The sequence below is a fragment of the Vibrio frigidus genome (assembly GCF_042465995.1).
GTDB lineage: Bacteria > Pseudomonadota > Gammaproteobacteria > Enterobacterales > Vibrionaceae > Vibrio.
In genome coordinates, this window is the sequence record NZ_JBCDMC010000008.1 from 1 (window position 1) to 115,343 (window position 115,343).

The 115,343-nt window shown below is 41.8% G+C and carries 105 protein-coding genes, 6 pseudogenes and 1 riboswitch (1 of these 112 running past the window's edge); of the genes and pseudogenes, 40 read left to right on the plus strand and 71 right to left on the minus strand.

Annotated elements, in window-relative coordinates; genetic code table 11:
- Window positions 1-1,966 (minus strand): retention module-containing protein (locus AACW90_RS14420; RefSeq protein WP_390235663.1); only part of this gene is annotated, 1,966 nt, incomplete at its 3' end.
- Window positions 1,967-2,197: 231 nt separating this feature from the next.
- Between AACW90_RS14420 and AACW90_RS14425 the strand changes: the two genes are divergently transcribed.
- Window positions 2,198-2,551, plus strand: a complete 354-nt coding sequence (locus AACW90_RS14425) for a DUF2750 domain-containing protein (RefSeq protein WP_390235665.1) — start codon at window positions 2,198-2,200, stop codon at window positions 2,549-2,551.
- 272 nt (window positions 2,552-2,823) lie between these two features.
- On the opposite strand, the gene queC is transcribed toward AACW90_RS14425, so the two are convergent.
- Complete coding sequence (gene queC, locus AACW90_RS14430) at window positions 2,824-3,519, minus strand: 7-cyano-7-deazaguanine synthase QueC (RefSeq protein WP_390235667.1); 696 nt, start codon at window positions 3,517-3,519, stop codon at window positions 2,824-2,826.
- 113 nt (window positions 3,520-3,632) lie between these two features.
- Between queC and AACW90_RS14435 the strand changes: the two genes are divergently transcribed.
- On the plus strand, window positions 3,633-4,442 hold the full coding sequence (locus AACW90_RS14435; protein WP_390235670.1) for a Cof-type HAD-IIB family hydrolase: 810 nt from the start codon (window positions 3,633-3,635) through the stop codon (window positions 4,440-4,442).
- A gap of 95 nt (window positions 4,443-4,537) precedes the next feature.
- On the opposite strand, the gene AACW90_RS14440 is transcribed toward AACW90_RS14435, so the two are convergent.
- The 7 genes from AACW90_RS14440 to AACW90_RS14470 all read right to left on the minus strand — a co-directional run bounded on the left by AACW90_RS14440 (window position 4,538) and on the right by AACW90_RS14470 (window position 13,804).
- Complete coding sequence (locus tag AACW90_RS14440; RefSeq protein WP_390236317.1) at window positions 4,538-5,020, minus strand: GNAT family N-acetyltransferase; 483 nt, start codon at window positions 5,018-5,020, stop codon at window positions 4,538-4,540.
- A gap of 108 nt (window positions 5,021-5,128) precedes the next feature.
- Window positions 5,129-7,006, minus strand: coding sequence for a propionyl-CoA synthetase (locus tag AACW90_RS14445; RefSeq protein WP_390235673.1), 1,878 nt, complete (start codon window positions 7,004-7,006; stop codon window positions 5,129-5,131).
- Window positions 7,007-7,033: 27 nt separating this feature from the next.
- The gene (gene prpF / locus AACW90_RS14450; RefSeq protein WP_390235675.1) at window positions 7,034-8,230 is read right to left on the minus strand and encodes a 2-methylaconitate cis-trans isomerase PrpF; all 1,197 of its coding nucleotides are present in this window, start codon (window positions 8,228-8,230) and stop codon (window positions 7,034-7,036) included.
- Between the two features lie 9 nt (window positions 8,231-8,239).
- Window positions 8,240-10,816, minus strand: coding sequence for a Fe/S-dependent 2-methylisocitrate dehydratase AcnD (gene acnD / locus AACW90_RS14455; RefSeq protein WP_390235677.1), 2,577 nt, complete (start codon window positions 10,814-10,816; stop codon window positions 8,240-8,242).
- 141 nt (window positions 10,817-10,957) lie between these two features.
- Window positions 10,958-12,088: a bifunctional 2-methylcitrate synthase/citrate synthase gene (gene prpC / locus AACW90_RS14460; protein ID WP_390235680.1), complete on the minus strand. Its 1,131-nt coding sequence runs from the start codon at window positions 12,086-12,088 to the stop codon at window positions 10,958-10,960.
- 100 nt (window positions 12,089-12,188) lie between these two features.
- On the minus strand, window positions 12,189-13,082 hold the full coding sequence (gene prpB / locus AACW90_RS14465) for a methylisocitrate lyase (protein ID WP_390235682.1): 894 nt from the start codon (window positions 13,080-13,082) through the stop codon (window positions 12,189-12,191).
- Entirely contained in the window at window positions 13,079-13,804 is a 726-nt protein-coding gene (locus AACW90_RS14470; protein ID WP_390235684.1) for a GntR family transcriptional regulator, read from the minus strand. The genes prpB and AACW90_RS14470 overlap by 4 nt, the downstream gene beginning before the upstream one ends.
- Window positions 13,805-14,162: 358 nt before the next feature.
- Between AACW90_RS14470 and AACW90_RS14475 the strand changes: the two genes are divergently transcribed.
- From AACW90_RS14475 to AACW90_RS14495, 5 genes are all read left to right on the plus strand, one after another.
- Window positions 14,163-14,852, plus strand: coding sequence for a DNA-3-methyladenine glycosylase I (locus AACW90_RS14475; RefSeq protein ID WP_390236319.1), 690 nt, complete (start codon window positions 14,163-14,165; stop codon window positions 14,850-14,852).
- Between the two features lie 158 nt (window positions 14,853-15,010).
- Window positions 15,011-16,435: a TolC family protein gene (locus AACW90_RS14480; RefSeq protein WP_390235686.1), complete on the plus strand. Its 1,425-nt coding sequence runs from the start codon at window positions 15,011-15,013 to the stop codon at window positions 16,433-16,435.
- Window positions 16,435-17,421, plus strand: a complete 987-nt coding sequence (locus AACW90_RS14485; RefSeq protein ID WP_390235689.1) for an HlyD family secretion protein — start codon at window positions 16,435-16,437, stop codon at window positions 17,419-17,421. The genes AACW90_RS14480 and AACW90_RS14485 overlap by 1 nt, the downstream gene beginning before the upstream one ends.
- Window position 17,422: 1 nt before the next feature.
- On the plus strand, window positions 17,423-18,574 hold the full coding sequence (locus tag AACW90_RS14490) for an ABC transporter permease (RefSeq protein ID WP_390235692.1): 1,152 nt from the start codon (window positions 17,423-17,425) through the stop codon (window positions 18,572-18,574).
- Window positions 18,571-19,707, plus strand: a complete 1,137-nt coding sequence (locus AACW90_RS14495; RefSeq protein ID WP_390235694.1) for an ABC transporter permease — start codon at window positions 18,571-18,573, stop codon at window positions 19,705-19,707. The genes AACW90_RS14490 and AACW90_RS14495 overlap by 4 nt, the downstream gene beginning before the upstream one ends.
- Window positions 19,708-19,769: 62 nt before the next feature.
- Here AACW90_RS14495 and AACW90_RS14500 read toward each other — a convergent pair whose 3' ends face one another.
- Complete coding sequence (locus AACW90_RS14500; RefSeq protein ID WP_390236320.1) at window positions 19,770-20,507, minus strand: chromosome partitioning protein ParA; 738 nt, start codon at window positions 20,505-20,507, stop codon at window positions 19,770-19,772.
- 25 nt (window positions 20,508-20,532) lie between these two features.
- Window positions 20,533-20,691, minus strand: coding sequence for a hypothetical protein (locus tag AACW90_RS14505; protein WP_195703317.1), 159 nt, complete (start codon window positions 20,689-20,691; stop codon window positions 20,533-20,535).
- Between the two features lie 322 nt (window positions 20,692-21,013).
- Window positions 21,014-21,135, plus strand: a riboswitch (glycine riboswitch).
- Between the two features lie 113 nt (window positions 21,136-21,248).
- Here AACW90_RS14505 and AACW90_RS14510 point away from each other — a divergent pair.
- Window positions 21,249-22,625, plus strand: coding sequence for an alanine/glycine:cation symporter family protein (locus AACW90_RS14510; RefSeq protein WP_390235697.1), 1,377 nt, complete (start codon window positions 21,249-21,251; stop codon window positions 22,623-22,625).
- Between the two features lie 88 nt (window positions 22,626-22,713).
- Here AACW90_RS14510 and AACW90_RS14515 read toward each other — a convergent pair whose 3' ends face one another.
- Complete coding sequence (locus AACW90_RS14515) at window positions 22,714-23,364, minus strand: LysE family translocator (protein WP_390235699.1); 651 nt, start codon at window positions 23,362-23,364, stop codon at window positions 22,714-22,716.
- Between the two features lie 119 nt (window positions 23,365-23,483).
- Here AACW90_RS14515 and AACW90_RS14520 point away from each other — a divergent pair, with 119 nt between their 5' ends.
- Window positions 23,484-24,965 carry a carboxypeptidase M32 gene (locus AACW90_RS14520; protein WP_390235701.1) on the plus strand — a complete coding sequence of 494 codons (1,482 nt, stop codon included), beginning with the start codon at window positions 23,484-23,486 and terminating at the stop codon, window positions 24,963-24,965.
- 287 nt (window positions 24,966-25,252) lie between these two features.
- Here the strand turns inward: AACW90_RS14520 and AACW90_RS14525 are convergent, their stop codons facing one another.
- From AACW90_RS14525 to AACW90_RS14540, 4 genes are all read right to left on the minus strand, one after another.
- Window positions 25,253-25,594, minus strand: coding sequence for a hypothetical protein (locus tag AACW90_RS14525; RefSeq protein WP_390235704.1), 342 nt, complete (start codon window positions 25,592-25,594; stop codon window positions 25,253-25,255).
- Window positions 25,595-25,781: 187 nt separating this feature from the next.
- Window positions 25,782-25,928 carry a hypothetical protein gene (locus tag AACW90_RS14530; RefSeq protein ID WP_390235707.1) on the minus strand — a complete coding sequence of 49 codons (147 nt, stop codon included), beginning with the start codon at window positions 25,926-25,928 and terminating at the stop codon, window positions 25,782-25,784.
- Window positions 25,929-25,992: 64 nt separating this feature from the next.
- Window positions 25,993-26,271, minus strand: a complete 279-nt coding sequence (locus AACW90_RS14535) for a type II toxin-antitoxin system RelE/ParE family toxin (protein ID WP_390235710.1) — start codon at window positions 26,269-26,271, stop codon at window positions 25,993-25,995.
- Window positions 26,268-26,552 carry a type II toxin-antitoxin system RelB/DinJ family antitoxin gene (locus AACW90_RS14540; RefSeq protein WP_390235713.1) on the minus strand — a complete coding sequence of 95 codons (285 nt, stop codon included), beginning with the start codon at window positions 26,550-26,552 and terminating at the stop codon, window positions 26,268-26,270. Before AACW90_RS14540 ends, AACW90_RS14535 begins: the two co-directional genes overlap by 4 nt.
- Window positions 26,553-26,721: 169 nt before the next feature.
- Here AACW90_RS14540 and AACW90_RS14545 point away from each other — a divergent pair.
- Window positions 26,722-26,976 (plus strand): annotated as a pseudogene (locus AACW90_RS14545) (carboxypeptidase M32); the annotation flags it as partial.
- A gap of 173 nt (window positions 26,977-27,149) precedes the next feature.
- On the opposite strand, the gene AACW90_RS14550 reads toward AACW90_RS14545, so the two are convergent.
- Window positions 27,150-27,797, minus strand: a complete 648-nt coding sequence (locus tag AACW90_RS14550; RefSeq protein ID WP_390235716.1) for a class I SAM-dependent methyltransferase — start codon at window positions 27,795-27,797, stop codon at window positions 27,150-27,152.
- Between the two features lie 126 nt (window positions 27,798-27,923).
- On the opposite strand from AACW90_RS14550, the gene AACW90_RS14555 reads away from it, so the two are divergent.
- A complete protein-coding gene (locus AACW90_RS14555; protein ID WP_390235718.1) occupies window positions 27,924-28,838 on the plus strand; it encodes a LysR family transcriptional regulator in 915 nt (304 codons plus the stop codon).
- A 138-nt stretch (window positions 28,839-28,976) separates the two neighbouring features.
- A pseudogene (locus AACW90_RS14560) lies at window positions 28,977-29,238 on the plus strand (carboxypeptidase M32); the annotation flags it as partial.
- A gap of 47 nt (window positions 29,239-29,285) precedes the next feature.
- Here the strand turns inward: AACW90_RS14560 and AACW90_RS14565 are convergent.
- Both AACW90_RS14565 and AACW90_RS14570 read right to left on the minus strand, forming a co-directional pair.
- Window positions 29,286-29,591 carry a type II toxin-antitoxin system RelE/ParE family toxin gene (locus AACW90_RS14565; RefSeq protein ID WP_390235722.1) on the minus strand — a complete coding sequence of 102 codons (306 nt, stop codon included), beginning with the start codon at window positions 29,589-29,591 and terminating at the stop codon, window positions 29,286-29,288.
- Window positions 29,579-29,836 (minus strand): type II toxin-antitoxin system Phd/YefM family antitoxin, encoded by a 258-nt coding sequence (locus tag AACW90_RS14570; protein WP_390235724.1) that lies wholly within the window; start codon window positions 29,834-29,836, stop codon window positions 29,579-29,581. The genes AACW90_RS14565 and AACW90_RS14570 overlap by 13 nt, the downstream gene beginning before the upstream one ends.
- 177 nt (window positions 29,837-30,013) lie before the next feature.
- On the opposite strand from AACW90_RS14570, the pseudogene AACW90_RS14575 reads away from it, so the two are divergent.
- Window positions 30,014-30,274: pseudogene (locus AACW90_RS14575) on the plus strand (carboxypeptidase M32); the annotation flags it as partial.
- A gap of 54 nt (window positions 30,275-30,328) precedes the next feature.
- Here the strand turns inward: AACW90_RS14575 and AACW90_RS14580 are convergent.
- Window positions 30,329-30,595, minus strand: a complete 267-nt coding sequence (locus AACW90_RS14580; protein WP_390235725.1) for a Txe/YoeB family addiction module toxin — start codon at window positions 30,593-30,595, stop codon at window positions 30,329-30,331.
- On the minus strand, window positions 30,588-30,842 hold the full coding sequence (locus tag AACW90_RS14585; protein ID WP_195703322.1) for a type II toxin-antitoxin system Phd/YefM family antitoxin: 255 nt from the start codon (window positions 30,840-30,842) through the stop codon (window positions 30,588-30,590). The genes AACW90_RS14580 and AACW90_RS14585 overlap by 8 nt, the downstream gene beginning before the upstream one ends.
- Before the next feature lie 223 nt (window positions 30,843-31,065).
- On the opposite strand from AACW90_RS14585, the pseudogene AACW90_RS14590 reads away from it, so the two are divergent.
- Window positions 31,066-31,320, plus strand: a pseudogene (locus AACW90_RS14590) (carboxypeptidase M32); the annotation flags it as partial.
- Between the two features lie 67 nt (window positions 31,321-31,387).
- Here the strand turns inward: AACW90_RS14590 and AACW90_RS14595 are convergent.
- Window positions 31,388-31,651, minus strand: a complete 264-nt coding sequence (locus tag AACW90_RS14595; RefSeq protein ID WP_390235728.1) for a hypothetical protein — start codon at window positions 31,649-31,651, stop codon at window positions 31,388-31,390.
- 150 nt (window positions 31,652-31,801) lie between these two features.
- Here AACW90_RS14595 and AACW90_RS14600 point away from each other — a divergent pair, with 150 nt between their 5' ends.
- Window positions 31,802-32,614, plus strand: coding sequence for a LysR family transcriptional regulator (locus AACW90_RS14600; RefSeq protein ID WP_390235730.1), 813 nt, complete (start codon window positions 31,802-31,804; stop codon window positions 32,612-32,614).
- Window positions 32,615-32,732: 118 nt separating this feature from the next.
- Here the strand turns inward: AACW90_RS14600 and AACW90_RS14605 are convergent, their stop codons facing one another.
- From AACW90_RS14605 to AACW90_RS14630, 6 genes are all read right to left on the minus strand, one after another.
- Window positions 32,733-33,074 (minus strand): hypothetical protein, encoded by a 342-nt coding sequence (locus AACW90_RS14605; RefSeq protein ID WP_390235732.1) that lies wholly within the window; start codon window positions 33,072-33,074, stop codon window positions 32,733-32,735.
- Window positions 33,075-33,214: 140 nt separating this feature from the next.
- Window positions 33,215-33,355: a hypothetical protein gene (locus AACW90_RS14610; RefSeq protein ID WP_390235734.1), complete on the minus strand. Its 141-nt coding sequence runs from the start codon at window positions 33,353-33,355 to the stop codon at window positions 33,215-33,217.
- A gap of 64 nt (window positions 33,356-33,419) precedes the next feature.
- Window positions 33,420-33,698 carry a type II toxin-antitoxin system RelE/ParE family toxin gene (locus AACW90_RS14615; RefSeq protein ID WP_390235736.1) on the minus strand — a complete coding sequence of 93 codons (279 nt, stop codon included), beginning with the start codon at window positions 33,696-33,698 and terminating at the stop codon, window positions 33,420-33,422.
- Window positions 33,695-33,979, minus strand: coding sequence for a type II toxin-antitoxin system RelB/DinJ family antitoxin (locus AACW90_RS14620; protein ID WP_390235713.1), 285 nt, complete (start codon window positions 33,977-33,979; stop codon window positions 33,695-33,697). Before AACW90_RS14620 ends, AACW90_RS14615 begins: the two co-directional genes overlap by 4 nt.
- 195 nt (window positions 33,980-34,174) lie before the next feature.
- On the minus strand, window positions 34,175-34,417 hold the full coding sequence (locus tag AACW90_RS14625) for a hypothetical protein (RefSeq protein ID WP_390235738.1): 243 nt from the start codon (window positions 34,415-34,417) through the stop codon (window positions 34,175-34,177).
- A gap of 159 nt (window positions 34,418-34,576) precedes the next feature.
- Entirely contained in the window at window positions 34,577-35,755 is a 1,179-nt protein-coding gene (locus tag AACW90_RS14630) for a MalY/PatB family protein (RefSeq protein WP_390235740.1), read from the minus strand.
- Window positions 35,756-35,944: 189 nt separating this feature from the next.
- Between AACW90_RS14630 and AACW90_RS14635 the strand changes: the two genes are divergently transcribed.
- Entirely contained in the window at window positions 35,945-36,961 is a 1,017-nt protein-coding gene (locus tag AACW90_RS14635; protein WP_390235743.1) for an alcohol dehydrogenase catalytic domain-containing protein, read from the plus strand.
- A gap of 59 nt (window positions 36,962-37,020) precedes the next feature.
- On the opposite strand, the gene sigZ (AACW90_RS14640) is transcribed toward AACW90_RS14635, so the two are convergent.
- From sigZ (AACW90_RS14640) to AACW90_RS14690, 11 genes are all read right to left on the minus strand, one after another.
- Window positions 37,021-37,587, minus strand: a complete 567-nt coding sequence (gene sigZ, locus AACW90_RS14640; RefSeq protein ID WP_390235745.1) for an RNA polymerase sigma factor SigZ — start codon at window positions 37,585-37,587, stop codon at window positions 37,021-37,023.
- A gap of 83 nt (window positions 37,588-37,670) precedes the next feature.
- On the minus strand, window positions 37,671-39,164 hold the full coding sequence (locus AACW90_RS14645) for a glutathione synthase (protein WP_390236322.1): 1,494 nt from the start codon (window positions 39,162-39,164) through the stop codon (window positions 37,671-37,673).
- A gap of 44 nt (window positions 39,165-39,208) precedes the next feature.
- Window positions 39,209-41,038, minus strand: coding sequence for an ABC transporter ATP-binding protein (locus AACW90_RS14650; protein ID WP_390235747.1), 1,830 nt, complete (start codon window positions 41,036-41,038; stop codon window positions 39,209-39,211).
- A complete protein-coding gene (locus AACW90_RS14655) occupies window positions 41,028-42,863 on the minus strand; it encodes an ABC transporter ATP-binding protein (RefSeq protein ID WP_390235749.1) in 1,836 nt (611 codons plus the stop codon). Before AACW90_RS14655 ends, AACW90_RS14650 begins: the two co-directional genes overlap by 11 nt.
- A 47-nt stretch (window positions 42,864-42,910) precedes the next feature.
- Complete coding sequence (gene gshA / locus AACW90_RS14660) at window positions 42,911-44,533, minus strand: glutamate--cysteine ligase (protein ID WP_390235751.1); 1,623 nt, start codon at window positions 44,531-44,533, stop codon at window positions 42,911-42,913.
- 251 nt (window positions 44,534-44,784) lie between these two features.
- Window positions 44,785-45,339 carry an RNA polymerase sigma factor SigZ gene (sigZ, locus tag AACW90_RS14665; RefSeq protein WP_390235754.1) on the minus strand — a complete coding sequence of 185 codons (555 nt, stop codon included), beginning with the start codon at window positions 45,337-45,339 and terminating at the stop codon, window positions 44,785-44,787.
- 104 nt (window positions 45,340-45,443) lie between these two features.
- Window positions 45,444-45,830, minus strand: a complete 387-nt coding sequence (locus AACW90_RS14670; protein WP_390235756.1) for a rhodanese-like domain-containing protein — start codon at window positions 45,828-45,830, stop codon at window positions 45,444-45,446.
- Between the two features lie 50 nt (window positions 45,831-45,880).
- Entirely contained in the window at window positions 45,881-47,203 is a 1,323-nt protein-coding gene (locus tag AACW90_RS14675) for a CoA-disulfide reductase (RefSeq protein ID WP_390235758.1), read from the minus strand.
- A gap of 99 nt (window positions 47,204-47,302) precedes the next feature.
- Entirely contained in the window at window positions 47,303-48,709 is a 1,407-nt protein-coding gene (locus tag AACW90_RS14680) for a cation:dicarboxylate symporter family transporter (protein WP_390235760.1), read from the minus strand.
- Window positions 48,710-49,589: 880 nt separating this feature from the next.
- Window positions 49,590-50,507, minus strand: coding sequence for a helix-turn-helix domain-containing protein (locus AACW90_RS14685; protein WP_390235762.1), 918 nt, complete (start codon window positions 50,505-50,507; stop codon window positions 49,590-49,592).
- A 32-nt stretch (window positions 50,508-50,539) separates the two neighbouring features.
- Window positions 50,540-51,712 (minus strand): alpha/beta hydrolase, encoded by a 1,173-nt coding sequence (locus tag AACW90_RS14690; RefSeq protein WP_390235765.1) that lies wholly within the window; start codon window positions 51,710-51,712, stop codon window positions 50,540-50,542.
- A gap of 258 nt (window positions 51,713-51,970) precedes the next feature.
- Here AACW90_RS14690 and AACW90_RS14695 point away from each other — a divergent pair, with 258 nt between their 5' ends.
- Both AACW90_RS14695 and AACW90_RS14700 read left to right on the plus strand, forming a co-directional pair.
- Window positions 51,971-52,675, plus strand: coding sequence for a fibrobacter succinogenes major paralogous domain-containing protein (locus AACW90_RS14695; RefSeq protein WP_390235767.1), 705 nt, complete (start codon window positions 51,971-51,973; stop codon window positions 52,673-52,675).
- A gap of 71 nt (window positions 52,676-52,746) precedes the next feature.
- A complete protein-coding gene (locus AACW90_RS14700) occupies window positions 52,747-53,679 on the plus strand; it encodes an SDR family NAD(P)-dependent oxidoreductase (protein WP_390235768.1) in 933 nt (310 codons plus the stop codon).
- A gap of 478 nt (window positions 53,680-54,157) precedes the next feature.
- Here the strand turns inward: AACW90_RS14700 and AACW90_RS14705 are convergent, their stop codons facing one another.
- From AACW90_RS14705 to AACW90_RS14715, 3 genes are all read right to left on the minus strand, one after another.
- Entirely contained in the window at window positions 54,158-55,543 is a 1,386-nt protein-coding gene (locus tag AACW90_RS14705; protein WP_390235770.1) for a HAMP domain-containing sensor histidine kinase, read from the minus strand.
- On the minus strand, window positions 55,540-56,229 hold the full coding sequence (locus tag AACW90_RS14710; protein ID WP_390235772.1) for a response regulator transcription factor: 690 nt from the start codon (window positions 56,227-56,229) through the stop codon (window positions 55,540-55,542). The genes AACW90_RS14705 and AACW90_RS14710 overlap by 4 nt, the downstream gene beginning before the upstream one ends.
- Window positions 56,230-56,494: 265 nt before the next feature.
- A complete protein-coding gene (locus AACW90_RS14715; protein ID WP_390235774.1) occupies window positions 56,495-57,259 on the minus strand; it encodes a C-type lectin-like domain-containing protein in 765 nt (254 codons plus the stop codon).
- A 403-nt stretch (window positions 57,260-57,662) separates the two neighbouring features.
- Here AACW90_RS14715 and AACW90_RS14720 point away from each other — a divergent pair, with 403 nt between their 5' ends.
- Window positions 57,663-58,433, plus strand: coding sequence for a C-type lectin-like domain-containing protein (locus AACW90_RS14720; RefSeq protein ID WP_390235776.1), 771 nt, complete (start codon window positions 57,663-57,665; stop codon window positions 58,431-58,433).
- Between the two features lie 421 nt (window positions 58,434-58,854).
- On the opposite strand, the gene AACW90_RS14725 is transcribed toward AACW90_RS14720, so the two are convergent.
- On the minus strand, window positions 58,855-59,499 hold the full coding sequence (locus AACW90_RS14725; protein ID WP_390235779.1) for a glutathione S-transferase family protein: 645 nt from the start codon (window positions 59,497-59,499) through the stop codon (window positions 58,855-58,857).
- A gap of 323 nt (window positions 59,500-59,822) precedes the next feature.
- Between AACW90_RS14725 and AACW90_RS14730 the strand changes: the two are divergent.
- A pseudogene (locus AACW90_RS14730) lies at window positions 59,823-59,930 on the plus strand (carboxypeptidase); the annotation flags it as partial.
- A 114-nt stretch (window positions 59,931-60,044) separates the two neighbouring features.
- Here AACW90_RS14730 and mrtJ read toward each other — a convergent pair.
- Both mrtJ and AACW90_RS14740 read right to left on the minus strand, forming a co-directional pair.
- Complete coding sequence (gene mrtJ, locus AACW90_RS14735; RefSeq protein ID WP_390235782.1) at window positions 60,045-60,512, minus strand: JDVT-CTERM system glutamic-type intramembrane protease MrtJ; 468 nt, start codon at window positions 60,510-60,512, stop codon at window positions 60,045-60,047.
- A gap of 72 nt (window positions 60,513-60,584) precedes the next feature.
- Window positions 60,585-62,930 (minus strand): choice-of-anchor F family protein, encoded by a 2,346-nt coding sequence (locus tag AACW90_RS14740; protein WP_390235783.1) that lies wholly within the window; start codon window positions 62,928-62,930, stop codon window positions 60,585-60,587.
- 408 nt (window positions 62,931-63,338) lie between these two features.
- On the opposite strand from AACW90_RS14740, the pseudogene AACW90_RS14745 reads away from it, so the two are divergent.
- Window positions 63,339-63,493: pseudogene (locus tag AACW90_RS14745) on the plus strand (carboxypeptidase M32); the annotation flags it as partial.
- A 451-nt stretch (window positions 63,494-63,944) separates the two neighbouring features.
- Here the strand turns inward: AACW90_RS14745 and AACW90_RS14750 are convergent.
- Together AACW90_RS14750 and AACW90_RS14755 are read right to left on the minus strand one after the other, a co-directional pair.
- Window positions 63,945-65,237: a DEAD/DEAH box helicase gene (locus tag AACW90_RS14750; protein WP_390235785.1), complete on the minus strand. Its 1,293-nt coding sequence runs from the start codon at window positions 65,235-65,237 to the stop codon at window positions 63,945-63,947.
- 396 nt (window positions 65,238-65,633) lie between these two features.
- Window positions 65,634-66,230 carry a tyrosine-type recombinase/integrase gene (locus AACW90_RS14755; protein WP_390235787.1) on the minus strand — a complete coding sequence of 199 codons (597 nt, stop codon included), beginning with the start codon at window positions 66,228-66,230 and terminating at the stop codon, window positions 65,634-65,636.
- Between the two features lie 639 nt (window positions 66,231-66,869).
- On the opposite strand from AACW90_RS14755, the gene AACW90_RS14760 reads away from it, so the two are divergent.
- Genes AACW90_RS14760 through AACW90_RS14780 form a run of 5 tightly spaced genes read left to right on the plus strand, consistent with a single transcriptional unit; the run spans window position 66,870 to window position 70,609 of the window.
- Window positions 66,870-67,703 (plus strand): phosphate ABC transporter substrate-binding protein, encoded by an 834-nt coding sequence (locus tag AACW90_RS14760; protein WP_390235790.1) that lies wholly within the window; start codon window positions 66,870-66,872, stop codon window positions 67,701-67,703.
- Between the two features lie 3 nt (window positions 67,704-67,706).
- Window positions 67,707-68,573 carry a PstC family ABC transporter permease gene (locus tag AACW90_RS14765; protein ID WP_390235793.1) on the plus strand — a complete coding sequence of 289 codons (867 nt, stop codon included), beginning with the start codon at window positions 67,707-67,709 and terminating at the stop codon, window positions 68,571-68,573.
- On the plus strand, window positions 68,570-69,430 hold the full coding sequence (locus AACW90_RS14770; protein WP_390235796.1) for a PstA family ABC transporter permease: 861 nt from the start codon (window positions 68,570-68,572) through the stop codon (window positions 69,428-69,430). Before AACW90_RS14765 ends, AACW90_RS14770 begins: the two co-directional genes overlap by 4 nt.
- A 1-nt stretch (window position 69,431) precedes the next feature.
- Window positions 69,432-70,142 (plus strand): phosphate ABC transporter ATP-binding protein, encoded by a 711-nt coding sequence (locus AACW90_RS14775; RefSeq protein WP_390235799.1) that lies wholly within the window; start codon window positions 69,432-69,434, stop codon window positions 70,140-70,142.
- Window positions 70,139-70,609, plus strand: coding sequence for an HAD family hydrolase (locus AACW90_RS14780; protein ID WP_390235801.1), 471 nt, complete (start codon window positions 70,139-70,141; stop codon window positions 70,607-70,609). Before AACW90_RS14775 ends, AACW90_RS14780 begins: the two co-directional genes overlap by 4 nt.
- A gap of 423 nt (window positions 70,610-71,032) precedes the next feature.
- On the opposite strand, the gene AACW90_RS14785 is transcribed toward AACW90_RS14780, so the two are convergent.
- The 8 genes from AACW90_RS14785 to AACW90_RS14820 all read right to left on the minus strand — a co-directional run bounded on the left by AACW90_RS14785 (window position 71,033) and on the right by AACW90_RS14820 (window position 79,306).
- Complete coding sequence (locus AACW90_RS14785) at window positions 71,033-72,340, minus strand: TRAP transporter large permease (protein WP_390235804.1); 1,308 nt, start codon at window positions 72,338-72,340, stop codon at window positions 71,033-71,035.
- 21 nt (window positions 72,341-72,361) lie between these two features.
- Complete coding sequence (locus tag AACW90_RS14790) at window positions 72,362-72,841, minus strand: TRAP transporter small permease (protein WP_390235807.1); 480 nt, start codon at window positions 72,839-72,841, stop codon at window positions 72,362-72,364.
- Window positions 72,842-72,908: 67 nt separating this feature from the next.
- Window positions 72,909-73,868 carry a TRAP transporter substrate-binding protein gene (locus AACW90_RS14795; RefSeq protein ID WP_390235810.1) on the minus strand — a complete coding sequence of 320 codons (960 nt, stop codon included), beginning with the start codon at window positions 73,866-73,868 and terminating at the stop codon, window positions 72,909-72,911.
- A gap of 823 nt (window positions 73,869-74,691) precedes the next feature.
- Window positions 74,692-75,375, minus strand: a complete 684-nt coding sequence (locus AACW90_RS14800) for an RES family NAD+ phosphorylase (RefSeq protein WP_390235812.1) — start codon at window positions 75,373-75,375, stop codon at window positions 74,692-74,694.
- Window positions 75,366-75,767, minus strand: a complete 402-nt coding sequence (locus tag AACW90_RS14805) for an MbcA/ParS/Xre antitoxin family protein (protein WP_390235814.1) — start codon at window positions 75,765-75,767, stop codon at window positions 75,366-75,368. Before AACW90_RS14805 ends, AACW90_RS14800 begins: the two co-directional genes overlap by 10 nt.
- 148 nt (window positions 75,768-75,915) lie before the next feature.
- A complete protein-coding gene (locus AACW90_RS14810) occupies window positions 75,916-76,101 on the minus strand; it encodes a DUF1289 domain-containing protein (RefSeq protein ID WP_390235816.1) in 186 nt (61 codons plus the stop codon).
- Window positions 76,102-76,235: 134 nt separating this feature from the next.
- Window positions 76,236-76,634: an NUDIX hydrolase gene (locus tag AACW90_RS14815; RefSeq protein WP_390235817.1), complete on the minus strand. Its 399-nt coding sequence runs from the start codon at window positions 76,632-76,634 to the stop codon at window positions 76,236-76,238.
- A gap of 122 nt (window positions 76,635-76,756) precedes the next feature.
- Window positions 76,757-79,306 (minus strand): EAL domain-containing protein, encoded by a 2,550-nt coding sequence (locus AACW90_RS14820; RefSeq protein ID WP_390235819.1) that lies wholly within the window; start codon window positions 79,304-79,306, stop codon window positions 76,757-76,759.
- A gap of 446 nt (window positions 79,307-79,752) precedes the next feature.
- On the opposite strand from AACW90_RS14820, the gene AACW90_RS14825 reads away from it, so the two are divergent.
- The 3 genes from AACW90_RS14825 to nfsA all read left to right on the plus strand — a co-directional run bounded on the left by AACW90_RS14825 (window position 79,753) and on the right by nfsA (window position 81,620).
- The gene (locus AACW90_RS14825; protein WP_390235821.1) at window positions 79,753-80,193 is read left to right on the plus strand and encodes a PPC domain-containing DNA-binding protein; all 441 of its coding nucleotides are present in this window, start codon (window positions 79,753-79,755) and stop codon (window positions 80,191-80,193) included.
- 56 nt (window positions 80,194-80,249) lie between these two features.
- Complete coding sequence (locus AACW90_RS14830; RefSeq protein WP_390235823.1) at window positions 80,250-80,765, plus strand: DUF3087 domain-containing protein; 516 nt, start codon at window positions 80,250-80,252, stop codon at window positions 80,763-80,765.
- Between the two features lie 132 nt (window positions 80,766-80,897).
- On the plus strand, window positions 80,898-81,620 hold the full coding sequence (gene nfsA / locus AACW90_RS14835; RefSeq protein ID WP_390235826.1) for an oxygen-insensitive NADPH nitroreductase: 723 nt from the start codon (window positions 80,898-80,900) through the stop codon (window positions 81,618-81,620).
- A gap of 67 nt (window positions 81,621-81,687) precedes the next feature.
- Here the strand turns inward: nfsA and cyaB are convergent, their stop codons facing one another.
- From cyaB to hpfG, 4 genes are all read right to left on the minus strand, one after another.
- Complete coding sequence (gene cyaB, locus AACW90_RS14840; protein WP_390235829.1) at window positions 81,688-82,245, minus strand: class IV adenylate cyclase; 558 nt, start codon at window positions 82,243-82,245, stop codon at window positions 81,688-81,690.
- A gap of 208 nt (window positions 82,246-82,453) precedes the next feature.
- The gene (tehA, locus tag AACW90_RS14845; RefSeq protein WP_390235832.1) at window positions 82,454-83,386 is read right to left on the minus strand and encodes a dicarboxylate transporter/tellurite-resistance protein TehA; all 933 of its coding nucleotides are present in this window, start codon (window positions 83,384-83,386) and stop codon (window positions 82,454-82,456) included.
- Between the two features lie 68 nt (window positions 83,387-83,454).
- The gene (gene hpfH, locus AACW90_RS14850; protein WP_390235835.1) at window positions 83,455-84,411 is read right to left on the minus strand and encodes a (2S)-3-sulfopropanediol dehydratase activating enzyme; all 957 of its coding nucleotides are present in this window, start codon (window positions 84,409-84,411) and stop codon (window positions 83,455-83,457) included.
- A 55-nt stretch (window positions 84,412-84,466) separates the two neighbouring features.
- Complete coding sequence (gene hpfG, locus AACW90_RS14855; RefSeq protein WP_390235838.1) at window positions 84,467-86,998, minus strand: (2S)-3-sulfopropanediol dehydratase; 2,532 nt, start codon at window positions 86,996-86,998, stop codon at window positions 84,467-84,469.
- A gap of 347 nt (window positions 86,999-87,345) precedes the next feature.
- Between hpfG and AACW90_RS14860 the strand changes: the two genes are divergently transcribed.
- On the plus strand, window positions 87,346-88,086 hold the full coding sequence (locus tag AACW90_RS14860) for a sulfite exporter TauE/SafE family protein (protein WP_390235841.1): 741 nt from the start codon (window positions 87,346-87,348) through the stop codon (window positions 88,084-88,086).
- A 116-nt stretch (window positions 88,087-88,202) separates the two neighbouring features.
- On the opposite strand, the gene AACW90_RS14865 is transcribed toward AACW90_RS14860, so the two are convergent.
- The 3 genes from AACW90_RS14865 to AACW90_RS14875 form a co-directional block, all read right to left on the minus strand.
- On the minus strand, window positions 88,203-93,296 hold the full coding sequence (locus tag AACW90_RS14865) for a tetratricopeptide repeat protein (protein WP_390235845.1): 5,094 nt from the start codon (window positions 93,294-93,296) through the stop codon (window positions 88,203-88,205).
- Window positions 93,297-93,399: 103 nt separating this feature from the next.
- Window positions 93,400-93,915, minus strand: coding sequence for a GNAT family N-acetyltransferase (locus tag AACW90_RS14870; RefSeq protein ID WP_390235847.1), 516 nt, complete (start codon window positions 93,913-93,915; stop codon window positions 93,400-93,402).
- 48 nt (window positions 93,916-93,963) lie between these two features.
- Entirely contained in the window at window positions 93,964-94,710 is a 747-nt protein-coding gene (locus AACW90_RS14875) for a substrate-binding periplasmic protein (RefSeq protein WP_390235849.1), read from the minus strand.
- Window positions 94,711-94,999: 289 nt separating this feature from the next.
- On the opposite strand from AACW90_RS14875, the gene AACW90_RS14880 reads away from it, so the two are divergent.
- The gene (locus AACW90_RS14880) at window positions 95,000-95,485 is read left to right on the plus strand and encodes a VOC family protein (RefSeq protein WP_390235852.1); all 486 of its coding nucleotides are present in this window, start codon (window positions 95,000-95,002) and stop codon (window positions 95,483-95,485) included.
- A gap of 140 nt (window positions 95,486-95,625) precedes the next feature.
- On the opposite strand, the gene AACW90_RS14885 is transcribed toward AACW90_RS14880, so the two are convergent.
- Entirely contained in the window at window positions 95,626-95,817 is a 192-nt protein-coding gene (locus tag AACW90_RS14885) for a hypothetical protein (RefSeq protein WP_390235854.1), read from the minus strand.
- Window positions 95,818-95,879: 62 nt separating this feature from the next.
- Window positions 95,880-96,515 (minus strand): alternative oxidase, encoded by a 636-nt coding sequence (locus AACW90_RS14890; RefSeq protein WP_390235856.1) that lies wholly within the window; start codon window positions 96,513-96,515, stop codon window positions 95,880-95,882.
- A gap of 187 nt (window positions 96,516-96,702) precedes the next feature.
- Between AACW90_RS14890 and AACW90_RS14895 the strand changes: the two genes are divergently transcribed.
- Window positions 96,703-98,112, plus strand: a complete 1,410-nt coding sequence (locus AACW90_RS14895; RefSeq protein WP_390235857.1) for an aminotransferase-like domain-containing protein — start codon at window positions 96,703-96,705, stop codon at window positions 98,110-98,112.
- A gap of 89 nt (window positions 98,113-98,201) precedes the next feature.
- Here the strand turns inward: AACW90_RS14895 and AACW90_RS14900 are convergent, their stop codons facing one another.
- Window positions 98,202-98,459: a DNA polymerase III subunit epsilon gene (locus AACW90_RS14900; protein ID WP_390235860.1), complete on the minus strand. Its 258-nt coding sequence runs from the start codon at window positions 98,457-98,459 to the stop codon at window positions 98,202-98,204.
- 410 nt (window positions 98,460-98,869) lie between these two features.
- On the opposite strand from AACW90_RS14900, the gene AACW90_RS14905 reads away from it, so the two are divergent.
- A complete protein-coding gene (locus AACW90_RS14905) occupies window positions 98,870-100,450 on the plus strand; it encodes an ABC-F family ATPase (protein WP_390235863.1) in 1,581 nt (526 codons plus the stop codon).
- Between the two features lie 123 nt (window positions 100,451-100,573).
- Here the strand turns inward: AACW90_RS14905 and AACW90_RS14910 are convergent, their stop codons facing one another.
- The gene (locus tag AACW90_RS14910) at window positions 100,574-101,002 is read right to left on the minus strand and encodes a GNAT family N-acetyltransferase (protein ID WP_390235865.1); all 429 of its coding nucleotides are present in this window, start codon (window positions 101,000-101,002) and stop codon (window positions 100,574-100,576) included.
- A gap of 351 nt (window positions 101,003-101,353) precedes the next feature.
- Between AACW90_RS14910 and AACW90_RS14915 the strand changes: the two genes are divergently transcribed.
- The 3 genes from AACW90_RS14915 to AACW90_RS14925 all read left to right on the plus strand — a co-directional run bounded on the left by AACW90_RS14915 (window position 101,354) and on the right by AACW90_RS14925 (window position 103,799).
- Window positions 101,354-102,247 carry a homocysteine S-methyltransferase family protein gene (locus tag AACW90_RS14915; RefSeq protein WP_390235867.1) on the plus strand — a complete coding sequence of 298 codons (894 nt, stop codon included), beginning with the start codon at window positions 101,354-101,356 and terminating at the stop codon, window positions 102,245-102,247.
- Window positions 102,248-102,492: 245 nt separating this feature from the next.
- Window positions 102,493-102,699 (plus strand): cold-shock protein, encoded by a 207-nt coding sequence (locus AACW90_RS14920; RefSeq protein WP_195703366.1) that lies wholly within the window; start codon window positions 102,493-102,495, stop codon window positions 102,697-102,699.
- Window positions 102,700-103,067: 368 nt separating this feature from the next.
- Window positions 103,068-103,799, plus strand: a complete 732-nt coding sequence (locus tag AACW90_RS14925) for a hypothetical protein (protein WP_390235870.1) — start codon at window positions 103,068-103,070, stop codon at window positions 103,797-103,799.
- An 86-nt stretch (window positions 103,800-103,885) separates the two neighbouring features.
- On the opposite strand, the gene AACW90_RS14930 is transcribed toward AACW90_RS14925, so the two are convergent.
- The 3 genes from AACW90_RS14930 to AACW90_RS14940 form a co-directional block, all read right to left on the minus strand.
- Window positions 103,886-104,245, minus strand: coding sequence for a glutaredoxin family protein (locus AACW90_RS14930; protein WP_390235872.1), 360 nt, complete (start codon window positions 104,243-104,245; stop codon window positions 103,886-103,888).
- A 231-nt stretch (window positions 104,246-104,476) separates the two neighbouring features.
- Window positions 104,477-105,979: an arylsulfatase gene (locus AACW90_RS14935; RefSeq protein WP_390235875.1), complete on the minus strand. Its 1,503-nt coding sequence runs from the start codon at window positions 105,977-105,979 to the stop codon at window positions 104,477-104,479.
- Between the two features lie 362 nt (window positions 105,980-106,341).
- Window positions 106,342-108,639: a multiheme c-type cytochrome gene (locus AACW90_RS14940; protein WP_390235878.1), complete on the minus strand. Its 2,298-nt coding sequence runs from the start codon at window positions 108,637-108,639 to the stop codon at window positions 106,342-106,344.
- Between the two features lie 397 nt (window positions 108,640-109,036).
- On the opposite strand from AACW90_RS14940, the gene AACW90_RS14945 reads away from it, so the two are divergent.
- Both AACW90_RS14945 and AACW90_RS14950 read left to right on the plus strand, forming a co-directional pair.
- A complete protein-coding gene (locus AACW90_RS14945) occupies window positions 109,037-110,986 on the plus strand; it encodes a methyl-accepting chemotaxis protein (RefSeq protein WP_390235880.1) in 1,950 nt (649 codons plus the stop codon).
- 147 nt (window positions 110,987-111,133) lie between these two features.
- Window positions 111,134-112,939, plus strand: a complete 1,806-nt coding sequence (locus AACW90_RS14950; protein ID WP_390235883.1) for a sensor domain-containing protein — start codon at window positions 111,134-111,136, stop codon at window positions 112,937-112,939.
- A gap of 47 nt (window positions 112,940-112,986) precedes the next feature.
- Here the strand turns inward: AACW90_RS14950 and AACW90_RS14955 are convergent, their stop codons facing one another.
- Window positions 112,987-113,463 carry a ribosome recycling factor family protein gene (locus AACW90_RS14955; RefSeq protein WP_390235885.1) on the minus strand — a complete coding sequence of 159 codons (477 nt, stop codon included), beginning with the start codon at window positions 113,461-113,463 and terminating at the stop codon, window positions 112,987-112,989.
- Between the two features lie 174 nt (window positions 113,464-113,637).
- Between AACW90_RS14955 and AACW90_RS14960 the strand changes: the two genes are divergently transcribed.
- A complete protein-coding gene (locus AACW90_RS14960) occupies window positions 113,638-113,829 on the plus strand; it encodes a hypothetical protein (protein ID WP_390235887.1) in 192 nt (63 codons plus the stop codon).
- A 95-nt stretch (window positions 113,830-113,924) separates the two neighbouring features.
- Here the strand turns inward: AACW90_RS14960 and AACW90_RS14965 are convergent, their stop codons facing one another.
- A complete protein-coding gene (locus tag AACW90_RS14965; RefSeq protein WP_390235888.1) occupies window positions 113,925-114,818 on the minus strand; it encodes a LysR substrate-binding domain-containing protein in 894 nt (297 codons plus the stop codon).
- 137 nt (window positions 114,819-114,955) lie between these two features.
- On the opposite strand from AACW90_RS14965, the gene AACW90_RS14970 reads away from it, so the two are divergent.
- Window positions 114,956-115,343, plus strand: the beginning of a protein-coding gene (locus tag AACW90_RS14970; RefSeq protein WP_390235890.1) for a C45 family autoproteolytic acyltransferase/hydrolase. Its footprint extends 638 nt past the window's final position; the window shows 388 of its 1,026 coding nt (coding positions 1-388); it begins with the start codon at window positions 114,956-114,958; its stop codon lies off the right edge, out of view.

Here is a 115,343-nt window from a genome sequence, read left to right on the forward strand (position 1 = left end):
CGCCGGTAATCGTTTGAGGACCTTGTGTTTCCGTGAAGGCAACGTTGTTGTCGGTCGCGGTTGCGAGCGCACCATCCGCTATCGTGATGTTGATATTGGCGGCATTTGATACGGTGTCGCCATCGGTATCAGTAACATCCACTCCGATGGTTAGTCCATTGATATCACCATCACCGTTAACTTGTTCTATCGCCTGATGCTGAGTAATACTGTAGGAGCCATCGATATTGATGGTCGCAGACAGAACATAGCTACTGCTGTCAGTACTGTCATCACCAGTGTAGACGATAACGGTTTTGCCATCATCGCTTACCTTGACCGATGTCTGTTCGTTATTGCTCCTTAAACTACTCCAGACTACATCACTTTCGACAGCAGTATTAAAGGTTACTGATTCAACATCGTCACTGCCTTGTACTACTGCTACAGTCAATGGTGAACCTTGACTATCTTGATTGAAGGTTTGTGGTGCTTGAGTTTCTACAAATTCGATTGAACTATCGGTAGCCGTAGCTAATACCCCATCATTAACCGAATAATTGAGCTCGTTAGTAACAACGTCTCCATCAAAATCTACGGACGTGATCGGTAGTGGCAAATTAATCACGTCACTGTCAGAGTTTAACTGTTCAAGTACCTGATATTGTGTGATCGAATAGGTGCCATCAAGAGCAATAGTTGCCTCAAGCACAAGATTATTCGGCTCACCAAGAACGAATACCGATAGCGTTCGTCCATCGTCCGACAATACCGCTTCTAGTGGTTGATTATTTGTAAGTACGTCATCAAATAATGCCGTGCTTGCTTCATCAAAGCGGATGTCCTGAAGGTAATCAGAACCAATATTAATGGCTGTGCCTTCAAAAATGGCTGGGTTTTCAGGCGTCAGTTCTGTTGTTTCTGTGTAATCGATATCAATATCGACTGTCGTTTGGTCTTGCCCATCAAGAATGGTTGACGTGAGCACGACTGGAGAAACAAGACTGTTATTGCTGGTGTCTTGACCTTGAATAGCGATATCGATTGACAGATTATTGTCAGTAAATCGAACCAATCCTGTGCTACCAATCGACGTGTTGTGATCGATAGGCTGTTCTAACGTAGTGGTAAGGGACAATTCTACATTAGCGCCAACGGATGTGGTGACTAAAGCAAACGTAATGACTGTCTCGCCATTTTGTACACCAATAATGCTGTTTGTTGCCTCGTCGAACCGGAATACAACGGGCTCACCTGATGAAGTAACTTCACTATTTAGCTCTAAAAGCAGTGCCTCAAGTTGAACTTCCTCAAAGGTGAACGTTAGCGGATCAAGAGGTCGGTTTCCTGCCGTAACGGTACTGTTAACCGTTGATGTTTGTAACGCACTCGATGAATCGATGATACCCTCAATAATAGAGGCCGAGCCTACTTGTCCGCCCTCAGCGGCTCGAATGAGAGGAATATCATTATCTTCGGTCGCTTGTGTTCGCTCAAATCCTTGCGTTTCGAAGAACGTAGAAGCCAACGTTTCCATATAGGTATAATCGATAGTGACAAAGCCGGCATTTGCACTTGTTGCTCCCTGCCCACCAGCAGCCGTTGCTTCTAATGCAAGTGTCGGGTCAATCCCGTCCAATATAGCGGCTTGGATATCAGCAATATCGTCAAGCTCAAATGTCGCAAGTTCACTCGCTACTGCTGTGGGGTCAACGTTTATGTCACCAGATACCGGCGCAATGGCGAGGTTTTGACCATTATTTAGGCCATCAGGTGCTAGGCAAGAAACACAGTTTCTGTCCACAATGACCTGTTGACCGTTGATTTGCACAATAACTTCAGCGTTTTTAGGTGTTATTAATATGTCTTGGGGAATTAATTGCATACCGGATTCAGCCAACTTCGCCGCTTCACCTGGCCTAATCAAAATCGCGCCACCAGTGCTGGACTCAATAATGGCATTTTGATTTAAAATTTGTTCGTTCATACGGAGGTTCCCCAACACGGATATCTACTACTATGGAATTTAGTGCGAAATGAATTCTTCAAGATACGAGTCAACATGACCGAAAGATCATTGTAGAATATTAATTAAATGTAAAATCTGCACAATATCTTTACAGTATATCATCCCATCTGATGCAATAAACAATAAAATATTATTAAATAACGTGATTAATGGTAACCTTGTCGTCTAACGATTACTGAGACCATATTAATGACAAAGCTAACATCAGACATAGAAGCAAACTTACAGTTATTTATAACTGATACTAAGAAGACTAAAATAGTTTGGGGGTTACGAAATAGCGAAGAAGATTGGCTAGCCTGCGACTCTTCTGAGTTTGAAAACAGTGAAGTCATGCCATTCTGGTCCAACAAAGAAGACGCCTCGATACATAACGTTGAAGAGTGGGCTGAATTTGAGATTTGCGAAATCCCATTAGACGTTTTTGTTGAAGATTGGCTTATCACCTTAGCTGAAGATGGCGTGTTAGCAGGAATTAACTGGAATGCGTCATTAGAAGGCAAAGAATTAGAGCCTTCAGATCTCGCGAAGTTATTTCTTTAAGCATCTAGGAATAACTGAGTAGCAGACTTTAAAAGGCCCAACTAAGGTTTAATGCTGTTCACTTAAGAAAAAGTATTCGTCGTCATTCCCGTTCAAACGTAATGCTGTTCGGTTAGTGCTAAATACTTCGTCATTCCCGTGAAAACGGGAATCTTGGTGAGTTTAGATCCCCATTTTCATGGGGATGACGTCGGTTTTCGTAAGGATGACAGAGTTAGATATCTTAAGTGAACATCATTACCAATTTAGGTTGGGCTGTTTTGATCTAGGTTTTACAACCCTGTATGAGTTTTGCTTCGTAACGCCGCCTGTACGCCGTCTTGATTAGAAAGGTACTCGTCCAAGCCTGCTCTTCTTAATTCACAGGATGGACAATCACCGCAACCATCACCTATGATACCGTTATAGCAGGTCAAGGTATTGTTTCTAACGAGAGATAACGCATTATAATGGTCTGACAATGCCCATGTTTCTGCTTTGTTTAACCACATTAAAGGCGTTTGAATCGTCAGTTTTCTATCCATGCCTTTTACCAGTGCGTCATTTATTGACTTAACAAACTCATCGCGACAATCTGGATACCCAGAAAAATCCGTTTCGCACACACCCGTAATAATAGTATCCGCACCGATTTGATAGGCATAAATACCCGCTAAGGTTAAGAAAAGTATGTTTCTTCCAGGCACAAATGAATTGGGTAACCCATTTTCTTGAAGCGCATGTGACACAGGAATATCATCACGAGTGAGCGAACTGATAGCAAGTTCGTTTAATAACCCGACATCCATAACCTTATGAGCCACGATACCAAGGTCTTTTGCCAGCTTTTTGGCCACCTCTATTTCCAACTTGTGCCTTTGACCATAATCGAAGGTAATTGCATGTACTTCGTCGAACTCTTGAATCGCTTTTACTAAACAAGTAGTCGAGTCTTGGCCTCCACTAAAAACCACAACGGCTTTCTTCATTTCACTATCTCTTTTAAAACGCATCCGCTGACATTAATTCACAACATATTTAAGGTCAATTAGAACTAGTGTATTCTTCTTTTTGTTTTTCAATTTTATTTTTTGGGTAGGTTATGTATAAACTCGTCGCTTTAGACATGGATGGTACGCTGCTAAACAGCAAAAAAGAGATCACAACACGCAATAAAGAGGCTATAGCTCAAGCAAGAGCGCGTGGTGTAACGGTTATTCTTGCTTCCGGCCGGCCGCTCGCAGGTATGGAAGAAAAACTTAAAGAACTGGAACTTACGTCTGACAAAGATTTTGTGGTCTCCTCTAATGGTTCTTATGTGCACCGTGTCTCCGACTTGAAACAGATACACAGCCAAATCATCACAGGCAAAGATGCAAAACGCGTGGCAAGGGTGGCTGAAGAACTCGGTGTACATATGCACGCCTTTAGTGTTGAACACGGCCTAATTACGCCAAAAAACAACCAATATACCGAACACGAAGCCTTTATTAATGGCCTTAACGTCAACGAATTTGATTTCTCGCAGTTAGAAGACGACCATCCGATTGTCAAGGCGATGTTTGCTGATTCATCGGAAGCGCTCGATAGAGTAACACCGCTTTTAGCTGACGATCTCCATGCTGATTACACGATCGTCAGAAGCGCGCATATATTTTTGGAATTTCTACACCTAGGAAGCAACAAAGGCATTGGTGTTGCCGTGGTGGCAGACTGCTTAGGTATTAAACCTACCGAGGTGATCAGCATTGGTGATGCTCAAAACGATCACCATATGATTAAGTACGCTGGACTTGGTGTTGCCATGGGTAATGCAACGGAAGCGACCAAAGCCTTAGCGGATCATATAACCGATACCCATGAGAACTCTGGTGTTGCTGAGGTTATCGAAAGGTTTATTCTCAACGTCTAATAAACTCGTCATCTTGAAATGGGTTCATCGTTCTCTACATACTCTACGCAGACAGACACCGAATTCGATTGGGCGAGACTGCGTAGAAGTACGCCTCATTCAATCGATTTACAAAGCCAATGAATATGATGAATAAAACCACTCTTCTCATAGAATTTAAGGGCATGTTGGTTAAACTGCCACACCTCAACAAATATCTTTTTAACACCATATTCTTCAAAGGTTTTTTCTAAACGTTGCATCAACTGGTTGGCAACGGATTGCTTTCTGTATTCAGGGGAAACAAACACTTCATCAACACTGCCCATTTGAATAGGCTTACTGACCACAGAAATAAGTTCGCAAAAATGCCCGGTAATAAACCCGACCACATTGTCTTGAATTGGGTCTACTGCCACATACACAAGGCATTCAGGGTCATGCATATATCGCGCAATGGACTTCTGTTTTTCTATTTCTTCGGGCGTTTTTATATCCGTCGGCATGGATTGATGATGATAATCATGAAGATCAAACATCAACGAATTGAGCTGCCCTAGGTCGTCTAAACACGCTGGTCGAATTTTAATATTGGTCACTTTAACACCGAAAAATAGAGACGTTATTGACCGCATTATAAGTCGTTTTTCACGTTACACAAAGCAAAAGACACCAACCAACGTCGGTGTCTTTATTAGGGTGTGAATTTAGTGTTTGAGCACTCTTTCTATCTCTGTCAGGCTGCTCGGGTCATCGATAGTTGAAGGGACAGTATATGCTTCCCCATCGGCAATTTGTCTTATAATTCTACGCAATATTTTGCCTGAACGCGTTTTAGGCAAGCGGTCAACAACCAGTGCGTGTTTAAAGCAAGCAACCGCACCAATTTCGGTCCGAACTTTTCCAATGAGCTCCCCTTCCAGATCATGCTCATCCAACTTAACACCATCTTTAAGTACCACAAGACCGAGAGGAAGTTGCCCTTTGAGATCATCATGAATCCCAATTACCGCACATTCGGCAACCGCCGGATGTCCGCCAACGATCTCCTCCATTTCACCTGTCGATAAACGGTGTCCCGCTACGTTTATCACATCGTCAATACGACCCATGATAAAAAGGTACCCATCTTCATCAATGTAACCGCCATCTCCTGAAACGTAATAGCCTTCAAACTGACTGAGATAGCCGGACTCGAAACGGTCGTGATTGCGCCAAACCGTAGGAAGACAACTCGGAGGTAATGGGCGTTTCAGTGCCACAAATCCTTGTTGGTTCGCTGGCACTTCCTCGCCTACTTCATTCAGTACCACGACATTGTAACCAGGCACTGGCATTGTCGCTGAACCGGGTTTTACCTTCATCATTTCGATGCCAGTCAGGTTACTGGCGATGGCCCAACCCGTCTCAGTTTGCCACCAATGGTCAATCACAGGCTTCGCCGTTTTTTCTACCACCCATTCCAATGTCGGAGGGTCAAGGCGTTCTCCTGCCATAAAGATGGTTTTCAGCGCGGACAAGTCGTATTTTTCTAATAATAAAGCGTCTGGATCTTCTTTCTTGATTGCTCGGAAAGCCGTTGGTGCCGAAAACAGCGCCGTTACATTATACTCGTCGCAAACGCGCCAAAAAGCACCGGGATCTGGCGTTCTAACGGGCTTACCTTCAAACAATATCGTGGTGCAGCCGTGAATTAATGGCGCATAAACAATATAAGAGTGTCCGACAACCCAACCCACATCTGATGCCGCCCAAAAGACGTCGTCTTGCTCGATGTTGTAGATGGTCCTCATGCTGTACTTCATCGCAACGGCATGCCCACCATTATCGCGTACTACCCCTTTGGGTTTGCCTGTCGTTCCCGATGTATAAAGAATATAAAGCGGGTCCGTTGATTGTACAGGTACACAACCGTGTGGTGTTGCTTTTTCGGCAGCCTGTTGCCAATCAACATCTCTTTCGTTACTGAGTTCTGCGAGCGCTTCACTTCTTTGAAAAACCAACACTTTGTCTGGTTTCCAACGGCTGTCCATAATCGCTTTATCGACCAATGGCTTGTAGGGGATGATCTTGGCAATTTCGATACCGCATGACGCCGTCATAATAACTTTTGGTTCTGCGTCTTCTATCCTGACTGCAAGCTCATTAGGAGCAAAACCCCCAAAAACGACCGAGTGTATCGCACCGAGTCTGGCACAAGCCAACATCGCCATTGCCGCTTCTGGAATCATCGGCATGTATATGACAACGCGGTCACCTTTAGTCACTCCATTTTCAGCGAGCATACCGGCAACCTTAGCCACCTGGTCGCGCAGCTGATTATAGGTGTATTTACGCTTAGTTAGGGTTACTGGAGAATCATAAATAAGGGCGATCTTTCCCCCCCGGCCATGTTCACAGTGGTAGTCTAAAGCCAGCCAAGCTGTATTTAACTTCCCATCAGGGAACCAACGCTCGATACCATTCTCATCTTTTTCAAGTATTGTATTCGGTGCTTCAAACCAGTCTATACTTTTCGACTGTTCTTTCCAGAAGCTTTCTGGTTGCGTTTGAGACCACTGATATTCTTTTAAGTAGGCAGACATATTGCTTCCTCCAATGTGTCTTAATGTTTAAATGATTGTATCAACGGGTACACGTACCCATCCTTCCATTAATACTCGAGCGCTTCTGCTCATTACTGCCTTTTCTACTACCCAACCGTATTCAGTTTTGCTGGCCTTTGCGCCAACCTTTAAGGTTCCCGAAGGGTGCCCAAACGTGACCGCATTCTTTTCTCCACCGCCAGCGGCGATGTTAACTAATGTATTCGGTACACAAGCGGCGGCTGCAATAGCGACTGCGGCAGTCCCCATCATGGCGTGATGTAATTTCCCCATCGACAGGGCACGAACCAATACATCAATCTCAGTTGAGCTAACCTCTTTACCACTTGAAGAATAGTATGTTTTAGGTCTCGATATAAACGCGACTTTAGGCGTATGTTGCCTCATCGACGCCTCAGACACGTGGCTGATCAATCCCATTTTAACGGCACCATGGGCCCGAATTGACTCAAACATACTTAACGCTTTCTCGTCATTGTTGATGTCATCCTGAAGCTCTGCACCGTGATAATTTATCGCTGCTGCATCGATAAAAATAGTCGGAATACCGGCGTTAATCATCGTCGCTTTAAGCACGCCAACATCGGGTACTTCAAGGTCATCCACAAGATTTCCGGTTGGAAACATTGAACCGCTCCCGGCAGAAGGATTCATGAAATCCACTTGAATTTCAGCGGCCGGAAATGTCACACCATCGAGTTCGAAATCACCGATTTCTTGTACGCAACCGTTGCTCATTGGGACATGGATTAGAATAGTTTTCTCGATATTTACTTGCCAGACTCTAACCGTCACAATGCCATTTTGCGGTATGGACAATGGGTCGAGCAGACCACAATGGATGGCAAATGGACCTACAGCGGCAGACAAGTTTCCGCAATTTCCACTCCAATCGACAAAAGGCTTATCGATAGAAACTTGGCCAAAAAGGTAATCGACATCGTGAGCGGGTCGAGCACTCTTTGAAACAATGACTGTCTTGCTCGTACTCGATGTTGCTCCACCCATCCCGTCGATTTGTTTGGTATACGGGTCAGGGCTGCCAATCACTCTTAGCAATAATTTGTCTCTCAAATCGCCCGGTTGTTGGGCTGCTTCAGGTAGATCGTCAAGATTAAAAAAGACTCCTTTGCTTGTACCACCGCGCATATAGGTTGCTGGAATCTTTATTTGAGACTGAACTTCTTGGTTTTGTTCGTTCATGTCCAACTCCTATGCCAAAAAATCTTGAGCAAAACGCTGAAGTACACCGCCTGCGTTATAAACCGAAACTTCATCCGCTGTATCTATTCGACAGGTAACGACCACATTTACTTTCTCACCATTTTGACGAGTGATGACAACGTCTAAATCGACACCTGGTTGAATTTCGCCTTTCACATCATAAAGTTCTGTACCATCGAGAGCTAATGTATGGCGGTTTTGTCCATGTTTAAACTCTAACGGCAGAACACCCATACCCACTAAGTTTGTGCGGTGTATACGCTCGAATCCTTCCGCTACGATGACTTCAACACCCGCTAGTCGAACACCTTTTGCCGCCCAATCTCGTGATGAACCTTGTCCGTAGTCTGCTCCCGCGATGATGATTAGCGGCTGTTTTCGGTCCATATAGGTTTCTATCGCTTCCCACATACGCGTAATCTTACCTTCCGGTTCGATACGAGCAAATGATCCCTGAACCACTTCACCATTCTCTTTAACCATTTCATTGAACAATTTTGGGTTTGCAAAGGTCGCGCGTTGAGCCGTTAGGTGATCACCGCGATGGGTTGCATAGGAATTAAAATCTTCCTCTGGCACCTTCATTTTGGTGAGGTATTCGCCCGCTGCGCTCGATGCTAATATCGCATTAGAAGGTGAAAGATGATCAGTCGTAATATTGTCAGGCAAGATGGCTAATGGGCGCATAGCAGACAGACTTCTCTTACCGGCCAACGCACCTTCCCAGTAGGGTGGTCGACGGATATAGGTACTTTGTGGTCGCCAATCATATAATGGATTATTGTTTTGGTCCTCCTCCACCATCTTAAACATCTGGATGTAAACCTGATTAAACTGCTCTGGTTTCACAAAACGACTGACGACGTCATCTATCTCTTCGTCGCTCGGCCATAGGTCACTCAAATATATCGCTTGGCCATCGCTATCGGTGCCGATTACGTCTTTTTCTATATCAAATCGCATCGTACCCGCAAGCGCATATGCGACAACAAGGGGTGGCGACGCTAAGAATGCCTGTTTAGCATAGGGATGGATTCGACCGTCAAAATTTCGATTTCCGGAGAGTACTGCGGTTGAGTAGAGGTCTCTATCAATTATCTCTTTTTGTATCTTTGGATCCAACGCCCCACTCATTCCGTTACAGGTTGTACATGCGTAGCCAACGATACCAAAACCTAGCTTCTCCAGTTCAGGTAACAGGCCAGACTCCTCAAGATACAGTTTCGCTACTTTCGAACCCGGTGCAAACGATGTTTTAACCCAGGGTTGACGAACCAATCCTAATTCGTTTGCCCTTTTAGCCAACAAAGCCGCTGCGATAACATTTCTAGGGTTGCTGGTATTCGTACATGACGTAATTGCGGCAATAATAACGGCACCATCAGGCAGTAAGCCTTCTTCCTTTTTCCACGCTTTAGCGATTCCGCGTTGCGTAAGCTCCGACGTGGGTAAACGGCGATGGGGATTGGATGGGCCCGCAAGGTTACGTTGAACAAAAGAGAGGTCGAACTCTAAAACTCGTTCATATTCCGCCTCTACCATGTCGTCAGCCCATAAACCTGTCTGCTTAGCATACTGTTCTACTAAGGCCACTTGCTTATCGTCGCGTCCCGTCAATTTCAGGTAGTTAATCGTCTGTTCATCGATGTAGAACATGCCAGCCGTTGCACCATATTCTGGCGTCATGTTTGAAATAGTTGCTCTATCACCGATGGTAAGCTTCCTTGCCCCCTCACCAAAAAACTCTAGGTAAGATGAAACCACCTTCTGTTGACGCAAAAATTCTGTGATGGCCAGTACAATATCAGTGGCGGTAATACCCGGTTGTCGAACGCCCGTTAATTTCACACCAACAATATGAGGTAATCTCATCATAGACGGCCTACCGAGCATCACTGTTTCCGCCTCTAACCCGCCAACACCGATGGCAAGGACACCTAATGCGTCGACATGCGGGGTATGACTATCGGTCCCAACACAGGTATCAGGAAAGGCGACACCATTTTTAACTTGAACAACCGGAGACATTTTTTCAAGGTTTATCTGATGCATTATCCCGTTACCCGCAGGGATAACATTCACGTTTTTAAACGCCGTTTTACACCACTCTATAAAGTGAAATCTATCTTCATTTCGTCGGTCTTCAATATCCCGATTTTTTTGAAACGCGTCTTTGTCGAAACCGGCATGTTCTACCGCAAGTGAATGGTCAACTATCAGCTGAGTTTCTACAACGGGGTTTACCTTCGCCGGGTCACCACCTTCGTCTGCAATGGCGTCTCTTAATCCCGCTAGGTCAACCAACGCCGTTTGCCCTAATATATCGTGGCAAACAACGCGAGCAGGATACCAAGGAAAATCCAGATCTCGTTTTCGTTGAATTAACTGCAATAAGGCATCGTTAAGTTGATCTGCTTCGCACCGACGGACTAAGTTCTCTGCCAAGATTCTAGACGTATATGGCAGTTTGCTATAAGCACCCGCAACAAGGCTATCAACCGCCAGTTTTGTGTCGTAGTACTCAACCTGTGTGTTTGGTAACCACTTTCTATATTGACTATTCATCTTTCACTTCCAGTAATATTCTTTGGCAGGTCTATCCTGCGATTACTTTTCATTCTATCTATTCGAGCAAACCTTTTGCCGCATCAACGAACAAGTTGGGCAGCGAACTAATTGCTATCTATCAAGGCTAGCTTTACCTCACTAATCTCGTTGGTCGATGGGCAACCACTCTTGATGTTCTGGTCCATCATAATCCGCACTTGGGCGGATAATTCGGTTATTAGCGCGTTGCTCAAATACGTGTGCAGTCCAACCTGTTAAACGGCTCATCACAAAGATAGGCGTAAACAACTTCGTTGGGATATCTAAAAAGTGATAAGCGGAAGCGTGGAAGAAATCCGCATTACAGAAAAGTCCTTTTTCTCTTTTCATTACCGATTCGACACGCTCTGAGACCGCATAGAGTTGGGTATCACCAACCGCTTCAGAGAGTGCTTTTGACCATTTTTTGATCAACGCATTACGCGGGTCTGATTCGGTGTATACCGCGTGACCAAAGCCCATGATCTTTTCTTTTTCATCAAGCATCCTCAATATTTCTGATTCCGCTTGCGCCGGTGTTGTCCAGTTCTCGATCATCTCCATTGCTGCTTCGTTTGCACCGCCATGCAGAGGGCCTCTTAATGTACCTATTGCTGCGGTGACGCAAGAATGGATATCAGACAACGTTGATGCACAAACACGAGCGGCAAACGTCGACGCGTTGAATTCGTGCTCGGCATAAACAATCAGCGAACAGTGCATAACCTGCTTGTGTAGATCTGTTGGGGTTTTATCGGTCAGTAATTTTAGGAAATAACCACCAATGGTGTCTTCGGAGGTATCGTCCGTTTCAATGCGGACCCCATCATGGCTAAAACGATACCAGTAACAGATAATGGCCGGGAATAACGCAAGCATGCGTTCTGTGCTGGCTTGCTGCTGTGAGAAATCCATCTCTTGTTCAAGATTACCTAATATGGAACAACCTGTTCTCATAACATCCATCGGATGCGCATCTTTTGGGATAAGTTCCAACGCCGCTTTGAGTTCATTTGGTAAACCACGTAGGCCGACTATTCGTGTTTTATAATCGTCGAGTTCTTTTTGATTTGGTAGGTGACCCTGTAACAAAAGATGTGCGACCTCTTCAAACTCCGCATGGTTTGCTAGATCAGTAATGTCGTAACCACGGTAGGTCAAACCTGTCCCCGTTTGCCCAACAGTACATAGGGATGTCGTCCCAGCGCTCTGACCTCTTAACCCCGCTCCACCTAATTTTTTCTGTGACATAATGAACTCCTTTCATCGGTTTTGAAGCTTCCCTACTGCATCGCTTCGCTTGTTTACGTTATTAGTTAATTCTTTAATTTTTTGCTGGTTATTATTATTGTTATTTTCCTGAAAACAGCTTATCTAGCGTGTTCTCATAATCGTGGTAATTAAGATGTGTATAGAGCTCTTTTCTCGTTTGCATGTGTTCGACCATGGCTTCTTGGTTACCCACATCAAGTAGGTGTTGATACACCATTTCGGCGGCTTTATTCATTGCTCGGAAAGCACTTAATGGATAGAGGACCATATCAACGCTTGCCTTTGCTAACGCTTCACCACTGTAAAGCGGTGTCTGCCCAAACTCAGTAATGTTGGCCAATATCGGGACATGTTTACCGGTGGCAGATTGCAGTGCCGCTGAAAACTTCTTGTATTGTTCAAGCTCTGTCATTGCTTCAGGAAAGATCATATCTGCACCCGCTTCAACGCAGGCAATGGCTCTTTCAATTGCGGAATCAATCCCCTCAACAGCAAGCGCATCGGTTCGGGCCATGATCACAAAGTCGTCATTCACTCTCGCATCGACGGCCGCTTTTACACGATCGGCCATCTCATCTTTACTTACGATGGCTTTGTTTGGACGGTGGCCACAGCGTTTCTGGGCAACTTGGTCTTCCATATGAATAGCACCTGCGCCTGCCTTTTCCATCGCTTTGATGGTTCGAGCAATGTTAAAAGCGCCGCCAAATCCGGTGTCGATGTCAACCATAAGCGGCAAGTCACACGCATTGGTAATTCGTTCTACATCGACCAACACATCATTTAAGGTCGTGATTCCAAGGTCAGGTAATCCATAAGAAGCATTCGCAATCCCGCCTCCGGATAAATAAATCGCTTGATGACCCACATTTTTCGCCATCATTGCGCAGTATGGATTGACCGTACCAACGATTTGAAGTGGGTCATTTTCTTTGACGGCTAGTCGGAATTTTGCGCCTTGACTTAATCTCATGAGTGGTTCTCCTTTACAGATTGCATTTGTTTTTCGATAAGCATGCGGCTACCTGATATATGTCTTCGCATCAGCATTTCCGCCAGCTCTTCATCTCGATTCTGGATGGCTTGAAGTATGAACTTATGTTCTTCAAGCGCTTTTTCAGGTCGCGAGTGCGATTGAGGGGATTTAGCACGATACATTCTTAATAGATGGTATAGCTCATCGCAAAGCAATGAGATTAATTTGGTATTGCGGCTAGCTTTGATAATTCGGTAGTGAAAGTCGAAGTCTCCTTGTTGCTGAAAATAGGACTTACCCTCTACTTCATCGATATGGTCTGAATGTGTCGACAATAACTGTTTTAATGCGGACAGTTCGTTATCACTGATATTTCTAGCCGCAAGTCTTGCCGCCATCCCTTCTAACGACTCCCTTACTGCGTAAAGTTCTGACAAATGTTCTTGAGAAAATGAAATCACTCTTGCGCCAACATGAGGAATTCGCTCTATCAAGCCCAGCCCCTCAACGCGCATTATCGCTTCACGTAGAGGGCCACGACTTACACCAAATCGTTTCGCCAACTCAGGTTCAGAGATCTTCGAGCCAGATTCAATATCTCCAGATACAATGGCGTCAATAAGGTACTCGGTCAGGTTTTCTGACTTGGTCCCTTCTTTATCATTGTTTACTCTTTTTAACTCGGTTGTCTGGTTCACGTTATTTCTCTGTGTTAACAATATTTACTTCATACACAGAAAATAGCGCACTAAACGGGTCCATTACAACTAAATTGTCGACAATGTAGACTAATGTCTAATGATATGGGGGCTAATTCTAGAGAAAGAGTATGAAAAAACGGACAGCAATAACGTTCACATCAGATGTAACCTTGTTGACCTTATATAAAGCAGCCTCATTGACGAGAATAATTAAAGGATGGCTCTTTTCGCTGATTCCATTCGTCGAAACCATGCTACCCAGTGAAGCAATAAAACACGGGGATTCCTTGATTTAACCATATTGCGCCCCAACCACTGTATTTATAAACAAATTTACCTTTTTTATTTAGTCTGCTATCGGCAGAACAGTAACGGAATTCACATGGAAAAGTTCGCGTCAATTTATCAACGGGCCGCCGAAAGAAAAGGCAGCGAAGCACAACTAGAATCTCTTTTAAATCACCCTTTGACGACACAACAACTGTTAGCTATAACTGAAGACCGTTGGCTTTCAGCGTTCTCTATGAAAGTTTTTCAATGTGGTATTTCATGGAATGTGGTTAGAAATAAATGGCCCAATTTTGAAAATTTATTTTTCAATTTCAAGATCGACTCTTTGCTTATGCTGTCAGAAGAACAATGGGAAGCCAAAGCAAAGGAGCCGAAAATCATTCGTCACCTAACCAAGGTAATGTCTATCCCTGCCAATGCTCGAATGATTCAATCAGCAAGATATGAACATGGGTCGTTTAGCGAAATGGTCGCCAATTGGCCTAGCAACGACATCACCGGATTATGGTTGTATCTTAAAAAAAATGGCAGTCGACTTGGTGGCAACACCGGCCCTTACACGTTGCGCCAAATGGGTGTTGACACTTTTATACTTTCTAGCGATGTCGAATCTTACCTTCGTAATACGGGTATTATTGATTCAGGGCGCGGCACCAAACGCGCAATGACAGCCGCGACCAAGGCCTTTACGCACTGGCAGCAAGAATCTGGTCGAAGTTTTAGTGAGATAAGCCAGATCATCGCCTTCAGTGGTGGTGACAATCGTATCTCCTAACCTAACCTATTGAAACAACGTGTCCCGGAGCAATACGCCGCTCCGGCCGTTAATTGTCATACTTCTGCTATAATCTGTTCACCGTTAGAGCAATTTAGATTGTGATCTCCCAGATTAGAATATATGCTCTATTTTTATTTCAATATCGTTGTTCACACATGGATTACAAATCAAAACTGGCGCTGTTAATTGCCCCTGTTCTCTTCTCAAATGCCAGCTTTTCAGGTGAGATTAGTTTCGAAAACGCATGGACATTGCTACAAGACAAGAACAGCGCTATCGCGGCGCAAAGAGCCAATGTTGAGCGCTATCGACAACTAGAAGGTTCCAAATCTGCATTGAACTACCCCTCTATAACGCTCGGGGCAAACTATACTCGTCTGGATGATGACGTGACCTTATCCGGTAATCAGATTGTCGAGAGTCTAGACTCGACCAGTGCTGCAGCATTGTCAAACATCGTAGCAGGATTAGGGATGGGCTCAGTACTTGGCAACCTTAACCCAACCTCAACGATCGCTGAAAAAGACATGTTCAACTCTTCGATTCGTGCAGTGTGGCCTATCTTCACCGGTGGCCGTATAACAGCAGCGCAAGAGATTGCAGGTGGACAGACTGATGAAGCTGTCGCGCATTTAAAGATGGAAACACAGGCCCAATACGAAGACCTAGCCAAGTATTACTTCAGTGTGGTACTGGCAAATGATGTTTTAAAAACTCGAATCTCTGTTGAGAAGGGATTAACCAAACACCGAGATTTTGCAGTAAAGCTTGAAACCCAGGGTCAAATAGCGCGGGTAGAGAGACTACAAGCAGAAGCCTCATTAACGAAAGCGACGGTCGACCGTAAACGCTCACAAAAAGACGTAGATATTGCCATTTCAGCATTGACTCAGATCCTAAATCAGGACGAGAAAGTCTATCCAGAGACGTCACTTTTCATAAATGAACAACTGCCTCCGCTGAGCGCTTTTACCGACCAAACATTGACGACCTACCCCGGCTTATCGATTTTAGATGCCAAAAATAAACAGGCTAGTCAGCTTATTGTGGCCGAAAAAGGACGCTATTACCCAGAGGTCTATCTGTATGGAAACTATACGCTATACGAAGATGATACCTTGGCTTCAGAAATGGCACCCAACTGGTTAGTTGGTGTTGGGGTCAGTATTCCATTAATCGATACCAATGGACGTTCAGAGACTGTGCAGGCTGCACATAGCGCAGTTTTACAGGTTAATCATCTTCGTCAGCAAGCCACACGTGATCTGACCGTGCTTGTAGAGAAAACCTATTACGAGGCGGAACAAGCGATAGAAGAGGTTAACGGGCTAAACTCGAGCTTGGATTTGGCAGAAGAGAATCTTAGCTTAAGAAGCAAAGCCTTTACACAAGGTCTATCAACGTCACTCGACGTGGTCGACGCCGAGCTATATTTAGCCAGCATAAAAACTCAACAACAGGTAGCGAGTTTTAACTACCTAATTTCTCTGAACAGATTGTTAGCTCTGAGTAGCGAAATGAATTCTTTTAGTCAGTACGTATCAAATGCGTCTCAAACCGTAAAATCAGAGGATCAGTAATGAAAGTCGTTAAACCTATTCTTATGACGGCAGTTGCTGTTGGTATTGGATCATGGATCGCGTACAGTTTTTATCAAGCTTATCAACCTAAACCTATACGCCTTCAAGGGCAGATAGAAGCTCAGCAGTATAGTATCTCTTCAAAAGTGCCAGGAAGGATTGACAAAGTTATGGTTGAGAAAGGCGATCTGATCGCCATTGGCGACCCTGTTTTTACACTATTTAGCCCAGAAATTGATGCCAAACTAGACCAAGCTCTCGCGGGACAAAAAGCCGCAGGTGCCATGGTATTACAGGCAGAAAACGGCGCTCGTTCTCAGCAAATAGCGGCGTCTAATGATCAATGGCAGAAAGCCAAGGCTGCGTCGTCATTGGCAGAAAAAACCTATAAGCGCGTCGACAATTTATATAAAGATGGTGTGGTGGCAGAACAAAAAAGAGACGAAGCTTTAACTCAGTGGCAGGCCTCAAAATATACCCAAAGTGCCGCTTATCAGATGTATCAAATGGCGAAAGAAGGTGCCAGAAATGAAACGAAACAAGCTGCTTTTGAAAAAGAACGCATGGCAGCCGGTGCCGTAGCTGAAGTCGAAGCCTACGCTCAAGATACCAAGATCAACAGCTGGTTTAACGGTGAGGTTTCTCAGGTATTGCTTAACAGCGGAGAGCTCGCTCCTCAAGGATTTCCGGTTGTTACTGTCATTGATATGACGGATTCTTGGGCGGTATTCAGTGTTCGAGAAGATAGACTTAAGTATTTCGACAAAGGCACGCACTTTAACGGCTATCTTCCTGCTCTTGATAAAGAGATGGAATTTGAAGTCACCCATATATCGGTAATGGGCAACTTTGCAACCTGGCGTTCTACGGATTCTTCTCAAGGTTTTGATTTAAGAACCTTTGAAGTAGAAGCGAAGCCCGTGGATCAAACTGAAAAATTGCGTGTAGGTATGAGCGTTTCTGTTACGTTAGAGTCAGAGAAATAAAATGCATACCGATATGCCGATCTCCCAATGGCATGTGTTACGTAATGACAAATGGTTGTTATCATGTATCACGTGGATCCCTATCCTATTAGCCGTGTCTGTTTGGTGGATATTCTCCGCAGGTGTCGCCAGAGATGTTAGTTTTGGCGTCGTGGACTTGGAAAATAGTACCTTATCTCGGGAGCTGGTTAGAGAATTCGATGCCACAGCAACCTTAAAAGTTACCCGTAGTTATCAAAGTGCAAGTGAAGCGAAGCATGCCCTAATTAATGGGGATGTTTACGCTTACGCCATTATTCCCAAACAGTACAGCAGAGACATTTATCTCGGTAATACTCCGCAAGTCTCGGTGTTTTATAACAGCCAATACATTCTTATTGGTCGACTGATAAATTCTGCGATAGCGCAGGCACATGGAACCTTTAATGCCAAGTTGGGTGTCGTTAAACAGCTTGCTAAAGGGGACACTTCGGTTGCTAGCGCGGCAGGGAAAACAATCACCATTCAAAATCAGATTACCGCTCTGTTTAATCGAAATACCAACTACGCCCAATTCTTAGTCAGCGCTATTGTCCCGGCACTGTGGCAGATTATAATTATCGTCGCGACAATATTAGCACTTACGGCGAATCACAGAATCTATGGACTTAAGGGAATGCTTGGCGAAAATCCGCTGAGAGGCGCCGTCAAACTATTAGCTTTCTATTTTCCATTTTTTTTACTACTAGGTTTTGGATTTTTGAGCTGGTTTTATATTGGTTTCAAATGGCCAATGGAAGGAAGCCTACTCCCTATCCTATTTGCGCAGCTTCTCACTGTTGTTGCTTGTCTAATAATGGGGGCATTTTTCTTCTTCCTTACATTGGATCCGGCCAGAGCGATGAGCTTCGCAGGGGCATTTACCGCACCAAGCTTTGCCTTTATGGGGGTAACCTTTCCTGCATCCGATATGGGTTTTCTCGCATCGACTTGGCGCTCTTTTCTCCCTGTAAGCCATTATATAGAAGCACAGATAAGTCAAGTTAGTTACGGCGTCACTCAATTTGAAACCATCAGTTTGGTATCAGGCCATATGGTGGGATACCTTGTGCCACTTGTCTTGATAACCCCTTTGTGTAAAAAACACCTCGCTAGATTGGAGCAACAATCATGACACTCTTCCAATTAGTTAAGCATGAGCTAAGGTCTATTTTTACTAATCCTATTATATTGCTCACCGTGTTTGGTGGTGTGGTATTTTACTCTTTTTTATACCCTTTACCCTACGCTCACCAGACACCACGAGAACAAACCATCACCGTTGTTAACCTCGATAATAGCCTGATAAGTTTTCAGCTAGAAAGAATGGTCGACGCTACCTCGCAGATAAAAATTGCGGCACGTTCTCATTCTATCGAAGAAGCGAAACAACAATTTATTCAAGGAAAGGTCACGGGCATTCTTGTTATACCCGAACATTTCCACAAAGATCTGTTATTAGGAAAGAGCCCGACACTTTCGTTCGCGGGCGACGCCTCATATTTCTTGGTTTACGGCACGATAGTGGAAGGTATTGCGGGGGCGAGTGGTACCCTTGCGGCGAAGGCTCGCGTTAATCGTATGCTCATTGAAGGCCAGCCTTTAGAAACCGCGTCAAAGCAATACGCTTCATCCGTCGTCAACATGAAACCCACGTTTAACCCAGAGATGGGCTATATCAACTATGTGGTTCCTGCCGTCTTCGTATTGATATTGCAGCAAACGTTGATTATGGGTGTGGGTATGGTCGGCGGGACACAAAAACATGGTCAGGGTTACTGGACCAAGCCGAGCACGACAACGTTGCTCTTAACACGCGCCTCGATATTTGTCGTAATCTATTATTTTTTATCGATGTACTATTTTGGACTCAGTTTCGACTTTTACGATATTCACCGCTTGGCCGATCCGCTTTCATTACTTGCCCTATTAGCACCATTTTTATTTACTAGCTGCTTTATTGGGTCCATTTTGGGGGCGATTCTACCGAGACGAGAACTCGTAACCGTCGTTGTATTGATAAGTTCAATGCCACTAATATTCAGCGCAGGATTCATTTGGCCATTGGAAAGTGTTCCTCAGCCAATGATATGGCTTTCTAATCTAGTGCCCAGTACACCCGCTATACAAGCTTTTCTGAAGATAAATCAACTTGGTGCCGATTTCGACCAAGTTATGCCTCAATGGTCATTGTTGTGGATTCAATGTGCGGTATGGGGCATGCTAGCCTTCGTTGCAGACAGGAAGTATCGACAAGAGGTTCAGTAACTAAGTACATGGTAAGCCGTCATCAATGAACATGTATATCCATTGATGACGAGTATTACCAATTACAGCCCAATTCTATCCGAAATGCTTTCGATATCTCGTAGATCCAGTTTGTGAACTTCAATCATCTGATCAATTTGACTGATATTCGAGTTAATCTCATCGTGTTTGTCACACGCTGAAGAATTGGCTTCAAATGATGAACCATCCAGATAGACATCACACTCTTTTTTAAAGCGCTTTAACCTTGGCTCTAATACGTCACGTTCTTTTTGTAGCTTAGTTAGGTCTTGTTTGATCAACAACTCACGTTGAAATAGTTCGCGTGAGCGTTCAAATATATTCGCTTGCATCGCAACCTGTTTTTCCAAGTCTGAAATGGTCCGTTTTCTTTGCTCAATCTCTTCTAGTTGAGATTGAATACGCGCATCCATTTCAATATTAACTTTTTCAAGCTCGGTCACCATCGCTTGCGCGTTATCTATTTCTTGTTTACTTTGCAAGGCAATGGAGTCTACTTCGACAGTCACTCTCGACACAATTTCTGTTTCTAACTCTGCCTCTTTCTTTTCAACTGCTTCCGCTTTTTTTACGATAACTTCAGTCTGAGCCTGTTTTGCCTTTACCAACTTCACTTCTAGTGCTTGATAGGCAGGTTCCCATTCACTTTTTGTTACAATCGAACCGATAAGCCCACCAATGGCAATACCAAGCACGGCCGCTACAGCGATATAAATTAGGGTGTGTTTGTCCCTTTCCTCAATAACCACAACATCTTCTTGATCCCTTGGATCAACCATGTTACTCACGTTCTAACGCTCCTATTCATCGAAACAGTTCACTCATCACCATGGAAACAGCATACATAGCGAGCCCGGATACAAACGCAATGATGACACCATGTTGTACCTTTTTGTTCGTTCTGTACCGAATAAGAAATATTGAAAGTGCAATAAAAGCTGCGATAGCAATTAGTCTTGTCATATGCGCTCCTTGTTACATTTATATATAGCATTATCTAGTCTATTTTACGTTATTATTTCGTTGTTTAGGTGAACTAACGAAAAATTATTGAGCAATCAAATATTTCACTGCTGACACACGGAAAAGTTTTATGTAATATCCGCCGGGCAGAATGCTTGTTGTTTACTTATCAGCAAGCATTTGTTCCGTAGAAGACGGCAGGAGAGAGGGTTTACCACCAATATTTTGTTTAAAATTGGCTAATTAACCCCACCGAAGAAGTAAATCTTTCAGGTGCGACAATGAGTGCATAAAAACACAAATGGTCGTGAGGACTGTCGTTGGAGGAACCTCTGGAGAGAGCCGATATACCCTAATTTTATGAGGTATTGATTCGGCCGCCGAAGGAGCAAATCCGGTTTTATACTGGACGAAACTCTCAGGCAAAAGGACAGAGGAGTGGAAAGCTAGGTACATTTTACACCCGAATTCTGGGTGTTTTTGGCGTTTTTTCGTCAAAAAAAAGATAATTAACCTTTCACTCTTCTCCTTAAATTTTTGTTTTATTAAGGGGAACCATGAACAACTTTCAATCTTCACTTCAAACAATCGACAGCTTTGTTTGGGGACCACCATTATTAATTCTTCTCGTTGGTACTGGTGCGTATTTTACTTTTCGATTAGGTTTACTTCAGTTTAGGTATTTGCCTACCGCACTCAGGCTTGTTTTCTCTCGCTCAGAAAATAACAAAGCAGCAGGTGATGTATCCAGCTTCGCCGCTTTATGCACAGCATTATCAGCCACCATTGGCACCGGTAATATTGTGGGTGTTGCTACGGCAATCAAAATCGGCGGACCTGGCGCTCTATTTTGGATGTGGCTTGCGGCGTTATTTGGCATGGCAACAAAATATGCAGAATGTTTACTCGCGGTTAAGTATCGTAAGGTCGATAACAAAGGACAGATGGTCGGCGGACCGATGTATTATCTTCAATACGGTGTAGGGTCTAAGTTTTTAGCGACACTTTTCGCCGTATTTGCTCTGGGTGTTGCCTGTTTTGGCATCGGCACTTTTCCACAGGTTAACGCAATATTAGATGCTTCACGGCTCTCTTTTGGTATCTCTAGGGAGGTTTCGACCATAGTGCTTACCGTGTTGGTTGCGGTTGTCACCATTGGCGGGATAAAATCGATTGCTAAAGTGGCAGGACGAGTTGTGCCTGTGATGGCTGTTTTCTATGTTGTTGCGTGTTTGTTTGTACTGGTGACCAACGCTGACCAATTGTTCGCGGCTATTGAGTTAGTGGTTGTGTCTGCATTTACTACGACAGCCGCTTCCGGTGGATTCTTAGGCGCTGGCATGATGCTCGCGATTCAATCAGGTATCGCTCGTGGGGTATTCTCTAATGAATCCGGTTTAGGCAGCGCACCAATGGCAGCAGCAGCAGCAAAGACAGATTCGTGTGTTCGACAAGGTCTTATATCCATGACGGGTACCTTTTTCGATACCATCATTATCTGCACAATGACTGGACTCGCCCTAATCCTAACTGGCGCTTGGCAAAGCGAGTTTTCCGGCGCAGAAATGACAACACATGCCTTTGCTGTTGGATTAAATTCTGACACCTTGGGCCCTATGTTGGTCTCAATTGGGCTTATTTTCTTTGCTTTTACCACTATATTGGGCTGGAACTATTACGGTGAACGGTGTGTTGTTTTCCTGATGGGGACGAAAGCCGTGCTTCCTTACAAAATCATCTTCTTGGGGTTAGTGGCATCTGGTGCCTTCCTACATCTAGATATGATCTGGATCATCGCTGACATCGTTAACGGTTTGATGGCGGTTCCGAACCTGATTGGTTTAATTGCGTTGCGTCATATCGTTATTGCCGAAACAAAGGCTTATTTCGACGCAGACAACAAAGACAACCACGAACTAGCATTGCAAGTATAGCCGCGTTATTTTCGAGTTTGACCAACGATAAATATTCTTTAAAACCAATAAAAAGGGCCTGCAGATTCGCAGGCCCTTTTGTCTAAACTTATCCGTTATTTAATGTTGGTGGATCTTCCAGCAACAACTTGATACCTAAGCCAATCAAAACAACGCCGGTTAAGCCTTCCATCCACGTCATTATCGAACCATTTTGCACCAAACGCTTGGCATAGTTTATTGCACCTACAAGCCCGCATTGCCACGCCATAGCGATAACAAAATGAATGGTTGCCATCAACAACGATTGAAGAAATGGTGAGTAAGCGGGATCAATAAACTGGGGTAAAAATGCAAGATAGAATACCGCTGTTTTTGGATTCAGCACGTTTGACAGAAAACCTTCTCTTAACGAACGTTTAAGCTGGAACACGTCATGCTCAGAATCACTAATTTTAAGGCTACTTTTCCCCCTAAAGGTAGAACGTAATCCGTTGATACCCAGATAGATCAGGTATACCGCCCCTACCCACTTCATCATTTGGAACGCTTCTGCTGATTGAAGTAAAATGGCAGAAATTCCAATAGCCGAAAACGTGGCATGAAAAAATAGGCCCATGCAGATACCAAAACTGGTTACGCAGCCGTCTTTGACCCCTGAACGACTCGTATTTCTAATCACTACCGCGGTATCCAAACCGGGTGTTAATGTCAGTATGGTAATGGCTATCAAAAAAGCCTCGATATTTAGTATATGCATCCTTGTCACCGTTAAAAACACTCTGTTATTTTGTTATATCAGGTAATTAGTGTAAACCCAAGGCTTCTCGACTTGTTTAGATCAATGGTAAACTTGTTTTTTTGGCGATGGAAAAAATAATGTCTGCATATAATCAACTCAAAGAGCACTCAAAAAAAATATCACACTTTAATCATCTCGCGGCGATATGCGGCTGGGATCAAGCTTCGGTAATGCCATCAGGCGGTAATCAAGCGCGCTCAGAAGCAATGGCAGAACTGTCTGTCCATATCCATAAATTAATGACCGAACCACAGTTGGCAGAACTGTTCGACAAAGCAGAAAACGAAGCGTTAAATGGCAAACAGCAATCCAGTTTACGGGAACTTAAAAGAAACTGGATGCAAGCAAATGTATTACCTGAAAAGCTTGTACAACAAAAATCATTAGCCGGCTCCAAATGCGAACATGCATGGCGTACTCAACGTGGTCAAAACGATTGGCAAGATTTTAAGAAGAACTGGAAAGAAGTCGTTGACCTATCTCAGCAAGAAGCACAAATACGATCTGAGGCGACTGGCCTGTCACCTTATGACTCGATGCTTGATCTATATGAGCCTGGTACGACAACCGAATCTTTAGATACACTGTTTAGTGATGTCAGTAGTTGGTTGCCTAATCTCATCGATAACGCGTTAGAAAAACAGAAGTCAGATACGCTCATCTTACCTAATGGCACCTATAGTCGTCACGACCAAAAGCAACTAGGGCTTGAGGTAATGAAGTTGCTCCAGTTTGATTTTAATCATGGTCGATTGGATGAAAGTGTCCATCCATTTTGTGGCGGTGTTCCAACGGACGTACGGTTAACCACTCGATATGACGAAAGTGATTTTATTCAATCGTTGATGGGAACGGTACATGAGACAGGTCACGCGCGGTATGAGCAAGGTTTGCCTAAGTCGTTGTCAGGACTGCCCGTTGGTGAAGCGCGATCTATGGGTATTCATGAATCACAGTCTTTATTTTTTGAAATGCAGGTAGGGAGAAATGATGTTTTTATTGAACATCTTTCTAAAATGTCTGCGAATGCCTTTGACGCCAAAACAGATCCGGTACTTGAAAGCAGCAATTTTCAAAAACTATACACTCGTGTGGACAAAGGTTTTATTCGTGTTGACGCAGATGAACTCACTTACCCTGCCCACGTCATCTTACGCTATGAAATTGAAAGAGATCTTATGAACGGCAAGATCTCATATACAGACGTACCAGAGCTTTGGGACAGTAAGATGAATGCCTATCTTGGTTTGTCTACTCAGGGCAATTTCAAAGATGGTTGTATGCAGGATATTCATTGGACAGATGGGGCCTTTGGGTATTTCCCTTCATACACATTAGGTGCAATGTATGCGGCGCAGTTTATGGCTTCGATGAAGAAAACTGTAGACGTTGATTCCGTGATTCGAAGTGGCGATCTCTCCCCTATTTTCTCTTGGTTATCTGAGAACATTTGGAGTAAAGGCAGTTTGTTGACCACTGATGAGTTGGTTAAGGCAGCGACTGGTGAGACGTTGAATGCAGATCATTTTCAGGCGCATTTGAGAAGCCGTTACCTTTAAACATCTAAATAGAATAAGGCTGGGCAGATTTCAGATCCAGCCTTTCTAACCACCTCGATAATAATATCGCTTAAAGCCATATACGAACATCTCTAAGTTATGGCATTTAGATTAGTATTTTCTTTCAGATAAACTCTGCTACTCAAAATTATACCAGTTTTCGAGATTTTCTGACCAGGGATTTTAGCCTACTACAACGGAATTCCTTACCTTTTTGGAATTACTAAAGACGCAATTTTCCTTGAATAACGATGGCTACCAATGTTCGTAAGTGTTATTCCAAGTTTTTATGTGCTTGACTGCATCTTATTAATCTTTAGCCAAAATGACTCTTGGCATTGATTCGTAAAGTTCTTTCTCTTGGGTACTATATTTAAATTGCTCGGCTGTTCAGTTACCTCATACGAAATCCAACACTCCTCACAAACTGCGTCCGTAATGTGTCCAGATAGTTCGCGCTCAGTTAGCTTTCTTACAGCAACACCGTTGTTAAACTTTACGAACAACTCACTGTTTTCCAGAAGAATATCTTCTTCTTCAGAAGCCTGTTTGTTAAATACCTTCTCTACTATCGACAAGCCATCAGGCTCTTCTTTCATCGCCGATATATACGTAAACAAATTATTCATTACACCTGCCTGTTTGAAACTATGAACACATAATGCTTTTTATACAGCGATTAGTCACACTTCATGGATATATAATGCAGTCTTTCTTTTGAGGCTTCAACATAGAATCAATAGGTTAGTGAAATAGCTAATGGGTTAGATTACTCCATGTAGCAAAACTTCTGGGTTTGCTGAATTTAGATAACTTTTAGTAGGGCAAACGCTCGCCATCTCGTTCATAAAGAAATTTTTCTCTAACGGATTTCGGGGCAAATACTCGTTTGATATTATGTAAACTTACACATTCCGTGGCCAAGCTGATTTTTCGGTCGACTGATGTAACCGTATCGCTCATAGAACCGTTCCTTCCCACTAACAGACAGTAGACCTAAATGATGTTAGTTGCATAGTAGACATAACTAGTCCACTGGGAACTTCTGTTTTTGGTGTAGTACACGCATGATACGAACGATATCGCCCTCAACCCAGTAGGAAATGATCATTGAGATCTCAGGAACAATAAGCAGTCGCCCCCTAATACTCTCCCTTTGTACTCCCATTAAAGGCTGTTCTAAAAGATTTTCAACTTTGGATTCGATGAGCTCATCTGTTTTATCAGCAGCTTCTGGGTTGAAGTCATAAAGAAACTCAAAGATCTTTTCGCGATCGTTAAGAGACTCTTCTTCCCACAAAATCATCGTTTTCCTCGGTTACGAATATTAACTTTACGTTCAGCCATACGAGATTTGGCAGATTCGTGATCAACAAAAACTGCTTTTCCTGAATCAAACTTATCAAAAGCCAAGTTTACTTGCTCAGTCAACCACGCGTCATGAGATAAAGTTTCCCTCTGTTGATCTGCTAGTTGCTCTGTTAGCTCACGGCAAGCATCACTTAATGTTCTGCCTTGGCTTTCAGCCATTTGTTGAGCTAGTCGTTTCGTTTCTTCATCAACACGAAACTGGATTCTAGTGTCCATGATATGCTCCATACCTTTTGTGAGTACAAATGTTAGCACTAGATAGAATGTTGGGCAATTAACAAATAACGATGGTGTTAATAACTAATTTTGACGATGTTCTCATCCCATCTCTTAGGTTCCAAATGCAGGTTACATTATACCGTAGACCGATGGGGCCTTTTAATCGTTCCCTTCCTACACTTTAGGCGCAATGTATGCAGCTCAGTTTATCGCGTCTATGAAGAAAACAGTAGGCATTGATTCAGTGATTCAAAGTCGTGATCTCTCCCCTATTTTCTCTTGGTTATCGGAGAATATTTGGAGTCACGAGAGTTTGTTGACGACGGATGAATTAGTTAAATCAGCGACTGGTGAAACGTTGAATGCTGATCATTTTCAGGCGCATTTGAGAAGTCGTTACAGAGGGAACTTTACGGGGTAAGCACCAATCGAGTTTGTTGTACTTTTACATTCTAGTCAGGATTGATACTTTTCGCATTTCAACTAACCAAACGCCACCATTGTGATAGGTGGTGTTTTCGATAATTTTTGGACTTGTAGTCTGTATTGTTAAAATAACTTTATCTAAAAATTCCGTGACTTATTCTATCTGCACTACGGCTGAAGTGCTTTCTTTGCGACAACAAAATAACTAGACGCCCCTTTGTATAGTTGTTCAGTAGCCACTTTTTGAAAGTCCCCATTTTTGATTAAATCATCCAAATCACAACTTTTATATCTTCTTATCGTTATTGGGATTAATCCAAATTTTGATAAGAATCTAACGAGGTAAATTTGAATGTTAACTAAAAAGGACTTTCTCCCATTCAAACAAGGTGTGGCAGAAATGAAAAGCCCATCAGGTTTTAATAATTCGTATATTCTTCGAATAACATCGTGAGGGTTATCTATGGTATGTAACATATTGAATGCTAGGATTACATCAAATGATTCATTCCTGAACTGTTTATCAAAAATAGTTGTGTGTTCAAAGCTAATATTTTCGATCCTGCAACTAGCCGCTTTAGTTTTCGCCGACTCAATCATTTCGGATGAGATATCTATCGCATGGATTTCTTTTACCTGACTAGCTAGCTCACAGGATTTTGTACCAGTTCCACATCCGTAGTCCAAAACAATATTGTTAATATCTAGGTATTTTTTAGTGTTTCCTCTGGTCTTATTATGAATATATTCAAAACGCTCTTCAGATTTATCGTAGTTCTTTGAAGCTTTATCCCAAAAACTTTCTGTCTTATTCATAGTTTGCACCTAGCAAATGTCAAGGCGTTATAGCCCCACGTGTTTATGTGAAATCTTGATGGTTTGTAATTATCGCGTTATCGATATTGTATCAATGCTATTATGAATAGATACGGACAAAAATGCATGAATGGTATTCACATGAGAATAGACTGGAAAGCTATAGACTTTGATTGGAATCACGCTAGAGCCTTTCTGGTTACTGCTGAATTAGGTTCCCTATCTGCAGCAGCTAAAGCATTAAGTAGCTCTCAACCAACATTGAGTAGGCAAGTTAATGCATTAGAAAAGCAACTTAAAGTAGCTTTATTTGAACGAGTAGGAAAGGGGTTAGAGTTAACTCCTAGCGGAATTGAGTTGGTTGAATGTGTTAAGAACATGGGTAGTGCGGCTTCTCATTTATCTCTACTTGCTTCAGGGAAGTCTGAATCATTAGAAGGATCTGTCTGTATTAGCGCATCAGAAATCATGGCGGTTTACGAGCTACCTACATTAATTTCAAAGTTAAGAAGTATTGAACCTAAAATCACTATTGAGTTGATTGCATCGAACACAAGCAGTGACTTGAAAAGAAGAGAAGCAGATATCGCTCTAAGATCTTACAGACCTACTCAACCAGACTTAATTGCTAAGAAAATTAGGGATGACGATTTTTATCTTTACGCCACAACTAGCTATCTTGAATCTGTTGGAAATCCTATATCTATAGCTGATTTTGATAACGTTGACTATGTAGGTGCTCCCGATATTCACAAGATTATTTCGATACTAAATCATCGTGGCCTGCAACTGACATCTGACAACTTTCCCGTTACCACTGGAAATCATACTGTTTATTGGGAGTTAGTTAAGCAAGGAATAGGCATTGGCTTCATTCAAGGAAATCTAGTTAAAACAGACGATCAGGTCCAGAAAGTGTTACCTGAATTAGGGGCATTCTCAAGCGAACTCTGGCTAGTCACTCATCGTGAACTCAGGACAAACAGACGAATCCAATTCGTGTTTGATTTTTTGAGTAATGAGCTATCACAGCATAATTAGCTAATTGGAATTCATAGGAGACAATCATTTATTTCTACAATTTTAAAAGCAAAATTCTAACCAACGGATTTTAGCGAATCTCTGCGTTTTATATGCCATCAGCCTTCCATTAGTTTAGCTGGTTACATTATACCGTAGACCGATGGGGCCTTCGGATATTTCCCTAACTATACGCTAGGCGCTATGTATGCGGCTCAATTTATGGCTTAGATGAGGAAGACCGTTGATGTAGATGGAGCAATTCGTAGTGGTGATCTAACTCCTATCTTCACTTGGTTATCAGATAAGATCTGGAATAAAGGCAGTTTGCTAACGACGGGATGAATTAGTAACACAAGCAACTGGTGAAACTTTAAATGTTCAGCATTTCCAAGATCATTTGAGATGTCGTTACCTTTAATGGTATAAATAATTGAGGCTGGTTAGTTCGTTGATTCAGCCTTTTAGTTAATTCATTTTATCCAGTAAAAATTTTCTCAAATTTCTTTCTTCTCGCATTACAAATAGAATGAAAATCTTGCTTTCCTCTATCTTATAGAAAACTCGGCATGGGTTAACGACGACTTCTCGGTAAGGTAAATGCGGTATCTCATTCGGAATTCGTCCAGATTCAGGAAATAGCTCTAAACGTTCAACTTTAGCAAAAACTGTTTGCATAAGCGTTTTTGCCGCACCTATATTATCTATCGCTATATATTCAGCAATATCATTTAGGTCAGAAAGAGCGGGTTCAGTCCATATTATTTCAGCCATTTTGACATTTTGTCCTTGGCTTCCTTGTGACTTAACGTTTTTCCATCTATTAATGCTCTTTCTCCTCTTGCAATTCCTTCGAAGATAGAAAGTCGATTTTGCATAAACTCGTAGTCGTCAACGTCAACAAGATAAGCTGATGGTATTCCATGCTCTGTAATCAGAATTGGCTCTTTGCTATCGTGTAGTTCAGCAAGTATCTTGGTCGCCTTTCGCTTTAAAGAAGTTACTACTTCAACTTTCATATCAGATCTCCTCTGTCATCTATATAGTGATACTAAAGTGTCACTATATAGATGACAAGCAAATTTACCAATATCACTCTAACCATCAAAAAAAATTGGAATAATATCTAGCAGACATCAATGAAGCGACAAGCCTCAATGTACTAAGCTAAAAATACAGGTAACATTATACCTTAGACCGATGGGGCCTTTGGTTATTTCCCTTCATACACTTTAGGCGCAATGTATGCGGCGCAGTTTATGGCTTCAATGAAAAAAACTGTCGATGTTGATTCCGTGATTCGAAGTGGTGATCTCTCCCCTATTTTCTCTTGGTTATCGGAGAATATCTGGAGTAAAGGAAGTTTGTTGACGACGGATGAATTGCTTAAGACAGCAACTGGCGAGACGTTGAATGCAGATCATTTTCAGGCACATTTGAGAAGTCGTTACTTATAGTGGTGTAAATAAGGCTGGTCAGGTTTCTGATTCAGCCTTTTACTAAGTCATAGACTAATAATGATAACGACAAGAAATTACGGTAATCGTTTCCTCATCCACTGCATAAACTAAACGGTTAGTATCATCTATACGGCGAGACCAGAATCCTGATAAATTTTCTTTCAATGGCTCGGGTTTACCAATACCTTCAAATGGAGTTCGCTTCACATCATTGATAAGTTTATTTATGCGCTTCAACGTCTTTTTGTCTTGAGTCTGCCAGTAAAGGTAACTACCCCAAGCCTCATCAGTCCACGACAACAAGCGTTGGTTACTCATCTATTAGCTCTCGTGCTTCTACTTTACCTGCACGGTATTGCGCTATTGAACGGTTTAAGTGTTCTGCGTTTTTAGGGGATCGAAGCAAATGAACCGTTTCCATCAAGCTATTGTAATAGTCTAAAGACATTACCACAGCATCTTCAGAGTCACGACGGGTAATAACTGTTGTATCTGCGTCATTCACGACACTATCTAAAACAGCTTTTAATCCGTTTCTTGCTTCCGTAAAAGATACTATTCTCATAAAAACTCCACATGTACATTTTATTGGACAAGTATAACTTCACAACCTTGACTTGTACAGTAACACGAACAACTATTCAGTTACTCAATTGTTAATTATTGGATCAACTACCAAGTCTTTTAAATCGCTTACACTTCTAAATCCCCTTAGAGTCAACGATGCGCAACAGATACAAAGCACCATTTCACTAACAATGCAGGTTACATTATACCGTAGACCGATGGGGGCCTTGGGTTATTTCCCTTATTACACTTTAGGTGCAATGTATGCGGCTCAGTTTATGGCTTCAATGAAGAAAATTGTAGACGTAGATGGAGCAATTCGCAGCGGTGATCTAACTCCAATTTTCACTTGGTTATCAGATAAAATTTGGAACAAGGGTAGCTTGCTAACAACTGATGAATTAGTTAAGCAGGCAACAGGTGAAATTTTAAATGCTCCGTATTTCCAAGATCATTTGAGAAGTCGTTATCTATAAACATCTAAATAGAATAAGGCTGGGCAGATTTCAGACCTGGGATTTTAGCCCACTACAACGGAGTTCTTTACCTTTTTGGAATTACTAAAGACGCAATTTTCCTTAAATAACGATGGCTACTAATGTCAGTAAGTGTTGTTCCAAGTTTTGCTACTACATTACGGATTTTTTCTAATAGCGTGTAGAACTTACATATATCGTCTGAACTATATTCTTTATAAAAAGCATCTTCTTCTTTCAAGATTTGAGTTTTACCAGCATCAGGGAACGGAACTGTTCTTGATGTGTGCCTCTTGAAACACTTATTCTTCTCCCCTGCTTTTATTTTCATTTCGGGCTCCGTACTAACTGTATTATTTCACTCCAAACAATATTGCGCTATGTGATACTTTTGGCAAAAATCAGAATGAGACCTTTTACTGTTCTAAAGATTACTAGACAATGTAATTTCATCAACAAAACGATACGCAAAGGTCTTTTCATGAATAAAAAGAAAGTTGATTGGAATGATCTCCAATTGTTTATTTCTGTAGCAAGAGAAGGTGGCCTTTCAGCAGCAGCAAAGTCGAGTCAACGAAGCCCTGCAACACTGGGACGCAGGGTGTATGCACTTGAACGTAGCTTAGGAAAAGAACTGTTTATTCGTCATGATCGTGGATATGAGCTACTTGCCGAAGGAAGAAAATTGTTAGAAGAACTAACGGCCATCGAATCAAAAGTCACTAGCTTCACAATGACAAGTTCACAAAACAAAAAGCCATTAGTCAAAATCTCTGCAGGAACGTGGACGACACTTTTTTTAATCCAACATATTGATCAATATTCCGGAACCTTAGATGACACCCTTATACGTTTCATCTCTACCGAAAAAATACTAGACATATCGCACAGAGAAATAGTTATCGGTATTCGAAACAGTAGACCAACAGACGAGTCTCTAGTATGTCGTAAACTAAAACGTGTCGATTTCGCACCCTATTCAACGCCAGAAGCTCCTGAATTATGGATAAAAGTTCTGGCTGATATACCCTCTGCTCGCTGGCTTGACCGCTTTATTATGAGTAATTCAATATGCGAAGTGAGTGTACCGAGAAACAGTCTTGATATCGCTCTTGAGAGTAAAGGGATAGCACTTCTTCCTACTTTTATAGGAGATACACAACCTAAACTAAAACGCGTAGGAGATATAATTGATGAACTTGGCCATGACCAGTGGTTGGTAACGCACCATGAGGATAGATACTTGCCAGAAGTAAGGAACCTAATAATTAAACTCGGTAGAATATTGGAGTAACTTTGATATAACTTGTTGTTTAATTGGGTCAATCTGAAGAGTATTGAAATGATACATTACCAATGTTCGACTTGAAATTGGGAGAATGCGTTGGCTACGCAACACTTAATCCTAATTTTTATGTGCTTGACTGCACCTTATTAATCTTTAGCCAAAATGACTCTTGGCATTGATTCGTAAAGTTCTTTCTCTTGGGTACTATATTTAAATTGCTCGGCTGTTCAGTTACCTCATACGAAATCCAGCACTCCTCACAAACTGCGTCCGTAATGTGTCCAGATAGTTCGCGCTCAGTTAGCTTTCTTACAGCAACACCGTTGTTAAACTTTACGAACAACTCACTGTTTTCCAGAAGAATATCGTCTTCTTCAGAAGCCTGTTTGTTAAATACCTTCTCTACTATCGACAAGCCATCAGGCTCTTCTTTCATCGCCGATATATACGTAAACAAATTATTCATTACACCTGCCTGTTTGAAACTATGAACACATAATGCTTTTTATACGGCGATTAGTCACACTTCATGGATATATAATGCAGTCTTTCTTTTGAGGCTTCAACATAAAATCAATAGGTTAGTGAAATAGCTAATGGGTTAGATTACTCCATGTAGCATAACTTCTGGGTTTGCTGAATTTTGATAACTTCTGGTAGGGCAAACGCTCGTTTGATATTATGTAAACTTACACATTCCGTGGCCAAGCTGATTTTTCGGTCGGCTGATGTAACCGTATCGCTCATAGAACTGTTCCTTCCCACTAACAGACAGTAGACCTAAATGATGTTAGTTGCATAATAGACATAACTAGTCCACTGGGAACTTTTGTTTTTGGTGTAGTACACGCATGATACGAACGATATCGCCTTCAATCCAGTAGGAAATAATCATTGAGATCTCAGGAACAATAAGCAGTCGCCCCCTAATACCCTCCCTTTGTACTCCCATTAAAGGCTGTTCTAAAAGATTTTCAACTTTGGATTCGATGAGCTCATCTGTTTTATCAGCAGCTTCTGGGTTGAAGTCATAAAGAAACTCAAAGATCTTTTCGCGATCGTTAAGAGACTCTTCTTCCCACAAAATCATCGTTTTCCTCGGTTACGAATATTAACTTTACGTTCAGCCATACGAGATTTGGCAGATTCGTGATCAACAAAAACTGCTTTTCCTGAATCAAACTTATCAAAAGCCAAGTTTACTTGCTCAGTCAACCACGCGTCATGAGATAAAGTTTCCCTCTGTTGATCTGCTAGTTGCTCTGTTAGCTCACGGCAAGCATCACTTAATGTTCTGCCTTGGCTTTCAGCCATTTGTTGAGCTAGTCGCTTCGTTTCTTCATCAACACGAAACTGGATTCTAGTGTCCATGATATGCTCCATACCTTATGTGAGTACAAATGTTAGCACTAGACAGAATGTTGGGCAACTAACAAATAACGATGGTGTTAATAACTAATTTTGACGATGTTCTCATCCCATATCTTAGGTCCAAAATGCAGGTTACATTATACCGTAGACCGATGGGGCCTTCGAATATTTCCCGTCATATGCATTAGGCGCTATTTAAAGATACAGAAAGTGTCGCGGCACTGGACATTGTTCCAACCGCTGTTGAATAAGCTGGACCATCATCATGCGTTCAAACTCATTCAGTGCTTTTTCCATCAGTTCTCCTTTTGTGCCGAGCGCCGTCACACCCGGCAATATGGCTAGTACCAGTGCTGACATAAACGCGATAATGACCAAAGGTACGGTATAGAAGATAAACTGCACGACAACATACTTGACGGACATAATCACAGTCATCACGTTTTCACTGGCAAATAAGCCAGCTACAGAGCCAACCGCAATTCCCAATAGCAGTTTTATGATAGGTAACTATCCACTTTTACTATTGTTTTCTGATTTCATAACTATTGGTTCTTAGTTTTTCATATTATTAACAGTAGTTAGTTTCTGTATGGGTTATTTCTGCGTGCGTTCAACTGCCATTTTGAGGTGAGTGAGTGATGACATGATCTGGTCAATAGAAGCTGCAAAGTTCATCCTGTAATAGTTTTCATCCGATTCGCCGAACCAAGTACCTGGAGCCAGTGCCAGCTTGGCCTCTTTAGCCAGTAATGTTTTCAGTATTTCCGGCGATAGATTCAGTCCTGAAAAGTCAAACCAGATCTGATTTGTGCCCTGTGGTTCAAACACCTTTACTTGTGGCAGCTGCTCGCGCATAAAATCTATAATCCAATTGCGGTTATTCTGGGTGTAGTCCAGAAACGCATCGAACCATTGTTCACCATGGCGATATGCTGCGACGGTTGCATAAGTAGTAAAGGCGTTGCCGTGATCTAGAGACATAGAACTGACAGTTGCGTTGATCCTGTCTTTTAGCTTTGAGTTATCGCTGTAGATATAACCGTTGCTGATGCTGTTCAGGCCAAAGTTCTTGGCCGGTGACCCGATGATTGTGATGCTGTTTTCGTACTTCAGCGCTGAAAGACTGGTAAATACAACCCCATCAAAGATTATGTCTCCATGTACCTCATCGCTAACGATGAGTGTCTGATATCTCTTCGCGATATCTACTAACTTTTCCAGCTCCTCTCTTTTCCAGACCCGACCCACCGGGTTATGAGGATTACACAGCAAAACCATCTTGACGTTCTCATTTTGTAACTGGTGTTCAAAGGCCTCAAAATCCATCACATAATGGTCGCCTTCAACTTTTAACGTATTACCTACAGCTTTTCTTCCGGCTGATTCAATCAAGCGGCGGAACTGATGATAGACAGGCGTCTGAATAAGAATGCCTTCACCGGCTTCCGAGAACTCTCTGATTAGCAACGCTATAGCACTGAGAACCCCGGGCACCTGAACAAACTGGTTAGGGAGAAGGTCCAAGCCGTGCCTTCTTTTATTCCAGTTCGCTATCTCCTCAAACACGGTTTCTGAATCAAACTCGTAAGAGTAACTCTCTCGGTTTACCAGCTCTTGCATGGCTTTCGTGATAGGAGAAGCGATAGGAAATTCCATGTCTGCTATCCAGTACGGCACTACATCATCAGTACCATAGATCTGATTTAGCATCTGGCTATCACTTTTAATAAACTTACTTGGTGCGTCTCTATAATCTGGTTCAACTTTAAACATGTTCTTCTCCGTTTTACTCGGTTGGTACAAATTAAGACGAGAGCTAAAACAAAAAGACACAAAATTTCTTGTTTGGGTGGATAAATTTTTTGCGTCTTATGCCGTATTTCACCGTCTTAAATTACAAGCAGCTTATCCAGCTTATATTTCGTGATGCAGCTGATACTCAGATAACTTATGGAGAAAAAAGTGAAAACAACTTATCGTGCAATGCAAATATCAAAATCCGGCACTCTCGAACTGGTAGAACGTCCGATACAAGTACCAGGGCCTAGAGAAGTGTTGATTGAAGTTGAAGCATGTGGCATCTGCGGTGCTGATGTCGGTGATATTGAAAATCCAAAATCCGATCTTGAGTTGCCTCGCGTACCCGGTCACGAGGTTGTCGGCCGCATTGTGGCGACTGGATCCGGAGTGAACCCATACTGGATGGTCGGGCAGCGAGTAGGCGTTGGGCGTCTTGGAGGCCATTGTAATCACTGTGAAGCATGTCGAAGTGGACAATTTCAGCTCTGTAGAGAGCAGCCATTTGTCGGCTCAACTCAGGATGGTGGTTATGCTGAAATGATGATTGCGCGAGCAACCGGATTAGTCTCGATTCCAGACGGGCTTAAATCACAAGTTGCCGCGCCCATCTTGTGCGCAGGTATTGCGACGTTTAATGCACTAAAAAAATCGGGGGCGCAGGCGGGAGATGTTATAGCGGTACATGGCGTAGGAGGCCTCGGACATATGGCCATTCAATATGCACACAAAATGGGGTTTAAAGTGGTTGCTATCGGTCGGGGTAAAGCTATCTCACAACAGGCAATAGGTCTTGGGGCTCATATCTACATCGATAGTAACGAAGAGGATGCTGCAGAGAGATTACAGGCAATGGGTGGGGCCAGAGCAATTTTGTCCACGACGACAAGCTCATCCACTATCGCTTCTCTGCTACCAACTCTATCTCCTCAGGGGCGGATAATGTTGCTCGGATTCAGTCATGAACCTCTCGCGGTTCCGTTCGGACCGATGATCGCAGGAGAGCGTAGTATTATGGGGTCTATTACCGGTTCACCATTTGAAAATGAGAAAACGCTTAACTTTAGTATGCTGTCTGGTGTGAGGCCCAAAATAGAAACTATGCCGCTGGAAAAGGCCAATGAGGCTTATCAAAAAATGCGTTCCGGGGAAGTGGAGTTTCGTATGGTGTTAACCATGTAAGCGGAGTTGGTTTTTTGCGATGAGAGACTCTGAAAACCAGAGCCTCTCCTATTGCTTTGTTATTTAACTACTGGGGATAGATTCTGGCAGGTGTCTAAGTGCTTACATTCTGGTTTTGGGTAAAAATCAATGATGCCTTCTCGACCTGATTCGATATTACAATAATGTATCAGCAGTTCTTTGAACTGCTGCCTTCCCCTCTGCACTCGGCTTTTTGCACCGGAGAGCGACAAGTTAAGTTTATCCGCAACCTCCTGCTGGGTCATACCCTCTAATTCTGCCAATGTCAAAGGGACGCGGTATTTCTCTGGCAGACACTGGAGCATCGGACGCAAACATTGCCCGATCGCGAGTAGATTCGCTTCTTCAGCCGGCACACTTTCTTCAGCTACGTCTTCGGGCAGTTCATCATATATTTTTTGTGAACGATAGAAGTCCATGATTACGTTATGGGTAATACGGTACAGCCAAGACTTTACACTAGATTTGGATTTTAACTGATGAAAGCTCATGCTCGCCTTAATATAGACATCCTGCAGAATATCTTCGACAGCATGGGAGTCATCCACATTCCTAGCAATGTAGTTTCTAAGTTGCGCTTGATGCATTAACCATTCTGATAGCATGTATACCTCGGATAGTTATTATCTATATTTCGATAATACCAGAATTATAGATAATAATAAATATGACACGACAATTACTCGATTCAATCCACTATCGACAATGAATCCAAAATCCCTCTCCCACTATGGATACCTCCTTCATTTTCACTCGCGGGTTTACTGCGTATTAGGTAACCTGCATAACCATTATTCTCAGTCACGGGCTCGCCTTGGTAATGCGCGGTAAACAAACCCACTTCACTAACGAGATCGCGAACCAACGTTTGCTTACCATCTCGAACGGCAATGGTTGGGGTGTCGCGTTCATGGGGATACAAACGCTGCATCAGTGCCCACGCATCATATTCTTCCGGTTTTAACGTTTCCAAAGTGGCACTAATATCTTCACCAAACACGCAGTGGCCACCGCCTTCACCTTGGTTTTTAAGTACCCATTCTATTTTGTCTGCACTCGCATTAAACCATTCAATACTCTCTGCTGTAATGGACTTCATATCCGCCAACACGCTTTTGACTAGATTGGCCTCCTCAAGCGATAACCCCCAGTGAGCATACGCTTCGACTGGCATTTGCGTCAGTAGCATCTGCATCGATTTACTTGTGGCTAATTGTTGACTGATGGTGGCATTCATCGCCACATAATGCTTCTCAATAAACAGACGAGTTTGGCTTAATGTATGACAACAAATGTCTTCGTTCAGCTCCGGTGCCCAGTAGTCTGTATATTGGTAGCCAGCGCGCAGATACACAGTATCAATAGCGCCAACACCATCAAGAATCAGACGTTGGTTATCACCACTTGAAAGCTGGGTGCTCAATTGCTCGAATGTGCGCCTGACAGTACGAACGCCGATCTTTTGCAATGCCACCTCTAAAAGGTGTTGGTCATAAACATTGTCTTCACCTTTCTGAACGATCATTAAGAACGTCGGCTTTTGATCAGAATTTTGGTTTTCAACATTAGAAAAATAGGCTTGAACCTTATTTGCAGCTGTTGCAATGCCCAGAGCCAATTGATCCAATCCTTGATTATCGGCGGGGGTTGTTGAATCATCTTCTAACCATTCTCGGTAAACATCATTCCATTGGTTTTTAACAAAGTTATGCAACTCGAAAGCACGTTGACCAAAGGGACCCATTCCCGCTGCTATACCATTAAATTCGATGACTTTTGCACCGTGTTGGCGGTCATCCATAAAATCTGTTCTCATTAATAACAATGGCTGACGAGCAGGTTGCTTAGGGTCTGCTGCATCACCGTGGACTTGTTGGTGAAGCTCCATCAAGCGACCGAAAAAGGGATCAGCTTTCGCCATATCGCTTAATGACGTTTGCAAAAAGTGATGATCCTCAGATACGTTGCTCACCAATTTAGCAATCAATGGCGTGACCTTGCGTAGGTGATCGTACGTTGAGCGTTCCATTGTCATCGGTGCAATGCTAAATGGTACGTGTCTTGCTGTATTGTCAGCCTGACGAAACGCTACGCCGTGCATGATTTCCCACTCAAGAATGTCTTCAATCACTTGCTGGGATACAAATTGCTTTTTACCGTTATCAATTGAGTTGGTGTGCATAGTTAGGCTTTTCATAATGTTATTACTCGTCATATTTTAATCACTTATGCTGCGCTTACGGACGTTAGGCCAAGCGTGCTGTTCTGAGTTTCGTTTTCTTCTTGCGTTTTTTGAGCAAGGTATAAATCTCGGTAGTCACCATCTTGACCAATCAGCTGACGGTGTGTTCCTCTTTGTACAATCTTGCCACTGTTCATCACCAAAATTTGATCGGCGTTCTGAATCGTAGATAAACGGTGTGCAACGGTGATCACGGTTCTACCGTCTTGGATATTATCAAGCGCCTGTTTTACTCTTTCTTCCGATTCACTGTCGATATTCGCCGTCGCTTCATCAAGTAAAAATATTTTCGGATCATGAGAAATTGCCCGTGCTAACGCCAATAACTGTCTTTCACCAACCGAGAGTGAGGCGCCACCATTGCCTGGCTTGTGATCAAAACCATCAGGTAAACGATGAATGAAGCGGTCAGCTTGCACCATTTCGGCTGCGCTGATCGCTTTATCACGGCTCTTCACTATTTCGTTAGCACCCGTTTCGCCTGCAGTTGGAACACCGTGAGATAAGTTAATGTTATCCACGATTGAACCATTAAAGATAGTTGGATCTTGCGATACTAAACCAAACAACTTACGCAACTGACCTTCTGGCAGTGTCTGAAGCGATTGCCCACCAATGAGAATGTCGCCCTGCTGCTGCTGATAAAAACGCATCAACAGATTGATCACGGAGCTTTTTCCGCTGCCGGTATGACCCACAATCGCAGTAAACTCGCCACCTTTTGCGGTAAAACTGACGTGTTTAAGCACGGGTTTATCTTCTTCATACCCCATGGTGACATGACGGAACTCAATATCAATACTACTGTTGATCTTCACTTCTGGCAGTACTTGATGATGTACGTCAGAGTCATCGTCTAGTAGCTCAAAAATACGTTTCGACGACACAGTGGCCACCTGCAATTTGTGCAGTTCCATCGATAGCTGTCGGAACGGGTCAAAGAAGCGCTCAACATAATTCAAAAAGGCATATAACGTACCAATCTCAACAACGGTCGACATTGAAGCACCTGCAAACCAAGCAACAATACCTGCTGCGGTCAGCGTCGCAATCAAACGTGTCAGTGGTAACAACATAAAACTATCAATGACCACTGACTTCGTTCGGAAGTTAAACCAGCTTTGGTTTTCTTTCTCAAACTTAGCTTGGAAGCTTTTTTCTTGACGAAACGCTTGAATCAACGCCATACCTTGTAATGACTCGTTTATTTGTCCGTTAATGTTACTAACTTGAACTCGAATACCATCAAACACTGACAATGAAATTTTTCGATACAGGTGCATGGTCGTAAGCAACACGGGGATCAACACCAAGCTCAACAACATCAATCGCCAGTCCAACAAAGCCATAGCAATGAAAATAGCCGTGATGCGCAAGGCACCTTGAACCACGGTTGGGAGCGTCGACACGAACATATTTCGTAGCGACTCAGTATCGTTGGTAATGTAAGAGACAAGCTTACCCGTAGACAATTTGTCGAATGTCGCGATTGGAAAGTTCAATACATGACGGAATAGCTGCTCCCGGACATCTTTTACCACCAGCAATGCACCGTGTTTAAACGCTACTGCTTGTAAATATCCAAACACCGCAGCAAGCACATAGAAAAACATAACCAGCCCAATCAAAATGATAAGCTGTTGCCATTCAATTTGCTGAGGCACAATAACCTCATCGAGTACAATTTTCGCCAACCATGGGATAACCATTTCAGCACTCACCGCAAACGCCAACATCACAAAGGCAAAACCAAAACGGGCTTTGTGCGGCAATGAGAACGTCAACAACCGACGATAAAGGGTATTATTTTTCATGGTTTGTCTCCTCAGGATCAGACTGGATGCTAACACTCAAAGTACCGTTTGGATGTTCATCCAATGCTTCGGTGTCCGCTAACGTGCCTGTGCCTCCTAACTGACTTTGACGCTGATAAACCATAGAATACCAACCTTGATTTGCCACTAATTCATGGTGAGATCCACGCTCTTCTACCTGACCATCATTTAATACTAAGATATGATCAGCTTCGATAAGGTTGGTTAACCGCTGCGTGACAAGCAGCATCGTTTTATGGGAATAATGCGCCTTTAAATTTTGACGAACTTGCACCTCTGTTTTCATATCTAACGCACTGAATGGGTCATCTAACAACAGGATATCAGCGCCCGACAATAGCGCTCGAGCAAGTGTCAAACGCTGTTTTTGACCGCCCGATAGATTGGTGCCCCCTTCTCTAAGTAGTGTGTCAAAACCATCAGGCATCGCTTCAATTTCTGCTCGAATGCCGGCCATATCAGCCACATACTCAATTTCAATCTGCGATGCATCCGGTTTCGACAACGCAATATTCTCTGCGATAGTGCCGGAAAATAAGTGCGGCTTTTGAGGAACCCAAGCCAGTTTACGACGTAAGGAGTCAAACGTTAGGCTGTCGCTTGACATACCTGAGACGTGGATGCTTGATGGTGCATCAAGTTTAAATTGACGCAAAGCCAGATGCAGCAGTGTGCTTTTACCACTGCCTGTGGGTCCAGTAATGCCAACTAACCCACCCGACGGCAGTTCAAATTTAACGCTATCAAGCACTCTTCGATTGGCTTGTTGATAGACGAACTCACGAATATCGAAAGACATACTCGCATCCGCATCTTTGGCTAATATTTTATCACCTTCGACCACTTCCATGTTTTCAGCAAACAATTGTTCTAGCCGACACCATGATGTCTTGCCTCGTTGAAAGACATTAAATTGCCAACCGAACTGCATAAATGGACCAAGCAACTGACCAAGATATAAGGTGAAGGTTGTGAAGAGCCCGACCGTGATGTTACCTTGCTCAATTAACCATGCGCCGTATGCAAGAGAGATCACAAACGACAATCCATAGACCAGTTGTATGGTTGGACCGAACGCCGCATCCACTTTCGCAACTGAAAGGTTTGCGTCTACTGCGTCATCTAAGGTTTTTCCAAAGCGCTGTTCTTGACGATCAGAAATACCGTGTGAACGAACCGCTCGAATGCCCGATACTGTTTCACGCGTTTCTTCTGTTAAGTCAGAAAACGCAGACTGCGCCTTGCCAAAAGCTTTATGCAGCTTCACACCATAACGACGAGTAATCAGCACTAATAGTGGAAAGGGAAGCAGCGCAACAGCGGTAAGCTGGCCATTGACAACAAAGATCATGCCTAAAATGACGGTCATGCCTGCGATGAAAGAGTCCACTAGGGTCATAACTCCCATGCCCATGGTTTCTTCGACGGCGTTCAGATCATTGGTCGCATGCGCCATCAAGTCACCCGTATTACGGCGATCATAGAATGCTGGTGATAGTTGTGAGAACTTTTGAAATAACTCACTGCGAATCACACGGGTGATCGCAATAGACGCCCCATATAACTTGCTTTGCCACACAAAACGCAGACCGTACATTACAGCACCCGAGACAATAATACCGGCAATGTGGATAGCTATGGTTTGTGTATCTAATGTTCCTTCACTAATGCCATCGACTATTCGGCCGATCAACCATGAAGGAACCAAATTGACCAAAGCAACCACCTGCAATGCCACAAAGGCAATCAGGTAGTGTCGGCCAAACATTTTTAGGTAATTTTTTAACTTCCAGAGAATATTCATAATTGATTAGCTTGCTCTTAACTGTCTTGAAATAGGTGAGATTGACCCTACATTAATAACGGAACATCACCCTGAGGAGGGACTTCACAATCAATCAGGCTTTTTTGAGTTAAATATTCGTCAAAGTTCACTTCTTTCACTGCCTCTAGCTGTTTTTGCTCAAGCAAAGATTTGTCCACAAGTGTTTCTAATTGATTCATTTCATCCACAGAGAGCGTATTGCTCAGGTATCCCTGCTTGTGTTCTTCTGAATACCCTTTAATCAATGTCGTGAAGCTTACGTTTTCTTGTTTCATGGCCGCTAGAATCTGTGCAGAAGGTGTTAACTGACGGTCGTCAAACTTTGCTTGTTCACGCATCACTGCCTTCTCATAACCATTATTTTTCTGCGCGGTATCCATGCTTCTCGCCATTTCAGTTAACATGCTCATGAGTGGTTTAGCCAAATCAGTCAGTGACACTTCACCATTCATGGCTGGCAGCATCAAACTCGGCTTTCTGCCTTGCGTAGCGACCAACTCTTGCCTTTCCATAATAAGTGTACTTTCCTGTTCACTCATAACAGGGCTTGGTGTTAGTGCGCTGTACAGTAAAAATAGATCAATGAATTGACTCTGTTGTTCATCAAGACCAAAAGGTAGGAAAGGATTGTTATCCAAACTGCGTAATTCTATGTATTCCACTCCGTAGTTGCACATTGCAACCAAGGGGCGCATTTGTGCATTCACAATTTTAGGCCGAACAGAACCATACAATTCATTTTCGAGTTGAAGAACCGAATCGTTCAACTGCTGATCCTCAGCCAAGTGGGTGTATCGGTCACTTGGCTGAGTTAATGCGTGGCATAAGCCTGTCAGATAATCTTGTTTGTTATTAAAGCTCATAGGGAAGCGAGATTGCTCACTACTGCTATAACCTAGGTTACTCAAGCGCAACGATGTGGCCCAAGGTAAGTAGTCAGTCGTGCTGTCCCACCTGTCTAATGCGTGAGACTGATCTCGCAGATAGCTCTTGTCGACAGCTGGTGAAGCACCAAACAGATATGGAATAATCCAGCCGTTGCGTAGAACATTACGGATCAAATGAAAATATCGCTCAGAAATGAAGGTTTCTAACGGCAGTTTACTTTTTGTATGTGCATGAAGTGCCCGCCAGAAAGACTCTGGTAACGAAAAATTGTAATGAATACCCGAAATAAGCTGCATTCTTTTTCCATAACGATTCGCTAACCCTTCACGATAACGAGTCTTCGCTATGCCCGCATTAGATGTGCCATAGCTTGCTATAGCAATATCACTGTCGAAAGGTAAGGTTGGTGGCATACTCGCCGCCCATATTGACTCGCCTTCATTTAGATGTGAAGCAACGAAGTGGTGTAACGAAGCCAATGTTTTAAAGGTCTCCTTTCTGTCCGTCACCGCAGGTGTCACAAGCTCCAACTGTGCTTCCGAGAAATCAGTGGTGATATACGGGTGAGTAAGTGCAGAGCCTAAAGATTCAGGGTGCGGGCGATGAGAAAGCCCACCATTCGGTGTCACTCGAACCATTTCACGTTCTATACCGCGGCGAACACTTTGCAGGGTCTCTTTCACATCATCACTTGCTATAAATGCTAACAGCGACTCGTTAATCGGAGTTTTCATTTCAATGGGGTTTGCTTCTTTCTTCATTTGTCTTATTCGATAAAAGTGTTATTCACTCTATTTAGACGCAGCAAAACAAAAAAAGACGCAAAATTTAACTCCATTTTTTGAAATTAGTTCTGATGGGAGAACCGTTTTAGAAGGGCGAAAAAGAGAGTGTGTTATTGAGCAAGAAAACTCGACGGTCACAACTACGCCATCATCAAAATCGCGCAGTTGTATACCACCGTATTTACAAAATCATCAAAACGGTCACCAGTCCCGATTCATGAGCAAATTTATTCATCGCATTGGTTTTTGACCAAGTCTTCACATTTCGGCTTAGGGTGAAAATCTACGATCCCTTCACCACCCGCTTCTATGTTGCAGCAATCCGTTAGAATATCTTTTAGTTTTGTACGGCCACGCTGAATTCGACTTTTCGTTCCAGAGAGCGACAACCCTAATTGATCAGCAACAGCCTGTTGCGATAACCCATCGAGTTCTGCAAGAATCATAGCTTGACGGTATTTTTCGGGCAGACAATTAAACATTGGACGTAAACACTGGCCCATCGCTTGCAGGTTCATTAACTCAGAAGAGACTTCTTCTTCCACTTGATCGTCCACCAACTCTTCATGGTTTTGGTGGCTACGATAGAAATCCATAATCGTATTATGAGTAATGCGATACAGCCAATTCTGAAGTTTATCTTTTGTTTCTAGCTGTTCGATCTTTTGGCTGGCCTTGATGTAGACGTCCTGCAAAATATCATCCGCTAAGTCGAGATCGCCCGTCTTTTTCACTATGTAACTTCTTAGTTGGTCTTTGTGTGTTATCCATTCCGCTAACATAGCTTTTCCTCAATTGTCAATACGTACTTACCATATTTCGATGGTGATGGAATTATAATGGAATGTAAAGCATCAAAGACCAAGCGATTCAATTAATGGTTCTTTTATACCGCTCCTGAAGCTTCTTCCCACGCAGCAAAACCACCCGCAAGATTCTTCACGGAATGCAGCCCCATCTCAGTGGCGAGCTTAGCTGCGTAGAGTGAACGCAACCCGTGAGCGCAATAGAAGACAAAGGTTTTATCCTGTGCGAATACTTTGTTGTGCGCTGGGCATTCTGGGTCAATAAGAAATTCCAACATACCTCTAGGACACGTGAAGGCTCCGGGTATCAAACCTAGCTTGTCAATTTCTTGTGCTTCGCGAACGTCGACAAATACATGATGCTCATCAGCATACAGTGCTTTCGCTTGCTCAATCGACATGTCTTGTACCGTTTTACGGGCCTCTTCAGTCAGTGCTTTAATGCCTTTTGTAATTTTTTGTACCATGATTTTTTCTCTCGTGTGAATTGATTAACACTCGCAAAATAACGACACCATTATTTCGCGACATTACCTGCCACATTCAAGGCATCCCATGTGCGCGAGAGCGGTGGTGCATAGGCAAAATCTAAATAACCCAGCTGCTTGGTTGTAAACTTAGCGGTAATCGCAACCGCTAGGGCATTAATACGACTTACTGCGCCTTTTTTACCGATTATTTCGCCGCCAAGAAGTACCTTCGTGTCTGGCTGATAGATCAATTTGACCTTAATATCCTCTTGACCTCGGTAGTAATCGGTTTGGTTTTTGTCGGTTATCGTCGAAACACTGACATTCACGTTGTGATCGTGTGCCATCCGCTCTGAAATACCGGTACGCGCCAATTCATAATCAAGAACCTTTAATGACGACGAACCCAAGAAACCCATCATATGCGTGTCTTTTCCCGCCAATTTGTCGGCCATCATACGAGCTTGTTTATTCGCCGTGGTTGCCAGCGGGACATAGACCGTTTCGCCAAGCGCTAGATGATGCACTACTGCGCAGTCACCCACAGCAAAGATATGAGCATCTTCCGTCGCACCATATTCATCGACTAACAGTGCACCGTTGGCTGCTTTAGGTAGACTGAGCATTTCCGTGTTTGGTTTGAACCCGAGAGATAGAACCACGACATCGACTTCAACATCACCATTATTTGTCTCAATGAAGTAGCCACCATGTTCCGAATCTCGAATAGCCGACACACTTGTGCCTGTTTTTAAGTCAGCACCTGACTCACGAATTGCCTCTTCAACAACGTCGATCATCTCAGGGCTAAATTGCTGGCTCATGATCTGTGATTCGCGTTCAATAATGGTCACATGCTTGCCAAGGCCATGCGCTGCATCAAACACCTCTAGCCCGATGAAACCCGCACCAATCACCGCCACGCGCTGTTTACTGCTGTCATTTAGCGCATTTTTTACCGCAAACCCATCCTCTTGGCTGGTTAACGTATAAACAAATTCATCATTGTATTCGCCAAAATTTAGCATCACTGGCCGTGCACCTGTGGCGATGATCAAACGATCGTAATCAAGCGTACTCTCTATACCTTGGTGACGAACCTTAACCTGCTTCAAAACTCGATCCACTGACAACATTTCGGTGTTTATGCGAACATCTAACCTTGAGGCTCTCGCCTGCTCTGGGGTACGAGAAATCATTCGCTCGGTATCATCAAACATACCCCCCACGAAATAAGGCAACCCACACGCACCAAAAGAAAGGTAATCTCGCTTCTCTATGACAACAACGTCATCTGATGGTTGGTTTCTCCTGTATTTTGCGGCAAAACTCATTCCTGCGGCGTTTCCGCCAATAACGACTACTTTCATCTCTGTTTCCAAGTTTGATCAAGATAGGCAAGAAAAGTGCGTACGCTAACGATGCACTTCTCTTAAGGTGTACTGCATACTGATACGTTTTAGTCGACTCTACGCTGCGATTTCATCGCTTTTTATGGCGGCGCTGTCAGCAGAATATTGCGCAGTATCCAATGACCCATTTTTCTTCGAGGTAATCACACCAGAGAGCATTGAACCTGAAATATTCAGTGCAGTACGTGCCATGTCGATTAAGGCTTCTATTGAAACTAGAATGGCAACAACGGTAATGTCTAACCCCATAATGGTGAGTACAGCGACTGCTGCAAACGTCGCTCCACCGCCAACTCCAGCAATACCAAATGACGCAATCGCAATAACCACTATAAGTTGCAAAATAAAGCTGATATCAACAGGGACACCCATGACCTGTGCAGCCATTATCGCGAGCATCGCAGGGTAAATACCAGCACACCCATTTTGACCAATACTGGTACCAAACGTCGCCGACATATTCGCCGTTTCTTCATCAACGCCAAGGCGTTGAGTTTGAGTTTCAACGTTTAACGGTATTGCCGCCATGCTAGAACGAGAGCCAAAGCCAAAGACAAGCACTGGCCATATTTTTTTCATGAACGTAATCGCAGATAAACCAAACACCGACACTAAGATAAAGTGAATCACAAACATTGCGCCAATGGCTGCGTAACTCGCCAGTAAAAACCGACCCATCTCAGCCAATGCAAACATGTCATTGGTCATCATAAATGAGGTCATTAACGCAAACACACCGTAGGGTGTCAGCTTAAGAATCTCGCGCACCATAGACAGTACAACTTCTTTTGCTGAATTAATGAAAGCGACAAAGTTCTCTACTTTTTCAGGCTTACGTTTCTTCACTTGTAGGATGCTGTAACCGAGAAACATGCCAAACAATACGGTCGATAGCGTCGATGTACGCTCAGACCCAGTGAGCATTTCAAATATGTTGGCAGGAATAATCGACAGCGCTAAACCAGAAAGACCAGTACTTGCCATGGCACCTTGTGTGGCAAGCAAAGAGTCGCCCCTAGCTTCAATGGCACTGTTAGTGCCCACCATATTGACTAGTGCATTAGCATCAATACCAAATAGGTATACGCTCGCGATACCCACTGCGGCTGATATAGCCACGGTCACTATCAATACACCGATAATTTTAGGTGCGATTTTGGATAAAGCACCATCACCATCCACATTCATAATGGATGAAATCATGGCCACAAACACCAATGGAATCACAACCATTTGAAGCAGCTTGATGTAACCCTTACCAAATAACGAGATAAGTTCAGCAAAGCCCACCGTAGCAACATTGCCTACGCCGAACATCGCTTGAATAACACCGCCGAACAATAAGCCAGCTGCCAGTGCGCTTAGCACTCTATAATTGAAGGTTTTTTTCTGTTTTTTAAATGTCGCTAGAAGCGCGTAGAATCCGAAGAAAAGTGCGCTCAAAGCAATGAACGGTATGCTCATGGAGGTTTCCTATTAATTGGTTATATCAATAAGACGCCCCTGCATCAGAAAAGACGCAAAATAAATGGAAAAGTGGTTTCGGTTAGTTGACTAGGAGACGGCCAGAGGGAAAAACTAATATTCTACAAACTGATTCATTGCTAGCTCTACAAATTTTATTAGAAAAGTTTCTATTTTTTCGGCTTCGACTTAATACCATTACCCTAAGTGTAACTATGCAGTTTTGCCATTTCTCATTAATTAGGTTCAGTGACAAATTAAAAGCTTTGGGAAGTAAATTAGCACTACAGTGAAGGTGAAAATCATCAGGGAATTTAGAGTAATTCCTGTGATAATGCCCATAACAGAGTAATTGTACTAACGCCGAATGGGGCATTTTCGTGTTTAAAAATGCCAATTGTTTCCGTTCAATAAAAATTACTATCAAACACCAATTTGACTCATTATTGGACAATTACGTGTTATATGCCTTTCTAAATTAGAACGCTATTAATTAGTTTCAGTATTGAAAAACGCTATCAAACACCGTTGAACGCGGTGCCGGTCGGATGGACGGAGTTAGCAAAAAATACGACTAGCCCTGATTAATGATGCTCTTGCCGGCAGAACACTTAGCTCTAGCCATTGAATCATCGGGCCAGTTGTTTGACTATCAAACCGGTACTCCAACAGTAATCACTGATTTGAATTTTGTTACCCATCAACAAAGTTGTGTGATGAGTTTGCTTGTCACTACTCACAGGAAACAACAACGTTAGAATCATTGAAAACACATCTGCCATCGGAGTGGCTAACCAAACCTTGCTAACGATATCGATAACTTAGCGCTCAGCGGGTTATATTAGTGTTTCTCTTTTCCCAACGTCCAACCTCAACACAGCTAGTGTGTTGAGGTTGGATTATTTCGAAATTGCCGTGGGCTTACTCCAGTTTTTGCTTTAAAGAGCTTTGAAAAATGTTGTGGGTACTCAAAACCCAGCTCGTAGGCTATTTGAGTAATACTGTGATTGGTTTCCGAAATCTGGCTCTTGGCTCGCTCAATTAGAAACAGATGAATGTGCTCTAAAGCATTTTTCCCTGTTTCTTTCTTCAATAGGTCACTTAAGTAGTAAGGCGATAAACCAATCTCTTTTCCACAATATTGAACCGTAGGTATGCCCTCTTCAAAAGGCTTATCACTTTGGTAATAAGCGTCTAAAAAATGATTAAAGCGCGTAATGTAATGGCAATTTAGATCTGTACGAACAATAAATTGGCGATCATAAAATCGAGAGCAATACTTCAATAGCAACTCAATATTCGAGCAGATCAACGATTGAGTATGTTTATCCATATTCATTTCGGTTTCATTGCCGATACTAGAAACAATATCAGTGCTCATCACACGCTCACGTTCTGAGAGGTGTAACCCTTCACTCGTTTCATATTCAAAGAATGAAAACTCTGATATTTTGCTATCAAGGTCTGAACTTGCAATCAACTGAGGATGAAAGGCAATAGTCCAACCCAATGAATCTTCCAGTGGTTCTGTTGCTTTAATAATCACTTCTTGGCCGGGCGCCATAAAAGTCATTGTTCCTTTATCAAAATCATAGGTTGTATGACCGTATCCAACGGTGCAATGAGCGGAATCTTTCAAAGAAATTAGAAAGAGATCAAAACAGATTTTAACATCTTCCTTTATTCCCTGTTTGACTTGAGATGGTTTGAAAACACTCACGAGCGGGTGAGTTGGAGCATCTAGCCCCAACGCCGCATGTAGGTCTGAAATAGAATTTATGTGCAGGGTATTGGTCATTTCTCTACTCTCAAATAATTTATCTAATCGACCTATAGGGCGACCGTTTTCATCGTTCTTTCTAACTCAGTGTAATAAGGGTTCCAAGTGAGTCGAGCATGAATACGATCGGGTTCAGTGTAGCCCCATGCTGAAAACCAAGTTTGCTCACCCTGTTTACACTCCTCTACATCAGCAGAGGTGAAGCTGTTTTCACAGATTATTTTTTTTCCTTGCTGTCCATAGTAGCTATTATCAGGTGCAAATAAAGGGCTCATGTGAGAGGCCGTGCTAATTCTAAGATCTTCTCTTTTCATTGAGTAACGCTCTACTTTTCTCGGCAAGTTAAATTCAGTGTTTTCCCCATACCAAATTAACTTACTTTTCGGATGAGTAAAATGTTGGTCAAAGTACTTATTAAGAGCATTCGCATCAATCACGCTATCAGCCTCTGATATGACTAACATAACGGGAATGTCTAGTTTTTGATCTGCGATTTTATTGCGAAATACCTTAGCACTTTCTGAATAGGCTAATGCACTGGCAAGAAGCCCAGAGTTATATTTGGCAAGGTTGCTCTCTTCTGTAAACCAACCTTCAGTAAAGATTGCTGCTAACGGCGTTAATTTTTCTAGTACTGGCGTCCTGGTTTGAAAACCTGGTGAAAATAACATTAAGCCATCCACTCCCTGATTATCTAATGCATGAATTGAAACCAAGTTACCGCCCGTCGAAAAGCCTCCTAGCCAAACTTCATCGTATTGCTGTTTTAGCTGCTGGGCATAGTGATCTATCATTATTTGCCAATCCTGATAGTTCACCATTTTCATATGTCTAGGGTTACTGCCGTGACCAGGCAAAAGTACAACCTGCACATAAAAGCCCTGCTCAGCAAGAGAGTCTGAGATATCACTGAAACTAAAAGGTGAGTCGCCAAGACCATGTGCGAGTAAGATCGCTTTTTCTGAGCTAGGATCTCCCTTACTGTAAGGTACATTCATCGCTATCTCTATTTCATGCTGGTCATGTTCAGTGATAAAAGCTCGATTCTCCCGTAACCATTCTGTTGTCGTTTCTACATATTGGTCAAAAGTAGGCTGTAAATAATTGTAGTACTGCTCTGATTCATACATTGGCACACGAGATATATCGTTGCTGGCACAGCCACTGATAATAATGATTAAGGTCGATAATAATAACGTCAATGAAGATTTTATGGCTTTCAATGCTAGGGATTCCTCTGCCGGCCTTGTCTACTATGCTTAAAGATATTCTAAGTAAAACAACCAAGAAAACTTATTAATTTCCCAAAAAATAATGAGCTTTGAAATAGATCAAAAGCAAATAAATCATTGATTATATTAAATTTATACATCCATAATGACAATTATAGAAATGTATAAGTTTATCTAACACCGACCAATTAAACTGATCCCATCTTTACAGCCGCTTGAAGTATAAAGTTGATACTCAAGGACTAATTAATGAAAAAGTACATATTATCCATAGGGGTCTGCATGATTTCTGCAACAACTTCATTCGCTAACGACGTTAATAAGGAGTTATACCAACTTGAAGAGACGGTTCAAGATGTCGAAGGGAATATCTACCGTACCGTTACAATAGGCAATCAAATCTGGTTAGCTGAGGGGCTTAGAAGTACTGCATTTCAGGACGGCTCTGCTGTAAGGACAGGGGTAACCCCTGAAGATAAACCAGATAACTTATTGAAGTATGGCAGGCTATACGATTGGCATGATGTTTCTGATGAGCGAAAACTCTGCCCTGTGGGTTGGCGTGTAGCAACCGATGATGATTGGAAACAGTTAGAGCGTAATATAGGTATGCCTGAAGAGGAAGTTGACCAACATGGTTGGCGAGGTGGTGAGCAAAACCTTGGCGCTCAACTCAAAGAGTCCCAAAGCGATGGCTTGTTTAAGAAATTTGAACCATCAATCGTCAATAAACATCGCTTTTTTGCTCGCCCTGCTGGAGTGAAGTGGAATGGATTTTACATCACTCAAGGTGCCTACACTGAGTTTTGGACCGCAACCGCTTCGACTGATAAAAAGGCCATTATTCGAACTCTCGCTTATTCTTGGTGGAATGCTCATAAAGGTGAGATCCGACGAGCTACAAGCACCAAGGATTATATGTTTTCTGTTCGTTGCGTAAGAATTGAAGACTGATTTTTAGAACGTTGTAACGATTAATTCATGGCCTTGCGCCACCTTTACACCTTTTAATAATGGTAAACACTATGAACTATTCATCAGTTTTAATTACAGGTGCAAACTCGGGACTTGGGTTTGAAGCAGCACGACAATTCGCTGAAAAAGACGGCATTTCGAGAATCGTATTAGCATGCCGCAATAAAAAACGTGCTGAAGAGGCGCTCCGCCAATTAGAAGATTCAACAGGTAAGGATATTTTTGAGATTTTACTTGTTGATGTTGGTGACGTTGAATCATGTCGTCAAGCTGCCGACAACCTTGATGCACCAGTGGATGCAATTATTTTAAACGCCGGAGGTGGAGGAGGAACAACGCCAACTCAACTGACTAAAGATGGGGTGATGTTTATTTTTGCGATCAATGTGTTAGGACATGTAAAACTTATTAATCACCTGATTAATAACAATAAACTCTCCACTGGTGGCACAGTTATGTATGTCGCAAGCTTTGCTGCTAGGGGAGCACCAGAAGTGGGTGCAAGCCGCCCTCCTATTGAACAGGGGTCAATTGAAGAATGGACGAGCGTGATTAATGGTGAAAAATTTGCTGAAAACAAAAACTATACGGATATTTATGGCTCAGTGAAACTCATGGGCGCACTATGGACAATGAGTATGGCACGCGACCATTTAGACAAAAGATTTATCACGGTTGATCCTGGTATGGCGCGTGGCACTTCTGGAACGACATCCCTACCTTGGCATCAAAGATTTATCATGGAATCCGCAATGTGGGTGATGCAGAAGCTTGGAAAGGCGCACTCTGTAGATGTCGGTGCTAAGCGTTATGTTGATGTGCTACTTAACAGCGATGAATTTAAGACAGGTGCTTGGTGGGGAAGTAAGAAAGGGTTGACTGGTGCACTGGCGAATCAGGTAGACCACTGGCCTGAAATTATAGGTAGCCAATCAGCACAAAACAACGCTAACACTGTCATCAATCAATTTCTAAAAGATTAGCCCCTTGTTCTTTTTGGTGTTGACCATAGTGTGAACACCGAAGGTACAAAACCGAATCAAGGCAATTTAGTAGCTACCGACTTTATCGAACCTTTTGGGTAGACATATAACTATGAATAAGACAAAAAAGGTAGTTTTTACTATACCAAAGAGACCTGAACATGTTTTTTGAACTTGAGGTCTAAACTAACGTGTGGAGCCCACTCCCTCTTTAGCAATCTAGACTAAGGAGAGTGAGAAAAAACCGAGAGTTCCAATATGTTGACTAAAAATGTTATCGCTATCGACTTAACAAAAAATGTTCTCCAAGTCTGCCAAATTAGCATTTGAGTGGCTTATACACTTCTCTACCTAGGCCTACCGAATGGATTTTGGGTACTAGTTAACTCTATAAATGGTCTTCTTTTTTTTTTGTTAATGCGGCTGGTACATATTGGCTTGGATAGTGGATTTATCAACAACGGGTTACAGCTAATAGTTAAACGGAGTTCTCACTTCTATCTAGTGGGAATTCGATAATAAATCGGCTATATGAATGCCCATCACTTTCAACACGTATTGTCCCTCCCTGCACCTCAATCAAACCCTTACAAATACTCAGTCCTAGTCCCATTTTGCCAGAATGACCACTTCTGGATGAATCTGCTCGATAAAACCGTTCGAAGAGGTGAGGTAAATCATTAGGCGAAATGCCTTTGCCATTGTCACTGACTTTTATTGTTAAGGCTTTATCGTCGGCAGAAGCGTCAATTTTAATCCGCCCTCTCTCTTCCACATACCGAATCGCATTGCTCACGAGATTACTTAAGACTTGAACTATTCGAACCTCATCGAGATGAATTAACGGTATGACTTCACTACAGTCGTAGGTTAAATCAATATTTTTCTTTTGGCATAACGTCTGATGTGCCTCTGCCACTCTCTCAATGACCGTCAGAATGGATACCATTGTTGGGTCGATGGATAATGTCTTCGCATCTGTTTGGACAAGCGTACTCATGTCTTTTATAAGTCTTTGAATATGTTCTAGTTCGGATGCAATAGTACGTACTCGCTGCTGGTTAAGCTCTAACTCACCATCTTGCGCCATTTCAATGTATCCAGAAATCACTTGTATTGGCGTGCCTAAGTCATGAGTTATATCAGCCGTAAGTTGGCGACGCTGCATATCGGCGTTCGCGAGCTCTTTACTCATCATATTAAACGAATGGGCAAGATCGCTTATCTCATCATTAGTAGACGCTTCAATCTGATGATTTAAGTCACCAGAAGCGATCGCTGTGCTGGCTTTAGTCAGGGAGTCGATAGGCTTTATGGCAAACTTGGCAATAAACCAACCCACGATAAGCGAGGCGAGAATACTCGCTACCATGGAAATAAGCAGTGCTTCACGGATATTGTCTAGAACAACCTGTAATCGAGAATTAAAGCTAATTCCCGTCGCTTCAGGAGGAATAACCCATGCGACGATGTTCCCTTTAAACCTCACAGGGTGAGCCTCAGCCAAATAAGCTTTTGGAATGAGTTCGCCTGCTTCGAAAGTAAGATAATTAAGCAAGGCGTAATGATCGGCGGTCACGATTCCAGCCCTTTTATCTTTATTTTTATTTTGGCTATCAGCACTACTCAATGAAGCTTTTGGTGGATGAAGCGTTTTAAAATAGTCAGCGAACCCTTCCCAGGTATTCTCAGCTATATACCAATTGCGTACCTCATTCAGCATTTCTGAAACTTGATAATCTTGAGCTAACTTTGCAACACGTTGTTCCGAAGTAAAATATGTCACCAAGTAAATACTGCATGCTGTAAATAAGCTAATAAAGAAATACGTTGCTATTAACTTATGTCGAATAGGGACTCTCATTGTTTTACTGCCTTAAGTCTATAACCGAGTCCAAATACCGACTCAATCTCGACCTGACTGTTCGAGAACAGCTCAAGCTTGTTACGGAGGTTACGTATATGGATCTTAAGGGTTGATTCAGAACCACTGTATCCTTTTTCAATTAACTGGCAACTGATTTTCTCCTTGTTCACGGTATGCTCCGCTGAACGCATCAATATAGTTAACAGGGTTATTTCTACTAAGGTTAACTGTATTAGCTGGCTATCTAACCAGGCCTCCCGAGTGGTGGTATTTAGCGAAAGATTGCCTGCTCGTATTAATGGCTCATTTGAGAAAGCATTCGCTGTTCTTTTTAGCACTGCATATATTCGAACAATCAACTCGCTCATTTTAAATGGCTTGAAAATATAGTCATCTGCACCAAGTTCAAAGCCTTTAACAACATCACTTTCATGCTGCTTAGCAGTGATCATAATAACGGGAACCTCACTTGTTTTACGCAGCTCTTTGATGAACTGATAGCCATCCATTTGAGGCATCATAATATCAAGTAGAATAATATCTGCTGCAAACGATTTCAGTCGCAACAAGGCATCAATACCGTGTGATGCACACTCAACTTCAAAGCCTTTTAAAGTTAACACTTCCGTCAGCAGAGCTTGTACATTTAGCTTGTCATCAACGACAAGAACTTTAGCAGCCATAATTTCCTATAGATCACTTCCAAAAATGAATGACATCGAACTTTCTTACCTAACTATGTTTTGTGAACCAAGCGACTAGGGTGAGCTTATCATCATCCATATTCTTCATTAAGTTGGTTATGAGAATAACTCACTTAGTAAGCTATACTTTTCGCTTTCCATTACACGCTTTTAAAACGCTGGTCATCTCGGCGGTATTGGTTCGGTTTAGTTTTACTATTGAACCAATACGCGCAATTCGTGTAAATAAATTAAAGAAAAGACACTATTTTGGCATCGCGTTGTATTCAATGACAAATGCATAAGCACGACCCGGTAAACGGTCACGGCCATATGTTCCTACATCATCCATATAGTCGCCCCAAGTTGGCACAGGTAGATTCATTTCACCAAAACCCATCACTCGTTGACCATTGCCTGAGTCGTTAGGCTGATCACTTGGCCGAGGATCTTTGTCTATCACCCCATCATCTAGATTTACAGCCCAGTTGGTATAATTAAACGCTTCTCCACTTAACCACTTCCAACCACCTGCTGGTTCTACTGAGCCTTCAGGCTGGTAGCCACCAAGAAAGGGACCAATTGTGATTTCATAATGGTTGTGCTTACTCTTTCCTTCTACATAAGCAGGAAAGCGCCAAAAATACTTATCATCATTTATTTGTTCAAAGATAAACGCGTTCTCTGCTTCCGAAGTGATTGACGCTAAATATCCATCCGCTGAATCAGCCAGATAGGCCGCTTGGAACCAATTTAAGTTGCCATCTGGGAGGTGTACTACCTGATAGTAATGTGTCGTACCTTCTAGGTTAGTAAAGCTTTTAATTGGCAATTTTTCATAATTAAATTCGTCTGGAGCATTATCCCAATCAAAGAATTGATAATTCTCCGAAACCTTAAACGTTACACCGTTAATCTCTATATTTTGTGTAGCCGTGTTCATTGATTGTTGCGGAGGTAGGTTAGCACAGGCTGATATCACTAGCGTGCTTAAGATGGTAATAGAAAAGTTAAAAGTATCTTTCTTCATAGGAGACTCCTGATTCACTGTATTATGATTCGGCGAAGTATAGTAATTAAAATCAGGAATTAGTTTAGAGTTGGTTTAGAGGGTATTATTTTTATTATTACTTTTAGGCAATATAGTCCGAGCCCTGAGCTAAGCCCGCGAGAAACCGACGAAATGGACAAAATCAGTTCAGGCTATTCGGGCGGAATTCATTTATCGAAAATACTGATTATCCCAAACCGCAACCAGTCACCAACTCTCCCTCTGCGACCTACAACGTCCAATTTTCATCAGTAAATTTGATTAATTCGATGTGCGTAAATTTATGTAAAGCGACAACATCTAAACCAAAATTAAACTTATAACACACCTTCCCACCTTAGAATTGAACTCAAATTTACGACGTAGAAAAGACGAGTGAACCATGATTAACGCGAAAAACTGTTTAACCACTATAGGGCTAGTCGCTCTGTTTTCCGCAGGTGCTGTACAAGCCGCATCCAAGGGTACAACAAGCCAACAAAAAGAAATTCAAACTGTTAGGATAAACTCGGTGGACTTCAAGGTTTCCGCTCACTATGACTTCTTTACCTGGGAAACCCTACCAAGTGACGTTCTTTATGACAAAGAACCACTCCAAACCTTAACCAATACAAATGGGGATAAGCATTACTACCACGTTATTTATCTTCCTAACGGAAACCTGAACTGGTTTCAGGCAGCCAAATTAGCAGAAGAAGCTGGTGGCTATCTAGCCTCCATTACGTCTGAAGCAGAAAATGAGTTCTTATTCAACCTAATCGACAATCCTAAATACTTCTTCCAGTTCCCTAAGTATGTTGAAGGTTCAGGCAGGGCTAACCACTATGAGATCATGATTGGGCCTATGCTGGGTGGCTATCAACCTGAAGATGCTAATGTCCCAGATGCAGACTGGCATTGGCTTAGTGGTGAAGCGTGGCACTATACCAACTGGGCTCAAAACCTTGACGATGGTGTCATTGATAAAGATCCTCGCAATAATACCCAGCCAAATGATTCCGGCAAAGAGAGAAGCCAGCGAATCCTCGGTTTCGGTGAGTTGAACCAACCTGTACCCACTTGGGGCGACTATTCTGATGATGCCGGTACCTACGGCCAAAGAGGTCCGAGCCGATATGCGTTTATCATTGAGTACGACAGTAAACCAGAATAAACACCAACACTATTTATCTGCCTTCAAAACGCCACAGAAATTGGAGTAAGCTAAACGACTCTGGACCAGTGATTACCCCACTGAACACCGCTGGAAAAGGCGTTTCTGGACTTTTCCGGTAGCTGTTCAATAACCTAACAGGTTCCAGAGCTTACGCTGTTATCTCGTTGAGTTTCTCTTATTGATAGACTTAACTAAAAAATAATGGGGCATTTTCAATTTATAAAATGCCAACTGTAACGTTTCTGGACAGAAGCTTCTTAGAGTAACCACTTAAATTAGAAAATTGCGGATAACTTTTAGTATCAGAAAATTTCTTTGTGAACTGTCCAGTTTAACTGGTGCCGATCAATGTTAAGAGACGGAATAATGTGGAACAAAGATAGCGCCAAAAAATAGCTATTGACGCCATAATCTCTTGTTATGAGTATGACTCAAAGGGTGTGAGATCAATCCCCTCAAAATCACATACTGCTCTTATTACTGGATTGCGACAAAGACGTTTCAGATAATCCGATAAGTGCTGATAACTGGTTACGTTCGCCTCTTCTGGTAGCCACCCTGCCAACATGAACAGAAAGTAATCGCATGCAGTTAATTCTTTTCCAATTAAATATTCATGTTGCTTGAGTTGCTCATCAAGAATGGATAACACTTCCATAATACGAGAGTTTTGAGCCGAGACTATATCCGATACCCCTAATTCACTAGTTGTGTGACGCTTTGGGTAATAACGAATCATTAATTCTGACTGGAGCGTATTGTTAAGAAATGCTAACCATTGAAAGAATAAAGGACGCTTGACATCACCCAATGCTGGCATTAATCCTGAATCAGGGTGTAATTCGCAAAGATGAATACAGATCGCAATACTTTCAAAAACAGCCTGCCCATCGACAATCAGTGTTGGAATACGACCCGCAGGGTTTAATCTTAGATAGTTTTTCTTTTTGTGGGATTGAGCCTTCTTGTCTACCAACAACAATTCAAAGTCAGCTTTCACATGCTGCAATAGAAAGTGTGGAGCCAAGCTCGCGTTGTTTGGATAGTAGTAAAGCTTGAACAAATTCGGCTCCTTGCCTGCAATTATGGGGGGATACTCATAACGCTTTCTCAACGGGGATTGTCCGTATTTTATGTGCAAATAATGCCTTCTTTCTTTTTAATCTTCAACGATAAATCAATAAGATAGCAACTATCAAAACGAGTTAGATCGCTCTGTGGCATGTAACTTTGATAACTGCTAGTTTCAGATAAGTATTAGTAGGGAAAATGCTCATGAACAGGATGCGAATGAGTAAAAGGCCTAAGCAACTTTGGGGAAAAAGAGTTACACCTGAGATCTACTCATTCCCTAAGTATGCAGGTTACATTATACATTAGTGCATTGGGGCCTTCGGTTATTTCCCTTTATATACATTAGGCGCTATGTATGTGGCGCAGTTAATGGCGACAATGATTAAAACTGTAGATGTAGAAAATGGGAATCAGAAGCCTCGATACGACTAAACACTAATGACTCGTAGAAAGCGTAGTAAAATCATCTAAATTGTCTGAGAAAAAGCGATTCAACTAGATCACCATAAACGTGTTCCAAATCCCTGATTTTCTTCAGCAAAGTTTATTTGATAACGCCAGTAAAAAAATACCGTTAAATAGAATATGTAATCCAATCGGTACAAGCAGAGCAGAGTAACGCTCTTTGAAAAAACCAAAAACGACTGAAGGTATAAATACCAGAACGGCAAACAGTAGTGGTTGATGTATCATGTGAAAACCCATAAATAGGCATGAAGCAATTAGGTTTGCATTGCTCACACCATAATAAGCCTTCCGTAACGATTTATTTTTTAATAACCCTTCTTGAATTGTCCCTCTAAATACCCACTCTTCAATAACTGGGTAAATAAACAACATATTTATTATAACAGTGGTCGAAATATCCCAAGTAGAACTGAGATTACAAGGAAGTAAGTGCCAAAATACGCCTCCAATAACAATACTGAGCAAAACTGTTACGATCAGTTTTTTATCCTCGAAAGCCTGTATTGTTCTTAGTCCGTTTTGGTATGTAATCATAATCAGTGTTTTTGCGTTAAGTGTTGAAGTCAGTATCAAAATAGCAAGAGCCTAGTGGCTCTTGCTCGTCATCTAACTTTCATTAATTATTCTGTTTCGACGCAGGAATAATCCTATCACCGACATAAACATTAGAAGTGGGAGTGTGGGATCAACTGGCGCATTAGGATCCCCAACAGTACAACCTCCACCAGAAGAGGAAATAGACAGTTCGTCATCAACTAGGTCTGATTCCTCAGTTAAAAGTTCATCTACGCGTACCGTTACCACGGCAGTATTCGATTGCTTATCATCTTCAGTCACAATATAAGTAAATTGAACAATTCCGCTGAAGTCAGCCTCCGGAGTAAACTCTATATTCATATCTTCATTCACAATTGCATCACCATGAGTTGGTTCATTGTTAATGGTAATACTCACTGTGTTAGATTCTTCAAGGCCATATTCATCGTTAGCAAGTACATCAATTTGAACAGGTACACCTTGGGTAGTTATCTCATTGTCATTTTGAACAGTGGGTGCACCTAGCACAACTTCTGGGTTTACCACTATTCTCACAGATGCGACATTAGAGACATATTCTCCCGTCGTGATCTCGTATTTGAATACTTCATTACCCTTGAAATAGTCCGCTGGAGTATAAGTCAGGGTGAAATCGGTATTGATGACTGCATCGCCATTGATGGGTTCTTCCACCACAATAATCGCAGTTTCACTTGATACTACAGGTACTCCGTTCAACACGTCATTTTCAAGAATATCGATTATAACAGGGGTTTTTTCATCAGTAGTCGTATAGTCATTAAATGCTTCGAGTACATCTTCTGGAATTTTGTAGTTAGACAAATCAGGTGCTTCACGCCCTGCCTGAATCCAATCTGGATCTTCACTACCTGAAACACCTGGAAGCACATCATCAATTGATCTGGCCGTTAATCGAAGTGTCAATGAGTCAAATACTGGCTGATTTTCCTCATCAAGTAATTTTTCATCAATGTTAATGAATATATCAGTGTTGATACCCGCAAGGTCATCACTTAGAATCATTGCATAGCGTATCAACTCATCAGGATCTTCGTATGGAATATTTAACCCAAGCGGTTTCTCTGCCCATTCTGAAAGCACTTCATCACGAACGATACCAAAGTTATCTTCTATAGTGTCTGGGTCTCCATCTAAACCTGTACGACCTGAACGCCAATTGTATCCATCCCAGATCGCCACAACACCATCAGATTCCGCATCGATATCATTTTCAAGCCAGTACGCAATCACACTAGGAACTTGGTTGTTCGGAAGCATATAACCAAGCATGTTGCCAGGTAGATCGGCGTCATGGGTTTCGTTAATATTGAAAAAGTTCTTGGTTATAGAGCCGATAATGCCGTTATCTATTGATAAACCGCTGTCAATGTATTGTGATTTCCAATCCAAATCCGCTGAGTAATCTGGATACATAAATCCAGCAGCTGCATGATCCAAAAATCCAGGGTCGAACCTAGGGCGTACGCCATCATCGAACAATTTTGGTGCGAATTTCGCAAAACTTTTAGGTTTCCAAACTTCAATATCCGGTGCAGAACCGGTACGACCATCAAAAAATTCGCGAGGCACAACGGTTCGCATTTCAAATCCCACACCGTGCTCTATAAAATTCAGTTGTCGAAATTGCTCCCCGACTCCAGTACCTAACTCAAATTTATAGCTTGCTATTCGCTTATCAGTGTCATTTCTGATTTTTTGAATAACACGGTAAATTCGGCCAACACCATATTCCTCTCTAAACTGCTCAATCGTATTATCTTTATTGGTAGAATCACTACTGGCGCTGCCTTTATCTTCTATATCGGAGTCGATTAGTCCTTTATATCTAATATCTTTGACACCAAGATCAAAAACTAGATCAATAGGTGTATCGGTTTGCGTCAATTGTAAAAAATACCGCTTTGAACTTCCTTGTGCATCGTTGCAGGATTTTGAGACAACGGTATCTGGAAACGATGGATGCTCCATCTGGCCAGAGGCCATAATACAATTGTGCATTGAATAATCTAAGTTATCATTTAAAACTTGAATTCCTGGTGCCAAACCACTGCCGTTATCAAGATCCCAAGTAATATAGGCGACACTGTCTGCCTCCCAAACACCCTCTTCTGTTGAAGCAAGCGCAGCGGCTTCTGTCGAGTTATAAATAAAGGTTTTCGGCGTGGCCCCACTAAAACCATCCACAGTTTCATCAACTGTCAGTATGTTGTCCGCATTCCACTGTGATAAAATCGGCGCAGGTACATCTAAATACAGGTTTGGAGTTGCCTCTTTACCAATACTATATCCTGAACCCGCTACTACAGAGATACTCATCAGAAGTAGCATCATATTATTTAATCGTTGTTTTGTGTTAGATCCTTCTATTTTCATGGTTTAACTCCTTGCTAAATATAAAATATTTACAGCTCACTAGGGTCAATTACCGTTTTGGGAAATTAATTATTATTTTAATAAAATCAAATAGATTTTTTGCTCTAATTATTTAAAAATAAGTCAAAGTAGTTCCCTATGATTTGAATAAAATCACAACCAAGACGTATATAATAAGATTGAACGCATATTTTCATGTACGTCTAACTTGATGGAAATATTGCAAGATGTTGCATGACGATAAACTGAGATTGCGTTCTATGAAATATAGATTGAGCATAAATAGAGATTAATCATTTTAATCACGTTTCTGGACACACTAGTTAATAACACGTGGCGATCACAATTAGTTTTTGCTTAAACGCCTAACTCAATTCCACTGATAATGCAGGTCACATTATACCGTAGACTGATGGGACCTTTGGTTATTTCCCTAGTTACATTTTACGCATGATGATGCAGCACAATTTATAGCATCTATAAAGAAAACCATAGACGTAAATTCAATGATTCAAAGCGGCGAGCTTTCCCCTATTTTCTCTCGGTTATCCAAGAACATTTGGCTACCATTACTTAAACTCATTTTTGGACACAAACGATTTACTGCCACTGGCCTAAACCGTTCCAATCCGATTAGAAAAAGTATCTTGAAACCTTAAACGTTTGTTATAAACGTGTCCGAATTATGCACCAAAAGCCAGTTCCAAGACTTCGCTTTGATTGCGACAATTAGTGATCGATACATCATGTTTAGCTCGGTTACCAACCAGAATTAACTTAACACCCAAGTTGTGACAAACTAGAAGGTCACTTTAGGACGTATGTAATCGGCGTTGCTGCCTAAGTCGAGTTAACACTTTTTGATAGCTGCGATTTGATCTCTTATGAGTTATTGAACAAGCATGGAAATCGAAGGTTGGAAATAAAGCGAGAGTAGAAAGAGATCTCACTGGGCAAAACGAAAAAAAACGCCGATTGATTTGCATCATCGGCGTTTAGTGTGCGTTGACTCGCTTACTTATTAGTGGTTGCAGCTCTATTTCTCACGATGTTACGTAATCGAGCGTATCTCTCAGCAGAACCCTGGCTCGCATCAGAAGGGTTGTTCGTACGAGTTTTGCGGTCTTTGAACGCCGGTTTGCTGTGCATTTTCTGCAATAGTGCATCACGGTTTTTTGGCTCGTACCCTGCTTGCTCTACACGTCGAATCGTATGACCAATCAACGACTCTACTTGTTGCAACGTCAGTTCTTCTTCACGGCTGACAAAAGACACAGCGTGCCCTTTTTGGCCAGCTCGACCTGTTCGGCCAATACGGTGAACATAATCTTCTGCCAAAAATGGCATATCGAAATTCACTACGTGCGGAAGGTCTTTAATATCTAAACCGCGAGCCGCCACATCGGTTGCAATCATCACACGCGCCTTGCCTTCTTTAAACTCGTCAAGCGCTCTACGACGGGCACTTTGTGCTTTATCACCGTGACATAGTACCGCTTTAATGCCGTCCAGTTTGAGTTCTTTCAATAACATATTGGCCGTTTCTTTGTAGTTCACAAAGACCAATACTTGTTTCCAGTTCTTACGACCAATAAGTTCAGATAACATTTCATACTTTCTTTCTTGGTCTACTGGGTAGACAACATGCGCGATAGTGTCTGCCGTCACGTTTTCTTGAGCAACGGATACTCTTTTCGGTTGATTCAACATTTCAGCCGCTAGTTTGTTCATTTGCGGAGAGAACGTCGCCGAGAACAGCATAGTCTGTGGCTTCGTTGAAACACCAGACATAATGGTTTCAATTGATGAAATAAAGCCCATGTCTAACATACGGTCGGCTTCATCGAAAACCAAGAACTCAAGGTTCTGTAGGGAAACATTTTTCTCATCCAGATGTTCGATTAAGCGACCTGGTGTTGCCACTAAAATGTCGACACCGTTCTTTAGCTTTTGAACCTGAGATGACATTTTCACGCCACCATAAATGGCAGCAACACTCAATGATGTGTACTTGATATAATCTTCAATGCTTTGCGCAATCTGTGCGGCCAATTCACGAGTTGGTGCAAGAACCAGTGCTCGTGTTTGAAAATGGTTATTAACTTTGGTCTTGTCTAATAGCTGCTGAATAATTGGCAGAGCGAAAGCGGCAGTTTTACCTGTCCCTGTTTGAGCATTCGCTAAGATATCGTACCCTTTACGAGCGAGTGGGATCGCTTTCTGCTGAATAGGAGTAAGTTTTTCGTAGCCGCACTCGGACAGTGCTTTCACAATTTCTGGAGAAAAATTCTGAGATAAAAATGACATTGTAGTGTTCCTAAAATTAAACGGCTACGACCACGTAAAGCATAACCAAAAATACGGTCGCAGATTGTAGAACAAACTGTATCGGAACGGCAGACTTTTTACCAATTCGTCGCAATAATCTCGAAAATACGACAATTTAATGGCAACAAGTCCTTTAGAGGCCATCTTTTTCAAGGCAAAAGTGCTGTTTAACCACTCCCTACGACTGACAGTGTAGTGGATTAGCAAGTTTGGTCAGATAGTTAGAATTCTAAGCATGAAAAAAGTAAGTCAAATGATGCTTTGGTGAAGAGTGTGTTCAATCGGTCGAAACACACAAAGGGGCAATAGCTTGTCAGAAAAGTGGCTAATGGAACTGTGGCTAATGAAACCCCTAAAAAATTGAGTTCCTTTCTACTAACAATCAGTGCCTTCTGAAAGTAACAATGCGTCTTCTAATTCAACACCAAGGTAGCGGATCGTGTTATCTACCTTAGTATGTCCCAGTAAAAGCTGCACTGCTCGTATATTTTTCGTTTTTGCATAAACTAATGTCACTTTGGTTCGTCTCATCGAATGAGTGCCGTACAGGTTAGGAACTAACCCAAGATTTGACACCCATTTTCTGACAAGGTATCGATAGTACGAATAGCTAATTGGTTGCTGCTTCCGTCTTTGGTTTGGAAAAATAAAATCGCTGGCATTTAACGAAGCAATCAAAATCCATTTCATTAAACTTTGTTGCGTTCTTGTCGTTACTTCAAATTGAACTTCAATGTCTGTTTTTCTCTGGATATGCTTAACACGATTAAATATCCTATCTTGCGAAGATATATCGCAAACCCTGAGCGGGAGCAAATCACTCGTTCTAAGTTTGCTATCAATAGCTAAGTTAAGTAGCGCAAGCTGCATCAAACTATTTTCAATCTCTAGTCTGGTTCTGATTCGCCAAACCTCTTCAAGCCGAAAAGGCGTTTTGACGCCACTTCGTTTCGTTTTGTTGAAAACCATCATGATGACCTCCTTCTTTATTTGGTCACCACGATTGTAGTTGGAAGGAAATGGACAGAACTACAGGACACTGAAACAATGGTAATCTTTACCGATGAAACCGGTATACCATTTCCTATCATCAAAGAAGTAAGCACTTTTATCACGCGGTTTTAACCAAATAGCACGTGCAGTCGCATTACCGACTTTAACCTAATCTTCTAAAATTGTGTCCTTTCTGCCAATGTTGAAAACCAAACATAACTCATGTCTCAACGGATTTACCAGCCTATCACGCGAGATTCGATTAGTTTTTATTTGACTAGAGGCTATGACGTCGGAGCTAACGATATTGTCTGTTAACTTACAATGGGCAAAAGCACGTTAGACCTTCAAGTCTAACCATACAGATTCCCATAAGGTAAAGTATCACGATAACTTCCTCTGTATTTTTGGATTAGTTTTAGCAATAGTGTAGCAATCCATCGTCATTACCCTCTCATCCTCCAAAATTATGATTTAAATCAATTAGTAATACTACGTTTCATTTGTGGTACATATTGTTTTGTCACGCAGGTAAGGGTAGTCTTTACATTCAAATCTGCAATGGATACATCATTGATGCTTCCCTTGTGCTTTAGTTTCAACAAAAAAGGAGATTTTATGCGACTCAAATCTGGTTTTATGGGGCTGCTTGTTTGTGGTCTATGCTTTATTCCTGCTATCACTCAGGCTTCTGATCTCGACAGGTTCAAAGGACTTTCCGGAACGATCAATATCGCCGGGGGAACAGCGCATATCCCAGTCATGAAACAAGCCGCCAAGGCCGTTATGAAGGCCAATGGCGAGATCCGAATCACAATCGCAGGTGGTGGTTCCGGTGTAGGTGCCCAGCAAGTGGCCAAAGGACTGGTTGAGATCGGAAACACCGGCCGACCGCTGAAGCCAAGTGAAGCGAAACACGGACTGGTCTCGTTCCCCTTCGCTATCGACGGCGTCGCGGCCATAATCAATCCGGCGAACCCAATTCAAGCATTAACTCAGCAGCAAGTGGCCGATATATATGCGGGTAAAATCACCAACTGGCAGTCTCTTGGCGGAGATGATCGCACTATCAACATATTTACCCGAGATGAGGCTAGTGGTACCCGTGCTGTTTTCGTGAAAAAATTGCTTCACAATTCGCCCATTGTCAACCATGCCAATGTAGTGCCGTCTAATGGCGCAATGAAAACCGCCATCGCTCGTGATCCTGGTGCCCTTGGCTACAGTAGCGTCGGCTATATAGACAATACGGTTAAAGCGCCGGCTCTGGACAATGTTCAGCCCACCAACGACGCCTGTGCCTCCGGTGAGTACCCCATTGTGCGCAAGCTTTACATGAATACCAAAGGTGAACCTCAGGAGTTGGTGAAAGAGTTTATTGATTTCATCTACAGCCCACAGGGTGCTGAATATATCCGCGCATCTGGCTATATTCCCGTGAGCAATCAATAATCCATGACATCCCTTATCACGACAGAGCGGGTATTGCTGGCACTTGTTACCACAGTATTTGTTCTTATGATATTGTTGTTTGGCTTTTTGTTCTGGTTTGCCTTGCCCGTTTTCTTTAACACTGAAACACCTGTTTTATCGCTGATCTGGCAACCAGAACAAGGGCAATATGGCATTTTGTCTATGATCGCTGGTTCTGGGCTGATCGGTGTGATGGCGCTAACACTGGCATTTCCTGTTGCCGTTGGCATCACTGGTTTTTGCCTGTTCAGCCGCTATCAAAATATCGCGTTATGGATCCGACGAATGATCCGACTGATGGCCGGGATCCCGACAGTGGTTTATGGTCTTGCCGCTGTTTTTCTGCTTGTTCCGCTATTACGGGAAACCTTTCGGAGTGGTTCCGGTTTTTGCCTGCTCGCCGCCGCTGTAATGATAGTATTATTAATTTTACCCGTAATGGTAATGATGTTAGACACCCACTGCCGTCCACTGGCAAATCAGATCCGTCTGGCTTCTGCGTCCATGGGTTTTACCGATACGCAGACAGTGTTGTACCTAGTCCTGCCCAACGCGACCAAAGCGATGGCCACTGCAGCGTTATTGGGCTTTAGCCGTGCGATTGGTGATACCCTTCTTCCGTTAATGTTGGCCGGAAACGCCCCGCAGCTGACTGACAGCATATTTGACTCAGTTCGTACGTTAACTGCCCATATTGGACTTGTTCTCGCTACGGAAAATGGCAGTGCGGCTTATAACTCGCTGTTCGCTGCCGGCCTACTGTTACTGGCAATGAGTGTCACGGTTACACTGCTGATCAGAAAAATGGAACACGCACAATTAAATGTGCGCAGAGGTGACGCAGAATGAAGGCTCGGTTATTTCACCTCTGGTGCCTGAGCTGCACTACTGGGCTGCTGGTATGCCTGACCTTTTTCATTGGTTTTATTATAAACCGCGGCGCGCCCGCTCTTAGTCTTTCATTATTTTTTGGTGATACCGACCCCATCAAGGGGCTGCTTGGACTCGAACCTATATGGGACGGGATCTGGCCCGCCTGCGCCGGGACAATGACTGTTGTTGCCTGCGCCTTATCACTGGCCCTTTTACCCGGGTTGGCAACAGGGATATGGCTGGCAACTAGTGCGACTTCACGCTTCAAAACCATCCTTGCGCTTGGCATTGATATCCTCGCGGGTGTTCCTTCGATCCTGATGGGGCTTTTTGGCTTTACCTTGATCTTATTTCTTCGCAACTGGTTACTCCCATCCGCCAATACGTGCTTACTGTTATCGGCGTTAAGCCTCGCAATGTTAATCATTCCCTATTTAGCCGTCGCAACCCGTACAGCTCTGCAGGCCTTACCCCCTTCGCTTGAGATAACAGCTCTCTCGCTCGGTATGACACGCTGGCAAACTTTGCGTGTCGTACTGTTGCCACAAGCTGCTAAAGGAATTACCGGAGGCATCATGTTGGCCATGGGCAGAGCGGCCGAAGACACCGCGGTGATCATGCTGACGGGCGCTGTTGCCAACGCGGGCTTGCCTGGGGGGTTATTTGATCGTTATGAAGCATTACCATTTACCATTTTCTATTACAGCGCCCAGTACCAAAATGATTCAGAGCTCCAAATGGCCTTTGGTGCTGCGCTTACCCTTCTGTGCCTAACTGCCGCAATTTTTTCTATGGCTGGACTTTTGCAACGAACACCGTCATGGAGAAGCTAATATGACGTTAAAACCACCGCCAAAATTAGTTGGTAAGGTTTCCAACCTCACCATTTCTTTTGGCTCCCAACCTGTTATCTCAGACGTGAATGTGGACTTATATAGAAATCAAATCCATGTCCTCACTGGTCCATCAGGCTCAGGTAAGACGACGTTTCTTCGGGCACTCAACCGCCTTAATGACTGTTTCAAAGACTGCCGAACACAAGGAAAAATAGAACTATCACTTGACGGAAAAATGCAGTCTATTCATGCTCTTAAACCCCAGCGGCTACCAGAGTTGCGCCGGAAAGTAGGCATGGTCTTTCAGCACCCACAATTGTTACCCGGCACGATTAAAGAGAACTTGCTATTACCACTTAACGTTGTCTGTGGCTTGAAGGGAGAGGTTGCACAACAAAAACTCTTTACCGCCTTCAACCAAGCCGCACTCTGGGATGAAGTCAAAGACCGCCTCAAAGCGCCGGTTGAGTCTCTTTCCGGCGGCCAACAACAGCGCCTTTGTTTGGCCCGCACACTTGCGCTTGAACCCGAAATTTTGCTGCTTGATGAACCTACTGCCTCACTCGATAACGAAACGGCCGCTCAAATAGAGGCACTCATTATTCAATTGGCTACACGGTATACCATAGTGATGGTTTCACACTCAGCACAGCAAACAAAAAAGCTGGCTGATCACATTATCCGTTTTGAACATGGAAGAATTGTATGATCAACATAAGTATTCCCGGCAAAGGTGACTGTCAGATCAAATCCCTAGTGCTTGATTTCAATGGTACCCTAGCGCGCGATGGAGAACTGCTCGCCAGCATCAAATCACGCTTAACCGCGCTTTCAACCTTACTTGATATCTATGTTGTCACTGCGGACACTTTTGGCTCTGTGCTAGAGATGGTAAACCACCTAGATGTGACCGTACATATCCTTGAAAAGGGCGATGAAACACAAGGTAAGTTAAACTTTATCACACAGTTACAGTCAGAGTATGTCTGTGCTATCGGTAATGGCCAGAACGATGCGGCAATGTTAAAAGCGGCCAATATATCCATAGCGGTGATTGGCGATGAAGGCGTTTCGACTCAGGCACTGCTGTCGGCAAATATCATTACCCGCTCGATTGATGAAGCACTTGACTTGTTGATCAAACCGTTACGGCTTAAGGCTACGTTGAGGTGTTAAACATACTTGTATCCTCTACCATTATGCAGTGAATCGTCCCACTGAATAAGCATTCAACGTTGATAGGTATATGAAAACAGCGATCTCTCCGCTTTTTTCTCTTGGTTATCGAAAATATCTGAGTAAGAGTAATTTGTTGACGACTGATGATTTGGTAAAGGTTGGGCAGTTTTCTGTTTCAGCCTTTTTAATTAACTTCAGCTAGGGATTCTAAAGCTCACTTATGTACAAAAGGCTGACGGTATTACGTTTGTACAAACGCTTATTTTGGAGCTGCATTAAAATTGCTATAGCATACCGAGCAGATAAAAAATGGTCCCTTATTTTACTGCTAAAGGGGATATTATAATGAAGATAAATGTACTCGAAAATAAGGGGTAGCCTATGCTACCCCCTCTCCCCCAAAAAAAGGAGATTGAAGTTTTAGTTAATCAGTCCAAACATTCTCGGTAAGAATAAGCTGATCTCTGGAATAAAAGTGATAGCCAACAATGTGACGATCAGTACGGCACAAAATGGCATTATGCTTCTTATAACATCTTCAATCTTGGAACCACTGACACTACAACCTACAAATAATGCAGTACCAACTGGTGGTGTTGCAATACCAATACATAAGTTGAATATAATCATCATCGCAAAGTGAATTGGATGCATACCTAGATGCTCAGCAATCGGCATAAAGATAGGAGTAAAGATCAATACGGCAGGCGTAAGGTCCATAAACATACCAACAATCAGTAAAATCAGATTCATCAGAATAAAGATGATAATAGGATTATCTGAGATAGATAGCATCCAATCACTGATCATCGTTGGTAGACCTGTAAAAGCCATTGCCCAAGACATGATGGTTGAAGCACCAATCAAGAACAACATAATACCGGTGACCTGAACTGTTTCTCTACAAATTAGTGGGAAATGCGACCACTTGAGTGTTCGGTAACAGAGTGACAGTAAAAAAGAGTAAAGAACCGCTATACATGCACCTTCTGTTGCGGTGAATACACCTCCAATAATGCCGCCAATAACAACAAAAATAAGCCCTAAACTTGGCGTTGCTTGCCAAACAATGTTCAATACATCTTTAGCTGTGAAGCCGTCATTAGCACTTGTTTTGTAGCCTTTCTTTTTAGCAATGAAATAGGCTACGACCATGCAGCTTAAACCCATTAAAATACCTGGAACATAACCTGCGATAAACAATGCCGCAACGGATGTTCCACCCGATACAACTGAAAATACGATTAATGAATTACTCGGCGGAATCAGTAGGCCTGCTGGGCAGGATGCGACATTTACTGCTGTTGCTAAGTTTTTATCATAACCATCTTTTTCTAATTCCGGGCCTAAAGTTTTACCCACAGCCGCCGCGGCAGCAACTGCTGATCCAGAAACTGCGCCAAACATCATATTGGCAAAGATATTAACGTGCAAAAGTGAGCCAGGGATCCAGCCAACCAAGAGTTTTGCAAGGTTAATAAGTCGACCAGCGATACCACCCACATTCATTATATTCCCGGCGAGGATAAAGAAAGGGATAGCTAGTAAACTGAAACTATCAATACCGGTAATAATTTTTTGACCCGCTGTAATACTTGCGACTTCAAACGGTAAAATAAAATACATGATAGTCAAAGACGACATTGCAATTGCAATTGCAATTGGCATGCTTATCGCTATCATGAATAAGAATAGGCCAAGCAACCAAACACCAATGGACAAGTCCATAATTTAGAGTCCTTTTTAAACTTATTTTTTATTAGGTTCACAAAAAAGATCAATCGTATTTATTGCCAAATAAATGAGAATAATAACGGCTGAAATAGGTAATATTGAATAAACCGTAGACATCGGTAATTGCAATGCAGGTGATAGCTGTTGTGTGGTTCTTCCCATTAGAGCGAAACCACCTTTGAGCATTGCTAAAGAGACAAATGCGCTTGAGATTACATTGATGAGTATATGTAATGCTATATGTGCTTTTCCCTTAAGATAACCATCCAATAACGTTATTGCTAAATGTCCTTTTATACCGAATAAATAGCTTGCTCCTAATAAGCCAAGCCATACCATCGCATAACGAGCGAGTTCATCCGTCCAGTTACTTGGGTCATTCAACACATAACGACTAAAAACTTGCCAAGTGACAGTAACTACAAGCAGCATTAATGCAAAAGAAGAAACAAAGAGAATCAACCTATCAAGTAGGTTTCTGAAAGTTGTTAACATGAAGTGATACCTCAAAAAATTTTGCCCCAGCAGAGCCAAGGCAAAACTATATTTTTACTAATACTAATTAAAGTGCTTCAATTTTCTCAATGAATGAAGCCAGTTTAGAATCTTTTTTAGCTTCATCAATCATAGGTTTAACCGCTGCACGGAAAGGGGCTTTATCGACTTCAACAAATGTTACGCCTTCTTTGATTCCTTTCTCTTTGTTCATGTTATCTGTTTCGTCCCAGATTTTGATCTGTTCTTCAAGAGACTCTGCTGCTGCTTCTTTCAAGATTTTTTGCTCTGCTTCTGTTAATGAATTCCATTTATTTTCAGAAATGATGATCACATCAGGTGTCATCATATGTTGATCCATTGAGTAAAATTTAGCAACTTCACTATGTTTCATTTCAACTAGGCTAGAAATATTATTTTCAGCACCGTCAATTACGCCTTGTTGTAAAGCAGTGTAAACTTCATTGAATGGTACAGGTGTCGCCTTCCCGCCTAATAGATTAACCATTTCCATCATGGTTGGAGAACCTGGAACACGAACTTTCATGCCGGCTAGATCAGCAGGTGAGTTAATTGCTTTTTTAGCGTAGAAACTACGTGTACCTGAGTCATAAAAAGTAAGACCAATGAAACCTTTACCTTCGCTTGTGACTAACATCTCTTGTGCTGCTTCACTTCTCATGAATTTTCTCATGTGTGGAACATCACGGAATAAGAAAGGTAGTGCATTAACTTTAAAAGTTGGTTCAAAAGATTCTGCTAATCCACCATTGATTTTAGCCATATCAATTGCACCGGTAACAACTTGCTCAGCTTGATCTCGTTCAGAACCTAGTTGACCGTTTGGAAAAATCTTAATAGTCAGGTCGCCATTCGATTTTTCTTTAACTTTGTCTGCCATGATCACCATGCCTTGATGAGCAGCGCTTTCTAATGACATTGCATGTCCAAGTGTTAACATTTTTGCAGATACATTTACGCTAGTAAAAAAAGATGTAATAAGTAAAGGTAATATTAGTTTCTTCATTATGTTGTCCTTAATATATTTATGTAATAACTGATGTTTTGAACATTGGATATAAACAATCTTTTAAAACATTGCTCTCCAAAAGTTGAAGATCATAATACTAATGTAGTTTTGTATTACAATATAACAACGTGAGAAGCATGATCAAGGCACTGTGTTAGATCACATTTTTAGCCCATACCCTGCATTATCGCTCTTTTTCACCGATTTTTATTTACCTGAATTACATTAAACGAGTCATTTGGCATGACCGACGAAGGCATTAAAATCTTATAATATTAAGATATATCGGCATCAGATTATCCCTATTCCAGTAACATCAAATACGTTTATTCAATTCTTATTAAACTGTATTAATACTATTAATTGTGTTATCTCATAAAGATTCTTGAAGGCATCTTTTGAAGTTATATATTCTATGTTTATCCACTGACAATGCGGGTTACATTTGACCGATGGGGCTTTGGGAGTTTTCCTTTCCTACACTTTAAGCGCTATGTATGCGGTTCAGTTTGTGACGACGGATGAGTTGGTGACTGACATAATCGAAAGTTCGCTTTAATACCTTAGGATCATCTGATGACACAGATGGTTCACTCTTATCGTAGTAAACAGCGCTTCATACGACTTCAAGTCGCACGGACAAAACTGTGTCAACAATTTTACTAATTTCGCAATTCATTGATATGTTTAGACCTGGAAAAGTAGCTCACTATTTGTCTAGTTTTAGTAATACAGATTAGTATTGCTGCAATAATGTTGGTGTATGCATTCTTGAAGTTATCGACAGGCTGGTATAAGGAAGATCATTGGTCAGTTTATCTTATTGCAGCATATGATTGATCTTGTTTACTTCCGCTATTTTCTTGCCGTCCCATATCATTTCAAGCAAATAAGATTGGACGACATCACATACTGGTTTAGGCGTGAACAACGCCCAACAGATACCAGACTCTGAACGTACCGACGGATATTCAACAGCGTGATAGCCATCTTTCTTTAGTTTACGAGCCAATTGCTGCGACGCTAAGTAGTTGTCAGGGTTTAGAATCACAGCGTCGCTTGAATCGACAATATATACAGGTGACGATTTGTGCGTAATCAATAGCCCTCGGAACAAAAAACGATCATAAGCTAACCCGTCAATGTTTTGCCAATATTTCTGCTGATGGTGTTTTACTTCTAGTGCGGCAGTTTTCTCAGTAGAGGCTAAATATAGCGCACCAAATAATCCATCATTGAATCGGCCTCCATTTGGATTGATGTGAGTGAATGGCGCAACTGCATAGCTTCTCCCTCGCTCACATGCAAAGGGGATGTCAGAACGGTCGAGTAAGGATAGTTCACCAACTTCATCAAGTAATCGGGGGTTAGTCATAGACTGAATGGCATAAAGTAATTCAAACTCTTCTGGGCTTGCCACATCATCAAACAGAGCAATTGACGGGTATTTGGTGCTTATTAGGCGATGACCTACCGAGGTTTTCTGTTTGTCACCTACCCCCACAAACCACCTCTTAACGCATCAATACGTTTCGCTACCTCATACAAGTCGCCAAATTTACCTGAGTTAATAATTTCAAGTGGTGCGCGACCTGCAAAGTAATCGTTGCTGTTTTGCATGGACATAAAGCCACTTACATTGTCATTGTTGCTAAAAACAATACGTAGTGCTTGATGCATGTTCAGTAAGTAACTTACACGCTCTAGTTGGTCATCACTCAAATTCGTTTTTTCTGGGTTTGCCTTAAACTTGTGGTAAGACGTAGATGAAATTTTAAGGATATTCTGGCTTTGTTGAACGTTGCACCCCCAAGAAGAAAGAATGTTGTCAGCGGCCTTAAACCCTGCCATTGATAGCGCTTTTGGATCGTATCCGGTATTTTTTGCTAAGCTCATTTTAATCCACCTCACTGGGATGTAATTAAAAATATAGTCCTCAATGGGAGATTTGTAAACGCTTATTTAAAAGATGGCAATACAGACTCCGTTTGAGATTCATCTACGGTGTCTAATTTTTCTGGGGTACATAGCGTTTGCAACTATTTTATGCCTGCTTCGCAATCAATTTCTTGCACCTAATAACGATGCTTATTTTTTCATCTTCAGATTTATTTACCCAATCAGCAATTTCTGATGATGACCTGTAGCAACCTTTGCACATAGCATTATCATCCAGCTCGCATTTGCCGATACAAGGGGTAATTATAATTGTACTGTTTCCTATGAACATATCTGTTTAATCATACTCTATGGCTATTTAATTTAAATTTCACCAACTGGTGTAACATAATGAATTTCTGACTCTGCGTAGGATGTATCATGCTAGACCTGTATGAGCTATGCAACCGAATCGTTACGTGTGTTTTACACCGAAAGATAACGACTGAGCCTTTGATATTCTGACAGAGCTAGCTTATCCGCTTCAATCCCAACGGGTGCCAATAACAACTCATACCATTTAACTTCGTCCGCTTCTTGTGGGGATATGTCACCCTCCCAACGATTTACTACATAATAATGAATCAACTGTAATTCACTGGTTGGATGGTAAAGCGAACATAGATATTTATAACAAGTTGGGACTACTTTTAACTCTTCCATTACTTCTCGAATTAACGCTTCAGATTGACTCTCATTTTGTTCAATATGGCCGCCAGGAATATTCGTTAAACCAGCGTCTGTTTCTCTATATTCGCTACGTTTTTCAAGTAATACTATATTTCCTTTGATCAATAAGAAGGATACGCATTCATGCACTTTCATCGAATTTCCTTACGAATACTAATAGTTTTATAGTACACATACGCACCATAAGTTTACGATCTAAATTGTTCTTTATTTTTCTTAGCATGCATTCGTTTTACTATGTAAGTAACTAGTCTTCCTTATCCCACCTCATTATTTCTAAGTTTCAACTCGCATTTGGACAAAAACTGTTTCTCAAATTGGGCTATTGATATTGCTGGAGACCAATAATAACCTTGCCCGACACGACCACCTAAATGTTTGATCATATCGAGCTCATTTGATGTTTCAATACCTTCAATCACAGCTTGAGCACCAAGCGCATCCGCCATGTTTAATAGCGTTTTGACGATCGTTTGGTTAGTCATATTGTTTTGAATGTCCTTAACGAACATCATATCTATCTTCACTTCATTAATGTTTAACTGACTTAGGTAAGCCATTGACGAGTAACCCGTACCAAAATCATCGATGGAAATTGCAAAACCTAGATTTTTTATGGCACTAATTTTCTGAACCAACTCATGGGAGTTATCCAGTTCCTGAGATTCGGTAATCTCCAAGGTAATTTGACTGGTGTCTACAAAATACTTGTCGCTTGTAGATTGTAAAAACTCAATGAAATCCTTTTGCTGTAAATCGAGTACTGAAATATTAATAGACAAATTAATTACTGCCTGCTGTTGTGCTACCCAAGCAAACATTTTTTCAAAGGCAATACGTGTCAAACTATGAATCAACCCACTTTGTTCAGCAATTGGGATAAATACACCTGGAGCCACCATACCGAGAGTGGGATGACACCAACGCATCAATGCTTCGCCACCAACCACCTTATTCGTGACAAAGTTGATTTGTGGCTGGATATAAATATCAAATTGTCGATGCGAAATCGCTAATTTTAATTCCTGTAACATCTTGACGTAAGATTCAACTCTCTCAGTCATCTGAGCGTTAAACGGTAGCCATTTCAAACCGCACTTATGCGCTTCTAGTAATGCCATGTACGCATTTTGGTGAAGGGCTGAAATATCATCGCCTTCGTGACCCACACTTGCACTTGCTCCTCTGAGATTCAAATCTGACAAATATAAACTATTTGCTAACTGATCCTTCCAAATACTAAGCAGTATTTCTACCTGCTTTTCCGTTGTTTCGTCGTCAGTAACAAACACTAATGTTTGTTGTGGTGGGATGCATACTCCAAAATATTTTTTATCTAAAATTAGGTCAATCTGCCAAGGCAATTCAGATACCTGATTGCTTATTTTTGTTAATAATTCCTTCGTTGCAGAGGCCACTCTTTCTGTGCCTAGACTACTAATCAAGCGATCCACCCCTTCAATATGAATTAGAACTAATTTAATACGTTTTGTAATGAGTCCACGCTCGATAAGTTGGCCTTTGAGGGCATATTGATAAAAATTCTGGTTTGGCATATTCAAGGTTTGATCTATCAAACGATGTTGTTTCTCGTGTTGTTCCTGATATTGCAATCGCTTCGCAAGACTCACCGATAACAAATAAAGTTCCGCTAACGCACCAATCATGAAACTGTGCATGGTGATGATATTTTGAGGCAGAATATTAATGTAAGTAAGATAACCGCTGAATGCACCTATAAAGGTACATAGCCACGATAGTAGGTAATAAGATGCTGGATAATATCTTTTTCTTAGGGCAACGACTGCTGTACCAATGCAAACATAGGCCACAATAATAATTAGCGGCAGGTTGAAATACATACGTTGCAGCTCAGTCATTTGATAACCAATCAACAGCATTACGGGAAACACCCAAACACTCTTTTCAATTAGCCAACCAGTTTTTGGTCGAAACTTTTTGATATCAAGAAAATGGTGACCAAACATCAAAGCACACCAAAGTATCATTAGGTGCAATACACCCATATGGTTACCTAACCAGCGGCAAAAAGAATCAGGGAAGATTAAATAACCAAAACCGTGTAACGGTGCGAATTGAAGAAACATAAATAGCTGGAAAAGCATATACCAACCATATTGTGAACTATTTCTATTCAGAGAAAAAATAAACCCATTATATAAAGCCAAGGCGAGGAACACGCCAATGACCCCTCCCCAAAGGAAAAGCGTCTTAAACTCGTAGTGATTAAAAGCCTGCCCGTCCATTAGGCTGAGTGGCATAATGGCTGGGCCATCACTCTGTTTTCGAATTAACAACGTTAGATTGTCATTTTCTGCAATGGAAAACTCAAAAACAACCCCCTTATAGAACGCTTGTGAAGCGGGACGGTCATTGATACCTAACTGCTCAGATTGTAGCAACACTCCTTGTCTGAATAGATAAACATCTAGGTGCTGCAACAAGTGGCTTTGGGATACGAGCGCAAGTTTTTTTGGCTGATTGAGGTGAATGGCGGACAGATCAATTTTATACCAGTAACTCTCCGTGTTTGGTGACATAGATTGCGGGTATAACTCAGTGTTAAACGTGACAAACTCAAGCATGTGCTCAGCACTACTCGCATTGGTATCAATGGCGGTAGCAAGCGGAACCTTTAAATTAAGCTCTTTAAAGTGGTCATCAATACTAAGATTTGCTGCTAACAAAGAATGACTCAAAAATAGCAAACAAACCCAAAGAGATTTAATCATATGTTGACCATAACCTTCTTGATCTTCATTACTCAGCAAACCTGCTGCAAACATTACGCTTGTGGGATGTCCGTCACTTAATAGGAGAACTACATAAATACATTTAGTGCGTGTTTATTCCCAGTTTTGGATCCTTACCTATATAAAAGCGTATGTCACTACACGCATATTTCAAGCTAAAACAGTCCCTATAGCCGATTGACTTAGAGATAAGGCTTAATCACAATAAAAGCGGGTTAATACAGCGTACAACTTCCCCTGCTTTCTAAGTGCGCGAATTGTAGCGTATAAACACGTCATTTTGACGCAGAGTTCCATAAGAAAACGCACATTATCAATGTGTATCACTAGGCAATCAAATAACTCTACTAAAATGAATGTGGCATTGTACATTGCGCCAATAGGGTGTAGCGTCTCGTCTTTTTAAGGGCTAGAATCGGACATAGACGTACCCAATGTTACTTGTCATTTAAACCCGACACTTCTAATGGAACCAAATTATGATAACGCCCATCGCGATTAGATTCATGCAAGGCGCTGACTTAAAAGAATCAATTGCACAGCTTGTCAGTCTACATAAAATTCACGCTGGTAGCATCGCTTCGTGCGTTGGTTGTTTATCTTCAGTCAGTCTTCGTCTAGCGGGTGCGCAAAAAACATTGCAGCTTAATGGCTCGCTAGAGATTGTGTCGGTGATGGGGACCCTCACACCAGAGCATCAACATATTCACCTCTCAGTTTCAGATGACACTGGGCGCGTCATTGGTGGCCACCTATTAGATGGAAGCATTATCGACACCACCGTAGAGCTAATTGTTCATCACTATCCAACGCTTACCTTCTCTCGTGAATTTGATAATACGACCGGATTTACAGAGTTGGTTGTCAGCAATGAAGAACCCATTGTTAACATCTCTTCTGAATTTCGGGGTAATAAGTAGTCGAAGACTGGAAGCATGAGTTATCATGCCTTACACCTTGCTACTATTCTTAACTCATGCAACTGATTAAAATAGATAAATCAATTTATAAAAAGCATCTTAACGTCATTTCAATGGCTCTAGTTGGTGCACTGGCATTGCTTTCCGTTGGTTTTGGGGGCTTGCTGATTGCCGTCTTCGACACCCAACAGGTGGCCTCTGAGTCAACTGGAAATTTTCATTTAAACGTTATTGGCGTGATAAGTGCCGCTATGGTATGCAGCGCGGCGCTTTTCTATTTGAAAACGACGCCATACTTTGTGGAGGTGTACTATGTGTGGCGCTTGAAAGCATTGCATAATCGTATATATCGAAAGCTAAAAAAGGTCAAACAACGTGTTAGTGAAAACGACCGCGATGCTATCGTTGTTCTTTATTTTTACTATCACAGTTTAAAGCAGGTTTACTTTCTAGATAACAACACGCTTACCCTTCCTGAATTAGAGGTGAATATCCGTAATCTACAACAACAGATTGATTCGTTAGGCATGCATGTTGATATAGATGACTTTGATTCCAGTTTCATTAACTAGAACATGTTTTTGACTCACTATCCCACTTACCTTTAAACAAAAAGAAACCCATCGTTTTGGGTTTACCCCGATAGCAATTGTCGCTATCGTAATTTATTGCCACACCATAACTACAAGGACTGTCTGAGACTTATGAACAGCACGATTGAAACCATATTAGGCCACCGCTCTATCCGAAAATACACGGAACAACCGATTGAGCAGCGCCATTTGGAAGCCATTATTCAAGCCGGACTTGCCGCGTCATCCTCTAGTCTACTGCAGGTTGTCTCTATCGTAAGGGTAACAGACAACGACAAGCGTAAACTCTTGGCTCAATATGCGGGAAATCAAGCTTATGTCGAAAATGCAGCAGAATTCTTAGTGTTTTGCGTCGACTATCAACGCCATACACTAATTAACCCTGAGGTTCAGGCCGACTTTACTGAACTGACTCTCATTGGCGCCGTGGACTCAGGTATTATGGCACAAAATTGCTTATTGGCCGCCGAATCATTAGGTTTGGGTGGTGTGTACATCGGTGGCTTACGTAACAACGCTCAACAGGTCGACGAGCTACTCGAATTACCCAAGAATACCGCAATTCTATTTGGATTGTGTTTAGGTCATCCAGACCAAGACCCAGAAGTGAAACCTCGTCTACCCGCGCATGTAATTATGCACGAAAACCAATATCAACCACTGGATTTAGATGATATTAAAAACTACGACTATTCTATGCAAAGCTATTATGCCAATCGTTCAAGTAATCAAAAACAAAGCAGTTGGTCACAAGAAATAACAAGGAAATTGTCCGGCGAATCACGACCTCATATTCTTGCTTATTTGAATAGCAAAGGGCTAACCAAGCGATAGTAAGGAAAAATTGGTACCTTATTTGCGAGAGATTTAAATAATAAACGGATGACACTAGGTTACAGTGTCACTGAATTTGATGATTTTCTGATTGCAAACATCGGTACGATTTGTGTTCTAACTCCGTTTCAGTTAACCCAAACGTACTCGCTAAACCAATAAGATCTGCCCTATAACCCTCTAATAAGCCTGCGTCATCTGTCATGATTGCAAACTCGGCAAAATCACCTAAACCGTTTAAATGGTCGACGGTTATATGGAATTTATCAACAAAGTAAATGCTGCGTGTCTTACTCAATTTGAGCACCACACCATAACCCAACGTGTGAAGCATCTCCCTCGCGTTGTTAGCATCAGTAATATTCGTTGCCTGACAGCAGTCTTCTTCTGGTCCTTTTACTATCCATAACTTAATTCCTGAGGGTTCCATTTCTCGAATACACAGACTTTTGTTTTGAGATTTAAGATCATTCCCGCACGTGTCAAAATACCAATCTGAATCAACATTATCTTGGAGCATAACTTCATGCTCCATCGACTCGAGTACTTTTAAAAACTCAGATTTCGATGCTATACGATACTTTAGTTCGACTTCAAATTTACCTTTAAAATGTTCGTGATTCATCGTTCGCTATTCTCAATTATATGATTATCTAAGTTAGTTAATTATTGGCCATTTATCTAGAGAAACACACTATGTCATTGGACCTAACTATTCTAATAATATGCCGATTCTCGACAATACCGCACACTTTTGTTTATTGAATCAGTCACGTGCATAACCCTTCACAACATCAGCTCTCATTAAAATTAAAACGAGTGATGTCGTCGCTCTACGTTCTCTTTGTCATAAACATGCCTACCGTACGTATGCTTAGATATCCAATGAACAGATTTGCACCGATAAATACGGGTATGGCAATGATCTCTGCGGCATGCACGCCAGCTAACGCTAGTTTTAAACCACTCACCGTTGCTGCTGCGATGCCAAATGTGTAAGCCCAATACGATGGAGCGAAAGGCTGTGCACCAAGCCATTTCCCTAGCCGGATACCAAGCATCAGTTGATAGAGTCCATATCCCCACAACATCAGAACCCAGTGGTCATTGCTACCGGGATTGATAGCAAGCCAAGCCATAGCACACACGACGGGTGGAGCAAATTGGATACCAAGCAACGGACGTTGTTGTGAAGGTAGCTCTTGAGCTTGCCAAAGACGTTGGATAATTAACGACTCCAGTGCTAGCCATGAAAACATACCCGCCCCCAAAAACAACCAACCCCAATCGGGATATCCCAGAGCACCGAGTGCGGCAGCACTGGTAAAGTTTCCTGCAACGGTCGGCAGATACAATGTGGGTACAGAGTCTACTTTGTTGCGGCCGCCTTTCCAGAGAGAGCCGTTATGCCAGAGTGAAAAGAACAAATGCCAAATAATACCGGCAATAGTCAAACTCAACGCTATCGAACGTGAATAAGGTAGAACCGCAAGTACGATAAGCAACGTAGAGACACCTACCAGAGCTGGTGTACCGCCTTGTACAGGATGCCGAAACTCTTGACTGATCAACGCAGGGCTGCGTATCGCTTGCGCTATATAGACGATTAACAAAATCAACCAAACCAATGTAGCAACGGCCAGTATGCTTTCGCCAATAATAACGGGAAATCCCCAAAGAGGATGTGCGATGCGCCACGCTTGCCCTAAACCGGCAAGCCCAAGCACGATGCCGAAGTAAGAGGCGGGAAGTGTTGTGTTAGGCATGATTTTTCTTTTAGATTCGAAAAAACGAATTACAGCATAAATAGAATTTAAGAGCAAAATTGATATGTTTACATTGCCTCCTTTTCTTTTGTACCCACCAAGCAATGTATACCTTGTTGATTGAAATACTCAGCAATATTATCCACTCGATGTTGAAACTCGACCCTGTCAAAATCTAGGTTTCTCATATTGTAGGGTAACCCTAACGATTCATATTTCTCTTCACCGAGGCGCATAAAACTCAGAAGCTGCAACGTTTTAACCTTTCCAAGCATCTCATCTACAATAAAGTTGGCCGTCGCCTTTATGTTATCGACGTCATCATTAACCGTCGGGATGACTGGAATTCTCAATATAACTTCTTTATCAGTTTTAGACAGCTGTTTCAGGTTGTTTAATATCTTTTGGTTATCAACGCCGGTGTGTTTTTTATGTCGGTTTCTATCCATAAGTTTTATGTCTGAAATAAAGAGGTCGGTATAGGGAAGTAGCTTTTCAATTTGATTCCAGTTGGAATAGAGGCTTGACTCTATACAGGTGTGGATACCCTCTTGTTTACATGCCTTAAATAGCGCTAAAACAAAATCACTTTGGAGCAAAGGTTCACCACCGGAAACGGTTACGCCTCCTCCTGAACGCTCATAAAATCCTTTGTCTTTTAAAATGACTTGCATGCACTCATCGATCGACATGGATTTACCCCACTGCTTGATTGCTTCAGACGGACACTCATCAGAACAACCAAGACAGCTAGTGCATTTATTGCGATCTATTTCTTCAAGCTTCGAGCCCGAAAAAATCAACATCTTAGGGTCGTGACAAACCTCTTTACATGAACCACATTTTTGACTGGAGATACATTTATTCTGATAGACACCAACCTCAATATGCCTATTAAAACTTTCAGGGTTACCACACCAATCACATCTAAGCGGACACCCTTTTAAAAAAAACTCAGTACGAATGCCTGGACCATCATGTAAAGTAAAACGCTGCACGTTAAGAACAGTTCCTAGGTTTGACACTTTCAACCTCAATAGTTTGTTTTATAAATGGACGAATACGCGCCCACTTTATTGATCAAAACCTAAGCTCAGTTCGGTGGATTAGGTCATCTTGCAAGGGTTTACCAAGTTCAACAAAATAAGCACTGTATCCAGCTACACGCACAAGCATGTCCGCATACATTTCAGGATTTTTTTGTGCCGCTCTCATTTTTTCTGAGCTCATAATATTGAATTGAACATGCATGCCTTGTTTGGCGATATATTCATCAATAAAACTGACCAAGATATCTCGACCTTCCACACCAGAAACCGCATCTTCAGGAAATCGAAGGTTTAGCAGAGTTCCGTTGGTAGCAAGGCTATGGTCAACTTTTGCCACTGAGTTAACAATGGCTGTTGGCCCATGGATATCATGAGAGCCACCCGCTGTATGAACCGGCCCCATGTTATCAGAAATGGGTTCTTCATTTTTACGTCCATCTAACGTTGCGTTGGTATACAACCCCATACCAACGTTTGCATTCACTGTATAGACGCCCGGACTAAACTGGCCACCACGCGGATTTTTTCGGCCTTTAATATGACGACAATAACATTCAAACATAAATGCAAATAGTTCATCGGCCTCGTCAATATCGTTACCGTAATGAGGGATCTTAGAACTGTTAACGAGTGCATAAAGTTTTTCATATCCCTGCCAATTGTTCTTTATAGCCTCTAGTAATTCCCTGCCGGTATACTTCTTATCATCGAAGACCAACTTTTTAATGGTAGAAAGTGAATCGGCACAGGTTGCGATACCCGCGGCTTGTGGTGCCGTTCCATTATATTTTGCGCCCCCGTAAGTCATGTCTTTACCAGATTCAATACAGCCTTCAAAAAAGGCTGAAATATAAGGTGTAGGCTTAACCATACGATGGATTTTATCGGTCACGTTTAAACAACTACACAATTGATCACACCAATAAGCAAATTGTTTATCAACGCTTTCCAATACTTCTTCAAACGAGTTATATGTCTCTAAACTACCTGTATCAGGGCCGAGTTGTTTTCCTGCGTCAGGTCCAGATAAGATACGCCCGCCATTGATAACCATCTCCATCATTTTAGCCGTGTTCACATAACCTGCATCAAGCCAACCATGTTCTTTGCCAGGAACTGCTGGCTCTACACAACCTACAACTGCGTAATCCCTCGCTTCTGCTAATGTGACACCTTTAGCTAGCATTGCTCTAGTAGCAGGGCCGTCATTAAATAGTTTAGGGTGCCCGTAACCTGCTCTAATACACTCAATCGTTTTTATCTTTAGCTCATAGGGTGTATTTTCATGCAAACGCAAACAGACCCAAGGATTCATCATTCGAGTATGTACAGAAGCTTCTAATATAAGCATTGTTAGATCATTGGTAGCGTCATCACCATTTGTGTCAACCCCACCAATAGTCAAACTTTCCCCACCAAAACCACGGCCATTTCGTACTTTTACGGTGCCTTTGTCTTTCAATTTGGTTGGGTTATTTATTTTCACATAAAGCACTTCAATCAATTCTAGAATAAATGCCTTCGAGACCGAACGTTCTTTTATGTCTTTCTCGTAGAATGGGTATAACCACTGATCCATACGCCCATATGAAATAGAATGGCCGTTACCCTCAATCTGTGTCAACGTGACTGCAAAATTGAATAACTGAGCAGATTGCCAGAAGCTCTGAGGTACGCCGCCTGCAATTTGATAACAGTTTACCGACATGTCTTTCAGTTCTTGCTTTCTATTTATGTCGACTTCATCGGTTGCCAATTCGTCGGCGAGTTTTGCATAACGTGTGATATACGTTTTGGCGGCCTGCAAGCTAATGATAGTGGCCTTGTAATAGTCTCTTTTGTCACTGAAATCTGGGTCTTGTTTAGACAACTTGGCAAACGACGTTTTTGCTTGCTCTAAAACACCATCGTAACCAAGTGTCATTAGCTTATTAAAATCCATGGCGAAATGGCCAATCCCAGCAAAATGATAGTTGTTTGTCTGGAATACTTTTTCACCCATATGAGACCCTTTCTTTTGGTCGTCATCAAGATGGGCTGTTATTATCTCATTCGCACTTTTTCCTTTCCAATATTCACAGAGCGTTAGAATTTCAGCTCTATCCTCGTCATCACGGATATAGAACTGGTCGTTTGTGCGCTCTTCAAATGGAGAATTCAATATCTCATCAATAATCCAGTCGACAGAAAACTCAGGATAAATGGGTGAAGCTTTGGCTGGAGCAGCAATTTCGCCTAAGATTAATTCGTCATCGTATATATGTATTGTTGTGTTGAGAAGGATGTTTTCAAAGGCGTATGCACATTGAAGGATACGTGGTACATCTTCGTAGGCTTTATATGCTTGCGTGACGAGCCTCAACCGTTCTACATCAATTTCATAGGGTCTATCAAGGAAAGTCTGTCGTAATTTATTTACCCTTGGGTATGGTGACCAATCTTCATGACCAACCTCATAGCCCAGTCCATAAACCTTATCAAAGTCTTCTGTTCCTCGCGCCAAAGTATGAGCATTTGCGTTCATTTTAAGCAAGCGCCCCTTATCCACCTGGAAGTTGTCCATTGTTTACCTCTTAAATGTATAAAACTGAATTATTTGTCAAATCGATGGAGTTCTATCGTAATGAATTGGTCATTACTCCCCCAGAATGAATAGGTTCATTATACGACACGCCTCAACTCCATCCGAGAGAAATGTCACAAATCGAAACTAAATAGACAAAAAACAACATTATGTGACAGAGGTAATGGTTATTATATTTGTTCAGTCTATAGTGTCCGTACATTTCCTGTCAGTTCGTTTGACACGCGAAAAGCGTTTGCAGAAATAATCATTCATCGTTTTTCAGTAATATCACATTCACTAGATTCAACCATAAGGCGAACTATCGCTTTTTTTTAGGAAGGAACATGGACACCACCATCATATTAGTTTCGATGATCATTGCATTGGCCGGGTTTACCCAAGGTTTGACCGGGTTTGGCTCTGCATTAGTATCGGTACCGCTACTTTCACTTATCGTAGGTGCCCAAACAGCCGTGCCCATTGCCGGCATATTTGGTTGGCTGGTGACATTTCCTATCGTGTGGAAAATGCGTCACTCGATCCAGCACAAGACAGGCTTGATCCTTTTCGTTGGCTCGATTCCAGCCTCATTCGTAGGAGCTAAACTACTGGCTAGTTTGCCCTCGCAATACATTCTACTCACCATGGGTGTGGTGTTGATCGCTTCAAGCCTGCATTCAATGCGCTCAACTAAACCCCTATTCAAAAAAACCTCAATACCCATTACTCTCGGAGCAGGTTTTACCTCGGGAATGCTTGGTGCAAGTGTCGGTGAATCGGGGCCACCAGTGATTGCCTATACCTCAATGCAGCCTTGGAGCGCTGATCAGATAAAATCCACTTTGGCCTTCTTTTTCATGCTGCAAATGATTGGGGCTAACATCAGTTTTTGGAATGAAGGGCTTATTACGGATGAAGTGTTGTCGCATGTGATGTCTGCGATGCCAGCCTTTGCAATTGGTTTGACAGGAGGCATGATCGGTTACCATTTCTTGCAGAAATACAAAATAAACTACCACCATATTGTGCACTGCTTTTTGTTGTTCATGGGCTGTGCTTTAGTGTTTAAAAATGTCCACTTTTGATCAATTTTGTCACAAATGATATATAACAAGAAGAAGCCTGAGATGTTTACGGCAGTTTAATGTTCTGGTTTAGGCGAGTCGATGTTGACTCGCCAATAGAGGCTTACTTTTTACAATTACAACAAGGCGAGTAACACCAAAACCATTATCATCCTATTGGTGAATGATAACTCACGTTGAGTGAATCGATAGGCCAACGTTCTTAATGGTGGCAAGAATAACCCCGCTATAACTGAACATATCAAAGCCATTTTGAGTTCGCCTGATGATACCGCGCCAAAGACAGCAATAAAAAAAAGCACACCAAACATCCAGCTGAATACAACGTAAACACGGCTTGTCCAAAGACGGTATTGACTGATGTGTTTCGTTTCACTTAACAATGCATCATCAAAATCAAATTGGTCCCACGTGACAGGTATCCCCTCTGATTTGTTTTTCTCAATTAGGTCAACGATTTCTAACGCTTTTTTGTTTAAGGATAGAGCCTCTTCTACACGGTCGACCTGCATATATAGATTGGCGAGCGCATCTAAACCGTAAGCAAATTCTTCACCCCAAAGATCTGGTTCTTTCTCACATGCCGCACGTCTTACCCATAGGGCTTTTCGCTCAGCAATTATCGCCTCTTCTAGCTTATCGCCTTTTTTGTAACAGGTTGCTAGGTTGCTAAGGCTGGTTGCGTAGCTTCTTTCCCATACATCCTGTGATTTATTGTGTTCAATCTCTGTGGCTTTCAATGCTTTTTCTGCGCAAGATATTGCCTTCTCAACTTGGTCAATGGAGAGGTAGCACATCGAAAGGCTATCTAGGCTATTTACGTAACGATAGGCCCATAAGCTCGGCGCTTTTTCATATTCAATACTGGTAAGCTTAACGGCTTCACTTGATAGAAAGATCGCTTCAGTTACATTTTCTGATTCACGATAGGAAAAGGCCAAGTTCGCTAAAATTTCAGCGTGGTATCTTACCCACTCTTTAGGCGATTGTTGGCATTCAGCTCTGGTGATTTCTAATGCTTTTTCCTCCAGGGCCATCGCATCGCTAAGGCGATCGTGCTTTTTGTAAGACGAAGCCAGATTAGACAAGCTGACTACATAATCGACGGCCCAAACTTTCGAGACATGGTTATATTGTTCTTCGATCTGGCACAGTAGGTCTTCTTCTATTGCAATGGCTTCTTCACAGCGGTCAACTTTCCCATAAGAGACCGCTAGGTTTCTATTGATATTAACCTGCTTTTCAAGCCACGCCGCTGGATGGGTAACGGCTTCTTGGACGACGATGCGCAGCGCCTCTTGTTCCAACTCGATGGCCATTTCATATTGAGTGTTTTTTTTGTAAGCACTCGCCAGACCAGAAAGCGCAGTAACATGCTCTTCTACCCAGAGTTTGGGGAACTTATCATATTCTTTACTGCTGATTGAATGAGCCGTTTCTTGTAATGCGATAGCTTGTTCTATCTGGCTTACAGAAATATAGGATACGGCGAGGTTATTTAAGATATTAACGTAACCTTTTGACCACACTTTCGGTGAGTTTGTCGCTTCCACCTCTAGAATCGCTAATACCTCTTTATTCAGAGCAACGGCTTCATCTGCTCGGCCAGTTTGATTATAAGAGCTGGCAAGATTGGCCATTATCTGAGTATGATATTCAATCCACACCATTGGCGTCTTATCATATTCGACTTCACTGATAGCATATGCTTGTTGTTCCATACTGATAGCGTCATCGACACGATCTATTTTTTTTAACGTTACCGCTAAATTGATAAGGCGGGTAAGGTAATCCTTCTTCCATAACTTTGGAGCACGATGATAACAAGCTTCCGTCACTTTTAACGCTTGTTGCTCTATTCTGATCGCCTCGTCAATGCGTCCGAAGGTGACATATGAACTGCCCAAATTACCCATACACGTAATGTAATATCGTTCCCACTCTGATTCGGCAATCTCGTATTCTCGCTTACAGATAGATAGAGCGATTTCCTCTAAGGCCATCGCGTCATTAAAACGGTTTAGCTTTTTAAATGAGTAGGCCTGACTGATTAGATTACTAACATAAAGCTGACCCCATGTTCCCACAAGGCTTTCATAGTTACGTTTTAATAAAGGTAATAGCGACGCTACAATCTCTAGCGACTCCTCAATACAGCCTGCACTAATGTAGCAAGTAGCAAGATTAGATTGAACCACTGCATCTAACTCACTCAGGCTATTTGCGGTTTTTTCAATGAGGGACACTGCCTCCTTATGTAGTGTGATGGCTCTAGAGAAATTGCCCACATCTTCATAAGAAGAAGCCAAAAACGTTAGCGTTTCTCTGTACTCATTTACCCACAAATCTTGATCATGTAAGTACCCTTCTTCGCATACTGCAAGCAATTCTTCTTCTAATTCGATCGCCTCTTCTATGCGATTAACGGCGCTTAATGAGATAGCGAGTGCCATTGATGCTTTGTAGAAAGTTCTTATCCAATCTGGTTTAGCACTTTGCTTTGCTCTTTTCGCAATAGAAGACTCGACGGTTTGATAGAACAAGCGCTCCGAGGTATCTGCACTGTCCAAACTGTCTATCGATTTATTGTAGAATGGCTGAGCTTTATGCTGCGCCTCTACCACGTCCAGAATGACCCTATACATGGTGTCCGACGCGGCTTCGATTTCGTTAGCGAATCTATCCTGCATTAAATGGTCAAACTGCATCGTTAGGAACGTATGTAATAAAGCATGGCGGTACTGATACTTACCTTGTTCTCCCATATAGCGCTTTAGAATTTCGTACACTTCTTCAATAATAACGTAGTGCTCTTCGTTCAGACTCGTGTCGCTACTACCCTCACGCAGGTGCGTCTTCAACGGGGCTAATTCAGGAGCGTTGGAAGCGGCAAGGGCCGCTAGAGAGTTTTTCACTAATACTGAAGAAAACGGCGTACCCATTACCGACGAAAATAGCAGCGTACTCACCGCTGTCGTGCCATATTCAGAGAAATATTGCCCTAATAGATGAAGCCTTTCCTCAAGCACTGCATAGGCCATAAGGTTAAACGAATGGGAGTTTTTAGCATTTGTATAGTGTGATAGTGAGGCTTTATGTTTCTGTTCTAATGCAACAAAAGTCTCTTTTATTACCACATCAAGCTCGCCAATCTGTGGTTTAATACGCAACGGTTTGTCTACTATCAGCCTAGACAGTTGCGAGCCTTCATAAAACTTGTCGTCACATAGAATATTAATCGTTTCTACAGCAAACAGCGTATTCACCGTCTTAGATTCGGAATCCGTTAGCTTTGTAACCACCTGATCAGACAAGGTCTCTAATTGCGTTTTCTCACCTTGTATCACTTTAGCTATCAGTTCGGCTAGCGATGCTCGGTTCAGACCCGTTAGATGAATATTGGTACAAGCAAGAGAGCCAATATTACTGACCAATTTAATCTTCGCACTTCCCGCAACGGCTGCCTTTTTAAATAGTGATTGGGTAAATGGCTTTTCAGAGCCAACCGCGCTTCGTCTTTGCAATACTGTCGCGGCATCGCTGGGTCGTATTGTGGCAATCAGATAGACATCGGCCATGCTTAGAAGTCGAGTTGACACATATTCAGCCGAGATTTCATCTATCCATTGCAGATCATCAACAAAAAGAACCAAAGGAAGAGCGTGGCTGTTTATATGCTGTAGTTTCTGTATCGCGGCATCCAACACCGAAAATTTCTTCTCCTTGCTCTGTTGATGAACGTTATCTAACGAACCAAAGTCATTGCCAAGTACCTTGTCTATTCGGTCATCAACCAATAGGCGTTCTCTTGCAGCCTGACCAACATGAACCACTTCTTCTGCGCCGTTAAGAATAGCGCCAATAACCTTGAGTGCACCTTCAGGGCTAGCTGCTTTTTTAATTAACCCTATTCCCTTATCTTTCCAGTCCCGCATAAGTTCGAGCCTAGGGGCTTCGCTAAGAATACTTTTTTCCAATGAACTCAAGCCAGTGTTCATAGATTGATGTCCCACTTCATTCACTATCCTTAGCGAAATAATCTCTCCTTGCTCTTGAATCTCTTTGATATGATGATTAACTAAGGCCGTCTTGCCAATGCCGGGGTCGCCTGCAATTATCGCCATTCGATTAGTAACGACTGCTTCTTGCTTTGCACCAAGCATTTGCTCGTCACTGCTTTTTGAGCGAAAGCATTGATTGAGAATATTTAACTCGTCTTGTCGACCAATAAAAAGAGAAGATTTCACCGCAATCGTTGGGATATCGCTACTCGGACGCTCCAAAATCGCATAACGTTGGGCAAATCGTCGTTGATCGTCTAGCAGCTCTTTCTTGGATTGAAGCGATGGTTCCACCTTTTGGTAAGGCTGAAAATTTTCGTCACTATATTGATATACAATGGAAAGTCCCAAGCTTTTATCTTTTTCTTTTAAGTACTTAGCATAGGAAACGACCAAAGATAGAAGAGCCAGTGAGTTATCATCTAGCTTGTGTGGGTTGTTGATATAAATGAGTTTGGGCTCACCAACAGAGACGGCCAAAAGTAATTTAAACGCCAACGGAAATATGTTGTGTTCTTCGCTTTGTGAAAATGTTTTAAACAGCTTATGCAGTTCTCGCTTCGCTTCAGTAGACAAAAATAGTTCGTGGTCCTCTAGGTGATGAGCCATTATTCCACCTAGCCCTGCACTGGATGTGTCTTGAAGCACCGATTCCACTCTATCCAGTAAAAAACCACTCAGATCAAGATGCTCCTGAGCCGAATCGAAAATAGATGAACTAAAAGCATCACCAATTTCATTAAATATGAAATCCACACCTTTATCTAAAAAGCCCCCCGCAAAGTCGTTCAACAATCCACTGGTTCCAAGTGTAACGCCGGCCTTTATCGTCTGTTTGATCACCTGCACATTAGCGATATTTTTCAGGTCATTGCGGAGCAACTGCATCAGGGCTTCAAGAATGGCAAATTCGGCTGGGTCGTCGCCATTTGCACTGATAACGATAACGTTGGTTTTATCACTATTACTTAGTTTGTGGTTAAACACACTCTGTGCAGAAAACAAGGCGACACCACTCGTGTCGACAGCGGTTTGCTTATTGTCAATGAAGCTGTTCAGGTCTGTATTAGAAAGTTCTATCAGTAACGGAGTAGAGACCGCTCTTTCCAGATCGCTAACATAATTACTATATAACTTTGTTTTTCTCATTAAATGACCAGCCCTAAAATTGCCTATTCAAGGGCTAACTTACTCAAATATGTAAAGAATTACTATGTGGAATTGAAGATTAGTCTTTAGAAACTGTGAAAAGTTAGGATAACGCTCTGTGGTATTGATTTGCATCTTCCATTTGGTCATTTAATTCGGTGTGGTTACTCAGTCTTTGAACAAGATGAAAGCCATTATTAGTTAAAATTTTATTTGACCCAACGTTATTCACAAGTGCAATCGCGTTTACGTATTTAAGCCCTGATGTTTTGGTCAGCAGAGTTAGCAGTTTTCTGACCGCACTAGAAGCCACACCTTGAGAAGTATAAGATCTTCCAACCCTATACCCCATTTCTCCGCATTCACCTTTATCATCTATACGATGTAGATTTATACGCCCACAGATAGTGCCAATATCATTTTTTATCAACATTGGATACATCTCGTCATTCTCATACTTTATCAAGAAATCAGAGATTTGCTGTTTCACACCTGAAAGGGAATAGAAACGATCTTCACGAGAAGGGACATGTTCTTCAAACCAACGTTTATTATCGACTTCAAATTTTAATAGTGCTTTGGCATCTTTTTGGCAAACTAAGTGTAGTGATATTTCCATTATCGTTACCCTAACGCCTAATAGTCGACTTTGTATCTAGGTATTATATCAACGGTATTTATCGTAGATTCCGTCTATGATGCCTTCTTTTTTAAGTTTAACAATCGCCTTGTTGAATCGGGTAACTGCCGCTTCCTTTGTTGGATGAAAACGGATCATCATATCCAATGAACGGTAAGGTTTGCCTAGAACGGTTTGGTCTTCTAAGTGCTGACTCGTGACCTGATATTGAGCAAAATCTTTGTTCATAAGGGCTTGAGAAAGACGACCTGCCACCAACAGTTGGATCAACTTATTTTCATTTTTGACAGGATAAGCTCCGATACGTCCATCTTCAAAGTAAGGGGTATATTGAGGATAGTAGTACCCTTTCACTACACCTATAGTTTCACCCAATAAATCATCCTGAGAATCTACTTGTTTATAGTTCTCTTTATTAAACAGAATAATTTCATCAGCCACTGCAAATGGGATGCTGTAAATACCTGGAACACTAGAGTCGCTTCTATAGGCGGGATTTGTCATGGGTTCAATGTGTAATTCGCCAGTCTCGAACAGATGAAGCGCGCGATTAAAAGGAACCCGTACATACTCAATAGTATCTCCTGTTTCTTGAGATAGGGCTTTAAAAATATCTTTGATTGTTCCCGTTCGAGAGTCGTCTTCATCAAAAAAATATGGAGGAAAAGAGCCAGTATGTAACATTACGCGCAACGTGTCGGCGACGCTGGCATAAGAGTAAGTAGAAGCCAATAGAATAGTGGCCAATTTTAAATTATTTAGCAGGAGCTTCATTACAATCCCTTTAATAAGAATTAGGCGAATGTGGATTACTATCCTATTCACTGCATTGATAAGATTGTAGTTTATACAATACGCAACACAGATCAATCGTTCTTCTGAGATTTATAAACGTTTTATGACATAGGTTGTGTATAAGGCTTAACGTTAGTGAATCATCTAATAATAACAAAAAATAATTATTTTAATAATTTATGATAATTTTTATTAATAACGAATCTTACATATACTTTTCTCATCGAAACAAAACACGAAATGAATAATTGAATTACTGGAGAAACTGATGAAAATGAATCACGTTGGTATCATGGTTGGCAATATGGATAAAGCGGTTGAGTTTTACACGAAGGCGTTAGGTTTAGAAATCGTGATGAACAATACGAAAGTAACGGAAGAGCGCGAGACCGCAATTGGCCGCATGTGTATTGCCGTTTTTGGTGAAGGCTTTAAAGGTTTTAATATCGCTCACTTACTGACCAATGATGGTATTGGCTTCGAGTTGTTTGAAATGAAGGAACGCCAAGAACGCCACGACGTCGACTTCTCTCGTATTGGTATTTTTCATTTCTGTCTTCAAACCGATGATTTCCACGGTGTGATTAAGCGTACCGAAGAATTTGGCGGCAAGGTACGTATGGATATTATGCGTTACCACCCAGAAGACGATAACAATAAAGCGCAGATGGTTTACCTAGAAGACCCATTTGGTAATCTATTTGAACTGTACTCGCACACCTATGAAGAGACATACGCTGCAGACTACGAGTAATCTAACGTCGTAAATTAGGCAACGAAAAGGATTGGCTTTTTGACAATCCTTTCCACGCCAAATTAGCCGGTTCTATACCGAATCAAAAGACGTCGTTACTCATTCTATTTGAACTGGGTCCGCCTTAGTTGTTCGGTGATCTAATCTTTTGCCGCAATCTTTACACCCAGCCAACCTAGAAACAACATAAGGAAAGGAACTGAGGCTAGCGTTATTTCTGTCATAGGCGCGTCAACGAACATCTTGGCACCCAATAGATGTGCTCCAACGTTTAAAATGATGACCGCACCAGCGATAGCAAATAGACGCATTTCTTTCTTAACACTATTCATTCTTATACTCTCCAACTAAAATATTGAGATAGACGACTTCCAACTAATAGATGATCAGCAAGCTAATATTGATGTTCTGGTAGGTTTTTACTTTGATAACAATCCGCAAATTCATGATTTCTATCTCGGTGTTTTGCTTCATCTTCACGGATTTTTAAAATAACATCTCTCAACTTCGCATCTGAGGGTAGCTGGTAATAATCCATTGCCATTTGAGGAGCAGATATGTTTTCTACCTTTCCTTCGTCGATTCGTTCTAAATATTCTGTATAGCTTTTACATGCCTCTTCTTCAAAATACCCGACTATTCTATGGGCGATCTTTGACGATAAAATATAGATTGTACTGTACACAACAATGAACACAGCCTGCCCTACTAATACCAATAGTCTTTCTATCCAGCTTGGTTTCGCAATATTCAAGAAAATCATTAAATGCATCCTCTCATTTTCTGCTTCATCTAATAGCTCTTTAATCCATCCTTGATCATCTTTCATTCTTCGTAGTGCCTTAAGATGATTGAACATACCTGCGACCATTCCCGGGACTGCTGCAATGGTTTCTAAAATTACTGCACGTTTAGCATATTTGTCCCCATAAAATAGATTGAGCAGAAACTTAAGGCATTGAGTTATTCGATAAGCGACATGTTCTGACATTTTTGTCGCATCTCTGTGCGTAAGTTGAAATTTTTGCATTACATTATTAGCCAAGTATGGGCTTAGGTCGGTACCTTTCGATCATAAAATAAGGGCAACCAGAGCATCTTTTAACGTTGTTCGATTATATCAATGGTTCGTTGATCTATAATAGACACAGAAACTAGACTATTATGTATAACAGATAATTCGAGCGCCACTCATTAACCTACCTAAGTGAAGTCCATTGGCTAAATATATAGAGCTTGCAGAACAGATTAAGAGTCAAATTCAGAGCAACGTCTGGGAAATAGGCGGTAAACTCCCATCATTGCGCAAACAAACTGAGTTATCGGGGCTTAGTTTAATGACGGTAATGAATGCCTACCAATTATTAGCAAATCAGGGTTGGGTGGTGTCTCATTCTCGTTCAGGTTACATTGTTGCGCCTCAGATCGACGATTTTCCTGTTTTGACCCATCCCAAAGATCCGCAACTAACAGAATCTGTCGATATCAATGACTTTGTCTTTGATATCTTGCAAGCAAGTCGCAAAAAAACAATGACCAATTTTGGATTTGCTTACCCAGATCCAAACCTATATCCACAGAGTCAGGTCAACAAATCTTTGATTCAAGCCGCACGAAAGATGCCCGCGTCTCATGCCCTAGATAATCTTCCACCAGGCAATGAAACCTTGCGCAAAATAATTGCGAAACGGTATGCCGCTCAAGGCATGAATATCAACCCTGAAGAGATAGTTATTACCGCTGGGGCGTTGGAGGCATTAAACCTAAGTTTACAGGCAGTAACACAAGCAGGTGATTGGGTTGTCGTCGAATCTCCGACATTCTATAGTGCCCTTCAATCGCTAGAAAGGTTGAATCTACGCGCGCTTTCTATCAATACACACCCCAAAGAAGGGATCGATCTGGATTCCCTCGAAAAAGCATTGGAAACGCACAAGGTTAAAGCCTGTTGGCTAATGACTAATTGCCAAAACCCACTTGGTTTTACGCTATCCGATGAAAAGAAAATTCGTCTTGTTGAATTACTTACAAAGCACAATGTCCATCTGATAGAAGATGATGTTTACAGCGAACTCTACTATGGAGCCACTAAACCACGACCTGCAAAAGCTTATGACAACAAAGGCATGGTTCTACATTGTTCTTCTTTTTCTAAATCGCTCGTCGCAGGATTTCGTATCGGATGGGTAGCGGCAGGAACCCGCGCATTACAGATTCAAAAGATTCAATTAATGAGCACATTGTCGACAAGTGCACCCGTTCAATTAACACTCGCCAGCTACTTATCTACTCGACATTATGAAACGCACTTGCGTCAGTTGAGGAGAACATTAGAGCAGAGAAAATTTCAAACTTGGCAGTTGTTACGGGAGCATTTCCCAAAAGAAGCCAATGCTTATTACTCAACGGGTGGCTATTTCATATGGGTTGCTCTTCCCGAGCATGTTAATGCTACCGAGCTTTACAGACTCGCTGTGCAAGAAAACATTAGTATTGCCCCAGGAGAGATGTTTGCAACAAATCAGCAGTTCATTCATTGCTTTAGATTGAATGCTTCACTAGAGATTTCTGACAGCGTTGTATCGGCAATCAAACGATTAGGGTCACTGATAGGGACATTAATTTAGGCTCTGGCGTCGTCATAGTGCGCTAAGTTTATAAGTATGAATGGCCGTATTTTGGCCATTCATCTTACTATAAAGAGGCTTATACATATTTACTTGTTATCGTCACCGATAAACGCTTGTTCAATTCTTTCTAATTCTTGTTGCTCTTTAAGTTCTATTTCTTCCTGACGAACTCTCTTTCTTTCTTTTAGATCATTTTTTTCTGATTTGGTCAGAAACTTCACTGCTTTTTTGTTGGTAAGAGCATACAAGACAACATCTTCACCTTTATCCCTGCGTTCACTCACTCGTTGTGAAAAACGTTCGTCGTCTCGTGCTTTCCGCTGTTCAGCGTTTAACTTGCTCATTTCTGATATTCTCATTAGTTGTGTTTATTACATTCAGCCAAACAATGAGAGGTAATACACGCTCAAATCGCTGACAGGGAATCTTAGCACAATAACCTTAACTGTCGCATCGGATCTCATGCAACTCTTTAGTTCCATACTTGAAAGGATGTCGTGATTACCCTGTCGAAACACGTTCAGAATAAACAAACTTGGCTAGATATTGTTTAATGAGTTTCAATATTGAGCTGTTTTTACTGTCGCATTATGGTGCCAGAATATAGGTTTTAATCAGGATACAAAAGTAGCTCGACATTTGACCAATTAAGTCTGTATAATCCGCGCCTGTTTTACCTACGCAACACTCAGCCTATACTGTGGCAACAATTTTTCGCTTAGGTTTTGATACATAACATATCCAGGATATTCCATTGATTTCTACCGCAAATATCACCATGCAATTCGGCCCTGCGCCATTGTTTGAAAACATCTCTGCTAAATTTGGCAACGGCTACCGTTACGGGTTAATCGGAGCAAACGGATGTGGTAAGTCAACCTTTATGAAAATCCTGAGTGGGGAACTCGCGCCAACATCTGGCAATGTGTCCATTACCCCAGGTCAAAAAGTCGGAACCCTAAGCCAGGACCAATACGCTTTTGAAAAATACAGCGTGGTCGACGCCGTAATTCAAGGTGATTCAAAGCTATGGAAAATCAAACAAGAACGTGAACGTATCTATTCTCTGCCTGAAATGAGCGAAGAAGATGGGATGAAGGTAGCCGATCTTGAAAGCGAATTTGCAGAGATGGATGGTTACAGTGCTGAAAGTCGCGCTGGTGAGATATTGCTTGAAGCTGGAATAGAAGAAGAATATCACTTTGGGTTAATGAGCCAACTTGCGCCAGGTTGGAAACTCCGCGTTTTACTCGCACAATCTCTTTTTTCCAATCCAGACATATTATTGCTTGATGAGCCTACCAACAACTTGGATATCCATACCATTAATTGGTTAGCTGGTGAGCTAAACAAACGTAAGTGCACCATGATCATCATCTCCCATGACAGACACTTCTTGAACACTGTCTGTACTCATATGGCGGATATTGATTATGGCGAACTCCGAATATACCCAGGTAATTACGAGTATTTCCTTGATGCATCTGGCCTAATTCAAGAGCAATTGCTTGCGGGCAATGCAAAGAAAACGGCTGAAATAGCTGAACTCCAAGACTTTGTTAACCGATTTGGAGCCAACGCGTCTAAAGCTAAACAAGCGAGTTCACGTGCAAAAAAACTCGACAAAATTTCTTTAGATGAAGTGAAATCGTCAAGTCGAATGACGCCTTCATTACGCTTTGACGAAAGTAAAAAAATGCACCGTCAGGCATTAATACTCGAAGATCTTAGCCATGGTTTTGAAGATGAAATACTCTTTCATGGTGGCAATCTGATCCTTGAAGCTGGCGCAAAACTTGCCGTTATCGGTGAAAATGGTGTGGGTAAAACGACCCTACTTCGTTGCTTAGTCAACGAGTTATCGCATAATGAAGGTGTAGTTAAGTGGTCCGAAAATGCAGCGATCGGCTATTGCCCGCAAGACAGCACCAATGAATTTGACAATGGGTTTACGTTATTTGAATGGATGTCTCAATGGAGAACATCAAAACACAACGACTTGATGATACGAGGCATGTTAGGACGCCTTCTATTTACTGAAGATGATATCAACAAGAAAGCGTGTAATTGCTCCGGTGGCGAAAAAAACCGTTTATTGTTTGGTAAATTAATGATGATGGATATCAATGTTCTTATCATGGACGAACCAACGAATCACATGGATATGGAAGCTATTGAAGCCCTTAACCGTGCTCTTAAGCTATTTGAAGGCACATTAATATTTGTTAGTCATGATAGGGAATTTGTCTCGTCACTTGCGACACACATCATTGATATAAAGGACAAGCAACTCATAAACTTCCACGGAACGTTTAATGAATATATGTCCAACTAATTAACCGCAACACCTAGCGCAAGCTACAAGTTCCTGTTGTTGTTTATTCCAAGACAATCAATATTGAGAGCAGTCGATTTGGCTGCTCTTTTGCTTCTTTTTCTACACGAATGTTACCATCTCTTATGGTGTTATACTTTTACTCATGACAACATGTTCATCGTCCGTTCCTTGAGCAACTATTTCCCATCCGAGTTGAAAGTACAATTTAGGAACATTTGTGTAAACGTAAAGTATGGATTGTTCAAACTTTAACAACTCTTCCGTCGCCCGATTAATCAGTCTCGATGCGAAACCACAACCTCTAAACTGAGGCTTTATCAACACAGCATTAATCCATATAACCTGTGACATTCCATTTGGTTCCAAAAAACGCGTAAAAGCCAAACCACCAACTAAAACCTCTTCTTCAATAGCTAAAATGGGTAACGGTATAGGTAGGCCACCTTTCGCAAGCACAAAAGGCTCTACATCATTCCATTCCAATTGATAGAGAGTAGCCAATTCTTTCAAAAAACGTGAATGTACAATTAAGTCACTTTCTACAAGCATATTTCTTCTTCTTTCTTTGCGTTACGGTTAATACCAATCTGTAGGATCAACTTAGCCGCAATAACATTATCATGGAGCCAAATTTAATGGTTAATAACGCCATTGCCACGCGTTCAAGAATGAGCTTTCATTCTTATTTAATCACTCTCATTGACATAATACTAGCGCCGCGCTTAAGGTTGTAACCATACAGAGATACATTGCTAGTACAGGTCAAGAACCTCATCTATCTAATTGCATAAACACGCGAATCATTTTTTCTGCTCAACTAATCACTAAATGACATCTTGAGCCAAGGTTCATCGTGTTCTGTTATCCGACATCACATTACTCTATTTTTAATTAGGAATTATGAAAAAACTTACCATACTCGATGGTGGCATGGGTCGAGAACTTCAAGATATTGGCGCACCATTTTCGCAACCACTTTGGAGTGCACAAGCACTGATTGAGTCACCTGAATATGTAACAAAAGCTCATCAAAATTTTATTGACTCAGGTGCTGAGATAATCATCGCTAATAGCTATGCGTGTGTGCCATTTCATCTTGGTGAAGAACGTTTTCAAACCGACGGAGCACGACTTGCTCGCCAAGCCGCTATGATCGCCGAAACCGTCGCTCTCAATAATAGCTCAGTGTGTGTAGCAGGGGCTATTCCTCCGCCGCTCGGCAGCTATCGGCCTGACTTATTCCATGCCAGAAACGCCGAGAAAATCGTCACAACCCTTATAGCGGCTCAAGAGCCTTTTGTAGACCTATGGATAGCAGAAACCATCTCTAGTTTGGAGGAATTTGGAGTCATTAATTCTGCACTTAGAAATTCGACCAAAGATTGTTACTACGCTTTTAGTTTAAGCGATAACCAAGTAAGTGAATCCATATTACGATCAGGGCAATCTGTAAAAATGGCTACGAGACTGGTCTGCCTTTCTGGTGCTAAAGGGATATTTTTCAATTGCTCGGTTCCTGAAGTGATGGAACAAGCGATAAAAGATGCAAAGGAAGTCATTGAACAGCACCGAACGGATATTGAAATTGGTGTTTATGCTAATAACTTCTTGCCAATCAATTCCGATCACGAGGCGAATGATACTCTACATTCGATACGTGACCTTTCACCCGACGATTATTTGGTATACGCAAAGCGATGGTATGCCCTTGGAGCAACTATCATTGGTGGCTGTTGCGGCATTGGTCCGTCTCATATTCGAACGCTGGCAGAATGGAAGAAAACCTTAAAATAGTTGGAAATAAACAACTTAATTTAAAATTAAAGACATGAAATACGATTTAATTTTAAAAAGTGCTTGACAATAATTCCAGATCCTATAATATCCGCCGCAGCAAGAAAGAAAGCCTAGTTGTTTACATTCTCCATTTCGTTGTTAGATCCATAATACCTCGCTCTGTAGTTTTTAAGTTTTTAGTTTATTTCACGCTATTCACGCCCAATAGGGCAATATTAAATTTGAGATTACAGGATATTATTATGTCTAAAGTTAAAGGTACAGTTAAGTGGTTCAACGAAGCTAAAGGTTTCGGTTTCATCGAGCAAGAGTCTGGCCCAGATGTATTCGCTCACTTCAGCGCTATCGCTAGTGACGGCTTCAAAACTCTAGCTGAAGGCCAAAAAGTAGAATTTACTATCAGCCAAGGTCAAAAAGGCCCGAACGCTGAAAATATCACAGCTATCTAATAGCGATGATATTTTAGTTCTATACGAGCTTGAATACAATTTTAAAAAAGGCATATCCTCGGATATGCCTTTTTTTTGCGCATTAATGAATAACTCCGACATTTTCATACCTTCAAAAATCGTAATAATCCAGACAACGCGACAATAATCACTATAAACTAATGCCTCTCACTCCCGCCGTTAACCAGTTTGTACGCGAACTCAACAATCAATATGTTAATTCCTCTTATAATGCGCTTTATGGTGTTATGAATTGTCGGTATCAAGCATATGCGGCACAAAGAATTGCACTTTGGCTTAAAGTCATACATGGTCGTAGTAACCATTACGTCGATTTACCTAATCGTTAACTCAGCACGAAGGATACTATGACTATTTTTGTAAGCGAAATAGACAAAAAGCTAATACGAATTGCAAAGGAAATGTTGACTGTATATTCACGACAACTCGTCGTTATCCATGGTGGTATTATTGGTCTAGCGCTTGTGGCTGGCACGATCTATATAGGAGCGCTCTTTGCGTCTGAAAGTTATGGTATAGCCTTCTTTCTAAAAGGAATACTCACTATTGCATTATTTTGTGTTGCTATAGGAGTTGCATCAAATTGGCTGGCACTACTTGGCAAACCTAATGAACAGAAAAAAACGTCCATTATAATTACTGGGTTTGCCGTATTTAAAGCACTTCCAAAAAAAATCATCGCCGCGTTAATTACAGTGATTATAGTAATAGCATTTGCATTAGATACGTTTTATGTTGTGCAGCTACAAACAATAACGACCACAATGCCTACCAATCCAGCAATGCATATCATCGTTAGTTTTGCAGTTATATTAGGAATAACGATTTTCGCCGGCCTAACAGAACCAGAACTCGCAGCGAAAGTGCGCTCACTACATAACAATAAATACTATCTAATATTCATCGCCAAAGCTTCCATCGTCACTACAACCTTTTATTATTTAAGTTGTCTCGTTCTGGATTTTGGCTCTCTCAATATTGCTATCGCATTCGGTAGTTTTTGGAGTGCTCTACTTCTCGCTCATATCGATGGTTACTCACCAACATCGGAAGATAAAGTTGATCATTCTGTTAGTTAATTGTTGAGAAGAAAAATGACGGGTTCACATTTTTGATCACAGATAAAAGTTGATCATTGATTAGAACCCATACATTTCAAATAGAATTAGGCAAATTCTTTTTCTAGATAAGCAACGATATCAGATGACTCATACATCCACGTGATTTCCCCAACGTTGTCTATACGTAAGCATGGCACTTTAAGCGCACCACCATTGGTTAATAGCGCCTCTCTGTGAGTTGGATTGTTTTTGGCATCTAAAAGATCAATGTTAACCGATTGACGTTTCATTGCTCGACGAACTTTAACGCAAAATGGGCAAGCCTCAAATTGATACAGACTCATTGAGCTTGCTCTGTTATCGACTTCTTGTTGTAACGCATCGCTGCGTTTGACGCCTTTAGGGGCAAAAATAAAATTCAATGTTAAAATTATTTTCCCTAAAAACCAACGTACAAACTTCATAATTTCTCTTTCTGATTGAGTATAAATTAACAATAGTGTAACAGTGTTGCGCCCTCGGCAATAGACCTGTTAGGCGGGTTTATTGTTGTACCAGTAATTTTGTATCCAGACGGTAAAAATACCTTAAAAGGGTTGGTCTCTGAACAAACTCAAGGATTATACTGGATAGTACTAGGATGATGAATCAATTGAAAAGCTCGCGAAATATCGCGAGCTTTTTATTTTCACTTGTTAATTCCCTACTCCACCTACTTTCTCGGCTGGCGTTTCAGAGGTCACTGGTGGCCATTCTTTGAATGTCGCTAAATGCTGACCTACTGCGGCTTGTGCAGGACCAAACGCCCACATTTTCTGTCCCATCCATTTAACGTACATACCAGATTCTTCAGCTGCTCTTTCATACGGATCTCTTCTCAGGTTAAATAACAAGGGCGCATTTAGTTCTTCTTTTGCTCCACCCCAACCTTCATTTTGAACAACGAAATGCGCCTTCCAATCTCCGACACGAACAGCCTGTAGTTTATCTCTTTCGTAATAAAAGATTTCTTTGCGGCTCGATTCACCATTTTTGGTTAACATCTCCATTTGATTATAGCCATCGAGATGTGCTTTATGCCCTTTGTAACCTTTCAATAGTTGTTCTTTTACATCTGTGGGTCCACCAGCAGCCTGAACTAAAGTAGGTAGTAAGTCCATACCGTCAAACATGCCATTATTTACCGTGTCTGCAGGTATTTTGTTGGGCCACTGAATGAGAAATGGTGCACGTACACCACCTTCCCACGTTGTACCTTTCTCACCGTGGAATGGTGTCATCCCACCATCTGGCCATGTCATTATTTCAGGGCCATTGTCTGCCGTAAATACGATAATAGTGTTATCTGCGATTCCTAACTCTTCTATTTTCGCCAGCATTTCCCCCACATGGTCATCGAGATCTTTCATAACAACCTCCTGTAGACCCCAACCATTCGTTCCAAGCATTTTCTCGTATTTCGGTGATAAATGGCTCCAAACATGTCCCCGAGATGGGCAATACCAAGTGAAAAATGGCTTATTGGCTTCCACTGCTCTTTCAATAAAGTTTATGGTGTGTTTGTTAACTTCATCATCCAATGTTTTCATTCGTTCGATAGAAAGCTTACCGTCATCTTTAATCGTTTGATTGCCTTTACCATCAGATGTAACGTGTAACACGTTGCGCGGCGCAAACTTTTGAAAATCCTCGTCCTTTGGCCAGTCTGGATCTTCCGTGTATTCCATTGCATTTAGGTGGTAGAGCCACCCCCAATATTCATCAAATCCATGCATGGTAGGCAAAAACTCATCTCGGTCACCTAAATGGTTTTTACCAAACTGACCCGTTGTATAACCTAGATCTCGTAACATTTCAGGCAATGTCGGCGTATCTTGGTTCAGACCAACGGGACCACCGGGAAGGCCTACAGAATGCATTCCTGTCCTTACCGGCAACTGACCAGTTAAAAATGCAGAACGTCCAGCAGTACAAGAGGGTTGAGCATAGTAATCGGTTAGCAGCATTCCTTTTTCAGCAATACTATCTATATTCGGTGTTTCACTACTCATTACACCGTTGTGATACGCACTCAAATTAGAAATCCCGATATCGTCCGTAAAGATGACAAATATATTTGGTTTATCTTGCGCAGCATTCGCTAGTACTGAAAATAAAAGCACACTGGTAAATGACAAAATTTGAAACATCCTTTTCATACCGTTTTCCTTACTTTTTCACTTTTTTTGATTAAGATAAAGCCCGCGACTGCAAAACCAAATTCAAGGATCATATAGGCAAAGAGTAACTAGTGAGGCATTCCATCGACAAATAGACTCTAGAGTAGTCCTGATGCTAAACCAAACAGAAAAGACAACGACCTGACGGGCTCCAAACCATAAGAAAGCGCCATTGGTGTTATCCCTGCTGACGCTAGCAGCAAGAATGCTCTTTGTGTTTTCCCTTTTTCATCCTTTAACTTTACTCGTGTTAAGTAAAAGCGTAGAACATATTTATTAAGATACAAATAGTTATTGTTATAAGGTCACTCTATAACACGGGTCACATTGCTTTATTGTGCTCACTTCTCATTCAGTTTGTTTAATAACATGTTTGTCACTTCTGGCGCGGCATATTGAGATAATTCATTTATACATTTATTGACTTCCTGGTGAAGTAGCTTCGTTTTTCTATTCGTTACCAATAGATTGCACCTAGCGAATAACTGCTGTGGGTCATGACTGATATCGAATGCGCGTTTGAGAGCACTATTGGCCACAGACACATTAAACGCCTCCATAGAAAGCCCATAGACATACCAATATTGAGCGGTGTTGCTGTCTACTCTTGTTGCCAATTTAAAATACGTGGTCGCTTGCTCTTTCTTCCCTAGCCTTAATAAAGACAAACCAGCGCTATATGCCAGCGTAGCGGAATTAGGCTGAGCCTTAATGCCATTTAACAACGTATCAAAAGCCAATTTCTCTTTAGCTTGGCTGCGATATAAATCGGCGAGATTAACATAGCTATTAGGGAAATAAGGTTCAATATTTATCGCACCCAAGTAGGCGTCAATGGCTTGATCATATCGCTGTTGAGAGCGGTATACATTTCCCAAATTCGTTCGAGCAAAGCCTCTGTCTGAATTTAACTCTTGAATTTGAATATAATCTAATAAAGGGTTAGCTATTCTCTCTTTTTCAAGAGGATTCATTTCACGCCAATATATCACTAATGCCCCTGCAGCTTCCGCACGCACAGAAAGTGAAACGTCATCAAGCAGTGGTTCTAAAACACGCCACCGTTCGCTAAAACTAAGGGAAGCAGAGCCTTGAATGGTTCCTATTCGAACCAATTCACTTTCGTGCTTTACCCCTTGACGAAGCGCGATTATGGCCGTTTGCCCTTGTGATGAGCTAAGACGCTGAAGTGCTGAGCCGCGTATGATATCGCTTTGTTTTGAATCTTGTGCGATATAAGAAAGCGCTTCGACAGCAGAACGATGATTTATATCTGCGGCATAAAATGCTACGGCGAAATGCGGTTGATTACGATAAACGGAATTTGGGAACCACTGCTTGAGCATATTATCTGCCCAATCATTATCCTTATCTTCATGACAGGAACCACACACGTTAGGTGTGCCTATTTGTTTGCTCAAGTCAGGTCTCGGAATCTGCCAGCTATGATCTCGTCTAAGGTCCACTTGCATATACATTGTCTCTGGCATGTGACAAGTGGTGCATTTAGACGCCTCGCTACCTTCGCTATGGAAAGTATGGTTATTAGGCATGTAGCTCGATGGAAGGTGGCATTGGTTACATAGTACTTCTTCTGGTAACAGCAGTTTCGTGGAGTGAGGGTTATGACAGTTGGAACAACTTACCCCCTGACCGGCCATTTTTGACTGCATAAAAGAACCGTATACATAGTCTTCATCATAGATCTGGCCATCGTCATGGTAGAGATCTGAAGTTATCAAGCTCACTCGATATTTGTCTAAAAGTGTACCTTTCATATGCTCATCTTGCTCAGACACCTGCATTCGACGGCTGTGACATTGTGCGCACACAGTCATCTGGTCCGTGGGAAGAATCTGATCTGGTTGTAATGTCGACTGTCCTTCTTTAAATACCCAATTCTCTACTGATTTTAACAATTTTCTCCCAAATCCTAGGTTGACTGTTTGGTCATGGGGGTTTTCTTTCATCAAATCAATATGTTTACTTGCAGCGCCATGACAGGCTTCGCATCCGACGTTGATTTCCGACCAGGTAGTGTTGTACGTATTGAGAGAAGAGTCATAGTTTTTTTTCAAGTTTGTAGAATGACAATCTGCGCACATAAAGTTCCAATTTTGGCCTGTATTCATCCAATAGAACTCATCGTTGTTCTTCATCTTTGGATAAAGATGATACCAACGTTGTCCTCCTGCGGATTCAGGTCTTGTATCCCACGCAAAAGGAATGAGTTGAATGCGACCATCGTCAAACTCGACCATATATTGCTGCAATGGTTTGTAACCAAACGTATAACTAATTTTATAGTCTCGAAAGGCATTGTCTGACCCTTCAATATTGACCCAGTACTCTTGTCCTTTTCTAAAAAATCGATTCTCTTTGTCATCAAATTCAAAAACACTATTATCAAAATCACCGAGTACGCTCTGTTCATCAGCATGTTTCATTGCCATATCATGATCTGAACCTTTCCAAGCTTTAAATTCTATTTCATGACATTCTAGACAACTCGCACTACCAACAAATTCTATCGTGTTTGCAATCTTTGCATTAGCCAGAAATACGTGCAGAAAAAAAACGGTTACAGATATTCTTACCCATAGAGATAGCACTTTTGAAACAGTCATCGACTTATCCATAACAAACCTTGTTGATTTAAATATCATTCAAACACTAATTTCCCGCATTAGTCTTAGTCACTGCAACACAGCATCTAAAAACCTTACTTCTTTACTTTAACAAAAATACATCCGTAAAGATGGAATTCAATCTAACCGGTAACAGATAAAACCCTTGTCAATATATAGTATTTAGGCATTTTTTTGACGTTATTTATATAAATATACCGAATATAAGCAATGTGTTATTTGTATGTGTTTGTCCTAAGTATTTAACTTTTGAATAGAACGTTCATCTATGACACATATCAATTCAAAGAACACAAGTGATTGCTAATGTTAGCGAGCATTATGCATAAAAATTCAAAAAATAAATAATGTATACAGAAAGCACAATAACTATAAATAGAGGTGAGTTATGTTTAAGAATCTAAGGCTAGGTTCAAAGATTGGATTGGGGTTCGGTATTGTTCTGTTATTATTGTCTGTGGTATTAACCACAAGCATTTTTGCATTACAAAAAGCTGACAATGGTATTTCTGACTATAGAGGACTCGCCCGCGAGACCAATCTAGCAGGGAAATTACAAGCCAATATGTTGATGGTACAGATGAATGTAAAAAATTTCTTAATCACTAAGGATAACAACGATTTAAATCAATATAACAATTATCTTTCGAAGATGAAGGATTTTTTAAGTCAAGCAGAGCAAGAGATTACAAACCCTGAGCGCGCGTCTCACATTTTGGAAGTCGATTCTTCCATTATCAATTACGAACAATCCTTTGAAGCCATAATAGATTTAATTCATAAACACGATATTGTTTACTCAACTATCATCGTGCCTAAAGGCAACGAAATGCGCTCTACTATCGAAGAGATCATCACGATGGCTCACAAAGATGGTGATAATGAAGCGGTGTACCACGCAGGTCATGTCCAAGACAAAATGTTGGTTGGCCGCTTATATGTGATGAAGTATTTACAAACCAACAGCCGTGAAGACTTCAGTATGTCGATGCAGAACATGTCAAACGATCTTTCAGATGAAATCCAAGATCTTAACGAGAATCTCCAGGACCGTGGTCTTAAAAGTCTACTCACCAAGTTTAAAGCGGCTCAATCAAGTTACATAGAAGCGATGAATGAAATCGACAGTATTATTACTGAGCGCAACTTAATTACTGAAGACTCACTCAACATAATTGGCCCATCCATCGCGGCTATTATTGAAGACATAAAACTCTCGGTTATGAAAGATCAAGACACTCTTGGCCCAGCACTAAAAGAATCCACAGACAACAGTATTCAAATTACCGTTGTACTATCAATTTTGGCTATTACGCTAGGGATAGTTGCCGCCTACTTATTAACGGTAAATATAACCCGTCCTATCCAAACTGCGGTTGAAGCGGCTAATCAACTCTCAGAAGGTGATCTAACAATTAACGTTGGCAAGGTGAGTAAAGACGAAACAGGACAGCTGTTGGACGCAATACAAAATACAGCCGACAACCTAAAACAAATGATGTCGACCATATCGATGGCGAGTAGCGAACTTGCTTCGGCTTCTGAAGAATTAGCCGTCGTGACCGAACAGACGTCAGAAGGGATCATTCAACAAGAATCAGAAACCGATATGGTAGCGACAGCAATGCATCAAATGGCGACGACAGTACACGATGTCGCTGATAACGCCGCAAATGCAGCCGCAGCCGCAAATAAAGCGGATATCGAATCGAAAGCCGGTTCTGCTGTTGTTGAGCAAACGATTCATTCCATCAATTCCTTATCACAAAGCGTAATGGACTCCTCTACGAAGTTGAATGATGTACAACAAGAAGTCGTCAATATAAGTACGATTTTAGATGTGATTAAAGGGATAGCGGATCAAACAAACCTACTCGCGTTAAATGCCGCAATTGAAGCCGCAAGAGCCGGAGAGCAAGGTCGAGGTTTCGCTGTAGTCGCTGATGAAGTTCGTTCACTTGCAGCACGGACTCAAGGTTCAACGTCTGAAATTCAAACGCTTATTGAACAGCTTCAAGCGGGTACAGAGAGTACTGTGCAGCAAATGAATCAAGGTAAGGTTCAAGCTGAAGGCTGTGTTCAGAACGCGATTAAAGCGAGTTCTGCGCTTGGTGCCATTACCAATGCGATTAATGTAATTAACGATATGAATATGCAGATTGCAAGTGCTTCAGAGCAACAAAGCTCTGTTGCAGAGAACATTAACGAAAATGTTTTAAACGTGAAGCGTATTGCAGAAGAAAACTCAGTCGCCGCAAATCAGACACGAGGTTCAAGCACAGAAATAGCGAAGTTGGCGGAGCAACTCAACCAATTAGTTTCTCACTTTAAAGTATAGACATATAAAAAGAGGGGTTTTATACCCCTCACCTCAACTTGATATTATTTCGCTTTTTTAATCGATCTCCCGGTGTATAATCGAACCAACTAAGATTCCCATTACCTGCTTAGCGCCCCGAATAACGTAAGGTTATTAGTAACGACAATGAAATATAAAAAAGATATTGATCCGCTCGCGAATTCCCAGTTATTTGATGTCTTACAACAAGGGTTTCTCGCACCGTCTACCTTACCGTCCGTTGCTCTAGAACTTGAGCGTATTGGTATCACCGCAGACAAAAACTCCACGCTGTTTTTCTCTATCGTTAATCAAAGTTCGAATGCCGTTGTTATTACAGATGTAAATAAAAACATTATCTACGTAAATAAAAAATTTGAACAGCTTAGTGGTTATAGTCTCGAAGATGTTATTGGTGAAAACCCACGTGTCCTAAAATCTAATCAAACCTCATCAGATACCTATAGAGATATGCACCTTACGTTACAGGCTGGCAATCAGTGGCGCGGTGTATTTATTAATGTACACCGTAATGGGAATCAATATATAGAAGAAGCCGTTATATCCCCTATCTTGAACGATAAAGGGAACGTCATCTGTTTCTTAGCAGAGAAAAAAGATATTACCGCCCAGAAACATGCCGAGGATAGGGTCAAAAAATTAACTCAGTTTGATAGCCTCACTGAATTACCAAACCGCGCATTTTTTATTGAGGAAGCTCAGTTTCTCGCCAGCGTAAAACCAACCGCCGACAATCATTTTTCAATACTATTTGCCGACATAGACCGATTTAAAGAACTCAACGACACTCACGGTCACCTTTGTGGTGATGGTGCTTTAAAAACGGTCGCCAGACGCTTAACAACCTTGTTGTCTGCTAACGATTTCTTAGCCCGAGTAGATGGCGATGAGTTTGTCATAATACACCGAAATGCGACCGAAAATAGCACTTCGGCTTTGGCAAAGAAACTGATCGCATCTTTTTCCAAACCAATCGTAATTCAAGGTCGAGAACACTATTTGGGCGTGAGTATTGGCTCATCAACCTGGCCAACAGATGGCCAGAATTTAGACGAGATATTATCTCGGGCCGACTTGGCAATGCACAGAGCGAAGAGCACTCAGCAAAGTTATGCCTCTTACACACAATCGCTAGGTTACGAACATGACAGAGCAAAGAAGCTTTCTGTAAAACTAGCCAAGGCGATCGAAAACGCGCAATTTTTCTTGGTCTATCAACCCAAAATTGATCTATCCACTAAAAGAGTTACGGGTCTAGAAGCTTTACTTCGTTGGAGTGAGCCAGAGCTAGGCTTTATAGGACCAATTGAATTTATCCCTATTGCTGAAAAGCATGGTTTGATTACTGACATAGGCCATTGGGTGATCGTCAATGCTTGTAGGCAGATAAACGAGTGGCATGCGGAAGGGTTAAAATTCGAGGGCAGGATTTCAATAAATATCTCGGTTCAACAGATAGAACAACCTAATTTTTACGAACGAACGCTTGCAACAATGGACACCGAACTGATATCGCCAACTCAGATCGAATTAGAAGTGACCGAATCTATATTGATAAAAAATCCTGAAAAAATCATGGCTATTTTAAGTCGCTTGGTGGAAGCAGGTTTTAGCATTGCTATTGACGACTTTGGAACTGGTTACTCTTCTTTTACCTACTTAAAAAAACTAAAAGCCAGTGTTTTGAAGATTGACCGTTCATTTGTCGCTAACGTCACTTCCAACCGACAAGATCAGAGTATCGTTCAATCTATAAACCATTTGGGTCACAGTTTAGGCCTAACTGTGATAGCGGAAGGGGTCGAAACGATTGAACAATCAGATTACCTAGCCTCAATAGGTTGCGATATGGTTCAGGGTTTTTACTACTCAAAACCACTTTCAGGCAAAGATGTGGTGCCATTTATAGAAGACAATCAAAATCGAATATGAAGCTGAACTTGTCGTTCTAAACTGATGTAGTTTAGAACAACGTAACTTTAGAACGGATCGATATTAAATCTAGCCTCTCTTGCTTCAGAAACCGTGCAATCCGTTGCGACCATCAGTTCAGCAAGTGTTGCGTTAGGGTTCTCTGTAATGAGTCTATGCAATTTACCCTGTTTAGACTCTGGAGGCGGTCCACATTCAATCCGCTTTTGTTCAAGTTTTTCGATAATATAACGCATCTTGTCAGGGTGTTTGGCTTTCAACTCTTCTAGAATTTTCTCAATCTGGGTTAGATCAGCAATAAGCTGCCAGTTTCTTGAACGTCGAATTCGTTTAAGCACGGCCCCGTGCTTAATGACCAATTGTTTTGCCTCTTTAACTCTTACTCCACCAATGCGATGTATCAAGGATGGTAAGGGGGTCAGTATATTATCGTTCTCTTTCACAGGTCTCAGTGTCATTACTAAACGTGCTGCTGATTCTAACAGGGTTGAATACTTACGCCATGCCCCAAAATACCCAAACATTTCCACTTTGGTGCTTATGTCGATCTAGGTAACATTTTTTGTTGGATCAAAGCCAGTGTACTTGCGCTAAACGGTATGTGTGTCTATAAATTCAGCTTCTTAAGCAATACACCTTAGACAAATTCAGAGGAACCTTTTACATTACTATTAGAGAAGGCTAAAAGGAGAGATGTAATGGACTATGAGCCACATGCACAATCGACACTTTCATCCCATAATTACCCTACCGGCACTTATGTTTGTACCACGTGTAATATGACCGTTGATGTACATTCTGATAACCAAAAGCCGCCTGTTTGCCCATGTTGTGAGCAGCCTGTGTTTATTGCCGCTGAAGAGCAAAACCTACTGCACGAACATAAATAACTGACGACAATCTATCATTATTTTGGCGTTAATCTGTCTCTATTCAGACGACAACACAAAACCGAAATTAGTTACCTTGTATAAGTGACTTGATTTTAGTTACCTAGATTTGCCTGTAGCCATTGGTTAAATTCATAGATCTTTCGTGACGCGAGTTTATAACTTGGTATCTGTACGTAGTAACCATAATTGGTTTTCATTGAAAGATTAAATGGATTAACCAACTGCCCTTTTTCTAACTGAGCGTCGACCATAAAATCAGGAAGCAGAGCTAAACCAACACCTTTTTTTACCGCTTCTAAGGACATGTAGAAATGCTCAAACGCAACACCGTGATAATTAAAGCTAAGATCGACCTCCATTTTCCTTTTGAACTGTTCCCATAGATGTGGTCTAGTCACATGAGGTAATAAGATAAGCCTTTGTAAATCATCGATTGTTTTGACATTTTCGTTGTCTAATAATGTAGGTGAAGCAACCAAGACTAGGTTTTCTTTTTGCAATAAAGTGGCGTTTTCGTAGTGCTTGGATATGGGTAAACAACGGACCATAATCTCTGTTTCCAAATCCATCTTTTTGACCATTCCATCACCGGTTTTAATTCTTACGCGAATGCTTTTGTTCTTCTGATTGAATGATTCTATTTGAGGTATCAACCATAGACTGGCAAAGGAAGGTGTCACATTGATGGTCAGTATTTCTTCCACTTGGTCAGTCTGAATTAAACTTGCGGTAGCGTATTGAATAGTCTCTAACGCCTCGGCTATTTTTGGCAGATAACGTTTACCTGCATGAGATAACTCAATACCATTTATGTGACGTTGAAAAAGCGGCTGACCTAGCTGCAACTCCAGACTCGAAATCTGCTTACTTACCGCGCCCTGCGTCACAGAGAGTTCATCTGCAGCCTTCGAAAAGCTCATATTATTCGCCACTGCAATAAATGTTCTAAGCGCCTTTATTGAGGGCAGTTCATTTCCTTTTAGCATCGCTTTGCTTCGTCCATTATTCGCCGCTCTTAAGGTTATTCTTATTACACGTTGACTTCAAAGGCATTGTGCCAAATTCACCGATTTTTTCGACTCAATGCGGTAGAATAAGCCCAAATAATCTAATTGGAAGATGTATGCGAGTTATATCCTTTGAAGGAACTCCCTATGAACTTGGCTACAAACTAGGACAGGAAGGAAAGTCTATCTTTGCTAGCTATATAAAAAACAGTCAGTACTTTACTCAGCTCTTGCCTTGGCGTGAAAGTGATTGGCTCTCTTCTGTAGACCAACAGATTCAACAACAATTTCCTCGTATCTATAGAGAGCTACAAGGATTAGCTGACGGCTGTCAGCAAGACTATAAAGACATCTTGTTATGGAACTGCCGTGGAGATTTACTACCAACTGGAGCAGAAGGCTGTACCTCGATAGCAATCAAGAAGGCAGATAGAATCATTGTCGCTCATAATGAAGATGGTGACCCAAACCTGCGAGGACACTGCTTTTTATTAGACGCAACAT

Excerpts from the sequence above, each read along its gene's own strand:
- AACW90_RS14425 (WP_390235665.1), top strand. The coding sequence starts at position 2,198 with ATGACAAAGCTAACATCAGACATAGAAGCAAACTTACAGTTATTTATA.
- queC (WP_390235667.1), bottom strand. The coding sequence starts at position 3,519 with ATGAAGAAAGCCGTTGTGGTTTTTAGTGGAGGCCAAGACTCGACTACT.
- AACW90_RS14435 (WP_390235670.1), top strand. The coding sequence starts at position 3,633 with ATGTATAAACTCGTCGCTTTAGACATGGATGGTACGCTGCTAAACAGC.
- AACW90_RS14445 (WP_390235673.1), bottom strand. The coding sequence starts at position 7,006 with ATGTCTGCCTACTTAAAAGAATATCAGTGGTCTCAAACGCAACCAGAA.
- prpF (WP_390235675.1), bottom strand. The coding sequence starts at position 8,230 with ATGAACGAACAAAACCAAGAAGTTCAGTCTCAAATAAAGATTCCAGCA.
- acnD (WP_390235677.1), bottom strand. The coding sequence starts at position 10,816 with ATGAATAGTCAATATAGAAAGTGGTTACCAAACACACAGGTTGAGTAC.
- prpC (WP_390235680.1), bottom strand. The coding sequence starts at position 12,088 with ATGTCACAGAAAAAATTAGGTGGAGCGGGGTTAAGAGGTCAGAGCGCT.
- prpB (WP_390235682.1), bottom strand. The coding sequence starts at position 13,082 with ATGAGATTAAGTCAAGGCGCAAAATTCCGACTAGCCGTCAAAGAAAAT.
- AACW90_RS14480 (WP_390235686.1), top strand. The coding sequence starts at position 15,011 with ATGGATTACAAATCAAAACTGGCGCTGTTAATTGCCCCTGTTCTCTTC.
- AACW90_RS14485 (WP_390235689.1), top strand. The coding sequence starts at position 16,435 with ATGAAAGTCGTTAAACCTATTCTTATGACGGCAGTTGCTGTTGGTATT.
- AACW90_RS14490 (WP_390235692.1), top strand. The coding sequence starts at position 17,423 with ATGCATACCGATATGCCGATCTCCCAATGGCATGTGTTACGTAATGAC.
- AACW90_RS14495 (WP_390235694.1), top strand. The coding sequence starts at position 18,571 with ATGACACTCTTCCAATTAGTTAAGCATGAGCTAAGGTCTATTTTTACT.
- AACW90_RS14500 (WP_390236320.1), bottom strand. The coding sequence starts at position 20,507 with ATGGTTGATCCAAGGGATCAAGAAGATGTTGTGGTTATTGAGGAAAGG.
- AACW90_RS14505 (WP_195703317.1), bottom strand. The coding sequence starts at position 20,691 with ATGACAAGACTAATTGCTATCGCAGCTTTTATTGCACTTTCAATATTT.
- AACW90_RS14510 (WP_390235697.1), top strand. The coding sequence starts at position 21,249 with ATGAACAACTTTCAATCTTCACTTCAAACAATCGACAGCTTTGTTTGG.
- AACW90_RS14515 (WP_390235699.1), bottom strand. The coding sequence starts at position 23,364 with ATGCATATACTAAATATCGAGGCTTTTTTGATAGCCATTACCATACTG.
- AACW90_RS14520 (WP_390235701.1), top strand. The coding sequence starts at position 23,484 with ATGTCTGCATATAATCAACTCAAAGAGCACTCAAAAAAAATATCACAC.
- AACW90_RS14525 (WP_390235704.1), bottom strand. The coding sequence starts at position 25,594 with ATGAATAATTTGTTTACGTATATATCGGCGATGAAAGAAGAGCCTGAT.
- AACW90_RS14530 (WP_390235707.1), bottom strand. The coding sequence starts at position 25,928 with ATGAGCGATACGGTTACATCAGTCGACCGAAAAATCAGCTTGGCCACG.
- AACW90_RS14535 (WP_390235710.1), bottom strand. The coding sequence starts at position 26,271 with ATGATTTTGTGGGAAGAAGAGTCTCTTAACGATCGCGAAAAGATCTTT.
- AACW90_RS14540 (WP_390235713.1), bottom strand. The coding sequence starts at position 26,552 with ATGGACACTAGAATCCAGTTTCGTGTTGATGAAGAAACGAAACGACTA.
- AACW90_RS14550 (WP_390235716.1), bottom strand. The coding sequence starts at position 27,797 with ATGAATAAGACAGAAAGTTTTTGGGATAAAGCTTCAAAGAACTACGAT.
- AACW90_RS14555 (WP_390235718.1), top strand. The coding sequence starts at position 27,924 with ATGAATGGTATTCACATGAGAATAGACTGGAAAGCTATAGACTTTGAT.
- AACW90_RS14565 (WP_390235722.1), bottom strand. The coding sequence starts at position 29,591 with ATGGCTGAAATAATATGGACTGAACCCGCTCTTTCTGACCTAAATGAT.
- AACW90_RS14570 (WP_390235724.1), bottom strand. The coding sequence starts at position 29,836 with ATGAAAGTTGAAGTAGTAACTTCTTTAAAGCGAAAGGCGACCAAGATA.
- AACW90_RS14580 (WP_390235725.1), bottom strand. The coding sequence starts at position 30,595 with ATGAGTAACCAACGCTTGTTGTCGTGGACTGATGAGGCTTGGGGTAGT.
- AACW90_RS14585 (WP_195703322.1), bottom strand. The coding sequence starts at position 30,842 with ATGAGAATAGTATCTTTTACGGAAGCAAGAAACGGATTAAAAGCTGTT.
- AACW90_RS14595 (WP_390235728.1), bottom strand. The coding sequence starts at position 31,651 with ATGAAAATAAAAGCAGGGGAGAAGAATAAGTGTTTCAAGAGGCACACA.
- AACW90_RS14600 (WP_390235730.1), top strand. The coding sequence starts at position 31,802 with ATGAATAAAAAGAAAGTTGATTGGAATGATCTCCAATTGTTTATTTCT.
- AACW90_RS14605 (WP_390235732.1), bottom strand. The coding sequence starts at position 33,074 with ATGAATAATTTGTTTACGTATATATCGGCGATGAAAGAAGAGCCTGAT.
- AACW90_RS14610 (WP_390235734.1), bottom strand. The coding sequence starts at position 33,355 with ATGAGCGATACGGTTACATCAGCCGACCGAAAAATCAGCTTGGCCACG.
- AACW90_RS14615 (WP_390235736.1), bottom strand. The coding sequence starts at position 33,698 with ATGATTTTGTGGGAAGAAGAGTCTCTTAACGATCGCGAAAAGATCTTT.
- AACW90_RS14620 (WP_390235713.1), bottom strand. The coding sequence starts at position 33,979 with ATGGACACTAGAATCCAGTTTCGTGTTGATGAAGAAACGAAGCGACTA.
- AACW90_RS14625 (WP_390235738.1), bottom strand. The coding sequence starts at position 34,417 with ATGACTGTGATTATGTCCGTCAAGTATGTTGTCGTGCAGTTTATCTTC.
- AACW90_RS14630 (WP_390235740.1), bottom strand. The coding sequence starts at position 35,755 with ATGTTTAAAGTTGAACCAGATTATAGAGACGCACCAAGTAAGTTTATT.
- sigZ (WP_390235745.1), bottom strand. The coding sequence starts at position 37,587 with ATGCTATCAGAATGGTTAATGCATCAAGCGCAACTTAGAAACTACATT.
- AACW90_RS14645 (WP_390236322.1), bottom strand. The coding sequence starts at position 39,164 with ATGCACACCAACTCAATTGATAACGGTAAAAAGCAATTTGTATCCCAG.
- AACW90_RS14650 (WP_390235747.1), bottom strand. The coding sequence starts at position 41,038 with ATGAAAAATAATACCCTTTATCGTCGGTTGTTGACGTTCTCATTGCCG.
- AACW90_RS14655 (WP_390235749.1), bottom strand. The coding sequence starts at position 42,863 with ATGAATATTCTCTGGAAGTTAAAAAATTACCTAAAAATGTTTGGCCGA.
- gshA (WP_390235751.1), bottom strand. The coding sequence starts at position 44,533 with ATGAAGAAAGAAGCAAACCCCATTGAAATGAAAACTCCGATTAACGAG.
- sigZ (WP_390235754.1), bottom strand. The coding sequence starts at position 45,339 with ATGTTAGCGGAATGGATAACACACAAAGACCAACTAAGAAGTTACATA.
- AACW90_RS14670 (WP_390235756.1), bottom strand. The coding sequence starts at position 45,830 with ATGGTACAAAAAATTACAAAAGGCATTAAAGCACTGACTGAAGAGGCC.
- AACW90_RS14675 (WP_390235758.1), bottom strand. The coding sequence starts at position 47,203 with ATGAAAGTAGTCGTTATTGGCGGAAACGCCGCAGGAATGAGTTTTGCC.
- AACW90_RS14680 (WP_390235760.1), bottom strand. The coding sequence starts at position 48,709 with ATGAGCATACCGTTCATTGCTTTGAGCGCACTTTTCTTCGGATTCTAC.
- AACW90_RS14685 (WP_390235762.1), bottom strand. The coding sequence starts at position 50,507 with ATGACCAATACCCTGCACATAAATTCTATTTCAGACCTACATGCGGCG.
- AACW90_RS14695 (WP_390235767.1), top strand. The coding sequence starts at position 51,971 with ATGAAAAAGTACATATTATCCATAGGGGTCTGCATGATTTCTGCAACA.
- AACW90_RS14700 (WP_390235768.1), top strand. The coding sequence starts at position 52,747 with ATGAACTATTCATCAGTTTTAATTACAGGTGCAAACTCGGGACTTGGG.
- AACW90_RS14705 (WP_390235770.1), bottom strand. The coding sequence starts at position 55,543 with ATGAGAGTCCCTATTCGACATAAGTTAATAGCAACGTATTTCTTTATT.
- AACW90_RS14710 (WP_390235772.1), bottom strand. The coding sequence starts at position 56,229 with ATGGCTGCTAAAGTTCTTGTCGTTGATGACAAGCTAAATGTACAAGCT.
- AACW90_RS14715 (WP_390235774.1), bottom strand. The coding sequence starts at position 57,259 with ATGAAGAAAGATACTTTTAACTTTTCTATTACCATCTTAAGCACGCTA.
- AACW90_RS14720 (WP_390235776.1), top strand. The coding sequence starts at position 57,663 with ATGATTAACGCGAAAAACTGTTTAACCACTATAGGGCTAGTCGCTCTG.
- mrtJ (WP_390235782.1), bottom strand. The coding sequence starts at position 60,512 with ATGATTACATACCAAAACGGACTAAGAACAATACAGGCTTTCGAGGAT.
- AACW90_RS14740 (WP_390235783.1), bottom strand. The coding sequence starts at position 62,930 with ATGAAAATAGAAGGATCTAACACAAAACAACGATTAAATAATATGATG.
- AACW90_RS14750 (WP_390235785.1), bottom strand. The coding sequence starts at position 65,237 with ATGTCATTTTTATCTCAGAATTTTTCTCCAGAAATTGTGAAAGCACTG.
- AACW90_RS14755 (WP_390235787.1), bottom strand. The coding sequence starts at position 66,230 with ATGATGGTTTTCAACAAAACGAAACGAAGTGGCGTCAAAACGCCTTTT.
- AACW90_RS14760 (WP_390235790.1), top strand. The coding sequence starts at position 66,870 with ATGCGACTCAAATCTGGTTTTATGGGGCTGCTTGTTTGTGGTCTATGC.
- AACW90_RS14765 (WP_390235793.1), top strand. The coding sequence starts at position 67,707 with ATGACATCCCTTATCACGACAGAGCGGGTATTGCTGGCACTTGTTACC.
- AACW90_RS14770 (WP_390235796.1), top strand. The coding sequence starts at position 68,570 with ATGAAGGCTCGGTTATTTCACCTCTGGTGCCTGAGCTGCACTACTGGG.
- AACW90_RS14775 (WP_390235799.1), top strand. The coding sequence starts at position 69,432 with ATGACGTTAAAACCACCGCCAAAATTAGTTGGTAAGGTTTCCAACCTC.
- AACW90_RS14780 (WP_390235801.1), top strand. The coding sequence starts at position 70,139 with ATGATCAACATAAGTATTCCCGGCAAAGGTGACTGTCAGATCAAATCC.
- AACW90_RS14785 (WP_390235804.1), bottom strand. The coding sequence starts at position 72,340 with ATGGACTTGTCCATTGGTGTTTGGTTGCTTGGCCTATTCTTATTCATG.
- AACW90_RS14790 (WP_390235807.1), bottom strand. The coding sequence starts at position 72,841 with ATGTTAACAACTTTCAGAAACCTACTTGATAGGTTGATTCTCTTTGTT.
- AACW90_RS14795 (WP_390235810.1), bottom strand. The coding sequence starts at position 73,868 with ATGAAGAAACTAATATTACCTTTACTTATTACATCTTTTTTTACTAGC.
- AACW90_RS14805 (WP_390235814.1), bottom strand. The coding sequence starts at position 75,767 with ATGAGCTTAGCAAAAAATACCGGATACGATCCAAAAGCGCTATCAATG.
- AACW90_RS14810 (WP_390235816.1), bottom strand. The coding sequence starts at position 76,101 with ATGTTCATAGGAAACAGTACAATTATAATTACCCCTTGTATCGGCAAA.
- AACW90_RS14815 (WP_390235817.1), bottom strand. The coding sequence starts at position 76,634 with ATGAAAGTGCATGAATGCGTATCCTTCTTATTGATCAAAGGAAATATA.
- AACW90_RS14820 (WP_390235819.1), bottom strand. The coding sequence starts at position 79,306 with ATGTTTGCAGCAGGTTTGCTGAGTAATGAAGATCAAGAAGGTTATGGT.
- AACW90_RS14825 (WP_390235821.1), top strand. The coding sequence starts at position 79,753 with ATGATAACGCCCATCGCGATTAGATTCATGCAAGGCGCTGACTTAAAA.
- AACW90_RS14830 (WP_390235823.1), top strand. The coding sequence starts at position 80,250 with ATGCAACTGATTAAAATAGATAAATCAATTTATAAAAAGCATCTTAAC.
- nfsA (WP_390235826.1), top strand. The coding sequence starts at position 80,898 with ATGAACAGCACGATTGAAACCATATTAGGCCACCGCTCTATCCGAAAA.
- cyaB (WP_390235829.1), bottom strand. The coding sequence starts at position 82,245 with ATGAATCACGAACATTTTAAAGGTAAATTTGAAGTCGAACTAAAGTAT.
- tehA (WP_390235832.1), bottom strand. The coding sequence starts at position 83,386 with ATGCCTAACACAACACTTCCCGCCTCTTACTTCGGCATCGTGCTTGGG.
- hpfG (WP_390235838.1), bottom strand. The coding sequence starts at position 86,998 with ATGGACAACTTCCAGGTGGATAAGGGGCGCTTGCTTAAAATGAACGCA.
- AACW90_RS14860 (WP_390235841.1), top strand. The coding sequence starts at position 87,346 with ATGGACACCACCATCATATTAGTTTCGATGATCATTGCATTGGCCGGG.
- AACW90_RS14865 (WP_390235845.1), bottom strand. The coding sequence starts at position 93,296 with ATGAGAAAAACAAAGTTATATAGTAATTATGTTAGCGATCTGGAAAGA.
- AACW90_RS14870 (WP_390235847.1), bottom strand. The coding sequence starts at position 93,915 with ATGGAAATATCACTACACTTAGTTTGCCAAAAAGATGCCAAAGCACTA.
- AACW90_RS14875 (WP_390235849.1), bottom strand. The coding sequence starts at position 94,710 with ATGAAGCTCCTGCTAAATAATTTAAAATTGGCCACTATTCTATTGGCT.
- AACW90_RS14880 (WP_390235852.1), top strand. The coding sequence starts at position 95,000 with ATGAAAATGAATCACGTTGGTATCATGGTTGGCAATATGGATAAAGCG.
- AACW90_RS14885 (WP_390235854.1), bottom strand. The coding sequence starts at position 95,817 with ATGAATAGTGTTAAGAAAGAAATGCGTCTATTTGCTATCGCTGGTGCG.
- AACW90_RS14890 (WP_390235856.1), bottom strand. The coding sequence starts at position 96,515 with ATGCAAAAATTTCAACTTACGCACAGAGATGCGACAAAAATGTCAGAA.
- AACW90_RS14900 (WP_390235860.1), bottom strand. The coding sequence starts at position 98,459 with ATGAGCAAGTTAAACGCTGAACAGCGGAAAGCACGAGACGACGAACGT.
- AACW90_RS14910 (WP_390235865.1), bottom strand. The coding sequence starts at position 101,002 with ATGCTTGTAGAAAGTGACTTAATTGTACATTCACGTTTTTTGAAAGAA.
- AACW90_RS14915 (WP_390235867.1), top strand. The coding sequence starts at position 101,354 with ATGAAAAAACTTACCATACTCGATGGTGGCATGGGTCGAGAACTTCAA.
- AACW90_RS14920 (WP_195703366.1), top strand. The coding sequence starts at position 102,493 with ATGTCTAAAGTTAAAGGTACAGTTAAGTGGTTCAACGAAGCTAAAGGT.
- AACW90_RS14925 (WP_390235870.1), top strand. The coding sequence starts at position 103,068 with ATGACTATTTTTGTAAGCGAAATAGACAAAAAGCTAATACGAATTGCA.
- AACW90_RS14930 (WP_390235872.1), bottom strand. The coding sequence starts at position 104,245 with ATGAAGTTTGTACGTTGGTTTTTAGGGAAAATAATTTTAACATTGAAT.
- AACW90_RS14935 (WP_390235875.1), bottom strand. The coding sequence starts at position 105,979 with ATGAAAAGGATGTTTCAAATTTTGTCATTTACCAGTGTGCTTTTATTT.
- AACW90_RS14940 (WP_390235878.1), bottom strand. The coding sequence starts at position 108,639 with ATGGATAAGTCGATGACTGTTTCAAAAGTGCTATCTCTATGGGTAAGA.
- AACW90_RS14945 (WP_390235880.1), top strand. The coding sequence starts at position 109,037 with ATGTTTAAGAATCTAAGGCTAGGTTCAAAGATTGGATTGGGGTTCGGT.
- AACW90_RS14950 (WP_390235883.1), top strand. The coding sequence starts at position 111,134 with ATGAAATATAAAAAAGATATTGATCCGCTCGCGAATTCCCAGTTATTT.
- AACW90_RS14955 (WP_390235885.1), bottom strand. The coding sequence starts at position 113,463 with ATGTTTGGGTATTTTGGGGCATGGCGTAAGTATTCAACCCTGTTAGAA.
- AACW90_RS14960 (WP_390235887.1), top strand. The coding sequence starts at position 113,638 with ATGGACTATGAGCCACATGCACAATCGACACTTTCATCCCATAATTAC.
- AACW90_RS14965 (WP_390235888.1), bottom strand. The coding sequence starts at position 114,818 with ATGCTAAAAGGAAATGAACTGCCCTCAATAAAGGCGCTTAGAACATTT.